Origin of the sequence: Streptomyces sp. NPDC049627, assembly GCF_044465645.1 — a bacterium.
GTDB lineage: Bacteria > Actinomycetota > Actinomycetes > Streptomycetales > Streptomycetaceae > Streptomyces.
Genome location: NZ_JBITLW010000015.1, coordinates 184,417 through 291,824, shown reverse-complemented (window position 1 = coordinate 291,824; position 107,408 = coordinate 184,417). Strand labels below are relative to the sequence as shown.

Here is a 107,408-nt window from a genome sequence, read left to right as displayed (position 1 = left end):
GTGCTGCGCACGGGTGTTGCGCTCCCGCTCCGCGGGAGCGCTGGTGGGTGGCTGCGCCACCCACACAACCCCGGTGCTGCGCACCGGGGTTGACAGTCCGTCCGCTTCGCTCCCGGACCAGCGGGACTGCGTCCCGCTACCAGGCCTTCGCTTCGCTCCAGCCTGGTTGGGCGGGTCTGCTGCGCTCCCCCGCCTGACGGCCCTTCCGGCTGCGCCTCCAGAACCGTTAGGCCCGCTGTCGCGGGCCGGGCTGGCTACGAGGGGGAGGGTCGCTCGTTTGTGTCGAGTTCCAATGTAGTGAGTGCATCAGATGCACCATGTACCGTTGGCGTAAACATGGGACACCCCCAACCACGTGGGGGCCAGAAACCGGGGAGACAACTTGAATTCGCTGAGTGTCGAAATGCGGCTCAAAGCGGGAGGAAATCCAACATGAGGTTACCGGATTGACGGCGCAGCAGATCCACGAGCGGTATGTGGCTGCGGGTGGCCTGGAAAACCGTGACGACCGGCCGTGGCCTCCCAGTGCAGGAGGAGCGGCTAGCCGCGGTCCGGCGGAACGAGCTGCGGCGCATCTGGACCCTGATGGGCGGCACAGCGTGGGACGCCTACTCCCCGAGAACGACGCCCAGGCGGACCGCTGGCGCCAGGCGCTGCGGGACCGTCAGGAAGGCGAGGGCGGTGGGGCGGTGGAGTCTGACTCCGGGCTGATCCGCTATCGGATCGTGGCGCAGCAGACCGACCCGGCTCACCCCGGGGCCTCGGTGGTGACGAACTACACCTACGGCAGTCGGTTGAGGAGGCCGTGGCAAAGGTGCGCCGGGCGAAGGAGAAGCCGGGTGGCCTGTACGGGGACCAGGGCTTATACCGCGTTGTGGAAGCCGTCGAGGAGAGCCCGCAGAGCGAGGCTCGTCAACTGCAGGCCGCTCGCGGGCGGTTCCTCACTGCGGTCATGGATGCCGCTGTTGCCGCCCTGGACGACCAGTCGGCGTCTGCACACCCGGAGCTGGTCGACGTCCTGTCGGAGTGTTTCTTCGACACCGTCTTCACAACGAGCCATCGTCTCCCCCGACAGCAGAGAGGAGCACGCTCAGCTGTACGCCAGGGACGGGCAGGTCCTGTCCCGCCTTCTCCTTGCCCACCTCGCCCCTCACGGCCTGGACATGGTGGAAGCCGACACCCGGCCCTCCGTGCGTCTATTGGAAGCCGAGGGCCGGCGCCCTCGCGATGACGAGGACAGCGAGGCCCCGGCGGAGCTCATCGAGCAGGTCCTCGCCGTCTGCGAGCAGCACTACTCGGCCGTGACCGGCACCAGCTCGGAGCAGTGGGACAGGGAGTCGGCCCGGGAGCTCGTGGACGTCGCCCTGCGGACCGTGCGCATGGCGGAGCGGGAGACCTACCCGCAGGCGTTGGAGGCGTACCTGCACGAGCACCGGGCGCGGCTGGAGCGGCTGTGGCGCCGCTACGGGCCCGGCGGCCTGTTCGCGGGCGAGCTCGTGCTGATCGACCTGCCAGGGTTCCTGGTGCTGTGCGAGAGGATCGAGACGTCCCCGCTCTGACTCGAAGGGATCTGGGCGAAGCACGGCCAGGAGGAAATCGCGCTCGAAAGGCTTCAGAACAGCTGGCTGTACGACATGGGGGAAAGAGACGGGCGATGAGCAGGGTTCCACTCAAGAAACACCAGGTAGATCAGAAGTCGGCCTTTCGTAGGTGGGTCGGATTTCCTGCAAGGTCATCTGTGCCCCCTCAGGGTGCCCGTGGCACGATCGTGTCAGCGACCGGCTCGGGTAAAACGATCATGGCTGCCGCGAGCGCGCTGGAGTGCTTCCCCGAGGGACGGATCCTCGTCACGGTGCCGACCCTGGACCTGCTCGTGCAGACCGCCCAGGCGTGGCGGGCGGTGGGTCACCGCTCCCCCATGGTCGCGGTGTGCTCGCTGGAGAACGACCCGGTCCTGAACGAGCTGGGGGTGCGCACCACCACCAATCCCATCCAGCTGGCCCTGTGGGCCGGCTCGGGGCCCGTGGTCGTGTTCGCCACGTACGCCTCTCTCGTGGACCGCGACGACTACGAGGCCCTCCAGGAGCAGGAACGCCTCTACGAGCCATGGCAGGGCAGCGGAGGCGGCACAGCGCGCAGGAAGACGCGCGGCCCGCTGGAGGCCGCTCTGGAGGGCGGACAGCGCCTCTACGGCCAGCAGATGAGCGGTTTCGACCTCGCCATCATCGACGAAGCCCACGGAACCGCAGGCGATCTTGGCAGGCCCTGGGCGGCGATCCACGACAACGCCCGCATCCCCGCCGACTTCCGGCTGTACCTGACCGCGACCCCGCGCATCCTCGCCGCGCCCCGCCCACAGAAGGGCGCGGACGGCCAGGAGGCGGGGATCGCGACCATGGCCGACGACCCCGGCGGCACCTACGGCGCATGGCTGGCCGAACTCGGGCTCTCCGAGGCGATCGAGCGGGAAATCCTCGCCCCCTTCGAGATCGACGTCCTGGAGATCCGCGACCCCTCCCGGGTGCTCGGCCTGCCGGAGGAAGCGCTGCGGGGCCGGCGACTGGCCCTGTTGCAGACCGCCCTCCTGGAGCACGCGGCGGCGTACAACCTGCGTACGGTCATGACGTTCCACCAGAAGGTGGAGGAGGCCGCCGCTTTCGCGGAGAAGCTGCCGCAGACCGCAGCCGAGCTGTATGTCAACGACGCCTCCGACGACCTGGCGCAGGCGGAGAAGCTGCCGAAGTCATCGATCGACGCGGAGTTCTACGAACTCGAGGCCGGCCGCCACGTACCCCCGGACCGGGTGTGGTCGGCGTGGCTGTGCGGCGACCACCTCGTGACCGAGCGGCGCGAGGTCCTGCGCCAGTTCGCCAACGGCATCGACGCGGCCGGGCGCCGGGTCCACCGCGCCTTCCTCGCCAGCTGTCGCGTGCTCGGGGAAGGCGTGGACATCACCGGCGAGCGCGGAGTCGAGGCCGTCTGCTTCGCCGACACCCGCGGCTCCCAGGTCGAGATCGTCCAGAACATCGGCCGCGCGCTCAGGTTGAACCGCGACGGCAGCACCAAGGTGGCCAGGATCATCGTGCCGGCCTTCCTGGAGCCCGGCGAGGACCCGCAGGACATGGTCGCCTCCGCCTCGTTCCGCCCCCTTGTGGCGGTGCTCCAGGGCCTGCGCTCGCATGATGAACGCCTTGTGGAGCAACTCGCCTCCCGCGCCCTCACCAGCGGGAAGCGCAAGGTCCACGTCCGGCGCGATGAGGACGGCCGGATCATCGGCGCCGGCGGCGAGGGTGACGGCGAGGACCAGGAGCACGACGACACCCAGGCCGCCGCCGAATCGGCCCTGCTCCACTTCAGCACTCCCCGGGACGCGGCGACCATCGCAGCGTTCCTGCGCACCCGCGTGTACCGGCCGGACTCGCTGGTGTGGCTGGAGGGCTACCAAGCCCTTCTGCGCTGGCGGAAGGAGAACGAGATCACCGGCCTCTACGCCGTGCCCTATGACACCGAGACCCAGGTCGGCGTCACCAAGGACTTCCCCCTCGGGCGGTGGGTGCACCAGCAGCGCAAGGCCCTGCGGGCGGGTGAGTTGGAGGAACGGCGCAAGGAACTGCTGGACGCGCCGGAGGCCGGGATGGTCTGGGAGCCCGGCGAAGAGGCCTGGGAGAACAAGCTCGCCGCACTCCGCTCCTACCACCGGGCCACCGGACACCTCGCCCCCCGCCAGGACGCCGTCTGGGACGATCCGGCCGGCGGCGGACCTGTGCCCATCGGGCAGCACATGGCCAACCTCCGCCGCAAGGGCCAGAAGAGCGGCCTGGGCAAGGACCCGGAGCGGGCGGCCGAACGCGCGGCGCAGCTGACAGCGATCGACCCGGACTGGAACTGCGCGTGGCCGCTCAACTGGCAACGGCACTACCGCGTCCTCGCCGACCTGGTCGACGCCGACGGCAGCCTGCCCGAGATCCAGCCCGGTGTGCTGATGGACGGCGATGATCTCGGCAGGTGGCTCGAACAGCAGAAGAATCCGGTCACTTGGGCACAGCTTTCCACCGAGCAGCAGGAGCGCCTGTCCCGGCTGGGCGTGACGCCCGCTGAGGCGCCTTCTCGTGCCCCGGCGGCCGTGCGGTCGACGAAGGGTTCGGGCAAGGCGCAGCAGGCGTTCCAGCGGGGCCTGACGGCCCTCGCGCAGTGGGTGGAGCGGGAAGGCGCGGACCGGCCGGTGCCGCGGGGCCACGCTGAGGAGATCGGGGTCGACGGCGAGACGGAGCCGGTGGTGGTGAAACTGGGGGTGTGGGTCTCCAACACCAAAGCCCGGCGCGACAAACTCACCGCCGACCAACTCGCCGCCCTCGCCGAACTCGGTGTCGACTGGGCAGGCACAGCACCGAAGCAGGCCGCCCCGGCACCCACGGACAGCGGCCTGGCTCAGCCCACGCCACCGGAGGTGCCTGCGCAGGGGCAGCGTGTCCCCCACGCCGACACGCTGACGGACGAAGAGCGTGAAGCCGAGGCGGCCCGCGGCCGGGAACGCATGCGGCGCCTCACGGAACTGATGCGGAAGCACACCAAGGCCGAACTGCTGCGCATGGCCTACGCGGGCGGCCTGGTGAACCACAACTCCCCCGAGAAATGGCGCAAGGACGAGATCGCCTCCGCCGTCGTGGACAACGAGCTCCGGGCAGCGGCCCGGTCCGGAGTTGACCGGCCTCCCGCCCCGCCGAAGCGGCCGCCGGTGCGGCACCACCACGACGAGTGCGACAAGACGGTGTACGAGGGCGGCGCCTGCATTTGCGGCATCATCGGGCAGTATGGGCCGCCCTTGGAACGGGAGGACTCCTCCTGAGACGGCCTCTCACCGCTTCCCCACCTGACCCCGCACCTGTCGAGGACCGGGGTCTCGTGCTGTGGCTCGGCAGGCGGCTATCGCCCTACGCGTCCCAACCGGTGAGCTGCTGGCGGTAGTCGGAGTTGAGCCGGTCGATCTGGATGTCCCCGTCAGAGGTCAGGACGTAAGGCTGGTGCGCTCCCATGTCGGCCAACAGATCGGCGACGAGGGCGTAGGCCGCGACCACGGCCTCCCGCTTGTCGGTGACGATGGCGCCAAGATCCACCGTGGTCTGTGCTGGGCTTTGCGGGAACGGTGCAACGTGGCCGTCCCTCGGGTAGGCCTCCTCGGACGCGGCCAGGCGCACGGGCCTGTCGCTGCCGTCGAAGCGGTGGAATGTGACGGACAGCACCAGGTCACCGACTGCTCCGGTCTCCGCCGCCCAGGCTGACGCAGCCTGAACCAGAGCCACGAGATCGAGTTCGAGCCCACGGTGATACCCGGTCAGAGGCCCAGGTGCGGGTGCGCGTGGAGGCGACCGCCGCCCCGGATCACCTGGTCATCCTGCGAACCTGCTGGAAGTGCCGCCCTCGGTGACTCTCCTGCTGAGAACGGCTTCGCTCAGGTCGTTCGGCTGTGCGGGAAAGGTGCTGGCGCCGCGGCGGACAAAGTACTCGGGCTTGTCGCGTGTGTCGGGCGTGGACAGCCCGTAGGGCGGGTGTGTGCCCGGCGATACCTCAAGGACCAGGATCAGCTTGCCGTCGATCCTGTAGTCCCGGGCCTCCACGTGGGGCATCGGAAACACGGTGCCCCGCACCAGGTCGACCAGGTGGTCGCGTAGCTTGGGAGGCGGATTGTCCTCGTTCACGCCGGTGACCGTGACCTCATCACGATTGATGCCGAAGACCATGGTTCCGCCGTCCCCGTTGGCGAATGCCGCGACGGTCTTCAGGGTCCGCCGGCTCTGCTTGGTCGGGAGGTACTCCTTGACGACCTGGGGTCCCTCGCCGGAGGCGATGAGGGCCTCGATGCGGACCTGCGGCTCGACTGGCACCTCGATCTCCACTCCTGCCCGGTCCAGATCGCCCGTCCAGCCGGACCCAGGATCGATCGAGCGGTAGTCGAGCCACATGGTGCCTCGCTTCAGCCACAGCCACGCGTGCGCAGGCAGGCCGTGCGCGAGCGGGAACGTGACCTCGCCCGCCGCTTCGAGCCGACGGCTGCTGCGCTCGGATTCCCCGAACAGCTCGAGTTCCGCACCGTTCACACGGCTGCCTTCCACGGCAACGGCCATCTGCGTCGGGGTCACGTGCACGCGGCCGAGCCAGGCGCCGTCCTCGGCGAAACGCAGCCGGGCCAGGTCGTCGGGCGGGCCCTGCGCGCCGATGAGTGAGAAGTCGCCCTCGGAAAAGGCGCGCCAAGCGCTGTTGGGTTCCGGGAACGACGGAACGCCCTCGCCCACCAGGATCGTCTGCGGCACGTTGCGCGATCCTCGGTCTGCTGGCGCGATCGTGACGTCCGCTGCCGGGACCGGCAGCGGAGCACGTTCATGCCGGGCGTGGCTGGGGTGCCGGTTTTTGTGTGCGGGGCCAATCGCTGCCGGAACCGATACGGCAAGAGGCCCGAGAGCGAGAGCCGAGCCTGCCTCCGGTGAGCACAGGCTCGCCAGCGCCGCTGCGGGCACACGGCACGCAACGAAGGCATGGTCCTGGTATTCCCACAGGGCTTCCGACCACTGGGGCGGCTCGGCCCCGATGAGCGCCCAGCAGTGATAGAGCCCCCATCCGGTGCCTGCTCGCACAGCCATCGCCCGGACGTAGGCATCCTGCTCGCTGGTCTCCAGGTCGCGGCGGAGGGTGTCGAGATCGATGCTGCGGGCGTTCATGCCGCGTGTCCCCTTGCTCAGGTGCGAAGGCGAAACCGGCTCGACCTCGCCACTCGTGTGAAGAAATCTAGTGCGCAAGCCGCAGCCGACAAACCGAATACCCTCCCGCCGACAGCCAGTTGGCGCCCGTTGCGCAAGCTGCTGGGGACGGCGGCCCACCGACGCGCAACACCGGTGAGCGCGCGTGGTCCCACGGGACGCCCGCGCCGCCTATTGCGCCCAGGAACGCACGTCAAATGCGACCGGAGGTCGGGGCGTTCGTCACTGCGGCCGGGTCAGAGGTCGAACTCGAGGTGCTCGATGTCGGTGAAGCGGACCTCCTCCAGGGACCCGGCGCGGCGGCCGTTGTCCTGGAAGTACACCTCCTTGAGCGCTTCGGCGGCGATCTGCTGGAGCTGCTGGTCGGTGGCGCCCTGCTCCTGGGCGTCGAAGAGGCGGGCCACGTATTGGGGCGGCAGCGCGACCGTCAGATGCCGCAGCCGGTCCTCGTCCGTCGTCCCGATCGGCGCCGTGTAGCCGATCCGTGCGCGGGTGTCGATGACGATGCCGCCGGTGGTCGCCGCCTTCTGCCGCGCCTTGGCGCGGATCTGCGGCTGCCACCGCTTCTTCACCTCGCCTTCCAGGCGGGCGGCGAGGTCCGGGCGGGGCTTTTTGATCTGGTCCTTGACGTACCGTTCGACGGTGCGCTGGGAGATGCGCAGCATCTGGGCGACTGCCTTGGTGCCCTTGAGCTGCTTGACGAGGTACCGCATCTGCGCAGGCGCGCTCTTGGGCGCCGGACGGGTGAACGCCTTTTGCACCGCGGCGTCCAGACTGTCCCCGAACAGGCTCATCGTGGTCTACCTACTCCCCGGTGTCCTGATCGGTGACGGTGCCGTCCTTGATGTACCGGGCGAGATTGAGTTCCGGGGCGTTGAACTGCTCGCGGATACCCTCGCCCCACAGCACGCTCTGGGTGCCCTCCCACTTCACCAAGCCCGGGTTCACTCCGAGTTTGAAGCCGCCGGGCAGCGGTTTGCCGTCCCGGTAGGGCAGGAAATCCAGCGGCGACGGCCCGTCGGACGCGTAGACGGCGCAGTCCGAGAGGACGGCTACCGGGTACTGCCCGGTGAATGCGGCGTGCTTGACGATCTTGCGGTGCATGTTGATCCGGGTCCGGGAGATGACGGCGGCGCGGATGTCCGGGCGCCAGGTGGGCCGGGCAAGAGCCTGCCACGGCTGCCCGGGCTTCCAGCCCTCCCCGCGCGGGCGTTCGCGCAGCTTGCCGATGCCGCCCTTCACGGTCGCCTTGATCGCGGACACCACGATCGCCAGCTGGGGGTCACGCTGCCGGTAGCCGTCCATCGCGGCGAGGAAGTCGGCCGGCGGCATGTCCGTGTGCACGCCGAGGTCGGCCATCGTGGCGAGGTAGGCGTCGCGCAGCCGGTTGTACCAGGCGTCCAGGTAGCGGCCGTTGTCGTAGCGCACCCATGCCTCGATCGGCGTGACGTCGTAGCCGAGTTCCACCGCGTACGCCACCGTCGGCGTCGCGTACCAGGCCGGCCCCTTTGGGCGCTCGCCTTTCGGTGTGAACGGGCTGGGCAGCAGCTCGGCGTCCAGGTCCGCCCACTTGTCCTTGGCGAGCTTCACGCGGGACAGGTCGACGTGGCTGAGGTCGACCAGCCAGGAGCCGGGCAGTTTCGGATCGAAGACGGGGTTGTTGACGTGTGTCGGCGCGCCCAGGCCGACGTTAAGGCCGTTCGTGCCGGCGGCGAAGGCCATGTTGATGTCGATGCCGACCAGATAAGGGCGAAGGCATTCGGCGTCGGTGAGCGGGCGTGCCCAGTCGTACGCCTCCTCCACCAGGACCTCGGCCGGGGTGCGGTGGTGGAAGCGCGGTAGGCCAGCGAGGAGCGGGTGCCCGTCGGGTGCCTCGCACGGCGCGCAGTCCACCGGATCCCTGCCCAGCGAGCCGGGGTTGTGCTCGGAGTGCCGCTTGCCCGTCGCGTCCGGTTCGGAGGCGCGGGTCGGCGGGTGCAGGGCGGTCATCAGCTCCAGGCCGGTCACGGCGGTCGATCCGCGCGGCGTCATCACGCGGGCCGCATACGTGCCCAGCAGCCGGGCCAGTTCCGCCGGCGGCAGCTGCCCCGCACCGGCCCAGTGCCGGGTGTCGAGCGCGTCCCACGACGGGATGCACAGCTGCACGCAGGACCGCTCCGCGCCCTGCGCGGGGCGGTAGATCCGCGCCCACGGCCCGAAGCCGCGCTTGGTCAGCTGCCAGTTGGCGCGCGTCAGCTGCTTGATGACCTTGTGGCCCTCCGGCAGCCGCCCGGCCAGGCGCTCCTGGTGGGTGAGCGTGACGGGCAGGCCGTAGTACTCGCACGCGGCCTCGGTCAGCACGATCAGCGGGTCGGCGTCCTTGCCCGGCCCGGACAACTTCGGCTGGCCGAACTGCCCTTCGCGCAGCGTCCACTCCACCAGGGCCGGGATCGCCTTCGCGGTTACGTCCAGGACCCGGCCGCCGACGCAGTACGCCAGCACCTGGCCGTCGGTAACGTCGACGACCGCGAGCGGACCGTTCTCGAAACGCGGATCGGCGCCGCCCACCGTGGTGCTGGCGGGGGTGGCCTTCTTCGTGGCCGGGCGCCGCGACATCGACCCGGTCGGGGTCGCCGGGCGCGGTACAGGGGCAGGGGCAGCGGGGGGCAGTGCGGGGTTCGCGGGCTCCGCAGCCGGGCCTGTGGGTGCGGTGCGGGCTTGGGCCGGTTCCACCGCCGATGGCGCAGCGGCCGGGACGGCAGGCGTCTTGGGGATCGCCGTGTCCTCAGGGGGCACCGGAGCGCCTACGGGGTAGAGCTGAGCGAGTTGCTTGAGCATACGGGCGTAGGCGTCGCGCTCCGGCGGCCGCGGCTCGGTCTTGCCGGCCTCCCAGCCGCTGACCGTCGCCCGCCGCACCTGCAAGGCAGAGGCCACCTCGTCCAGCGTCAGGCCGTGCGCCTGGCGCAGCCGCTTGCGTTCCGCCGGGGGCGGCAACGGGGAGCGGGACGCGATGAGCGCGTCGACCGCGTCGAACAGCTCGGACATGCAGCACCTCCAGTACCGCCACCCTAGCGTGAAGCGCACATTTCGCGTACCAAACGCGTACGAACTGCGTATGAAACGGTGCGTCGCCCGGGCAAGACGGACGCTGCTCGACCGGCTGCGTGGGCACGCGAACCCTACGGAGCGGCGATCAGGTTCAGTGAGACGAGTTCAGGCTCGAGAAGAGGACAGCAGGGCCATTAGCCGAGGACCCGCAGGGATGTCCCGCGTACGCCGGAACTGGCCAAAGACAACGGGCGAGTGTGAAAGACCAGAGGGAGCAGACGGCCGCTGCGCGGCGGCAGAACGCCTCGGGGGCGGACATGGGGAAGATCGCCAAAGGGCTTGAGCGAGCGCTGCTGACCCGTCCGGCGCCTACTGGTGACGCCGCTGTGCGTTTCCCGCTCAGGGCGGAGAAGGGCTCCACGAAGAACGTGGCTGTCCTCCTGGGGATCTCCCAGCGCACAGTACAGAGATGGGTCACGACCCGGCCGGGAATGCGCCGCCGTCCCACTGCTGTGCATGCGGGGTTGATCGATCAGGCCGTCAGGGCACGGTGGCAGCCCCTGGTGCGCGCCCGCCGACGGCCCGGGCCGAGGCCGACGGGTTTGTCTTCCACACCACCGGCGCGGTTCGGATTCGCCGCTCCGGCAGGCTCGTCGGACGATCCGCGGGTACGGCTGATCACCCAGTACCTGTCGGGAGAAGCGGCCCGCGAACTGTTCGCCGCCCGGGACGCCGGCCGGGGGGTGAGCAGCAGCAGATGGTGATCCCCGCCCGTGCTTTGGGGCATGCCTACTTCCGGGACGGAGGACTGCGTGCCCACGGGCTCGCAATCGCCTTCACCGACGTGAAGTCCGCCGATTCCTCCATCGCCTGACGTGCACGCCGGTTCGAACTCAGAGCGAGGGCGGGATCTGGTGCCGTGTCAGCATCGTGTCACAGCGCTGTGCTTCCTTTCGTTCGCACCAGTCCCACCGGATGCGGCCGACAGGGCCGGTGCGCTGACCGACAGGCGGCTGCGGCGGGCGGAGCCTGGCCGCCTCCGCCATTGCGTAGCAGGTGGGGGCCGTCGCGGGGGCCGGCCAGCAGATGCTGGTCCCGGCCCGGCCCGGCCCGGCGCGAGCCGGGCCGAGGACACGGCGGCCTACAGGAAGACACGCGCCCACGGCGGCACCCGGTGCGAGGCGCAGCCGTCGGTGCAGCGGGCGCGGTCGTGCACGACCAGGGTGACCGCGGCGGCGTCGTAGTCGCCGGGGCGGGCGGCGGCGAATTGCTGGAAGGAGGCGCCGGTAAAGAGCGCGGCGGTGAGGGCGGCGGCCAAGCGGGGGCGGGCGGTCACGGTGGACAGGCGTCGGGCGACTTCCTGGACTGCCTGCTCGGTGAGGGGTGTCGGTGGCGGACGGTGCCGGAACGTGATCGGCGGCGGCACGCACGGGGCGGTACAGGGGGCAGGGCTGTCGTAGGAGACCAGGCGGTCCACTGCGGGCAGGGTGAGCCACCGGTTGGCCGGCCGGGCGGGCTCCTCCGCAGGCTGGGGTACGGGAGCGGTTGTGCCGTCGTAGTGGCGGCGGACGGCCTGGAAGTCGGCGGTGATGGCGTAGTCGGCCGTCTGCAGGGCCTGGTGCAGGGCGGCGGGCAGGTGAGGGCGGTGGCAGACCAGGGTCAGGTGGATGCCGGTCAGGGCGCGCAGTTCCAGGAGGCACATCGTGCGGCGGGCGGTGAGGCGGTGGGCGCGCAGGACGGCCAGCCGGTGCACGGGCAGGGCGGTGATCCAGGCGGTGGCGGCCTCCCAGGCGGGCTGACGGCCTGTACGCCGACGGATCGTTTGCGGTTGCTGCCGCAGCCACATCCCACGGGGCCCCCTCTACTCCTTGGCGGCTTCGCGGACGGTACGGCCCTCGCCGCGCGCGGCCATGGCGTCGGCGGTCGTCTGGTACGGGGTGGGCCCGAAGACGCGCTCACCTCCGGCGTCGACGACCCCGTACTGCGTCTAGTTCCTCTGGCAGGCGCACGGCATGGGTCAGTTCCCTTCTTGCTGCTGGGCAGCGCCGGCGGCGAACTCGGCGCGGACAGGCGCGAGCCAGGCGGTGAGTCTGGCGAGTTCGGCCCGCGCTGCGGCGGCCCGCTCGTCTTCGCGGGCCTTGAGGGCGTCGGTGAACTGGTCGAGGAACGCGGGTGTCAGGAGCGCGGCCGTGACCTCGCCGACAAGGCCGGCCGGGGCCTGCTCGCTGCTGCGGCCGTGCTCCGGTTCCGGCGCGGTGATCGTCCCCGCCGGAGGCTGGTCGGCGGTGGTGGTCTCGTCGATGACGGCTGCGGCGGCGGTCAGCGCCAGGTTCGACCGGTCGATGACTGCTGCGGCCGTCAGCGGCGACGAGTGCCCGGGGACCGGCACGGAGAGGACGGCGCGGAGCTGCCAGCGCCCGTCCGGGCCCTGCGTCATGTGGTAGCTGGCCGGCAGGCCTGGAACACGGTGCGGTCCCACGGTGACAGCCAGGGCGCGGCGGCACCGGAGAACCACATGCCGCCCTCGTTGACGCCGACCGTGACAACCGCGGCGACGGTGCGGGTGTCGTCGAACTGGCAGACCGCCCTCTCGCACTCGTAGCCGTCTCGGTGGTGGCCGACGTTCATCGTCATCGCGCCCGCGCGGACTTCCGTCCCGTCGCCGGGGCGGAACCTGGCCCTCAGGAAGCGGCTCAGGTCGAGGCCCCGGGCGGCGAGCCTCTCGATGGTGACGTTCCGGCCGTGCACGGCGTGCGCGACGCCGGCCTGTGCGACCCAGCCGTAGGCGCGGCCATCGACGATGCGGACGCCGCCGCTGCCTGAGGGCAGTTCCGCGGGGGTGGGCTCGCGGAACCAGTCGGCGGGCATGGGCTTCTCGGCCTGCATGATCTGCCAGGCGGAGGCGACGAGTTCGGCGCCGCGCTGGTCGTACAGGGCGTCGAGTGCTGCGGCGGCGGTCGCCTGGTCTTCGGCTTGGGGGTCGTCGTGCGCTGGCGGGTCCAGGTCGCCGTCTGCGGCAGCCGCGATCTCACCCTCGGGCAGCGTCGACGCTCCGGCGTAGAGGCCTCGGGCGATGCGTACGACGTGGCCGGTCTCCAGGGCGCGGGACAGGTGGGCGTGGACGCGTTCGAGGCTCAGGCTGAGCTGGTGGGAGAGGTGGCGGGGCGCGACCGGGGTCGGGGAGCTGCGCACGTAGGTGACGACCCGCTCGTGGTCGTCACCGGAGGAGGCGACGATGGGCGCTGCGGCGGTCTGTTCGTCGGGCGGGTCGAGGACGATGCGGGCCTTGCCATAGGCGGGCATCGACACGAGGGTCGCGCCGCGCGCGGGTGATGCGTAGGAGGTAGTCGCCGGACTTCTCCTCGTGGAAGACGACGCCCTGGTTCGGGTCGGCGTCGCCGGCGGCCGCGGTGAGCCGGTCGGCGAACACGCGGCGGCCGGTCGCGCCAGTGATGGTGCCGCCGGGGCTGGTGAACAGCATGACCGTGCGGGCGCTGTGCGCCATCTCGGCACCGGAGGCGGTCCAATCGGCGCGGGAGCGGCCGGTGAGCATCCACGCCCCGTCTTCGAGGCGCATGACGCTGGCGGAGGCGAACGAGGCTTCCAGGAACGGCGGTCCCTTCACCATCGCTCCGAACATCCGCGACGAGTTCAGATGAAGTGTTCGCCGCCGCGCTAGTGCGCTGATCTGCGCAATCGGCGCCAACTGACCTGCCTTGAAGCCAAGTTCGCACAAGGGTGATTCGCCACGGTTGCCGGTTCCACACCGCACAATGTTCCCGGCGGCCTTTCGGTGCCGCCGCCACAGCGGCGGCGGCCCCCTGCTCGCAACAGGAGGCCACCGACTTCGACAGCAAGAACCGCCAACCAGCAGGAGGCAACGATTCCTACCGACAACGAGCCTACGGGCTCCCACCGTCAAAGCAATGCTGACCAGCACCTTGAGGGTCCCCCCTCTGGGTGAGAAGCCGCACACCAGGCGGCTGAGCCCGGCCCGGATGCGGGCGCGTCGACTGCTGGACACCGCAAGCGACGAGCCCGTGCGCCTGGTGGTGAAGGCGTCACTGACCGGGCTGTCCGCGGGGGCGATCTACTGGTTCGAGCGCCGCTGAACGGGACCGCCTGGACGTGCCCGAGGTACCCCCAGGCGGCCCTCCCCGCCAAAGAATCTGAAGACGGAGTCCATCGCCGAAGACGAGGTCGACATCATCTTCACGCCTATGACATGCGATTCCGTGATCAACGGCCACCACGTACCAGTGCAGTCGAGCCGAAGCACTTCAGTTTTCCGCGCACACGGGAGTCTTTGTCGCCGTCTCAGGGTCTCCGGGATACAAAAAGCTCCCACCGCCAAAACCTTGTTCGTCCGTCTCCTTGAGTCCGGATGAGGTCCTTGCCCAAGTCTTACCGTCCCGATCAGTGAATCGCGCCCACTTGACCATCGAAGAGCCCAGTGCAAGCCCATCGGCACCTCGTTGCAGGGCCCATGTGAGCTCAGTGCAAGGCGCCACGGCCGTAACTATGATGCCTCCGAAATCGCTGGGCTCTGTCGTCACACCGGGACCGGAGTACTTGATCAGTAGATCCGTTACGGGGTCGGGCGAACGGTTCGCGAAGTGCAGTATCACCGTTCCCTTCACCGGCTTTTGCTCCACCCAGTAGGTGACGCGCATCGCCTGCTCGCGAGCTTCACGCTGGGCGTCTTCCCGGGCTTGATCAAGCTGGTCCCTTGAGACCGCCGCTCCGTAGTACGTAGCAATGCCCGTGAAAGTGAGGCCACCGATTGCCGCCAGGGCGCCAACCACGGTGCCGACGTGGACCCACGGGATCCGCTTCCACCACGGTTTCCCGGGTTCGGGCTCCCCCTCAGGAGCGGGTTCGGGCTCGGGTTGCGGCGCGGGCACCGGTTCTTGTTGGTCATCCTGTACCCGGATCCGCGCACGGACCCGGGCGGGTGCTGTGCGCCGGCGCGCCAGACGAAGCCGGACATGCCTCTGAGTTTCGCTGGTCACTCGCCCCCCCTTGTGCCACCAAGAGCGTAGAGGCTGGCACAGCTCCACCTCTCGAATTGCTCGCCAACCGATCCTCCGTCCGTACGCCGACGCCGCGCTACTCGGTCGGCCGCCTGACTGCCCGCCCGGCTGCGGCGCGGTGGGGAGCGGGGCGTGGACGATGACGCCCTGGCTGGCCTCGGGGACCAGCCCGTCCACGAGGATGCAGGAGGCGTCGATCCGGCCGGGGCTGTCGGGGTCAGTGGGCTGCCACGTCGCCCACTCCCGTTCGAGGTCGGTGAACACGCCCCGGAAGCGCACCTTGTCCTGCACCACCTGCTGGGCGATCGGCTCCGCCCGGAGCAGCTTGCCCTGTTCGGCTCGTACGGGGGCGATGGCGGGCATCAGCACGTTCTTGGGTATGTCCCCCTCGTTCTGGAGCTTCTCCCATGACGTCTGGATCGCCAGGACACACATGTCGCGGCCGAAGTTCCACTCGACGTATAGATCGACGCGTTCGTGCGGTGCGCGAGCCGACAGGCCGCCATGGACCAGTCGGCCGACGACACGGGCGCAGACACGTCGTCGGTGACCCACACGCGGCCGTCGCCGAGGAACCCGCCGATGACGCCGGCAACGTCCCGGCCGCCGCCGGACGGGTCGATCGAGACGGCGATCCTCTGCGGCTCCACAGGGGTGGTGATGTCCCGCAGCAGGCGCAGCAGTTCCTCCGACACCAGCGCTCCTTCTGCAGGCTGGGGATCGCCCTGGTAGAGGGCATGCCAGTTTCGAGCGGGCCCTGGTGTGTGCAGCTGCAAGGCGGAGGAGGACGTCGACGCGGAGCGTCGGCAGCCGGCGACAACGCCGCAGATGTGCGTGCCAGGGCCCACGACCCAGGCGAACCGTCAGACACGCCCTACCTAGTGGTACTTCGTTAGGTTCTGGTGTTCTGGTGAGGGGGCGGCCGCAGGTGGTGCAGGTGCCGCTCCAGCACCGCAGCAGGTCCCGCAGCGCGTCGAGGACCTGGTAGACGCTCAGGCTGTCGTGCGGGCTTTTGAGTCGTAACGCCGCATCGCGAGGAAGGCCCGCACGGCGGCGACGAGGGTGACGTGATGGTGCCGGCCCCGCCACGTGCGGCCCTCCAAGCGGTCCAGACCCAGTCCGTGTTTCAGCTCCCGGTAGTCGTCCTCGATGCGCCAGCGCATCTTGGCGAGGCGCACCAGGCCCGCGATCGGGGTGGTGACGGGCAGATTGGCCATCCAGTAGCCGGTGGGCTCCGTCGCCGTCCCGGGCTGTTCGACCACCAGCGTCCGCAGCGGCAGCACCCCGGCCCACTGGCTGCGCCCGCCGGCCTGTTCCTGCGCGGCGCGGGTGACTTCCTCGCCCGAGAGCCGCACCTCGAACACCGCAAAGCGTGAGGTCATCGATCCCTCGCTGCCCTGGCGCCAGGTGACGGTTTCGAAGCCGGTGCCCGCACCGACCAGGACCGTAAGGGGCGGGCCGGCTCGCGATAGCGGGGCAGCGTGGGCGGGCCCAGTCCCTGGTAAGGCGGCAGATACGGCTCGGCACCGGCCGGGCGGGCGATCCCCTTGGGATCCACGGCCACCACGTAGGACCAGCCGCGTTCCTCCACGCCCAGACGGAAGGACACACTGCGGCCATACCCGCAGCCGGCCACGATCACCGGCACCGACCCAAGCCAGCCGTCCAGCCTCTCCAGCAGCCCCAGCGCCAGACGGGACTTGCTCACATACCCCACCGCATCGGGCACACCCGCAGCCAGACGCCGCCGGGCGTCGTGGGCCCATTCCTCGGGCAGGAACAGCTCCCATTCCAACGGGCAGCAGGCGGCGTCGGTGGCCGCATGCACACTGACGGCGACCTGGCAGTTGGCCCGTTTGCCCAACGCTCCGCAGTACTGCCGGCCCCCCCCACCACCACCGACACCCGCCCGCACTTGGGAAACGACACAACCTCGATGACCCACACCTCGGGCTTGATCACTTGGACCAGCCGCCCGGCGATCCGCCGTCGCACCGGCGTCCACTGCCAGGGCGACCGGCTGACGAACTGCTGCAAGACCTGCATGCTCCCGTCCGGCAGCCGCTGCGCCATCGGCTGGATCGACTTGCGCCGGCCGTCCAGCATCAGCCCCCGCAGACAGCACTCACCCTTGGCCCGCCGATCCTTGCACGGCACCGAGGCGAACACACCCTCCACGAACAACCTCAACGCGGCCCGCAATCGGTCCACGTCACGCATGTCCACGCACCCAACATGCTCTTGATCAGCGCACACGCATACACCTAACGAAGCACTACTAGGCAGTGGTCGCCGGGTGGGCGTCGGTGACGGCGGCGATGAGGCGTTGGGCGAGGCGCTGCAACGTGGTGGTGGACTCCCAACTCATACTGAAGGGCAGATAGACGCCGTAGGTCTTCTCGATGTCGTCCACCAGCTGGGTGAACACCACCGCGTCGAAGCCGTCGATCTCGTTCACGAGCACCTCGGGCAGGATGGCCACTGCCCCGATGCCGCTGTGGTGGGCGATACGGGCGGCGAGCCAAGACTGGATCTCGCGCTCCGTGGGCGGAAGTTGGGTCGCCGCGTGGTCGGATATCTCCGTGTCGTGCTCCGAGCCGATCGTCCTGTTCACCAGGCTCAGGAATCGACCGGGGGTGTCGGCATCGACGACCTCATCCTCGTCGAAGGTCACGCCGTACTCACGCTCCAGCATGCCGACGACCTGGAGCAGTGCCAGGGAGTCGTAGCCGATTTCGACGAAAGGCACATCGGCGATGTCGCCGCCCAGGTCGACGCCTTCCTCCACACCTGCGCATTCCGCGAGGGTGGACTTCAACCAACCCATCTCGAGGGGGTGTCGATCCTGCCGATCGGCCTTCGCCGCCAGGGTGGTGAGGCGCTGGCGCACCACCTCCACGTCCCGCCGATAGACCACGTTGCCGGGCTCGCCGTCGGCCAGCTCCTCGGAAAGTGTGAGACTTCGGCGGTACAGCTCGCGGGCGCGCTGTGCGTCGGCGCGGCCGGCCGCCAATTCGGCCAGGCGTGCGCACCCGAGAGCGACATCGCGCCGGTACATGGCGTTGGCCGGCTCCTCGCGCGCCAACTCCTCGCGAATCCACAGGGATTGACCGAAGCGCCGCTCCGCACGGCCGAGATCGCCCTGTTCGCGGTGGAGTTCACCGAGTCTGCCGTGACCCACGGCGAGATCGCGCCGGAGTACGGCGTCCTCGGGGGAGCCGGCGAGCAGGGTCTCGGTGATGGACAGGGCGTGGCCGTGATGGGCCAGCGCCTCGGCGATACGGCCCCGGCCACGCAGCAGATCACCCAGGCGGATGTACGCCACACCGGTGTCGCGTTGGAGTTGCCGGGCTTCCTCCTCAGGCTGCACTCCGGGCTCCGCCATGGCCCGCAAAATGCCGAGGGAACAACGGTAGCGGCGCTCACTTTCGTCCCAGTCCCGGGCCAGGCGGGCGAGTTCGCCGAGTCGGTCGTGCGAGACGGCCGCCGCGCGCAGGAAGATCCGGTCGGTCGGGACGGCGGCGAGGAGTTCCTCAATGTGCCGCAGAGCCTGTAAGTGCCGTTCGGCGGCCTGCCGGAAATCACCTCGGGCGCGTGCCGCCTCCCCCAACCTGCCGTACAAAGCGGCCAGTTCGGGGCACGGCCGACGCGTCGGGTACATATCGGCGCATTCCTCGTACAGGTCACGGGCGCGCTCGTACAGCGCCTCACCCACACGCCCACCGCCGGCCGACCGTGCCAGGTCGCCGAGGCGCAGGCAGGCGTGCGCGAGGTCGACGCCCTCAACACCGGCGGCCGTCTCGGCGAGCACCGGCCCGTCCAGGCAGCGCAGCAGACTCCCAGCGAGTTCCGGGCGCGCGGGGTGCCGGGCGGTGCCCCTCGCTGCGATCGTGGCCCGCTCGACCAAGTCGGACAGTCGTGCGGTCAGGGCGCCCGCGACAGCCGGGATGACCGTGGGCGTTGCTGCGGCAAGTCGCGCCAACACGTCCAGCGCGTGGGCAACTTGAGTGTCATGCGGAAGCCCAAGCACCGCTTCGAGCAGCGGCGGACGCGCCCCCGACACGGCCCCGGCATGCTGCTCCTGCGCCAACTCGCCCGCCAGGAAAGCCTCGCCCAGCCGGTCGGGGCGCAGCGGGTTGAGCAGGGCATCGCCACTGTAGGCGTCGGCGAGCCAGTCCACGACCATCTCCCGGTCGTCGATCCCAAGGTCCGGGAGGGCCGCGGCGAGCAGGGCATGGGCCTGTGTTCCATCGGCCGCCGCGGCGAGCGTGGCAGCCGCGACAGCCCGGCGCCGTGCCGCGCCTCCGAGTCCAGGGACAACCGGCGCGGTGGTATCCCAATACCGGCGCTCATGGCTCAACACCCGCTCCACACCAGGCACTCGATCGCCACCCCAGCCACCCCCGAGGACGGTGTCGTACGCCTCGAAGAGCACATCCAAGGGGCGCCCGTACGCACCGCCCGTCAGGTCGGGGCGGGCGGTGTCGAGTGTCGGCAAAGTGACGCCCCAGGCCTCGGCGAAGGCGTAGACGGCGCGGTCGTGGAGTGTCGCGCGTTCCTCAAGGTCGAGTGGGCGCACGGCAGCCGTGACGTCCTCGGCATGATCGACGACGGCGCGCAGCGCGGCCGGGGCGTCCTCGTCGAGGCGCGTCAAGGGTGCCCGCGCCGATGCGCCCCGCCCTCGAGTGAGCAGCAGGACACGTACCGGGGCCGCAGGCGACGCGTGGGCGCTCAGGATCTCCAACAGGCCGCACAGGGACGCCGTGTCGACGGCCTCCGCGTAGTCGACGATCGCCAGTCGGGGCAGGGCGAGGGCCGCGAGGGCGCCGGTGTCCCGTTCGCGGCCCCACAGTCCGCTGACCCAGCCGCGTGCGAGGGTGCGCCGTGCCAGCTCCAGGGCGAAGCGGGTCTTTCCGGCCCCGCCAGGCGCCGCCACCTGGGCCAGAGCGATGGCCTGCGGTTGTTCGCACCAGCGCTCGATGTCGGCGAGTGCGTCGTCGCGGAAGGCGTACGGCACGATGCCGTAGTCGGCACGCAGGAGATCGGCGGGGCTGGTCCTGGGGCCGCGATTGAAGGTGCCCCAAGGGCGACTCAGGGCGGTGTGACCGGGGTGATCACGCATGGGCAGGACGCGGTTCCAGGAGGCGCGGTCGGCGAGGAACGTCTCCTCGTTGCGAGCGAGTAACTCTCCGCCCCAGGCCGCCAGTTCGTCCTCGGGGTGCGTGCCGGGCAGGAGGGCGGAGATGGGGGTCGCCCAACCGCCGAGATCGCCGTCGATGTCACGCGATGCGGTGATCACGGCGACCACGGCGCGGCTGCGCGGGCACACCAGCGGCGCTCCGGACAAGCCCGGGCTCGCCTGCCCGCCCTTCAACCGGAGGCTGCCATCCCCCTCGACGCCTTCGCAGCGGAAGGTCGCGGGTGAGCCGTGGGGCGCGATCCCGTATTCGCGACGCGCGAACCCCCAGGTCCGGCAGTCCTGCTCGGGGTCCGGGTCGGTCGGGGCGAGGCGGACACACGGGTGCTCGGGCAGCGGGACCGTGGTGATGCGCAGCACCGCCAGATCGGGGAAGGGCCACAGCGCGCCCTCGGTGCGGGGCCGGGACCGGGCAACGACGCGCGCACTCAGCTTCAGCTCGTGCTCCTGATCGGACCTCCCCTCGTGCGTCGTCTCATACGCGGTGGCTGCCGCGACCAACTCCACGACCTGCTCGTCCCCTACGACATGGGCTGCGGTGAGCACCAGGCCGGGCGCGGCGAAGAAGCCGGTGCCGAGGATCCTCCCGGCCTCGCCGACCACTTTCACGACGTGGCGCCGCAGTTCGCGATCCCCGTCGGGGTGCGCGGACCCGCCCATGGTCACGACGCTGCGGCGCCGTCGGTGTCGTACTTCCAGGTCAGGGTGATCTCCAAGGATGCCGAGCCGCCGCCTTCGACCAAGAGCCCGGAGAGCTTTCCGGTCTTGGTCGACAGGTTGACGCCGAAGCTCACGGTGGCCTCGGCGGGCTTGGCGCTCTCCCATGCGGCGGACAGATGCCCACCCACGGCCTCGATCATGTCGCGTACGCCGTCGAAGGACAGCGCGTCCCCCAACCCGACCGGCTGTGGACCGCCGCCGTCTGACACCTCCGCGTAGAACTCGGTGCCCCCTGCCCGCACCAGAATCGGCTGTCCCATGCCGTCCTCCGTATCCACCGCTCGGCTGTCAATGCCCCCTGCATGGACGGTGATTGTGTCCTGCCCACCGGAGCACGGGCAACGCCTGGCCGGTCTCGTGTGCGTGCCTCTGTCGCATCTCACGGCAGGCCGGACCACCTGTCCGGCGTACGACACCCCCGCGCCTAAGCCGATCAGCAGGGCCAACTCGCCGGGCAGGGCAGGGTGTTCGACGAGGAGGCGGTCCATGGGGAGGGGGATGGACACCGCCGAGAACCTCGAAGAGCCTCAGCAAGGCACCGCAGGAGTGCACGGCCATGCGGTAGAGGTCCACCCGAAACGCAGACGGTCCCCGCCCTGGGTTCGCCAGACGGGCGGGGCCATCGTTCTCGCCCACCATGTCAGGGCCCTGACCCGCGCCGACCTGCTCTGAAGCCATGACCCAGCGGTCCGTGATCTTCGGCGACAAACCGTCTTCCGTGACCGAGAACCGCCCGTCAGACTGGGCCCCATGCGTAGCGATCAGGGGGACGCATGGAGTTAGAGCCCACCGAGCTGTCGGAGGCCATCAAGGCAGTTCGCGCCGAACTGGCCGCGGCGCAGCAGGATGGGGACGGCTCCCCGATCCGGTTCACGGTCAAGGACATCGTGCTGGATCTCGGCATCGAACTTCGGCAGACCGCCTCGGCCGGAGGCGGGGTGAAGGCCCTCGTCGTCTCCGCCGATGCCCGCGGTGAACGCGCGAGCACCGCGACGCACCGCATGACCGTCACCCTGCAGGTCGAGACCGGCCCTGGCGGCCGTGACGTGCTCATCGGCGATGAGGGACGGGGCCTGGACCCGTTGCCCGCTCCCCCGGCAGGAATGTAGGCCGGGGGCAGGGACGTACTGGTGGAGCTGCGGACCGTCGAAGTCGTCAACGCCCGGGTCCCGATGTTCGGGTCAGGCGCCTTGGTCGCGCCGGGGCTCGTCCTGACCGCGTACCACGTCGCCTGTCCGGGCGGGGACAGGCAGCCCGTCACCGTCCGCGACGAGGCCGGCCGGACGGCCGAGGCCACGATCGCATGGTCGGACGCGGAACTGGATGCGGTCCTGCTGGAGACGGACCGCACCGTGCTGGGTGCGGGCCTGCCGGTGGGGCGAGCTGACCTGCGACTACCCGGACGCGCGACCCGTGTGCTCGATGACTGGCCTCCCCCGGCCATGCACCGGCCGCATCCCACGAACCCGGACGCGTTCGTGGGCGATCCCATGACGGTCGACGGGAACATCAAGCCGGCCACCGGATCCCGGCGCGGCTACTACGGCTTCGAACTGGTCAACACATCGATGGAATCAGCCGAGTTGTCCTCGTCGCCGTCCAGGCCGTCACCGGCGCCGAACAGCTGAGCAACGCACAAGCCGCCGTCACCGCAGGCTTCGATGTCCACCACAGCGGCTTCCCCGACGCCGCAGCCAACGACCGGGCCTGCTGGCAGCGTACGAGGACATCCTCACCGCCGCCTACCCCTCCGGTGACGGAGCCCACTGGGGATCCATGGGCCCCGACCTCCTCGGCACCGCCCTCGTGGCGGAAGTCGAAGAGAAGAGCGGAGGGCAGTTCATCGAACGTCTGCTGCCCCACCCCTACCTCGCAGAAGACCAACAGCACCGGGCCCTGACCGTCCTCGCCCGCGCCGCGCCCACCCAGCCCGCACTTGCCGAAAGCACAGCCCGCGCGGTGGCCGCCGCACCCGACACCCTCCTGCCCCTGGCAGCCAGAACCGTCACCGCCGAACTCGACCCGGAGATCGCACGACCATGGCTGCGCAACCTGCAAGACGCCATCGCCGAACAGGCACAACATCCCGACGCCGAACCGGACACCTACGCCTGGGCCGCCGACCTGGTCAGCGCCTCCCTCACCCACCTCGAGACCGGCCTTGACGACTACTTCAACTCCCCCGACTGGGAGCCCCCGCACAGACCGCCGGAGACCGAGGACGGCCTGGAGGACGCCGTCGACGATCCCGGCCACGAGGAGCCAGACCGGGAGCCAGACGACGCCGGCGAGGAAGAAGACCGGGTGAGCGCGGACGGAGAGGACGATCCTGTCGGCCCACCCGTCGATCCGGCCGGGACAACCGAGGCCCCGCGCCCCGGCACAGCGTGATCGTCCGCACGATCACAAGCCGGGCCGCACGGACTGCCCTCACCGCCGCCGCCCTCGTGCACCTGGGCTTCGTGGCCTTCGTGACCGGCCACGTCGCCTACTGGAAGAAGTCGTGGATCCAGTGCGGCCCGTTCAGCACGAGCGCGAGCGGCGCCAGGATCACGACCCCGGCCTACCCGACCAGCGACTCAGCGAGTCGGGCCTTCCGCGTCTGCGCGCAGGTGACCAGTGCCTCCCCCCCAGAGCGGCATCACCTGCACGCCCTGGTGGTAGTCCCCCAGCGGGCGGCGTACCAGGCCCGCGTACCGGGCCTTTGAAGCCCTATGGAGCCTTCCGCCGAGAGGCGACCGCCCTCCGCCCGTCGCCTCACACAGCCCCAGCTGGTCTCCCCCGTCCAGCCGGGGCTTCGCATTGCCCCGGGCCTGCCCCGCAAGGACCGAGGCTGAAGCGTGGACGGCAGCGTCTGCTTCTACGGCTTCGAATGCGTCAACCGCGGCGACGGCAAGGACGCTTGGCCGACGGCGCAGCTCGAGGCGATCGAACGCGTCGGCGCCGCGATCTGCCGTGCCCACGGTTGGACCGCCCGCAGCGTGATCGGCCACCTCGAATGGTCTCAGGACAAGATCGACCCGAAGGGCTTCTCCATGCCCGGGATGCGTGACCGCGTCGCGGCCCGCCTCACGTAGACGCCGAAGTCCGCGCTCGTCACCGGGTGAGTGAGCCCTGGGGCCCGTGGGGGTGCTCCGTTCGGAGACACCCCCACACGGGCGTCGCCTGGGGGCAACGCCCGAGAAGGATCCGATGCGTGACCGTCACCGGTGGCCCCGAGCACTACGAGGGCACCGTCGACCCGGGTCTTTGCGCCGAGGAGTGAGAGATGTTGGCCGAAATGGCCATTGCCGCCCTGTGACCAGCGGCGATGGAGTGGTTGATGAGGCTGCGTCTTACACGGAACAAGGGGCGCAGCGAACGGACGGGACGGACGGGGGAGCGCGGTGGCCTATGTGATGGAGTTGCCGCTCGACGAGGGCGGTGACGGGGCGGCTCGGGTCGTCAAGGTCGAGGTCCAGGAAAAGCCGGGAGACGGACTGGTCAAGGTGGCGCGGCCTGGGCAGGTCGTGGCCAGGGCGACCCGGTCCATGGGAGAGATGCTGTCCGAGCTCCGGCCCATGGCCCGGCAATTGGTCGACACCTTCAGTGAGCCGGTGCGGGGTCCGCAGGAGATCACCGTGGAGTTCGGTCTGTCGCTGTCGGCCGGCGCCGACATCGTGATCAGCAGCAGCACGGCTCAGGCACACTTCACCGTGACCCTCAAATGGGACCGGAGTGAGAACCAGGCGGAGGAAGCGGGTCGCCGGGCTGCCGAACCGGAGGGGTGAGGGTGCCGGACAGCGCCACACCGACGGTCCGGGGCGGCCCGACCGCGCTCGACTCGGCAGTCCTGCGTATCACGGACCAGCAGGGAACCTGCTGGGGTGTCGGCTTCCTGGTGGGGGAACAGACCGCTTTGACCTGTGCCCACGTGGTGAGTGCCGCTCTCGGAACGCCCGAGGAGCAACCGCCCACGGCCGCGGCGCGGGTGTTCGTGGGTCTGCCGCTGCTGTCCGCAGCCGAGCCCGGCCGGGCTCCGGCATCGGCATCGGCATCGGCATCGGCATCGGCACAGATCGTGCACTTCGCGGCGGGCGACGACGTCGCGGTGCTCCGTCTGGAAGCCGCGATTCCGCGAGGGCGCCCGGTGAGAATGGTCGACGCCGCGGACGTGTGGGGACACCCGGCCCGGATCTTCGGGTTTCCTCAGGGGCGCCCGGCCGGTGTGTGGCACGCAGGAATACTCCGTTCCCGCCAGGCCAACGGCTGGATCCAGACCGACCTGGCGTCCGACGGTTACCGCGTCTCCGGGGGATTCAGCGGCAGTCCCGTATGGGACGAGGACCTGTCCGCCGTGGTCGGCATGGTGGTCGTGGCCGAGTCCGGGGAGCCCGCGGCGAGCTACCTCATCCCCTCCGACACACTGCTGCGCGCTTGGGAACCGCTGCGGGCCCTGACACTGCCACCCTCCCCGTTCCGTGGCCTGGCCCCCTTCCGGGAGGCGGACGCGGCATCCTTCCACGGGAGGGATGAAGAGACCGAGGAACTGACCGCCAAGGTCGCCGCCGAACGCCAGGTATGCCTGGTCGGCCCGTCCGGATCGGGCAAGTCCTCACTCGCCCTGGCCGGCGTGGTGCCGCGCCTGCGCGCCCAAGGACTCTCCGTGGGCGTGGTGCGTCCCGCCGCCGGCAGCCGGCCGCTGTCGGCGCTGGCGGCCGCGCTGCTGCCCCTCCTGGAGCCCGACCTGCCCGTCGTCGAACGGCTGGACCGGCTTCCCGCCTTGGTGCGCGTCCTCGCCGAGCAGGGCGTCGCGGACACCGTCACCGCCGTACTGGAACGTCAGGGAACGCACGGCCTGCTGCTCGTCGTCGACCAGTTCGAGGAACTGCTCGTCTCCACCCCTGACCTGGTGGACGAGCTGGCCGACGCCCTCTACACAGCGTCCCTCCCACCGGGCCTGCACGTGCTCACCACCCTCCGCGCCGACTTCCTGGAGAGGGCGCTGACCCACGCGCAGGTGGGTGCCGCCTTCCGCAACCGGCTCTACGCCCTGGGCGCTCCGGGCCCGCAGCAGCTTCGCCAGATCGTCACCGAACCGGTGGACGCCGTACCGGGAGTCGGCTATGAGGCCGGTCTCGTCGAACGCGTGCTCGCCGACGCGGGAGAGGAACCGGGCGCGCTGCCCCTGCTCGGCTTCACCCTGGACCGGCTCTGGCGCAGCCAGGACGGCGGGGTCCTCACCCACGAGTCGTACAAGGCGCTGGGTGGCGTCACGGGCGCGCTGGGACAGCAGGCCGAGCGTCTGTGGAGCGCGCACGTTCCGGAGTCCGCGCTGCCCGCCGCCCGCCGCCTGTTCGCGGCGCTGGTACGCGTGCCCCTCGGCACCAGCGCGATCACACGGCGGACGGCCCTGCGCAGTGAACTGGACACCAAGGCCTGGGAGATCGCGCAGACCCTGGCCGACGCGCGTCTGCTCGTCACCGGGCGCAGCGCCGAGGGCGTCGAGACGGTGGAGGTGGCGCACGAGGCCCTCATCAACGAATGGCGGCGCCTGGCCGACTGGGCCGAGGAGGACCGGTCCTTTCTCATCTGGCGCGAAACACTGCGCCACGACCGGGAACGCTGGGAGCACGGCGGCAGGGAGCCCGATCTGCTGCCCTCGCGTTCGGCCCTGGAAGCGGCCGAACGCTGGCTGTCCGACCGTGGCCGGTTCCTGACCGACGCCGAGCAGGACTACCTTCGCCGCGGGCGGGCTCACCGGCAGGCACGACGCCGCAAACGGCGAGTCCTGACGTCCGCCGTCGCATCCCTCACCGCTCTGGCGGTCCTCCTCGGCGCGCTGTTCGCCTACTACCGCTCCGTCAGCGGCCAGCGCGCGGCGGAGTCCACCTCCCGCGCACTGGCGCAGAGCTCCACCGACCTCGCCACCTCGGATCCGGTGCTCTCCGTCATGACGGCGCTGGCGGCCTACCGGACGTCCCCGACCCAACAGGCCCGCGACGCCCTCCTGCACGCCCGGCTCTCGTACTCCCCCGATCAGCGCCTGCTGTCCGGATCAGACGGCTCCGTCCACGGCGTCGCCGCGAGCAAGGACGGCGAAGTGGTCCTCGTTCATTCGGCCATCGGCAAACCCACTCTGTATGTACACGCGGCCACGGGAACGGTGAGGAGAGAACGGCTCGACCTGCCGGACCAGGTCGCACTGAGCTTCGTTTCCGCAGACGGACGCCGGGCCGGCTTCTTCACGGAAGCGCAGGAACTGGTCTGGTTCGACGTGCGGCGTGACGGCGGCCCCGGCAGCCTGGCCGGCCCGGCGCACCGGCTGCCGCCCCGGCTCGGCTCGCCGCCCGATCTCAGCGACATCAGTGACAACGCCGCGATCTCGAGCGACGGGCGGATCGTCGCGCAGACCGGGGCGGGCTTCACCACTGTCACCTGGTGGGACCTTCAAAAAGGGACGTCGGGCACGGTCCCGCTGCCTCCCGGCCTGCCGAAGACGACCACCTTCGACGGCGTCTACATCGGCTCAGACGACCGCAGGCTGCTGACTCACGTCTTCGACGAGAAGACCGAGAAGAGCTCACTGATCGCCATCGACCGGAGCACCCGGCACACGCAGGTCATCCTGCCGCCGACCACGGAAATCAAGGTTTCCGCCGGTGGGAACACGGTCGCGAGTTGCGAGTCGTCCAAGAAGCACGGAGGGCTCACACTCGTCGTACGGAGTACCGACCGGTCAGGTGCGGTACTCCACTCCACGGACCAGGGCCTGGGCGAGGGCGACACCTGCGGGCTGGAAGGCGTCGACGACAGCGGTAGATGGGTGGTGCTGCCGGAATACGACGGTAGCGGCCGTCGCTCTCTGCTGGACTTGAAGACCAATCAGGTCCGCTTCTTCAGTAAGAGTTGGGGGGCCGACGCGCATACGGTGCACAAGGTGGTCTCGGTCCGCGGCGAACCCGTGCTCCTCGCCTCCGACGACAAGAGCGTGATGCACATCCCGGCCCTGCCCGAGGGTACTCCGGCGGATCCGCTGACGAAGCCGGCACTCTCCCCTGACGGGAAATCCATCGTGGGCCTGGCGGACGACGGCAAGCGCATCGAGCGCCGTGCCTCGGACGAGGGCGCCTCGGACGAGGGCGGCAACCTGCTGGCCGGTGCGGAACGCCGACCGGGCGACGTCCTCAGCGAGGATGCGAGGGTCGCTTTCAGTGCGGACGGGAAGGTGGTGGCCGACCGGGTCGGGAAGAGCACCATCGTGCTGCGGCGGGCCTCGGACCTGCGCCCAGTCCGTACGATCACCGCCATGGATCCGCCTGCCCGTGACCGCTGGTCCAAGGACATGGGTTTCAGCTTCCGCTTCATCGGAGACAGCGTGGTGACGCTGTCCGGCCCGGTTCTGCAGAGGTGGGACCGGAACACCGGCCGTCGGACGGAGCAGACGGACTTGCGGCGCCTGATCCCCGGTGTCTCCGCCAAGAGCGCACTCACGTTCACCACGTATCCGAAGCGCGGTCATCTGGCCGTCGTGGTGTGGGGTGACCCGGAAGTCCACATCGTCGACACGGTGGCGGGGCGTGACGTGAAGACGATCGAGACGGGATCGGACACGACGACGATCCAGTTCGGCCCGGCCGGAAAGTACTTCGCTCTGCTTCGTAGAGGAGGCAACGTCGAACTCTGGCAGACCAGCCCGCCCCGCAAGAGGATCGGACCGATCCTCGCCAGTGACCCCCACTACGACACGGGATTTGTCACCCAGTTCCTCCGCTACGGGCGTTTCCTGCTGTTCTCCGGTACCTCGGCGCACTTCTACGACACCGGCGAGGGCAGGTCGAGCGATACCTACACCTTCGGCGTTCCCGTCGATTCCACCACGGGGTACTCCTACATCGATGCCTCCACCGACGGCAGGACGCTCCTGTTCCGTGGCGACGAGTTGGCGCAGACCGCCTACCGCACCATCCGGCTCGACGCCGACCTGTGGCAACGTCAGCTGTGCCGCATGATCGGTTACCGCGAATTCACCGCTGAGGAAAGGCAGAGTCTGGGCGCCGCCGTCCCTGAGGAACCCCTCTGCCACGACGGATGACGCCGTCCGCTCCAGGCCACGTCGTGCAAGCCGCGTCTACCCCGCAAGCCCCGGACTCGCCCACGCCCGCGCCTATGCCGCCCTCCACGGTCACCTCGCTGCAGCAAGGACACCCACCACGACGGTTTCGCGCTGGACTACTGGCTGACACAAAAGCGCCGCGCCGCCCGGCAAGGCCGCTCTCCCCCCACCACCCAGGTACTTGAAACCAGACCCGTGGGGGGGGGACCCACCCTGGCCCCACATCCGGCAACGCACCTACCAACAAGCCAAGCTGCACCACCACACCGGCCAGAACCACTCCCCCACCCTCCAGCGATGGACCGAGCAGCAACGCACCCACTGGACGCCTCCAGGTCGCCGTACGCGAACGCCTGCGCAAACTCATGACCGCGCCCTACTCCAGCGCCGGCCACGAAGTCCACCTCGTCGTCACCTGGATCAACAGCCAACCCACCCTCACAGGCTTCCTCGAGGAAGCAGCCCGGGCAGGAACCAGACCTCGACTACGACCGCTTCCGCGCCGGCCTGAACGGCGACATGCCGGGCATCTGGTGCAGCCGGACCGAAGAGGGACTCGCCACCCTCATCTGGCGACTCATACAGGACGTCGCCAACAACGAGGCAGCAAACCCCTCTTCCAGCTGGCGCATCACGAGCGGCTACAGCAACAAGAGGAACATCCAGGACGGCTGGCGGGAGTTCGCCGAGGACATCCTCCAGCCCTTCTTCGACTACCTCAGCAAGCGCGTCGGCGCCGAGAGCAGCATCCTGCACACACTCGAGCGCTACCGGGCCCGCATCGAGTGGTTCGACCGCGAAGAGCTGTACACCGGTTTCGAAGCAGACCGCGCCAACGGCGAAGAGGTCTAGACCTCGAGTGCAGCGCTTCCTCTTCCTCGAAGGCGACCACATCACCCACGCCCAACCACGCTCAGCCTGTACGCCCACGACTACGGCAGCACATCGCCTACCTCGTCATCTACAACATCACCGACAAGCTCCTCGAACTGCCCACCGACGGAACCCCCGACGCATGGCCCCGATACACCGAACCACTTCGGCGTCCGCGTCTACTTCATCCACGTCCGCGTCCTGCCACCCACCACCACCGCCAGCAAAGCCGGCAAAGCCACCCGCGTCCCCCTCACCCTCGACGACCTCACCAACCCGGACACCGCCTGACGTCCGATTCAGCAGGTACATTCGACAGGATCCATACCTCAAGTCGCCTGCCGCTCGATAGGGAGCATTGTGAACAATCGGGACCGCATCCCGTACTTCCGCTGGCAGCGCCACTTGCCGCGCCTCGTACAGGACCGGAGCGCGGGCCTGATGATGGCCGGGGCGGCGCTCATCGCCCTCTCGTTCAGCGTCATCGGCGGTCTCGCCGAGTTGTCCGAACCCTCATCAGATCCGTGCCAGCGGGCACGCGACATCGCCGACGAAGCCCGCCCCGCTGACGGAAAAGTGGACTCCGGCATTGAACGCGAGCAGGCCATCGAACCAGCAGGCGATTGGCTCGACGCTGCAACGGAATGCCAGCGGGCCGGCGGCGACCCAGGGCCCGGGTTCTAGCCACCACACCGCAGGGCACCGGGCGCCACCCACATGGCATCGCAAGTAGTGACCCAGGAAAACTGCACTACGCTCGATCGACCTACACACAGCACATAAGCGCAGGTCAGACAGCTACTGCCACGCTCAGCCACAAAGGTGAGAAACCCCAGCTCATAGCCACAGCAGCCACGCAGCACGATTGGGCGACGACAGGCACGAACTCACCAGCGTGCAGCAGTGGATGCTGGAGCAGGCGATGAGGGAACGTCTTGGCGGTAGTTGTCGGGGCGCTTACGGCGGGTTACGTGGTGGCAGGGCCCCAGTCCCCCGGTGCTCAAGGTCCCGGCGAAGCTTCAATCGCCTACCGGGCTCACCTCGACCCCGTGGAGGGCACCGGAGAACCCACCGGAACGAAACCCGGCGGGCACGGACCCGCTGGGCGCACCATCGTGCCCGAAACACCACCCACCTGTGGTTATTCACGCGTAAGCGTCGAGCTCAGCGAGGCACCGGATCTTCGGAGGCGGGCTGCGGTTCTGCGGTCTTCGGGACCAGCGCGCGGATGGAGGGGGTGGCGACCATGGCGAGCGTGGCGAGGAGGATGAGCGCGGCGGCCGCGTAGAGGGTGGCATGGAGGCCGAGGAGGAGTACGGCGGGTCCGGCGGCGAACTGGGCGAGCGGGAGCGCAAGGTAGGAGCCGAGGTCGTCGTAGGCGTAGACGCGGGCAAGGCGGTCTTCTGGGATCTGCTCGTTGAGGGTCGAGTACCAGGCGACGCCGGCCTGTTCACCGCCCACGCCTGCCACGAAGTTGGCCACGACCAGCAGCCATGTGTAGGGGGCGAGCGCGAGCAGCAGCGGGATCGTCGCCGTCAGGCCCATCAGCGCGCAGCCGACCAGAATCGCGCGCCGGGGCCGCCATCTCAGCGACAGTACGCCGCCGGCGACCGCGCCGAGCGAGCCCGCGGCAAGGGCCAGGCCCCAGCCGCTGCGGCCGATTTCGGTGCTGTCGGCGACGGCCGGGCCGAGGACGGTGAACGAGGCGGTGAGGCCGGCGTTGAGGAAGCAGAAGGCCACCACGATCACCCACACCCAGCTGCGGGAGGTGAACTCCCGCCAGCCGACGCGCAGTTCATGAACCACACCGGGGCTGGGCTCGGGCGGCGCGGCCTGGACGCGGACCAGGGCGAAGGACGTGGCGGCGAGCGCGAAGCTGAGCGCGTCGATGGCCAGGCCCCAGCCCGGGCCGATCGCGGCGACCAGCATGCCGCCCAGCGACGCACCCGCGACCACCGCGCTGCTGCCCGCGATGCGGGAGAGTGCGAGGGCGGCGCGGCGGGACTCGGCCGGCACGGTCTGGGGCAGCAAGGCCTGGGCGGCGGGCTGGTAGCAGGAACCTGACGCCCCGTTGACCGCGGCGAGCACCATGAGCAGGGGGATGGCGGCGTTGTGGGTGAGGACCAGGGCGGCGATCACCGCCTGGCTCACGGCGCAGACCACGCTGCTGCCGACCAGCAGCGGGCCGCGCGGTAACCGGTCCGCCAACACCCCGCCGTACAGCAGGAAGAGGATGCTGGTGAGGGAGTGGGCGCCGAACACCAAACCGAGCGAGCCGACCGAGCCGGTGGCATCGAGCACGGCGAAGGCCAGGGCGATCGGCGCCACCCCGTTGCCGAGCAGGTTGGCCGTCGTACCGATGAAAAGGTGACGGAACGGGCGGTGGCGCAGAGGCGCCAGGGCGGCAGACATGCGCCTGATCGTCGGGACTGGGTGGCGCGCTCGTCAACGGATTATGGGACTGGCACCGGGCCCAGGCGGTGCGGCATGCCGCGCAACCGCTGATGGCCTCGCTCTCCACACCCTCCAGCTCTCAGACCGCCTCCGGCCAGAAGTCGCCATCGCGGACCATCCCCGCCGACATACCGAACCCACTCGCCGAAAGTCCTCAATGGCCATCCGGCGCACAGGTTTCCTCACGCTCCCGTCCAGGAATCCGCGAACCCGCGCGCTTCGGCGTTCGACATCCTGGCCCATCCTGCGGCGGGCTTGCCTGGCCTTCGGCCACGTCCGTACGCGGAGCGCCGCCAGGTCCCACGACCAGGGGCATACCTACCTGACGGCCGACCGCCACCCTTTGTGCTATCGCCAAAGCTCGCCCGCCTCATCGACGATCAGCTGCAGCACGGTCCCCCCAGCGCAGCAGCACGGCCCGGTGCAGATACCTCTTGCCCGGTCACAGCCCTGGGCGTCCGCGCGATACCCTCGGTCTCGCCGACGCCCTCAGACACTACGTCTGCCCGTCCGCGCGGCACGGAACACCGCCCGGCAGGCTGGTCCGAATACATGGCGGCGCCACGGGCTGCTCCGCAGGGCTAGGAACTTGCTCGTCGAATTGCTTTGCCTACGCCAATATGAGTAGAGGCCCCTGACGCCTCGCGTTCCTGCCCTCCTTGGCTCAGGCCAGCGCGTCCATCAGTGCGGTGCCGTAGGCATCCGGCCGCTTCTCCACAGCTCGCGCCGTCAGCTCTGCCCTCCCTCCCCCTCGCCATGTCTTGGCCACCACCTGCACCTCTTCCGAGGATGCCGGCCCGTCCCGGACGAGCCAGTACAGTCGCGCACTCGCTTCCATGGCCAGCACCCCACCGGCCTCCTCCTACACCTCGGGAAACCGAAGACCCCACGCCGGGTCGTGCAGCAGCGCAAGATTGACGGGGCAGTGCGCCACATCAAGATCTGCCGAACCCAAAGAGGTCGCTGCCCAGTCGACGACCCCCGTGGTCCGGATGTCTGCTGACTTTGAAGGCGACATGTCGGACAGCACGTTTGCCCGACTGGAAGCCCCGGTGCAGAAACCGGCTTTCACGGGGCGGCGGGGGCTTGCGGATAACGTCGACAGCGGCCGCCGAAGCCGACGCGTCGGCGCCATTCGGAACCACGATGGGCCATTCGCGCGCCCGGGGGGGTGAGCTGGGGCTTTGACAGAACTCAAACCGCCGTTCTCCATCGCGTTGAGATCATTACCCGGCTGCATGCATAGGGCAATCATGTAGGCCTCCGGACCCTCCGAAGCAGTGCCGCTCCGCCGACCTGATCGGCTGCAGCGTCATGGGTTTTCTCGTTACTCCACAGCGCGGCGATGAGTTTGTGGCTCCGGGCCGGTCCAAGCTCGTGACACCTAGGAAAGGACACCGCCATGTCGGAGCTTCTCGTCGACTTCATCACCTCCCTCGACGGTTACGCGTCGGGAGAGGGATGGCCCGGGTTCTGGGGCCTGGAGGGCCCGGAGTACCTCACATGGCTGGGCGAGCAGCCCAAGGCCACGTACCTGATGGGAGCGAACACCTACCGCCTGATGTCAGGCTTCGCCGCAGGCGAGGTCCCGAAGGGCCAGGACGAGTTCAGGCCCGAAGAAGAGGCGTCCGTCGACGAGCTGACGCAAGCGTCCAAGGTGGTGTTCTCCTCCTCACTCGAGGAGCCACTGACGTGGGCCAACTCCACGCTCGTCCGTGACGACGCCGTGGAGGCGGTCCTTGCCATGAAGTCGAGTGGCTCGGGGCTCCTGAGCACGATCGGCAGCCTCAGCCTGTGCCGGTCCCTGCTACGAGCTGGACTCGTCGACCGCTTCCGGGTCGTGATGTTCCCGGTGATCACCGGGGCCACGGGCGCAGAACGCATCTACGACGGCTATCCGGACGTTGCCCTGGAGATGATCGGGCACCGTACCTTCGACGGCCGCATCCAGCTGGTCGAGTACAAGCCCCGCGTGCTCCAGCACCCGCCGCTCGGCGTCCCTGCGTGACGTCGCCCCGTCCGCCGGTCTGGACAGCCGCCAGGCCGGCGCCGGCGGGCGCGCAGCAAGACCTCATAGAGGGCGAACGGCCGACATCAGGACGCCCGGTCCAGCGACAGTGCCGGCGGTCGTCAACGTCACATACTCCCGCGGCCGCTTGGCGGGCTGTAAGGCATGAACCGCTACGAGCTGGCGGGCCAGCAAGGGGAGACGCCTGTCCAAGCACTCGTCGTCGAGGACCGCCCGGCCCGCTATATACGTCATGAGGAGTGACGGATACTCGCGGCCCGCGGCAGTCGGATCAACCGCGACCGCTTCGAGTGCCGATGGTCAGCTTCCGCAGCTCGGCAGAAAGGCCACCGTGCAGCGCCTTGGTTCTGCTGATTCGTGCACCGGCTTCCAGGTGCCGGCTCACTCAAGCCAGGTTCAACGGTCGGACAGTCGCTGCCTCATCGTGGTTGGTCACCGTGCCACCTCATCATCCGGCTGGCGACCCGCACGAACCCCTTACGAGAAGCGATGACCGTGCGACTGCGACCGGTCAGACGAGATCGCATCCAGACACGGGCCGCTCTGCGGCGCGAGGGCGCCCCTGTGGCAGGCGAGTCCCGTCTCCTGTCGCCAGCCTCTGCAGACGAATAATGCAACTTCCGAATACTGACATTCCATCAGTGCTCGCGTGCCACAGCCGAGGGGCTGATCGGCGGGGTCGCCGGAGCGTTGGCGTCTGCGTCCACGCTGCTGCTGGGCCGGTACGACGCCGCAGGTCGCTTGAGGGTGATCGCGGCAGCTGCATCCGGCCGGTCCCGGGTCATCCCTGGCACGCGGAAAGGGGCTTTGACGAGTCAGGCGGTCAAGGCGATGTCGTTCTGGGTGAGGGGCTGACGGACGGATTCCGTGAGACGGTCGGCAGCTGGTGGAGAGATCGTATTCCGGGGGGTGCGCTATTCGGAGGATGAGGAGCATCCGCTGAGGCTTCCGGCAGACGGTGTCCTGAGAGCGAGCGGTGCTCTCTACACCGGTACTGCATAGAGTTGATCCCAGGTGCTGACGTACACCAGCCCGCCGGACACCGCCGGCCTTGACGCGGCTTCGTGGGTGGGGAACTTCCACTTTTGCTTGCCGGTGGCGGCATCCACCGCGTACAGGTATTTGTCGTCGCTGGAGGTGGCGACGTACACCACCCCATCGGACACCACTGGCGATGAGAACGCGCGGCTGCCGGTTGGGAACGTCCACCGTTGTTTGCCGGTGGCGGCATCCACCGCGTACAGGGACCCGTTGCTGCCGACGTACACCACCCCGTTCGCCACCGCCGGCGAGCGACCGCCGCCGTTGGTGAACACCCACCGTGTCGTGGCCTTGATGGTGTCCACTGCGTACAACTGCCCGCCGAAGGAGGTGAAGTAGACCATGCCGCCATAGACGACCGGTGGCTCCCCGGACACGGTGGCGATGTCGGATTCCCACCACTGCTCACCGGTGATGGCATCCAGCGCATACAGCAGACCGTTGTTGGTGTCGCCGACGTACAGCACCCTGCCGGCCACCGCCGGCGATGCCCGGAACACACCACCCTTGCCTGTGCGGAACTTCCACCGTTGCTTACCGGTGGCGGGGTCCACCGCGTACAGGTACTCGTCGCTGCCGACGTACACGAGCGCGTCACCCGCCGTCGGCGAGTACGCGTTTCCGCCGGTGGGGAACTTCCACCGTTGCTTGCCGGTGGCGGTGTCCACGGCATACAGGTGCTTGCCGCCGCATGCGTACACGAGCCCGTCGGCCAGCGCCATCGACGAGGGCGCCTCGGCGTCCTGGCCGGTGGAGAACTTCCACTTTTGCTTGCCGGTGGCGGAGTCCACCGCGTACAGGGATGCTTCGCGGCCGCCCACGTACACCACCCCGCGCGACACGAGCGGCGACGAGTAGTTGGAGCCGCCGTTGGCGAACGTCCACTTCGGGCTCCCGGAGTCGTCGCTGTTCGCCAGGTACCAGCCGGCGACGCCGAGCCCGGTGGCGGTGGCAGTGCCCGCGAGGCCGAGCAGAACCCGTCGGCGGGACAGCCCGGCAGGGCCTGCAACTGGACGCGCAGAGGGAGACGGTGCCTGGCCGGGAGGGTGTACGACCAGGTGGGGACGTGGCTCGGTGGCGCCACCGACTGGGGCGCTCGTGTGAAGAATGCTACTGGGCCGGAGATTCGTGAGGTCCTGCTCGGGAATGGTGTGCCGGGTCGGCGCCAGGTCGCCGGTGGGGGGCGGAGTCTGCGGTTGCGGCGCGGGGGTCGGCGCCGGTGCGGGACTTGACGCGGGCTCGGGCCTGAGCGCTGGTGCGGGGGCGGTGGTGCGCAACTGTACGGTCCGGGCGACGGTCCTGGGCATCCAGTCCGCTTCGGTGAGCACCTGGGGGGTGGCTCGCTTGCCTCCGGCGGCCTCGGCCAGCTGGTCCAACAGCACGGCCGGGCTGGGCCGCTGGTCGGGTTCCTTGGCCAGACACCGCGTCACCACTCTGCGCAGGACTGGCGACAGTGCGCCCAGGTCGGGTTCTTCATAGACGGTGCGGAAGTGCAGGGCGTGCGCCGAGCCGGTGCCAAACGGCCCGACGCCGGTGGCGGTGAACGTCAGCACCGCGCCCAGGGCAAACACGTCGCAGGCCGGTCCGAGTGCCCGAGCGGTCAGTTGTTCAGGGGACATGAAGCCCGGTGTGCCGGCCGTCATGCCGGGCTGGGTCAGCACGCTCGCCTCGCTGGCCAACGAGATTCCGAAGTCGATCACCCGGGGCCCGTCCGCGGCAAGAAGCACATTTGAGGGCTTGAGATCCCGGTGGACCACACCGGCAGCGTGGATGACCTCCAGTCCTTCGGCCAGCCCCGCCCCCAACGCAAGCACCGGCTCTTGTGGCCAAGGCCCGTGTGCGGCCACCGCCTCAGCCAGGGACAGCCCCGGCACGTACACCGTGGCCAGCCACGGCGGCGATCCCTCTGGGTCGGCGTCCACCACCCCTGCGGTGAAGGCGCCATTCACCCGCCGGGCCGCGGCCACCTCCCGGGCGAACCGGCGCCGGAACTCTTCGTCCTCCGCCAGCTCCGGTCGCACCATCTTCACGGCCACCGCTCGCCCGCCGGGCGAGCGGCCCAGATACACCCGCCCCATCCCGCCCGCGCCCAGCCGGGCAACGATCCGATACCGTCCCGCCTGACGCGGGTCCCCCGCCTCCAGAGCCTCGAACGACCCCATCCCCCACAACCCCCTTGCCCTGCCGGGCAATCGCTCCGGCCCTAGTGGAGAGAACCCATATAGTGCCCGACTCCCCACCAACGGGGATACACAGCCAGGGGAATTACGTGGCGGGAGCGGGACTGAGGGCCGCCTGGCGAGGTGATTCCTTAGCACGCAAACAGCCCGGCCGCCCTCAATACCTTCAATCGTAGGATCTTGGTTCGAAGAGCCGGTTTGTTGCGAGCGATCCAGCTGGCTCGATGCGCGGGCCGACCATCGGGGGCCAGCGGAAAACCGGAGCCCGTATCCGTGATGCTCGTCAAGTGTTCCGACCCCTCGTTCTCCGGGTGTTGTTCGAGTGAGGCGAACTCCCGTACGCCCCGGCGCCGTAAGAAACAGAGGGCTGCAGCTGTCCCACTCCCCATTCCCACGCGCCCTCTTCGATTACCCGCCTTCGCAACCGACCCACGGGGATTCAGGCATTGAGCAGTGCTGTTTCGTCACCGGATCTGTCAACCTCGGAGCACACCATCCGAAGGTGATCACGCTACGAACTCCCTGCCTCGGAGGACTGTGGAGCAGCACGCTCAGCCAGGAGGGTGGAAGCCGTGGCGTCGCATCAGCAGGCTGTAGCCGGCGGTGCTGAGCGGCTGTCCGGGAGCGGTCCCCAGGGGAGAGCCAGGCCCTCATCGACGGGCTGACGGCCGCCCGGCCAGCTGGCGGGCACGTCAGCGAGTTCGGTCACCAGGGCGGCAGGAGGGCGTGCTGAAGCGTTCGTTGGTTTGAGCATGTGACGGGAAGCCAGGTTGCGGGGACGAGGGTGACGTAGTGTCCGAGAGCCTTGAGTTGGCGAGGATCGCCTCACACAGCCGGCGGGCGATCCGATGCCGCACCGGCGTCGACTCCCACGGTGAGAGGAAGCTGGTGTCGGCTGTGTCCTGGCGGTGCCGAAGAATCCCAGCAGATCAGGTCGCCGGCGGGGATCTGGCGGATCGACGAGCTGGTCGCGGATGCTCCGGATGATGCCTGGCAGGTCCTGTCCTGCGGCGACGGCGCCAAGAGTCCGCGCACCTATGACTGGGCCGTCGCACGTCTGCCCGTGAACATCGTCTTCGATCCGGATCACCCACGCACCGTCGGGTGGGTGATGGCCCGCCGCAGTCTGGCCCGTCCCGACGAACTCGCCCACTGCCTGGCCTATTCGCCCGAGGGGACCACGATCGAGCAGCTGGTGCGGATCGCCGGCACGCGCTGGGCCATCGAGGCGTGCTTCCCGGCCGCCAAGGGCGGGTGCGGCATGGACCATTACGAGGTCCGCCGGAATCCGGGCTGGTATCCGCATATCACTTCGGTCATGCTCGCGCACGCCTTCCTCGCCGCCATGACCGCGGACGGCGGTCGAAAGGGGGGCGGCAGAAACGACACAGCCGGCCTGGCCCCGCTCACCGTGGCGGAGATCGGCGCCTGCTGGAAGCTGTCTGCCCTGGCCCGCGCACCGTCGCGCCGGTGCACTGAGCTGGTGCCATTGGCGCAGACGTCACCAGGGCCGTTTGCCCGTGCCTGTCATTACCGTCGGCGTAACCGTGGCTGAAGGCTACTTGCCGAAACCGCAGTACTAGCCCGGCTGTGCGGGCACTCACCGCAGCAGACCGAGGACCTCCTGGATCGGCTGGTGAGCACGCGCACGCTAACGAGGTTGTGGGCGAAGCCGTCCGCTCAAGCATGCCGTCGCCATCGATTGGTCCGGGCCTGGCGTCTCTGGCGATGTTGCCACCCAAACGGCACCTTCGTGCAGCCGGAACGGACAGGGGTGGTTGATCGTCATACAGGGCATGCCGTCCGTTCTCATTCTTGGTTTCGACCCTCATACAGTGCCTGGTATGGACGGTGACGCCATGCGCGCGGTCCTGGACAAGGAACTGGCCCGTTTTGGCGAACGTGCCATCGACGCTTCCATGGGGCTGATCACGCCGGACGAATCAGCCGAGTCCACGGTCGTCACAAAACTGTCCGAACGAGACTGGGACGTCATCGTCATCGGGGGCGGGATACGCAAACCGGAGCCTGCTCTGACGTTCTTCGAGCAGGTCGTGAACCTGGTCCGGGAGCATGCACCAGGTGCCGCGATCGCGTTCAACACCAGCGTCGGCGACAGCGTCGAGGCCGCCAAGCGGTGGCTGTGAAACCCAACCCTTGGGCTGTCTTGGCAGTTTGATCGAAGAGTTGGCCACCCCGTGGACCGCTCGCCGTGAGTCCGCGCTGCACGAACGGCGGGGCAGCAAGCGCAAGCAGCGGTTGGGCGCCGGACCGAAGCACGAGTTGGTCTTCAGTGACCGGGGACTGGTCACTCTGGTCCGTCTTCGCCACTAGTTGCCGCACGCCGCTCTCGCGGGGCCCTACGGACTGGAGCGGTCCACCATCACCCGGGCGATCGGGGAGATCCGCCCGCTGCTGGCCGACCGTGGCTTCGCCGTCCCCGACCGGCCCGGTGTACGACTGCGGACCCTGGCCGATGTGTTCGCCTATGCGGAGGCAGAGGGCGTGAAGTTGCGGATTGACGGTACCGAGACTCAGGTCAGACGCCCCAGGGCCCACCGGCCCGGTCGCTGTGCGTTCGTGTCCGGCAAGAAGAAGCAGAACACGTGCAAGACCACCACGATCAGCGACGGCCAGGGCCCCACCTTGTGGTCCGGCGCCGACCGGCCCGGAAGAATGCACGACCGGACGGTCGTCCGCACAGAGGGGATCGCCGAGCAGTTCCGCCTCCATCCGGATGTGAGAGCCGACGTCGACGAGGACTACCGGGGTCTGGCCGACGAGTTTCCCGACCAGGTCAGTGCCCCGCCGAAGACGCCGAAGGGAGACGCGCCGCTCGGCGAGCAGAAACCGGGCCGCCGGGGCGGCCCGTGAGGTGTTCTGTCAATTACCCCTGCCGCAGGAACCAACCCGCCCCGCGGCACGGCCCCGGCGGTCCCAGACACAGCAGCCCTGAATCCGGCAGCCGGCACAGGCGGCTACTCGAGGGGAACAACAGGCTCCGCCTGTCCGTACTATCTCTACACCAAGGTTCATTTGCGGTCGCTGGATGTCCTGTTACGCCCATCACCACCAGGCCCGCGCGGGCAGCACCCGGGTAGCCCGGAGGCGCTCCGGAGGCCTGCACTGCGACCGCAAACCGAGGAAAGGTTCAGCATCATGCCCGAAAGCACGACGCCCACTACTGAGCTGGCATCGCATTACATCGCCCAGGTGACCGGGGACCTTGACCGCAACGTCAAGGAGCAGGAACGCATCAGCGCGGAAATCGCCTCTCTGCAGGAGCAGTTGACCGCCCTGCAGCATGACCACACGGTGCTCGTGAACATGCAGCAAGCGCTCGGCATCACGTCGGCATCGGCTGAGCCCGCGGTCACGCCCGAGAGCGCCGCAGTGCCCTCTCCTCGACAGAAAGCCGAGACCAAGCCCTCCGGGAAGCGGACGGCGAGGAAAAATACCGTCAGGAAGCCTGCAGCAAAGACCGCAGGCGCCGCGAAGACCGCGCAGCCCACCTTGGTGGAACTCATCCGCCATCACCTCGGTGAGCAGAGCGAGCCGCGCTCCGCCGCAGAAATCGCCACAGCGCTCGGCCAGGCCCACCCCGAACGCGACATCAAGCCGAAGGTCGTGCGCGTCACACTCGAAGGGCTCGTGGCCAAGAGCCATGCCCAGCGCGCCAAGCAGGGCAAATCCGTCTTCTACACGGCCCCGGACGCGCCCAAGCCCGCCGCTGCGCCCCAAGCCGAGGCACAGCCCGAAGGTGGTGACAGCTGAGGCGTGGGACAGCCACCGCGCTCCTACACCGACGTGCGCCTCCTCCTGCCTCAGCCGGTGGTAGGAGAGGCTAGCGCGTCCTCTTCGCGTGGGAGGAGGGTGCGGCACGCGCTGACGGGGCAACGGAAACTGATTCACCTGGCGATTCGTCTTGGGTAACGAGCCGAGCGGATGGGAAGCAAGGTGGAGCGGGCAAAGGGCGGTGTGACGTCGGCGGAAAAGGCAGCAGTGCCCTGGTGGGCGCGGCGCTGGGCCGGGCAGTGGGTTCCGGGCGCGGGCGGAAAGGGGGATGCAAGGCTCGGGGGGTTCTGGACGCGGGGGCGGGTGCCCGCCGCGTTCGCTGTGCCGACTGCGGCGCTGCTGGTGTTCCACCGGGCGGTGCCCAACTCCGTGGGCCGCCTGGGCAGCTTGCTGGAAGCGTTCCTGCCCTGGCTCGGCCTGGTGGTCCCGGTACTGCTCGGTCTGACCCTGCTGCGCCGTTCAGCCACCGCCCTGGTGGCCCTGCTCCTGCCGGTAGCGGCGTGGACGTACCTCTTCGGCGGGCTGCTCCTGCCCGCGACGACGTCCGGCCCACACGACCTGGTCGTGGTGCAGCACAACGTCAGCGACGACAACACCGACCCAGCGGGCACGGCCCACGCCCTGGCCGACGCCGGGCCCGACCTCATCGCGCTGCAGGAGCTGGTGGCCCCGGCACTGCCGGTCTACGAGAAGAGCCTCGCCCCGGACTACCCGTACCACGCGGTCCGAGGCACCGTCGGCCTGTGGTCGAAGCACCCGCTCACTGATACCCGGCCGCTGGACATCAAACCGCGGGGAATCGCGGGGCCCTGGAGTCGCGCGCTGCGGACCGTGGTTCACACGCCGCATGGCGAGATCGCGACGTACGTCGCACACCTGCCCTCGGTCCGCATCCGGACCAGCGGACTCGCATCCTCCTGGCGCGACGAAAGTGCCAGTCTGTTGGGCAAGGCTCTCGCTGCCGAGCAGTTGAAGAGGGTGATCTTGCTGGGCGACCTCAACGGGACGGTCGACGACCGCGGGCTGGCCCCGCTGACCTCACAGATGAACGTGGCGCAGCGGGGTTTCGCCTTCAGCTTCCCCGCCGCCTTCCCGCTGGCCAGAATCGACCAGGTCATGGCCCGCTCAGCAACCGTCGCCCACATCCGCCCCCTGCCCGCCACCGGCAGCGACCATCTGCCGGTCGCCGCCCAGGTCACACTGCAATGAAGGAGTTGTCTCACCTACAACAAGCCCCTGCCTATGTGACACCTGTCCTGCCTCGGCTCAAGAACTTCCGTTCGCAAGGGCGCCTTCGCCGAGGCAGCAGTGGACAACGCTGTCACCGCGCAGACCGGCGAACCGCACACCGCCGCCTTGCGTTTCGCCCCGCCCTCAGGGACGGCGACCCGGTGGTGGCCGCGTGGCTGGGGACCACGCGGGCCTTCGCGCAGTTCGAACAGGCCCTCGTGCACGGCCCTGTGGACCTCAAGCCGTACGACCACTCCGCCGCCCTGCCCGCGTATGCCCATCCGGCGCTGCCGCGTGCCGTGCGCGGGGCCACGGCGTACTGCGAGGAACACGCGGGTGAGCCGGTGTTGGTTGCGGCCATGGCCGCGGCGGCCGTGGTCGGCCCCCGTACCCTCCAAGACCGCTTCCGGATCGACCTCGGGACCACTCCGGTGACCCTGCGGCGCGTACGGCTGGACCGGGCGTGGAGGTCGCGCGGATGGGCTCCTGGGCCTGGCCCGACGTGCGCGGCACGGAACTGGGTCGAGGAGATCCGGGAGGCGTTCGGACGCCACTGCTGGATGCACTACATGCCGCACGCCGGCCGCGATCGAGGTCCCTGACATCGGCTGGACGGGCTGGTCCGGCAAGCCCGTGGCAGGGCACCCGCGTCCGGCTCGTCCCACCTACGATCGGCACATGAGCGCGTGGAATCAGAGCTTGGATGCTGCGGGGATACGGGAGCCGGGCCTCCGGCGGGACTACGGCACGCAGCGGGAGTACGTCGCGCGTTTTAGACGTACCTACTACCTCGCGGCCCGCCTGCTGTTGCCCAAGGCGGTGCTGCCCCATGTGGTGGCGGCGACAGCGGTGATGCACCACGGGGACAACCTGCTGGACACCGGCGCGAAGCCGCGGCGTGTCGCCGCGTGGGCAGCGTGGGAGCAGGAGATCCGTAAGGCGCTGGACAGCGGTGTGAGTGACGATGCGATGATCCGTACGCTGCTGCACACCACGACGGCGTACCCCCGGCTCCGGGAGGTGGTGGAGGAGTACTTGTCCACCGCCACCGCCGAGTTGGACTTCACCGGCTTCGCCACCGAGGCCGACTACCAGGCATATGTCGACGCCTACTCACTGCCCGCCTTCATGCTGGTCGCGTCCCTGCTGGGCCCGCAGCACGACGACGGGGAGTTCCGGTCGGCGTGCCGGATGCTCCTCGACGGCAGCCAGCGGCTGGACTTCGTCAACGACCTCGCCGAGGACCTCGCGGAAGGACGCCTGGGTATCCCGGCCGAGACGCTGGAACGCTTTTCGGTGACGGAGAAAGACCTCGCGGAGGGGCGCGAATCACCGGGCGTACGGGAGTTGGTGGAGAGCCAGATAGAGGCGGCCCGCGCTTCGTTGCTGGCGGCCAGGGAGTTGCCCGCTCTGACCGCGAACCCCAACGGAGTGCTGTTGGAGGCGGTCGTCGAGATCGAGCTGTTGACTGCAGATGCGGCGCTCGCGCACAGCGCCCGGTTGCTACGCGGGCCCGTATCACCGCCGGTGGTGGGCTCGCTGCGCGTGATGCTGGGCGCTCGTCGAAGGGCTCGCAGGCAGCGCTGAACCCTCCTGTCGTGTAGGGAACGGGCGCGAGAGGGCAGGCAGCCGGGTGCCCAGGGGCCGACCGGCACCCGCGTACGACGATCGGGCGAGTCACCCCACCCCTGCTCATCCCCGGACTCATCGGCGACGTCCACCCCCGCATCACCCGGCCCCACCACCCTGAACACGGCATCGTTCCCCTCCCCCAGCCACCCCTCGTCGAACAACTGCGCCACCTCACCTCCCTGCTGCGAACCAGTGGCGCCATGAGACGGCGACTGCAACAAGCGGCCGCGGATCGTGAGGTCGCGCTGGTCAAGTCGGCTTGCTGACCTACCGCCCGCGCATAACGCAGCTCACGCCTTCGGTGACTGGGCGTTTCGTTTCTCGGGTACGACCTTTCCATTCGCACAGGCGGCGCCCGGCGAAACCGCTGATGTGACCACCTGCGGCGCCGCTATCAACGGCACATGGTCACAGCTGTCCTGCGCGGCCTCGCTGCCGCAGCCCTCGCCGTCCTGCCCACCACCGTCTCGACCCCCGCTCAAGCCGCGGAGACTCTGCCCCTGACCGAGGCCGTCGCCAGCCTGCCCGTGGCCACCGAGTCCCGCGACGGCTACGGCCGCGACAAGTTCCGCCACTGGAACGGGGCGTTTCAACGAGCGCGGCGTGCTCGTCGGCCGGGGCCGCGCGCTCGTGGAGTGTGAGGGCCGGGTTCACACGCCTGAGGCCGTGACCGTCTGCGGCGTCCACCGCCGCGACAACGTTGGGGGGCGCGCCTACCATGAAGTCATGGCGACGGTGCAGGTCAGCGGGCTGGAGGTCGCTTACGACCGCGTGGGCGAGGGCCCGCCCGTGGTGTTCCTGCACGGCGCGGCAGAGGACGCCCGCGTCTGGCGGCCGCAACTCGACGCACTCGCAGATGCATTCACGGTCGTGGCCTGGGACGAGCCCGGAGCGGGCCGCTCTTCCGACGTACCCGAGTCCTTCGGCCTCGCGGACTATGCCCACTGTCTGGCCGCGGTCGTAGAGGCGCTGCGGCTCGGTCCGGCGCACATCGCCGGTATCTCCTGGGGCGGCACTCTCGCCCTGGAGTTCTACCGCCATCACGCGGACCTCGTGAGCACGCTGATCCTCGCCGACACCTACGCGGGCTGGAAGGGCTCCCTGCCGGCGGAGGAGGTGCGGGCCCGGGTCGAGGGCGCGCGCCGGATGCTGGCCGCGCCGCGCGGTGAGTTCGATCCGACCCTGCCCGGACTGTTCGCCGGCGAACCGCCCGCCGCGTACGTACCGCTGTTGGACGCGATCGCGGCCGTCGTACGCCCCGAAACCATGCGGACGCAGCTGTCCCTCATGGCCGAGACGGACCAGCGGGATCTCCTGCCCACCGTCGCGGTACCCACCCTGCTGCTCTGGGGAGAGCAGGACGTGCGCTCGCCACTGGGCGTCGCGCGACAGTTCCAGGAAGCGATCCCGGATGCCGAGTTGGTCGTGATCCCGGGCGCGGGGCACGTCAGCCACCTGGAACGGCCCGAGAAGTTCAACCGAGCCGTGCGCGGCTTCTGCCACGCCCACTCCTGAGCCGGCGCCGTGCCCTCACCGCGTGGCGGACGGTGGCACAGGTCGCTGTGGAACGCCATCCGAGACCGCCTGACGGACGGAGTGATCGCGTCGAGAGCCAGGACACACCCCCAAATAACGAGCCACGGTGATGGCTGAAGGATGCGGAGACGTGCTGCGACGATGATCTCCATGTTGCCTTCGGCTATGCGGCTCGCGCGGTACACCACGACGGAACGTGACGAGATCACGGGCGGGGCTGTCGACCCCTCAGGGGTGGCGGTGACCGGCCTGACGTGGCTCGACAAAGAAGTGCACTTTGGCGTCAGGCATCAGGGCCGTCTCGTGGCGCATGCCGGATGGGTGCAGGTGCCGCTCTCTGTGGATGCTGTCCGGTTGCCGGCAGCCGGTCTCGGCGGCGTCGTCGTCGCGCCTGACATGAGGGGCAGGGGCTGGCACGTCTGGCGTTGGAGGCGGCCATGGAGCACGCCCGCGGTCTCGGCATCGAACTCGGGCTGCTGTTCTGCTGGCCGGGGCTGATTCCGCTGTACGAACGATTCCGATGGCAGGCCCTGCATGACGAGGTGCAGGTAGAGCAACCCGATGGACCGGTCATCATGCCACTGCGGGCCATGTGGACGCCGCTGGTCGAGGGGCGGCTACGAAACACGGCCCGAGCACTCCGAATCGATGCTCACCCTCGCCTCGATCAGGCTCGTGACCCGCAGGCTCGCCCGCCCGGGGGTCCATCCCAGCGCCGCAGCGCCACGGCCGACCGCAGCAGTCCAGGCCGCGTGACCCTCGTACTTCAGCCGACCGCGCGCAGCGACTCCACGTCACACATCACCATGTGCTCGTAGTCTCTGCCACGAGTTGGCGAGTGGCGAGCGTCTCCGGATGCTCATGTCCCAGCCGACGCTGTTGGAGCTGGAGCACCTGCACATAGAGCTGCGTGGCCTCCGCTACATGCCCCTGGGCGGCCACAGTATCGGCGAGATAGCGACGAGCCGTGATCGATCGATAGTGCTCTTCGCCGAGCGCGCGTTCCATGTCTGCCAGCCCTTCGCGCAGCAGGTGTTCGGCTTCGTCGAGTCGCCCCTGGTTGGCGATGGCCCTGGCCAGGTTCGCCCGAGTGGTCAGCGTCAGCTGGTGCTCGGATCCCATCACCCGTAGCTCGATGCCCAGGAGTTCGCGGGACATCTGCTCGGCGGTGGCGTGATCACCCCGTTCATTGGTCCATCGGCTCAAGTCATCCCAGGCGTCCAGGGTCCTTGGATTCTCGTCACCCAGAATGCGGCGGTCGAGGTCGAGGGTCCGTCGACAGATCTCCGCCGCCTCCGCCGGTCGTCCCTGCATGCCGATGGACCACGCGAGATCCACGCTGGTCGTAAGGGTTTCCCGGTGGTCGGCGCCCAGCACACGGGTCATGTCGGCGATCAGCTCGCGATACATCTGTTCGGCCTCATCGAAGCGGCCCTGCTCCATGATTGAGCCGATCAGCGCGTCTCGCGTGCGCAGGGTATCGAGGTGGTCCTCACCCAGTACCCTGCGCCGACCGGCCAGAACGGCTCGGAGCATCTCCTCTGCTTCGCGAGGTGCGCCTGTGGCACAGAGGTAGATCCCCAGGTCGTTGCGGGCCGCAAGACTGTCGGGGTGTTCGTCGCCGAGCCGCTCGGCCGCGGCCAGGTTGACTCGGGCCAGGACCTCGCCGTCGCGGGAGCCTTGTCTTCCGATGCCCCACAGAGCGTTGAATCCCGCTCGGCTGGCCGTCAGCAGCCTGATCAGGCTCTCGTCATCCAGGTGCGGGGCCATCCATGAAACGCCGACGGACACGTGCGGGAGCAGCCGCTCCCAGGCGGCCCAGTCGCCGGGGTGCTCGCTGTCGAGTTCCCCGCCAGCTGCTGCAAGAAGCCGGACGGCGTCCGCCATGACCGTGCCTCCACCCGCCGTCTGGCCGGTGAGCATTCGGGCCCGACAGATGTCGGCCACGACGGGGTGGACGACGACATCCCCAGGTCTCACCGCCGGGGTGTCCGCGACATCGATCAGTCCAACCGCGGCCAGGCCACGAAGAGCTGAGGTGAACTCGCGCGCATGGGAGCCGGCTTCCGGCTGCAGGAGGCTCCCCGGAATCGGTGTGGCGGGAGCAAGACAGGACAGCAGGTACAACAGACGCCGTGCCCGTGCGACCCCCTGAGCCGCGAGGGCGTCTAGCGAGAGCTCCCACGTCTGGGACACGGCTGCCCGCGAATTCGCACGGACGGTGTCCAGGTCAGCGATCACCTCCGATGCCACGGTGCTGTCCAGTGCCTGTTGATAGTCACCGAAGCTCCGCCATCGTGCGAAGGGAGACGCCAGATAGGTCCCGGCCAAGTGCAACGCGAGCGGAAGCGCCCCAAGCCGCCTGGCCAGAGCCATGGCCTCCCTGCCGGTGGGATCATCCACCTGGGGCGCCAGACGGCGCAGAACATCCGCCGCGGAGACATCGTCGAGAGCCGTCAGCACCCGCAAACGGGCCCACGAGCCCCATGTGCCGGGATCACTGGTGCGCGTGGTAACCACGATGTGTACGCCCTTGCTGGGCCGAATCCACCCAGTGCCGTCACCCGGCAGCGAAACGCCGTCAGCTGCCAGGAGAGCCGGCTCGTCGGCATTGTCGAAAATCAGCACGCCCCGCTTGACCGCGCCATCGAGGAACGCCCAGAACTGCTCGGCCGCGGTCGGCGTGCCCTCCCGCACCGCCCGGACAACGGGATCGGGCGCACCCACCAGCCGCAGGATCTCCAAAGCTCCACCACGCAGGGACAGCGGATCCGCCGCATTCACCCACCACACCGGCCAGCCCCGGCCACGAGCCTCGGCAGCCAGCCGCAGCGCGACCGTCGACTTGCCAATACCTCCCAACCCAGCCAGCACCCAAACTCCCGGACGCCTCCTCCCCCAGGTGCTGCCCAATGAGGCATTCAGTTCGGCCAGCAGGGCATCCCGGCCCAAGACATCCACAGGGAGACGGCCGAACGGCACCGAGACCGGAAGCGCCCCGCTTCCCCCCGTCGCCGTCCCGTCATCAACAGCAGCCCGGCCATTGCGGGCATCGCGTCGGTCCAGGATCGCGACACGCAGCTGCCACCCGCCCAAGCCGAGTGCTGCAACCCCAACTACGGCGCCCACCACGTCAAGCAGAGCCATGGCCTCGACCCTAGAGCCCAAGACACGCCTCTGGGGAGAGGCATAGATCCCGCCCCCCCCTCCACCAACCCGCCCCCTGGAGATCGCTCATCTAGAACTGAGCTGCTGACGGTGCGGGTGACCCCGGAGAGGTGGACGAATACGTCTTTTGGCGTGTTGTCGCAGGCGCCCATCGCCCGGATGCTGGTCGGCGGCGCCGCGCGGCACAGCACCGCCGGGGTCAAGCTCGATCCACGGCCGAGGGGGGAGCCGCTGTGGCCGCTGAATCCGGTGTGTACGTGCTCGCGCTGACGGCGCAGGGAAAGGCGTACCTGACCGTGCGCAGGCCAGACGGAAGCTGGCGGGCCTTCGAGGAGATGGCCGCGGCTCCGGGCGATACGGGCGCGCTCACGGCCGTCGCTGCGGGAGGTTACACGGGGAACTCCTCGGACACGCTCTTCTCGTTCCATGCGTGTGCCGCCACGGCGGACGGCAGGCTGCTGCATTCGCGCACAGGCCCGGACGGACTGCGGCCTCCACTGGTGAACATCGAGCCAGCGGTGGGAGACCGCGGCGAGTACACAGCGCTCGCGGCGCTTAAGGCTTCGTTTCCTTTGGCGGCTCGCACGGCCCAGCAGGACTGCCCAGCCGTGCGAGCGGGGCATGGAAGCGAACCATGTCAGAAGGCCGGTCTACGCTGAGGCCGTGTCGCACGGTCAATTTAGTACCGGAGATCCCTACCAGCCTGGCTTGCCGCCCTATCGGGTGCTGCTGGACGAGACTGACTGGGGTGCGCTCCAGACGGCGGCGCGAACCTGCACAAGTGCGCGAGCGAGTACGCCCTCCAGGCCTCCCGCGGAGAACAGCTCGGGTTGGTGGAGAGCTGGAGGGACGGAGTCTCCTTCCCGCACAGCATCCTCCAGGCCTACCTCGGCTCCGAGTTCCTCCCCGAGGTCAAGGCTCATCTCGTGAAGTTGCTTCGCAGTACCGATTTCGATTTCGGCCGTGAGCTGCTGATCAGCCTGGTCCTCCGCTCGTGCCGGGAGGAGCGGGACTTCCTCGACGGAATCCCACAGCTGCTCAAGGACGCTGCTGAGAGCCGTCTGGACTCCAAAGGCCTCGACCTCTTCGCGGCAGCCTTGGAAGTCGACCTCCATGCGCAGGCAGCAGCGCCAAGCGAGGTGGTCTCCATCCATAAGGACATCGCCGATGGCTTGGGCAAGCGGTGGTGGGAGATCAGCACTGGCGACCCTCAGAGCCGGGACGAGGCCAAGGAGCGCCTCGTCCACCGCTACGGCGAAGTCCTGCGCGAGATCGCGAGACGACGGAATCTCCCTGAGGAGGGTCGCGACAAGTGGCCTACCAACGCCTGCGCGCCTCGGCCCGCTTACGACCAGTTCCTGAAACTGGCCTTCCAGGAGGAGTCCTACGCGTTGCGGTTGGCGATCACACAGGAGGTGGGCGCCGGCGGCGACGCGGCCTTTGAGGCGTTGCGTGATTTCTTCAATCCGGATCAGAAGGTCCCCGTCCCCGACCCGATGGACCAGTACACCGAACAGCTCAAGGAACCTCAGGAGGACCTGCGGCAGCTCAACGCCAAGTCGAGCGGCGAAGGACGCAGCAAGGAGGAGCAGGAGGAGTACCGGCGCGAGAGGGACAAGATCCGCAAGCGCAAGGGGAACGTCTGGCGCCAGTTCGCCACGCGTGCCTCGACCGTCCCCATGGTCGTCGGCTCGGTCGGCATCGAGCGCCGCGAGGATGCGGCGGAGCGGCTGGACGCCTGGCTCAGGCACCTTGATCCGACCGAGTGCAAAGGCGGCCGCGCCGACCTGCCGCTCTCCTTCGAAGTCGCTCTCGCCCAGGGCTTCAAGAGCGCCGCCAACCGCCGCCGGCGCCACCCCGATACCAACGACGACACCCGAGAACTACTGATCGAGAAGGCCGAGATCATGCTGTCCCGGTCGCGGTATTGGTTCTCCCAGCTCACCCTCATCCACGCGCTGTGCCTCTGGGAGTTGCCCGATCGCCTCGGTCGCGCCGCGACCACCAAGCCGAATGAGGATGACGATGAGCCAGGCCGCAGCCAGAACCGTCCGGCCGCCGATCCGTACGACGCCGTACAGCGCTGGCTCAAGCTGGCCGGCAGCGAGCGCGCACTCACCGACCGGCGTGAGGAGGACCATACCCGCCGTGGCGAGCGGCTGCACCCCTTCGTGTCCCGGGCAGCCGACCTGGCGGTCCTGGCCCTGGAGACCGGCCGACCCGAGCAATACATCTGGATCGACGAGAAGGGTGTGATGGAGAAAGTCGGCTCCACCACCGGCGACCCGCGCTTCTTCCGCAAGCACAACCTCTGGATCCCACCGTCGGTCGGCTGGTCCAGCCTGGACCCCAGGGCACAGCAACTGCTCGCCGACGTCCTGCTATTGCTCAACCTCACCGAGCGCGACAACGGCGGCCCGGACCTGATCGAGAGCCGGCTCCAGCGATCCGCCCGCAACTCGCTACCGCCCTGCCTCACCAAGGACCGGTCACCACTGCAGCCGAAACGGACCGTCGGTATGGCGCACATCGCCGAACCCGGCAACACCTGCCTACGGGACTGCCCCTTCGAGCTCTGCCCCTACCCGCCCAAGGGTGGCCTGCCCCGGGCCGAGCTGCACGAGGTGTTCTGCCTCCAGCAACAGGCGCTGCTCCGCTGGCGCCGCGGCCGATTCCCCCTCTATGCCGTGACCCGCAAGCGCGCGCCGTGGCAGGGCATGACCTGCAAGGAACTGCGGCAGTTCTGGGGGCAGATGGCGGAACGCACCCGTAACGCGGGCCCCTGCAACCATTGGCGGGGCAGCCGCGCCCGCCAGCGCGACGGCAGCCAGGGCGCGGAGGGCGAGGCGACCTGACTGAGGGCGAGCGTAGCGTCTTTGCCGAGGAGCCAGCCGCTGGCCGCGTTCTGGCCGAGCCGTTTGTGTGTGGCCGCGGGAGGTACCTGCCGACCGGCATCGTGCTGTCGTCTTGCCTTGACCGCAGTTGGGGTCCTGCGGTGGGAGCCTCGGGGTGCTTCTCCCACAGGGGGCCACGCCGGAAGGTGACGGTGTCCCTGCTGGAGGAGTTGGAGCTACGTGAGGCTGCGGCCCAGGAGCAGGCGGCCGAACTGCCGCTCAGGGTAGCGGAGTTGAGTGAGGAGTCACCTACCTCTCCAAAGAGGAATCGAGCACTAGGCTGCTGACCCACGCGACTGTCAGCCGAAGGAGACGTTGTGCCACGATCCGACACGGCGGTCAGGGGTCGTACACGCCTATTGCTGATGTACAACCTCACACAGCAGGTGCGGGTGCCCGATGACATGCTCCGCCCGCTGACCGAGGCGCTTGACCTCGGCCGGTTCGCCGCTCACGTCGAGGCCGCCGGGATGCTGCTGCCCCGACTGGTGCTGCACGAGCGTGTCCCCGAGATCACGCTGCCGCCGGGCGCGGCCCAGGTCGACGGGGCGGCAATCACCCTGGCCGTCACGCCTCGCTGGGACCCGTTGCTCTTCGTGGACGTCGAGATGGCGGACGGCGCGGACGGCTCGGACGCGATCGCCGAGACTCTCTACGCCACCTGGCAGAACCGGGCCGCAACACGCGTCGGTGGGGTGCCGCTGACCGAGTGGCTCGACGGGCGCCTGCGCGCGTACGGCGTCATGGACCGGCCCACCGACCGACCGCCGCTCGAGTTCGGCCGGAACGTCCACCAGAGTGTCTTCCCCGGAGCAGCGCTCGCGCGAAGGCTGCTCGCCGAGCACGTGGCCGGCGACACTATCGGCCCGGACGTGGTGACGATCGTGCTCCGCGGCACTCTGGACGGCAGCACCGGCGCCACGCTGGGCATACGTCGGCCTGAGACGCTGAACAACCCCGGCCAGACCATGGTCGCGCACGGCAGGGGCGTGTCATTGATCGTCGGCTACGCGCCGCCGGTGGAGAACGCCTTCGGGTTGGCCGCGGTCGGCCTCCTCAACGTGGTCGGGGCCGTGCACCGCATCCGACGGCAGGCGTTCGAGGCGCTGGAGCTCGACCGGGCCACCGTGGTCGAGACGGCGGACGACGCCCACACCCTGGTCGCACGGCTCTCACGCCGGCTCAGCGATCTCCAGCTCGACCTGAGCTTCAGCGTCGAGGCGTACGCCGACACGATCCTCATCCCGGAGCTGCTGGTCGAAAGCTTCCACTCGTCGCTGCGCGGGGTCTCGTCTCTGGAGGATGCGCTGGCCAACACGTCCCGCATCGTCGAGCGGGTGGACGCCGTGCTAGCGACGCGCCGCGTCGACCTGGAGACAGCTTCCCAGCAGTACGCCGAGCGCCGCGACCGGATGCTGACCGCGGCGATCGCCGTCGGGTCGCTCATCGCGCTCCCGCCCGCGCTGCTGCTCGCGTTCTTCGGCGTCAACAGCAGCGACGTGGACCCGAGCAGGTCGATCCTGGACGTCCAGCACTACGGTGTCGCATACGCGATCGCCTGGTTGCCGTTCCTGCTGCTGATCGCGGCCGGCCTGATCGCACGCCACCGCATATCTCTGCGTCTGTCCGCTCCAGATGCCCCCACGCCTGATCGACGCCGAACCCGGCGTTCCTGGCTCGGACGATCACGGCGACGCGATGGGTGACGCCGAGCCCGCCGCGGAAACGTACTCGAGCACGGTCGTTGGACGCGCGCCTGCCCCCCATGACTCCCTGCGGCGGGTGGGGAGGCTGATGCAGGACGTTCGCGAGGTGGCGCGGATCGACAACGGGGGCGAGCGTGCCGAGCCGAGAAAGGTGGAACTCGCCACGCTCGCCCGGCTTGTGGTCGCGGCGCGCGGGCCGACCGGCCGCAGGCAGCGGTGGTCGTGGAGGTCGTCCACGACACCGTGCGGGAGACAGACCCGCGCCGCCTCGATACGTATCCTCACCTCCGCACCAACCTGGTCACCAGCACGCAGCGGCACGGCGCGCAGCCGGTGGTGGTGGAGGCCGACGGCCTCTAACTGAGTGGCCCGCGACCACGGCCCCGGTTTCCCGCCCGAACACGGCCCCCAGCGGTGCCGTACCTGCGGCAACGGCGGCCTCGGCCTGGCCCCGGGCCTGGCCATCGCCACCATCACCCTTCCGAGGCACTCCTGACCATGGCGAGACAGAGCCATGGCGAGACGGAACCACTCGTACGCGGCGATGTCTGGTCGGCACCATGCTCGCCCATTGCAGATCGACGCGGGCGCCGTCCAGACGGCTGCATGTGAGCCAGACCACATGCTTGGAGTGCATAGCAGGCCAGGGGCCAGTGCCTTATTGAAGGTGTAGGGGCGTGCGGGGGTAAGGGGCGGCGCTGATGGGGCAGTTGCGGGCCGATGCGTTCGACCGGTTCGTGGCATCTCGGTGGTCGGCGTTGCTTCACCTGGCACGGCTGCTCACCGGCGGAGACCGGTATCGGGCCGAGGATCTGCTGCAGGAGGCGCTTGTCAAGCTGTGGTTTGCCTGGCCGAAGGTGGCCGAGCAGGCGCCCGAGGCGTATGTGCGCAAGGTCCTGGCCCGTGCGGCGGCTCGTTCGGCGCGGCGTCGCTGGTGGGGCGAGCACCCGGTGGACCAGTTGCCCGACCCGCCCAAGGTGGGCGATGAGACCGCCGCCGTGGACGAACGGACCCGGCTGGAAGCCATGCTGGCGTTGCTGCCGGCGCGGCAGCGGGCTGCGGTGGTGTTGCGCTACTACCAGGACCTGCCCGAGCTGCAGGTCGCCGAGGTGCTGGGGTGTCCGGTGGGTACCGCGCGTTCACTCACGGCGCGCGGGATCGCACGGTTGCGGCAGCTTCTGGCTGAGGCAGTCGAGCCGGTGGAGTGAAGAAGGAGTCATGGATCACTTCGAGCAGGAGCTGGCACGGATGATGCGTGACAGCCAGGAGGACACGCCCTATGAGGACCGGCACCGGGACCGACTGCAAGCCGGCGTTCGCGCCCGGCGGCGGGCCAGGACGGCCTGGATGGCCACCGGATCCGTGCTGACCGTTGCCGTACTTGGAGTCGGGCTGATGGTCCTGCCGGCCTCTTTCGCTCAGGGCGGGACTAATGGCCCGCAGCACCGCCCCGTCACCTCTGCCGAGTCGGTCCCGGAGCCGTCAACGGCCCGACCCGCCTCCACCGCGAAGGGGGCGCCGATGCCGACGTGCACGTCAACCACCAGGCCGGGGCCGATGCCCTCCACAGCCCCACCCGGCTCCACTGCCAAGGAGGTGCCGATGCCGACGTGCACGTCAACCGCCAAGCCGGTGCCGATGCCGTACCGCCACTCCACCCCGGAGCCGGTCCCGATGCCGACCCGGCCCTCGACCACCAGGTAGCGCCTTGGCCGGCTCCAGGCAGTCCCGATGAATACGGGCTGCCCGAGCCGGCGTGACCACCAACGACCGCGGCCTGACCACCACCGGCCGCGGCGTGACCACCACCAACCGCAGCGCGGCTGACCCCGCTTGTCCCGCTCTCCACGAGTCGAAAGCTGACCACGTGATCCGTGAGAACGCGTCCCGGTGCGTCGACGTGCCGCAAAACGCAGCACATCGCCGGCCGACCACGTGGGAGCAGCGGCTGCGCCTGTTCGGGTACGTGGAGCGGCCGCGCACGTCCGTACGCGACCGCCTGGTGGTGCCGTTTCCCGAACGCGGAACACGGCTGTGGCGCAAGCTCGGACTCTCCCCAGTAGCGGCGGGCCGACTGGCGCGCTGGTCGGAGTGGGGCGGGCCGCTGCTGGTGGCACTCCTCGCCGGGCTGCCGCGTTTCTGGCGCCTGGGCCGGCCGCACGACATCGTCTTCGACGAGACGTACTACGCCAAGGACGCCTGGGCCATGCTGCGGCTCGGCTACGAGGGCACCTGGCCGGACCGCAAGATCGCCGACCCGCAGATCCTGGCCGACCCCCAGGTGGTCCCGCTCTCCGACACCGGGGCGTTCGTCGCGCACCCGCCGACGGGCAAGTGGGTGATCGCCCTCGGCGAGTGGATGTTCGGTCTCAACCCGTTCGGCTGGCGCTTCATGACGGCGGTTCTGGGCACGCTGTCGGTGCTGATGCTGTGCCGGACAGGTCGCCGCCTGTTCCGTTCGACGGCACTGGGCTGCCTGGCCGGCGCGCTGATGGCGCTGGACGGCTTGCACTACGTGATGAGCCGCACCGCTCTGCTCGACCTCGTCGTCATGTTCTTCGTTCTGGCAGCCTTCGGATGTCTGCTGATCGACCGGGACAGCGCGCGGGCCCGGCTCGCGGCAGCCTTACCCGCGGGCGACGACGGACACGCACGCACCGACCAGGAGACCGGAGACCATGCCGGGACGGGAGCGCGTCCATGGCGGCTCGCGGCCGGCATCTTCCTGGGCCTGGCGGCCTCGACCAAATGGAACGGCCTGTATTTCCTGGCCTTCTTCATGATCCTGACCCTGCTGTGGGACGTCGGCGCCCGCCGCGTCGCGGGGGCACGCCACCCCTACCGTGCTGTGCTCCACAAGGATTTCGGCCGGTCGGTGGTGTCCCTCGTCCCGGTCGCGGTAGTGACCTATCTGGTGACGTGGACCGGCTGGTTCCTGTCCGACAACGGGTACGGGCGGCACTGGGCGGACGGCCGCGGCGGCACCTGGTCGTGGATTCCGGCCCCGCTGCGCAGTCTGTGGCATTACGAATACGGGGTCTACCAGTTCAACGTGGGACTGCACACCCCGCACAAGTACGAATCCAACCCTTGGAGTTGGCTGATCCTCGGCCGTCCCGTGCTGTTCTCCTACGAGTCACCGAAGGCTGGGAAGGACGGCTGTCACACAGCGTCCGACTGTTCACAGGCGATCCTCGCCCTGGGCACGCCGCTGCTGTGGTGGTCGGCGTGCTGCGCCCTTGTCTATCTGCTCTATCGCTGGGCGCTGCGCCGCGACTGGCGCGCGGGCGCCGTCCTGTGCGCAGTGGGTGCAGGCTATCTCCCCTGGTTCCTGTACCAGGACCGGACGATCTTCTCCTTCTACGCCGTCGTCTTCGTGCCGTACCTGTGCCTTGCCGTGGTGATGATACTGGGCGCCCTGCTGGGTCCGCCGGGCGTGAGTGACAAACGCCGCACACGGGGTGCCGTGGCGGCGGGCACGCTTGTCCTCCTCATCGCCTGGAACTTCATCTACTTCTTCCCGGTCTACTCCGGTCTGACGATTCCATATCCCAGCTGGCACAACCGCATGTGGCTCGACACCTGGATCTGAGTTCCGCCCTCACGGTCGTGGTGCTGTTGCCGCCGGTACGAAACCGCTGGAAGCCGTGGAACCGCCAACTACTGGTCACCGACAGCCAGAACGAGCGCCTCCTTCAGTCCGGCTCGCCTGCCCGGACATCACCCCGGCCTGCGACCTCGCCCGCGCCTTCGCCGACCTGGTCCGCTGCCAGCGCACGGATACCTCCTGGCGGATACCTCCTGCTGGAGTGGATCCGACAGGCCTAACAGGGCGCACCGAAATCCATGCAGGGCTTCGCCGGCATCCTCCGCCAGGACCTCGACGCCGTCACCGCCGGACTCACCCTGCCATGGAGTCCCGGGGTCGCTGAAGGACACGTAAATGGGGTGAAAACGCTCAAGAGACCTACGTCTGGCCGAGCCTCGTTCGAACTCCTACGGACCCGCATCCTCACCCAGCTTGAGGGGTAGAGACGAAGCGCACGTCACCCGCCTGATTGCAGGCGCGGTGCACAGGTGCAACGGGGGTGAAGGATGCGACAGGTAGTCAATCTGCAATCCGTTGAGCAGAAGTTACTGCTACTCGCTCTCTTGTTCGTGATTGGCGGGTCGATCGTCTCAAACCTGTTCGCATGGGACGTGAAGTGGCAGATACCGCTCATCTATGCAGTCCTCTACGTCCTGCTATCGATCGCTATTGAGATCCGTGATCGTCAGGCACCTACGGCTTCCACGCACTACCACACCAGTGACGAGTTCTTCTTGTCGTTCGCACGTCTCGTACGCACGGCCGAGCGTCATATATATACAAGCTACGTGCGCAACACGCCGCCGCCTAGCTTCCAATCCCCGGCCGCGCAGCAGTACTTCAGGACTGCGGCCGACTGGACCCGGCGTAACCCCGGCGCGTCGTTCCACCGCATCATCGGTGTCCCGGCTCAAGAGCCCGGCAAGAGTGCCATGCGCCTGTGGCTACGAGAGCACTATGAAGAAGTGCACGGCCTTGCCAACTATCACGCCCGCGTGGTGACCACCGACAGTGGCGTCGACGCGGTCAATATGGCGATCATCGATGACACTGCGGTTCTGCTGCTGTTAACCGCGGACGGATCATTCATGAGCGGGCACAGCCTGGAGACGGCTGAAGCCGTCAATTCCTTCAGGGACTACTACAGGTCCTGGTGGGCCTCAGGGGAGCCCTTGGAGAGTTACGCTCAGCGCACCGGCCTCATGACCACCGCAGACTGAGCCTACGGAACTGCGGACAGAGCCGAATCCAGGAAGTCCCAACAATGCGCTTGTGGCTGACCGCCGCTCATCGAGGAGGGCCGGGGCCTCTCCTCGATGAGCGGCGTCCTGGCCGACACCGCTACCGTCCGCTGCCCGCCAGAGGGCCCAGTCTCACTTCAGGTGCCGGTCCAAGAACCGGCATCCGTCCTCCAGTTCGAACCACGGGGTGCCGGTGTGCCCTCCCAGGTTGGCATGCAGTGTTTTCTCCTTGCTACCGAAGGCGTCAAACAGGTCCAGGGCCCGTTGCCGGGGGTTCCCTGCGTCGTCCCACTGCAGCAGGAACAGCAGCGGAATGGTGACCTGTCGGGCCTCGTCGCGCTGGGCACGGGGCACGTACCCCCCGGCGAAGAAACCTGCGGCCACGATGCGCGGCTCGACCACCGCCAGCCGAATTCCGAGGGCGGTCCACCCCCCGGAGTACCCGACCGGGCCGACGATCTCGGGCAGTTCAAGGAGGGCGTCCAGAGTGGTCTGCCACTCCGGGGCGGCGTTCTCGACCAGAGGGCCGATGAAGGACTCCAAGATTTCGTCGACCGGCTCGCCGGCCTGCATCGCCCGCCGCAGGTCGGCGCGGGCCCGCTCGTCGGCGGCGGAACGGGGACGGTCACCGCACCCGGCGGCATCAATGGTGGCCACCGCGTATCCGCGCGCCGCGGTGTACATGGCCCGGGCCACCAGCCGGGGTTCCGCCTTGGGCAGGCCGTTGTTGTGGGCCATCAAGACGAGCGGAGCCGGTGCGGATCCAGGCGTCCACAGGGTGCCGGGGATCTCGCCGAGGGTGAATTCGCGCTCGAGGACGCCGTCGTCGAGGTGCTGCTCGGAAGTGAATTGCACAGTCGTGCCTTTCGGGAGGGCTCTTGAACGGCGCTCCCGGACGACCTGCCTATCGTCCGACCGTGGCCTCGGAGGAGAGCACCCATGTCGATACTGCGTTCACGGGTACCACCTCCTCGTTCTCTCGCACGGCCTCCGGGAGGCTAACAGGGGTCGCCGGTCTGCCCAACGGGTTTTTCGGAGGCTCCGTCATCCGATGCCGCGGAGCCACGGAGGCCACGGAGCGGCTTCGATCTTCCAGTGGCTGTGCATCAGCCGGGCCAGTTCGGCGGGTATGGGCTGTTCCGCTGTGAGGCTGGTGACCGCGTAGACGATCTTGACGCTGACCTTGCCGGTCTTGCGGTCCACTCGGTGGCGCTTGAGCTGGTCGGCCTGGCGGGCGCTGGGAAAGAACAGGCTGTGTCCCGGCGCGGCCGCGGTCGGTGTCGCGGGTGCGGCCCTGCAGCGGGATCTGTTCCCAGGGAAGAGACTTGAGCTGCTTGTCGAGCTTCTTCTGCTTCCCTTTCGCGATCACGATGTAGTGCGCGCCTCGGCCGAGAGGTGTTCGCGGGCGCCGTTACCAGCTGTCCGCCCTGGTCACCGCAGCCGCGGGAGTGTGCTGGCCAGCGCCCGGTCGCTCACAGCGATCACCGCGATCACCGAGTGGATCAGCGACCCCCCTGCCTGGGTCTGCCGGGCCCTCGGCTGTCCGGACAGACCTCGATCAGCAAGGGGCCCTGGGGCTCCTGCAGAGGCTGAAAGCAGGTGATCTCGTCGCTCCTCTCGTCCTACGTCGAGTTGGGCCAGGATCAGGCCGCTGAGGTGGTCGCAGGCGGCGAGGAGATGGATCTTGCGATCCATGGCCCTGGCCGCTCCGCGCAAGGTCTTGCCGTCGACCGCCACTGCGTGCAGCTGACCGTCGGCCCCAACTCGCCGGCCGGCCCGCCGGCGGCCCACCGCCCGGTCCAACGTGTCGCCGTCGATGCGGCCCAGCAGCCGCCGCGCTGTCGCCTCCGCCGGCAGACACGGCATCGGAAAAAGCGGTCGGGCCGTACGCCGAGGCGCTGCAGGAGGGGCGGCCGGAGGCGTCGATGATCCATTCATCCACCGCCGGCAAGGAGGTCGCTCCGGCCAGAGCCGCGCCCGCGGTCAGCGCGAACCTGACGACCAGCGCGTGCCGTACGCCGCGTGGATCGCGAGGGTTGGGTACCTCGCCAGTCGCTCCAGCAGGGCCCGGGATCTCCTCGGGCGCGGCCCAGGGCTGCTCGCGGAGTTGGTCAAAGGCAGGCGGGACCGGCGATGACGTGTCGGCAGCCAGGGCTCATTCGCCCGCGGTGTCGTCGGCCTCCCAGCGCAGCAGGTCGCCCGGTTGGCACTTGAGAACCTCGCAGAGCGCGGCGAGCGTCGTGAAGCGCACCGCCTTGGCGCGGCCGTTCTTGAGCACCGCCAGGTTGGCGGGCGTGATCCCTACGCGGTCCGCGAGCTCGCCCACGGACATCTTCCGCCTGGCCAGCATCACGTCGATGTCGACGGCGATCGGCATCAGATCACCTCGTCCAGCTCAGCCTGCATCCGCGCCGCTTCGACGTCGCGGGCGACGGCCTGGGCGAGCAGCGTCCGCAGCACGAGCACGATGAGCGCAACCCCCAGGATGGCCAGGCCGATCCCGCCCATGATGACGGTGACGCCCGGGTCGTCCCGCTGGCCGGGCGCGTTCAGGGCCGTGACCGAGAACCACACGAGGGCAGCTGCCACGATCGCGCCGATCATGACGTCCACGTACCGGAAGGCGGCATGGGAGAAGACGGTTCCGCGTCGCACCATCGTTACCAGTCGCCATACGCAGACCAGGGCGACCTGGGCGGTCCCGATGCCCAGGATCGTGATCACGCGCAGCGGTGTCAGCGGGAGCGACCCGTCCTCCGGATCGCTCCCGCTGACCAACGCCCACACCATCAATGCCTGTACGAACACGGTGCCGGCGAGCACCACCACGAGCACGGCGCGCAGCGCACGCACTGCCAGCTTTCCCATACCCCATCCCTCCATCGAGCCACGATGGAAATCTATCGAATCTCGATAGGAAGAGCAAGGACTGGGATGAAACCTTGATCTTGTTGAAGTCGACCCGCTTGAACGCAAATCGGCCGCCAGGCCGACGCGGGGCTCGTCGAGGACTCGGGCGACGCGCAGCTGGGTGCGTGTACGCACGCCACCGGGTCACTGGAGAAGCCGGTGCAGGTGCGCCTCCGTGATCGGTGGCCTCCGGTCGCCCGTCGCCGGGCGGCGGCTGACCAGGAGATACGACTTCTGCGTCCGCGACCACCGTTCGTGGCGCTCACCGAGCGAGTCGCCGAGCACGCGCTGGGGCAGCTCGTTCATGTCGGCGTACCGTGGGCGAAGCCGCCCGGGTCTATGCGGCCCCTCCACGTGTCGACTTGAACCAGCTTCACCTCCCGTGCTGTGCGGGATCCTGCACATGCTGCACACCTGAAGCCAGTGAGAGCTTTTGGGTCGAGCCGTCACAGAGTGAGGAAGGCCCGGGCGGCGATGAGGGTGACGTGGTCGTACTGGACGAGTAGGTGGCCGCTTACGTCCCCGTGAGCCCTATCCACATCCGCTGGCAGACCGCAGAGGCCGAACGGCGGGCGAACGTTCGCGACGACACCCCCGGAGCCGGGCCAGCGGGACGACGGGAGGTGGAAACGGTCCCCCGCTGAGGTACGACGGTCACGGTCCCGCTGGAGCCTTCCACGCGGCGCGCAACGACCCGCTGACCTCGCTGGGATCCCAGGAAGTGGAGGTTCAGGGCCACCTGGCGCGCGCAAAGCGGGGCGTCAGCACCCGAGATTAAGCCGCAGCCCTCGCCCACGCCTGGGGCGTCGAATCCGCATGACGCTTCCAGCCCGCCCCATCCACCAGCACACTGGCCCAGGAGTTGAGTGGCGTGCGAGAAACGCCGTGTCCGCTCCGAACCGCGCACGCGTTGTGGGGCGACAGAGGCAGCGACAACCCGAACCGAGACCCGCACCACAGTCGGGAAGCGGCAGCGCGCGCCCGGAGAGCCGGCGTTCGAGCGTCCGTCCATTCGGCCGCGCTGCCCACCCGGCGGGCAGCGCGGGCTACCCACGGCGACCGTGAGCACCGGCTCGGGCCAGGACCACGTCAGGCGGTCGCGCCTTCCGTGCCGGGCACCGGCAGCCCGGCAAACGAGTCACTCGACAATCTCTTCTCCGAGATGTTCTCGGCGGCTCATCGGACGGGCCGTTCGGGGATCCTCGGAAGAACCTTGTCTGCGATGTCGAGGAGAACGCTGTCGTCCGGGAGGGCTCCGGACGTGCTCCACACGGTAATTTCGCAGTAGCCGCCCCGGTCCTTACGATCCAGGGCCACCGACAGCGTCCTGGCCAGCGGACCTTCTTCGACCGGTCCGCCGGATCCGCCGCTTCCGAGATCGATCTCGAACTTCATCGTGTGATCCGAGGAGAAGACGGCGGGCCGACCGAGAACCGTAAGCGTCTTGACGTTCTTCTCATCCCCGAACTTCATCAAATTCACGTACTGGTGAGTCGACAGCTCGTTGTAAGTGGCCGAGACATTCACGGTGTACGTGTCGAACGCGACCTCGGCCTCCGGTTGGGCAACCTTCCCATCAGTCAGAGGGGCGGTGTTGCTGGTGCCGGAAGCAGTGGTCGCGGTCTCTCCAGGTGTTCCAAGGAGCGTGGCCAGGTCTGACCGGTTGAGCGCCTTGCACAGCTCTTCACCAGTCACAGGCTGGGGCGTCTGCTTGTAGACCTTCGGCAGTTCCTCGTGCTCCCCGTCCGAACACGAGGGAGGCTGGGGAGTGCTTTCGTCGGACGGCAACACTCGTGGGGCCACCCACAGCGCGGCCGCGAGTGCCCCGACCACCGCCACGGCCGCGACGGCCTGGCCCCATGCGTTGGGCTCCTTCTCCGGAATGCCTGGGCGAGGACGCGGTCCAGATCCGGGCTGAGGGTGAGCCTGGGCCTGGGCTTGGCCCTGACCCTGGGCCTGCGCCTGCGCCTGGCCCTGCGCCTGGGCGGCAGCATCGATCGCCGTCCCGTCTGCAGAGGTTGTCGGACTCGGATTCCGGCGTGCGCGCAGGGCCCGGACCACCGCGTAGACGCGTATTGCGGTGAACACTAGGAACACCACGCCGAGACCGGCCGCGACCCGATCGTGATCACGGACGGCGAGATACATGATGCGTACGCCGAGAACGGACCCGACCGCAATGAGCAGGGGCTCACGGACCCAGAACGGCAAGAGACGCAGGAGGAAACCGAGCATCCGGTGATCTCACCAGGAGAAGATCACATTCGCCATGGTGGAAGCCACAGTTCCGCCGACGATCCCGAGATCGCTGACGGGACGGCAGCGCGTGCAGGCGCTTTGCGGCCATGTCCTCGCCTTCGGCGTCCTCCCCGTCCCGCCCGCGCTGATGTCTTCGCGTTCTTCCAGCAATGATTCGTCCAGGCGTCGTCGGCTCCGCCGTGCAGGGCTGAGCGGAAGCCGCCTTTGTGTTCTGGTCCACTCCACTGGCCTGGGCTCGGACACCGCGTGCATGCCCGTGACCCGCCGCTTGTTGCCGGCCGTCAGACCAATCCAACTAGCCGCAGTTTGAGGGGCGTTCGGGGTCACTGAGGGGTGGTGGCGAGGCGAATTGGCCCCCCTTGGGCCTTGCGATGGGACGGTGGATATGGTCCGCGAAGGGTGGGCGCTGCGGATGTCCTTGTCCAAACAGGAGCTGTTCGGCCGGATCCGCGGGACAGCTGACAGCAGCAGCTGTCGATCCGGGCGTTATCGAAAAAGTGCGGCGTCCACCGGCATCTGGCGCCGAGTCCTCGCCCTCGGGCTCATCGGGATCGCCTTTCTCGGCATCGGCCAGGTCTTCGGCACCGCCACGGCGCTCGCCATCTTGCGGGTCCCGCAGGCTGCCGGAACCGGATCGGCCCTACTCGGAACCCTGCAGAGCATCCTGGGCGGCGTCGCCTCTCCCCTCGTCGGCCTGGGCGGCGAGGACACCGCCGTGCCGCTCTTCGCCGGAATGACCGGCTGCTCCCTGATCGCCGTGCTCGCACTGCTGCTCACCCGGGGCGGCACGCACCTGCCGCACCCGCCCCGCCCGGCAGCCCCGGTGACAAGGTGGAAACCTCGGTGAGCCCCGCGATCTGACATCCTCGACCAGCCGGCGAACCTTCCCGTTCGCAGACCCACCCAGCGGTCCCGAGCCGCACCGCCCTGCGGAGCCATCTCACAACGCCTGCTCTTCACGAACCATCCCCGAACTGGGGCCCCGTTGGAGTCGCCTCAGTGGGGCAGCTGAACGCCGCCCTAGTAGTGCTTCGTTAGGTTCTGGTTCTCCTTCTGGGCAGGGGCGGCGGGAGGTGGCGCAGGTGCCGGTCCAGCACATCAGCGGGCTCTGGAGGACGTCGAGGACCTGGTAGCAGGTCAGACCGGCGTGCTGATCTCGGTGATGTGGTCGCCGCTGTCGGTGTTGCGGGACGTGCCGTCGCCGCCGCGCTCCTGGTCGAGCCTGAACAGCCGTCGCCGCGTTGGGTCGGTCGGGGTGGTTCAGGCGGCGCCGCGCACGTCCTACCCGCGGCTCAGGCAGCCTGCCGCACACCCGCAAAACCCCTCGGTGTGCCGTCCGCATCCGGTCCGAGCCGAGGGCCCACCTCCATCGTCACCCTCGTACGGGGAAGGCGCCGACTCGGGACAGGGGCGACGACACACCTTAAGTGCAAGCGTCAAATGTTGCTCTTTCATTCAACACGGCGTGGACGCAGGAGCCCGGGCCGGCCCCGAGTCGCCGGCGCGAGCGGGCCCACGGCAAGGCATCGCCCGTCTCCGCCCAGGCACCAAGTCGAATGTGCGGCAGGGGCGTTGGCCTGCGGAGGCGAACCGGTACGCGACGCCGCCGACAGGCCGAGGTGCGGGCCGGGAAGGGTAGGTGGAACATGGGAAGCGGGGGAAGGCCGAGGCCCTGGTCGCATCAGGCACGCACGGTTCCCCTCGGGGCCGTTGTACCGGCCCGTGGGCCCCGTCGGCCGCCCTCACCCTGGTTGCGGAAGTGGTGGCGATGACCAGCGAGGACGAGAACTCCGGCCGGAACGCCCAGGCAGAGGGAGCCGCCGAGCGACGGCCGCGTCGTATGCGGATCCCCGGGTTCGTGACCGGTGACGAAGAGATGGGGTTGGGAGACGTCGTCAAGCGCGTGACGTACGCGGCGGGGATACGGCCCTGCGGCGGCTGTGAACGACGGGCCGCCGCCCTGAACCAGTGGGTGGCGTTCTCGAACCGTCGCGGCCGCCGGTAGCCGACGACGGCTCACCGTATATCTCAGGAAGGCTTGAGGGAGGAGTCACCCATGGAGCCCGAACAGACCGGCGTGCTGACGAGCCAGTCCGTGGACGAACCCGATGACGCACAGACGGGGTTGGCACCGGCCGAGGACACCTCGCTCACGCAGGCAGCCTGTCACTGTTCCGACATGCCGCTGTCCGCCACGGACAAGGAGCAGGCGTGGGAGGCCGCTCACGCGGAGACCGGAGGAGGCCCCGGCTATGTCTACGCGTTGGGTCAGATCCAGGTGCAGTTTCCCAGTCTGGGCGTGGAGAAGGAGTTCGCCCAGGTCGTCGGCCGGGCCGAGCCACCGGATCTGACGGATGAGGAGGCGCTGTACCGTGTGCTGTCGGATCCGGACAATCGTTACCTGGTCAGGCAATTGTGCTTCATTCTGTCCGTTCAAGGGGTCGAGACCTACATCCTGCGCCCTCGCGACTCGGCGGGATACGACCTGTTGGTCGAGGCGATTCGTCCCGTGAGCAGCCCCTGGGACCTCGACGTGGTGATCGGAAGACGCGGTCCTGTCGCTCCGCCCGAACTGTGCAACGGCCTGACCGTGCCGGTCGTCGTCTTCGAGCAGATCTATTCCTTCGACAGCGGGGAACTGATCAGGGCGGTCGAGCGCCCTGCCGAGATACCCGCCAAAGACTTCGAAACCGCGTCGAGGAAGCTTCTGGAAAGGCTCCTGCAGATCGGCGACAACTCCGGCACCACGGATGAGCATCGCGCCATCAACTACACGGCCGTCCGGAACGAGAAGATCTATCAGGAAACGATCAGGGAGTACGCGAGGGGATTCCGTCTGAGCGCTGTGGATGTCTATCCCTCGCGACTCAGCGGCAGTCGGAAAATTCTGGACATCGTGTTCTCCTACACCAGCCGCAAGACGGATGTGACGGAGAAGTCGTTCCTGCGGATCGACGTCACCGAGATGTTCCCCTTCACGAGGACCAACTGGTCGCCCTACTACGACCGATGAGAGGCAGGTGGAGGAGGACGGAAAAGGCGGGGAATGCGCACAGAAGAACACTGTCGCGTGTCTGTCGACTACACCGAAGGAGAGTCGATCACCATGAGGATTCCTGGCTTCACCGCCGCATCAGCGGTGTACGAGACAAGGACAGCGGGAGGCGGCCGGGTGCCGCGCCCCGGGGCCGGACCGGACGGAGACCGGATCGTCCCGCAAGGACTCTGTGAAATAGAGCTCGGGCCGGTGTGCAGGTCGAGTTGCAAGCGTTCCTCCAATCCGCGACGCTGCGTCGCGGAATGCCTCGACTACATGTGCTCGGATGAGTACGGCGGCGGCAGCCCCTGGTAGCACGAATGAACCCGCTGGCTCTGGTCGGGCTCACGCCCTTGATGGAGCGCACTCCCGGCCGGCCCGCAGTCGCCGTCGGACTGATCGACGGAAGGGTGGCCCGGGATCACCCCGATCTGCGGGGTCATCCCGTGCGGGAGCTCACCCCGGCACCACAGGGCGGATGCGGCGCGGACGACGGCTGCTGCGCTCACGGAACCTTCGTCGCCGGAATCCTCAGCGCGCGACGAGGGTCCGCGGCGCCGGGCATCTGCCCGCACTGCACCCTGCTGTCGCGACCCGTCTTCTCGTCCCGACCGGCCACGTCCGGTGGCGCCCCGGAGGGCGGATGCCTCTCGGGAGCGCGGGCCGAGGAGCTCGCGGCGGCCGTCGTCGAGACCGTGGATGCGGGCGCCCGGGTGCTCAACCTCAGCCTCGCGCAGGCGGAGCCGTCCAGCGCCCGGCACCGAGTGCTGGAGGACGCCCTGGACCACGCCGCGAACAACGGCGTGATCGTCGTCGTCGCGGCGGGCAACCAAGGAACGCTCGGCACCTCGGTCATCACCCGGCATCCCTGGACCATTCCGGTGATCGCCTGCGACGGCGACGGGTGGCCGCTGAGTCTGTCCAACCTGGGCCCGGAGATCGGCAGACGCGGACTCAGTGCGCCGGGCAAGGACGTCATGAGCCTCGGCGTTGCCGGGAAGTCGCTGAGAATCACCGGCACCAGCGCGGCCGCGCCCTTCGTCACCGGTGCCATCGCCCTGCTGCTCTCACAGTTCCCGACGGCACGACCCGCCGCGGTGCGCTTCGCGGTCACACAGTCCGCCGCCGGCCGGGGCCGGCGCGGTTCGGTGGCCCCACCGCTGCTGAACGCCTGGGCGGCGTACAACGCCCTGCGCCGGGAGGGCGGGTGACGCCAGGCGGTGGGACCCGAGACGTCGCTTCGAAGGGAAGCCTCCCGCACTGCCCAGGAACGTGCCGGAAGGCGCGGCACCGCAGCAGGTCCTGCAGAGTGTCGAGGACTTCGTAGAGACTCCGGCTGCTGTGCAGGCTTTTGGGTCGTAACGCCGCAGGATGAGGAAGGCCTGGGCGGCGGTGATGAGGGTGACGTGGTGGTGCCGGCCGCGCCAAGTGCGGCCCTCGAAGTGGTCCAGACCCAGTCCGTGTTTCAGCTCGCGGCGGTCGTGCTCGATGCGCCAGCGCATCTTGGCCCAGCGCACCAGGCCCGCGATCGGGGTGGTGGCGGGCAGGTTGGTCATCCAGTAGCCGGTGGGCTCCGTCGCCTCCTCGGGCTCCGGCCTCAGGCTGAGGTGGCGATACGGTAGAAGAGGTTCAGGACGGGGGTCCCGTGCAGTTCAGAGCGCCTCTGCTTCCTCGAACCGGGCGAGCGCATCGGACGGGTTGTGGGTGCAGGTCTCAGGATCGCGGTGGACGGCGAAGATCGCGTCGACATCGGCCGCGGCCGGGCGTCTGGGGCGCCCGCGCTCGCGCGCGACACCCTGGGCGATCCCGGTGGCAGCGTGCAGCGCGAACCCATCCACCAGCCCGAAGACGCGGCGCAGTGGCTGGATGAGACGCTCGCCGGGCTCGGGCTCGACCGCGTCCACCTCGTCGGCTCCTCCTACGGTGGCTGGCTTGCCCTGAACCAGGCGCACCGCAGGCCCGGTCGGCTCGCCTCGGTCACCTTGCTCGACCCCGGCGGCCTGGAGAAAGTGGGGCTGCGCTTCTTCGTCTGGATCTTCGCCGGCCTCTTCGCGACCTCCGCGCCCAAGGCGCTCCGCCCACGACTGGCGGCCTGGCTCGAACAGCCGGTCCTCGTCGTGCCGGAACTGCTCACGATGATCAGAACGGCGGTTCGCGCCTACCGCATACGCCGCCCGGCGCCCCTTCCCCTGCACGAGGAGGAGCTGTCCACCATCCGGACTCCGCTCTACCTGGTGCTCGGCAAGCGAAGCCTCCTCGTGCACCCGCAGCGGCAGGCGGAGCGTGTGCCGCGCCTGATCCCCGGTGCCCGAGCCGAGATCACCTCCAGCACGGGCCACGGGCCGCAGATCGACCACGCGGAGGAGATCAACCGCAGGATGCTGAACTTCATGGCCTCCGTCGACTGACAACCACCCACGCTGACGGGCCAGTTCAGCGCCGAAGGGTGGTCCGGCCAGGGCCTGGGGCCGGCAGCCCCGAACTGCGGGCGCCTTCCAGCAGGGATCCCTCCGTCATGCGAGTGTGGACGCTTGAGGACCCCCTTCTGCCGGGCCCGGACCTCATAGTGCGTCAGCTCACGGCCGGCTATGGCAACTTGGTCGTCGAAGCGACGGGATGCGGGCCGCCGGGCAGTTGTCCGCGGTGCAGGTGGTCTCTGGGTCGTATCCGGGTGCCTCGGCTCGGGCCGGGCCGTCCGCGCACTCGGCCGGACAAAGTATCCGCGCCGACAAGGCGTACGGCTCCGGCGATGGCCGGCTACCGCGGTTACACGCGGCCGACTACAACGAGCGCCACGCGGTGGAGCGCGGAATCAATCGCCTCAAGCGCCACCACGTGCCGGCGACGAGATAAGACAAGCTCGCCGTCTGCTGGGAAGCGACCGTGCTGGTCGCCGCCATCAACGAGTGGCTGCGACCCGCCCAGCCCAGCGGCGACTGTGGCCGCATGCTGGCGCTCCGGCCCACTACCCCAGACGATCTCCAGGACCTGACCGGCTGGGAAGCTATACCGGACACCTCCACCTGGCTGGGCGATGTCGAACCCGCCTGGCACGCCCGCGCTCCCGCTTTCGCCGTGCTCGCAGGCCTGCGCATCCGGAGCCATAGCACTGCGCAGGATGGCGGTGTCCCCCACCCATCGCCGCGCGGGGCGAGGCCGCACCCTTGCCGCACCCTGCGAAGCCGGCGGCACGGCCCCTGGGCTGAACCGCGGCGCAACACCGCAGTTCAGCCGGTTTCTCGGAACGTGAAGATGCCGATCGAGACACTGATGGGTGACCCGGCAAGAGGCTACGGCAGATCCCTGGTCGTGCTCACGACGAGGCGGCCGACCTCGAATCCCTCCAGGTGGGCGGTGTGTGCCGAGGCGGCGCCAGGGACCAGCAGGTCGGCCTGGCCGCCGATGAGGTCGACGGAGGCGCGGGGGCGCTGGTCGAGGTAGACGTCGACGCGATCGACGTTCTCCGCCGTGAGCTTCAGATGGAGCGCGCCGTCGGCAGCGGCGGCCTCCGTGATCGTCACGGCGTGCGGGGTCAGACCCTGCAGGAGCCGGCCGGCGTGGTCCAGGAGATCGGTGTTGCCCTCCAGCAGGTCGCGGCGTGTCATGCGATGCAACTCGTCGGGGACGACTCCCAGGTCCTCCACCGGCGTGCCCGAGTTCGGGCCGACCCGCAGCGTGCGGCGTATCGACACCCGCATCCCGGCCCCCTTCGGCAGGGCCGTGTAGGGCGTGCCCGGGTCGTCCGCCAGGGACTCGGTCAAATCCTCGTGCTTCCAGACGTTGGCGCCGCCGGCGCCCGTGTTCTCGTCGGTGCCGAGCACGGGGCCGATGTCGTGGTCCTGGAAGCCCGCCGCGAAGATGTCCGTGGCCGAGTAGCACCGGGCGTTGGTGATGAGTACGACGGGTCCGAAGTACTGCTGCCCGATGGCATTGGCGCCGTTCTCGGGGCTGATCGGGAAGGCGCCGGAGTAGACGGAGCCGGTCTCGACGGCCTGTTCCATGGACGGCACCCAGGGGCCCAGATCCAGCCCCGGAACGCCCTGGAACCGCCGGCAGATCCGCAGATTGAGCGGGGTGTTGATGAACTGCACCGGTTCGGGGTTGATCCGGCGCGGCGTCAGCGTCTGCAGGGTGAACTCGGCGGCGTGGATGTGCCCTCCGCCATTGTCCCGGACGTCCACGATGAGACCGTTCTGCGGCAGTTGCCGGATGAGCCGCACGAACTCGGCGACGAACTTGCCGGGGCTGTCGACGTTGAACGTGAAGACGCGGATGTGGCCGAACGTTCCGGACGGCGTGGTGACGGCCTGGGCCCGGAACACCTTGGGCATGGTGGTGGCGATCTCGCCCGCCCCCAGGTCGGGTAGGGGTTCGTCAGCCTCGGCGGCTCGCTCCTGGGCGACAACCCGGGGCGCGAACAGCAGCACCTTGGCCCGCTGCGTCTCATCGCCGTCGAGGTCCAGGCCTTGGAACACGGCCGTGTCCCGGTCGGCGGAGACGAACGCGGGCAGGTTCTCGACGATCTGCCAGCTCTGCCGGAGTTCCCGGGCCGTTCCGGCGAGGTCGACGTAGCTGACCGTCACCCACTCCTCCAGCGGCGGGAGATGGATGACGAGCGGCCGCACGGTCAGCGACTGCACACCCCGGCTGCGCCGGGCCGCCGTATTGCTACCGGCGAACCGGGCCGCGTTGAGGTCGACGGCGTCCAGGATGGGGATGCCGCTCCAGTGTGTGATCTCGACACCCGGCTCGAACCCCGGCGCCTCGAAGCCGCTCACCACATGGGTGACCAGGAACCTGGTGCGGTCCTGTTCCCTGCAGGACTCGATCAGGAAGGGCAGGAAGGCGATCTTGCCCTTGAAAGGGTCGGGCAGCAGGTAGTTGGTGTGCAGGTCCCGCACCGAGTGGAAGATCTCCGACATCTCCGCGTGGAACAGCCACTCCCTCGGCATGGTCTGCGGTGTCTGCCGCTCCATGCGCCGGCGCAGCAGCCTCAGCCGCTGGACCGGGTTGACGGCGTGCATCGCGGTCTTCAGCGGCAGGTGGACGTAGTTCTGCTCCAGCAGGACCAGGGCCTGGTCGGCGATGAGTCGGCGGTCCTCCAGGGACAACTGGCCGGCGCCGTCCAGGAAGGTGGGCAGGGAAGCCGCACCGAGCAGGTGGTCTCGTACCGGTTCCGCCGCGTTCTGGAGGAACTCGGGTGCGTTCTCATGAGCCGGTCGCGTCATGGTGATGCACCAGTCCTTCGTGATGTGCGTTGTCTGGTCTGGGTTTTGGGTGGGGGGTCGGTTCAGCCCCACTGGATGTCGGCCGTGGTCTCCAGCGGCGGGCGGTCCGCCGCGGACTCGGGCACATGCAGGGTGTCGCCCTTGTGGAGGGCGGCGGGGAAGCGCACCCGAGTGCGGTCCTCGACCTCGCCGAGGGTGACCTGGAAGACCCGGAACTCGTCCAGTTCCAGCGCTTCGAGCTGCTCCAGGTTCTGCGTGAGCAGAAACGCTCTGGCCTTCAGTTCGCCGTTCTCGGTGAATGCGATGACCTTGTAGAACTCCCGGGGTATGCGCACGCCCCGGTAGACCCGGTCGTCGTCCTGGAAGACCGGCCCGCCGAAGACGCTGATTCTCAGGTCGTCGACGTCGACGTCGGCGAAGACGGCGTCCTCCAGCGCGCCCCACACCCCGTTCTTGGCACTCTGGTTGAAGTCGTCCATCTGCGGGGTGATGTTGGTGTAGAAGAACGAGTCGGTGTTGGCCTTGCGCGCCTCCGGCAGGCTGCCCCAGAGCAGGTCGGCGCGGCGGGCGATGTGCCCCCGGTCGAGCCGGTTGGCCTGGTACAGCTCGTTGCCGACCTGCGCCGTGCCGGGCAGCCGCTGGTCCTTGACGAAGGGGATGCCGCTGCGGCTGAGGTTCTTCAGCGAGCCACCGTCGACGTTCCAGGCCACCCAGAACGGGAAGCGCCGCTTCTTGTTCAGGGTGAGGGAGAAATGCGTGTACGGGATGACCGGCGAGCCGTCCAGGAGGGCGGCGTCCCGCGCGAGGTCGGTGTCCAGCTCCGGGGCCTCGACCCGCTCGCCGAGGAAGTCGGCGTCGTAGCCGGTGATGATCTCCAGCTGCTCCGGCGCCGGCTGGCTGAGGGTGATGTCGAGCTTCTCGAACACCGACGTCGACAGGCAGGCGAGGGCGTGCTCGTCCGGATCACCGGTGCCCTCGCCGGCGAAGTGCAACCCGGCCAGCACCGAGCTCACCCGGTCGTCGCCCTCCTTGAACAGCCACGCCGCGCCGGAGTCACCGCCGCTGCTGACCTCACCGTCCGCCGACGGATGGTCGGGGTCCGGGCCGATCTCGAAACACCCGATGGTCCGCCGGCCCGTTCCCCCGCCGTAGTTGATCTTCGCTATGGTGTCGACGCGGCGGACGATGCCATGGGTGACCCCGGTGGAACGGCCGCTCTTGACCACCTTGTCGCCCAGCTCGGGCTCCCCCAGGGTCCGGGGGGCGACGTCCAGTTCGAGGATCTCCGGGAGGGCGTCGCGATCCTCGATGGTCGCAACCGCGCAGTCCCCGGCCACACCCAGGTGGGAGCGCTTGAGCACGCCCATCCGGTTGCGGTCGATGCGATTGTCGTCCCGTGTGCCGGGCTGCACGACCTCGATCCCCAGCTCGCCGAACGGCCCGTGCAGCACATGCCAGTTGCTGAGCACGTACGGTGTGCCGTCGGCACGGTCGAACACGATGCAGCCGATGGTGCCGGCCGACACCGTCACCGCGCCGACGCTGGCCCCGGGCCGGATGGGATCCAGCCGGGTCTTGCGCAACGGGCTCTCGACCTCGGCCACCATGTGGAAGCTCGGCTTGTAGGTGCGCTCGATGACATCGGTGGGCACCTCGAAGCCATCGACGGTGACGGTGGCCGGGATCAGCGCGGTGCCCAGGGACTCCAGCACGTCCGGCTCGGCCTTGGTCGCCACGGTGAACTGCAACGCCACTTCGCCGCCCGGCTGATCTCCGGTGACCTTGCGGCCGATGCCCACTGAGGTGATGTTCGGATCCTCCAGCAGGTGCGGGCCGCGGACACGGATGTACTGCCGCAGCGACGAGATGAGCTCGTCGTCGGAGGGCGAGCCCTTCTTCGCCGAGGCCGTCTTCGCGGCGGGCTTCGAGGCGGGCTTCGAAGCGGGCTTCCGTTGCGGGGCCTTGGAGGCGGTCTTCTTCGTGTTCGTGGTTCTGCTGGTCATGAGGGCACACATTCCGTCGTGGGCGAGATGAGGCAGGAGGGCCGGGGCTCGGCCGGCATCGGCGTGTCGTCGCCGCGCGTGGGTGGCGGCGCGAGGCGGCGAGGCTCGCCAACGCTGCCTTTGCTTGGTGGGTGTTCGGTCGCAGCGTCGGTGGTCAAACGAAGATCGCCACGACCACGGCGAGGGCCTGGACGACCGCGACTGCCTGGATGATTCCGTCGAGCCAGGGGGTGAAGTCCGCGTTCGCCCGGGCGGTCCATCGGCACCTGCGGCCGGTGCGCTCCCGAGTGGGACACCCGCGGACTGGCAGAGTCAAATTGGGTTCGAACTGCTGCAGCAGCTGCATTCCGACCACCGCCCTCCCAGAGTTGAAGAACTCGAGAAGGGTGGTTTCGCCGCTCACGTCCATGATGGTCGAGCGACCCAATGAGGCAAGTTGACGTTGGAAACCCAACGCTTCTGCCTCTTGGGGGATTCTCTCTCAGTCAACTACTTCCAGTGAAACGTCAAATATTGAACTCAGACGCAATGCTGGATGCGCAACATAGACGATCATCCCAGGCACCCCAGCCGTTCTGGCTCCGTCACCGCCCAGCACGGCCGGGGCCTGAACGTAACGCTCGGCGAGGCGGCTGGGCATGAGGAACCGCGCTCCCTCATCGGCCTGGCGCTGTGTCTTTCTGGCGAATGGTGCCGGAGCGAGTCCGGGTGCGTGATACGGCGACGGGGTCTAACGTGAAAAACGGCCGCTGCCGCTCCTTCATTTACTTCTCCACGGGAAACTCCGCCGGCTCGCACACGATCCGCCGTGACCGGAGGAGGCAGACAATGGGACGCGCCTCAGAGAATCGGGAAAATCCGGGTGACGAGGGATGCCGCCGAGCGCTCTGCGAATCCCATGGGTACGCGTCCGACGCGCCGGTCGCTCGTCCCAATACTTGGCAGCATCGCGCCAAGGTCCGTGTGTCCGTTCTGCGGATCGAACTTGCCTCTGTCTGTCCGGAGGAGAGGGAAGACGACTGCTCGGACGGGGTGAAGCGGAGCGAGCAGCGTGACGGGGCTCGGCGGTTGCTCGTTCGGGCGGAGAAGCTGATCGACAGCGCCGGGAGTCGTCAGCGAGGGTTGTGGGAGCGGATCCACAGCTGGTGGAACGGGGAGCTTTACGAAGGGGCTCTCAAGTGCCTGCATGAGGCCGAAGTGCTCATCGTGGGACTGTACGAGCCCCACCGGGCGCTTCGTCATGCTCAGAGTGTGCTCGCGACGGCCAAGCCGATCTGCCGTGGGGACAGCCGGGTGGCACAGGTCGAGCAATTGCTGGGGCCTTCCAGCGAGACGCCGCCGAGCCCTGTCGGCGAGACACCGAATCTGAAGGACCTACCAGCGGCACTCGCCGCATTGCTGGGAGCGGCTTACGCGGTCGAGGAGGAGCGAGGTGTCCGTAGCCGGAACTTCCGTAACCGGCTGATCCGGGCGGGGTTGGTGCTGTCGATCCTTCTTGGTGTCGTAGTGGGGGTCGCTTTCGCAGTTGACGGTTCGATCCCCGTATGCGATGTAATCGGAGAGCGAAAAACGACCAACTGCATCGGCTCAGACGCTCCGAGCGGGCAGGACACCGGCGTGGTCATGTTGCTCGGCATGCTCGGCGCCGGTCTCCCGATGATCGCCCGGCTGCAACGGATGGGAGGCAGCTGGAACCCCTACAGCCTGCCGTTCTGGCAGGAGATGATCAAGCTGCCGACCGGCGCCCTGACCGCTGTGGCGGGCCTGGTCCTCGTCGATACCGACTGGCTCCCGTTCGCGAAGCCCGCTGACACTTGGCGAGAAGTAATCGCCTACGCGATCGCCTTCGGCGTCGGTCAACTGGCCTTCACCCACGCCCTCGACAAACGCACGGAAAAGCTGCTGGCCGCCGACCCCGACATGCACGAGGCGGAGCAACTGGAAAACGTACCGTCAAAAAAAGCGGACCGCTGAGCCCGCACATCCCGGACCCAGGCCTGGACCGAGGAGAAGCAATGGCCGATCACGCAAACCTTCCCACTCCCGCCAAGGTGGTCGCAGCCAGAGAACTGCCCGCTCGCGAACCGGTCAAGGACCCCACACTGGGCATCCAAGTCGCCCGGGACTGGGAAGGAGAGGCCGAACCCCGGCATCGACTCGTCACCATCGGCGATTCGCTCACGCACGGATTCCAGAGTGGGGCGATCTTCAACACCGACATCTCGTTCCCGGCAATCATCGCTCATGAGCTGGGCTGGGGCGGAGGGTTCCGCCGTCCCTCGTATCCCGGATACGGGGGTCTGCCACTCAACATCGAATTGCTGCTGCGGGAGTTGGAGGAACGCTTCGGGAAGAACCTCGACTGGTGGGAGGCGCCTCTGGCACTGTTCCACGCCCGGAGGTTCCTGGACCAGATTGAAGACTACTGGGAGCGCGGGCCGGGGAAGGACGTGCCCCGGACCACCGGAATCAACCACAACCTCGGAGTGTACGGCTGGGACGTCCGCGATGTGCTGTCCAAAACCGCGAAGATCTGCCGGGACGCCATCGACGAACCAAAGGACGACTTCCTGAAGCAGGTCGTGCAGAACAACGGTGACCGCGCGGCCCTGCGGGTGCTGCCCTCCGCGGGCATCGACGGCGACGAAAACATGACCGTGCTCGCGGCAGCACAACGCCTCGGTGAGGACCGGAGTCAGAGCCAGAAACACGGCATCGAGACGCTGATCGTGTTCATCGGCGCCAACAACGCCCTGCAGACGGTGACCAAGCTCAAGGTGAAGTGGAGTGGCCAGGACTACAAGGACCTGAAGGGCAAGGAGTCGTACACGGTCTGGGATCCCGACCATTTCGAGGAAGAGCTGCAAGAACTCGCCGACCAGGTACGCGGCATCGCGGCCCGGCATGTCATCTGGTGCACCGTGCCCCACGTCACCATCGCGCCGATCGCGCGCGGGATCGCGGACAAGATAGCCACGGGCTCGCGGTACTTCCCGTACTACACCCGGCCATGGATCAGCGATCGGGACTTCAACCCCACCGTGCACCCCCATGTGACGGGCGAGCAGGCCAGGGACATCGACCTGGCGATCGACCTGTACAACGAGGCCATCACCAACCAGGTGAGCAGCGCGCGGCACGCCGGCCGGGACTGGTACCTCATGGATACGGCCGGGCTGCTCGACCGGCTCGCCGCCAGGCGCTACATCGACGATGTCAATGCCCAGCCGCCGTGGTGGCAGCCCTATCCCCTGCCGCCGCAGCTTGCGGCCCTCCCTGTTCCGCCGAACTCCCGCTTCCTCACCAGCGACGGCAACGGGCGCAAGGAGGGAGGCCTGTTCTCACTCGACGGTGTCCACCCCACCACCGTCGGATACGGCATCGTCGCCCAGGAACTGGTCAACGTCATGCGCCTGGCACGCGTCGAGTTCCGTCACCCGGACGGCACGGTACGGCCGGACCCGGTCCTCGTCGACTTCGATCGGCTCATCCGCCGCGACACCCTCATCAACCAGCCTCCGGGCAACCTGACCTCAGGGTTCGAGGTCCTCGCCTGGGCGGAGGCGTCGATCAGCCTGCTGAAGCGAACACTGTATTTCCGGGGCTGACCGGTGGTCGGCCGGGCGCCGCGCCCGAAGAACGCTGCTGCTCATGGGCGTGGACAGAGTCTGCCCGCCCGGTCCCGCTGCCCTTCGGAGGAGCGAGTCAGGCGGCGACATGCAGACACCTCTGCACGCCGCAGAGGCCACTGCCCACTCCGGACGACTCCGCTGCTGGATGCCAGGACGATGAACGGCACGGTGTAGGCGGCGAGTTGTAACCACCGGGATGCTGCGTCGGCGGGCTCGTGAGCTGCCTGCCATACGGCAATCCGGCGGCTGCCGGCTGCGTTCGAAACGGGATCGGGCTGATCCCCCGCTGGGGTGAGGTGTTCCCGCGCGAGGTTGAGCTGGTCGACTTCGGACCGCTCGCATGGATGACGACAAGTAGTGGTTGAACGTCTGAACGTCAAGCTGAACGGGTGGCACAGCCTCAGGCCGTCCGCGGAGCGGGTGCTCCCGGTACTGGCGGGTCGAGTCGCGCGATAAGGGTACGGCCGACCCGCTGGAGGTCCTCGTCATGGTCGACGCTCTGGAACCTGCCACCGCGCCGCGGCAGGGCCAATTGCTCGCGGAGCAGGGGCAGGGCCGGTGCCGCGAGGAGATCCATGCGGTCGAGACAGGCCACGACGTGGTTGGCCGTCGCGGGGTTCTGGGTCATGGCCTGCAACAGGGCGTCCAGGACGGCCGGGGCCTCGGCCTCGCCGCCTATGTCCCAGAGCGCGGCCGCGCAATGCACCCGTACCCATTCGTAGTCGTGCGTCAGGAGGTTGCGCAGGCGCGGCAGAGCTGCGGAGGCGGGCGGGCCGATTTCGCCGAGCAGATCGGCCGCGTCACTGATCCGGAAGGTGATGCGGTCGTCGAGGAGGTCGAGCAGGAGCGGCATGACCTCGGCCAGGTCACCGCCGACGTGCCACAGCGCGGTGACGGCGGCAGGCCGTACGTGCGCGTCGGTGGAGGTGGTCAGCGACCGGATCGTGTCCCGTGCGCCGGTCGCCGCCGGGCCGAACGCCCCCAGCGCCTTCAAGGCCGATCGCGTGACGCGGTCCTGCTCGTGGCGCACCGCGGCGCCGAGCGTGTCCACAAGCACAGGAACCGCGGCCGGGTCGCCCAGCGCGGCCAGGGCGGACAGGATCGCATTGGCGCTCATCTCGGACCACTGCTGGGAGAGGTCGGTCCGGCGCAGGTGGTCGCAGAGGCGTGGCACCAACTGGTCCGCGGCCTGCGGCAGATGCCCTGCGACCTGGATCGCACGCCAGGCGTCGACGCCGCTGTCCAGCCCGGCCAGCAGACTCGGCAGCGCGCGAGCGTCACCGAGGCGCGCCAAGGCACGGACGGCCTCCTGGTGGCTTCTTCGCAGCAGCGCCTGCGGTGCGGCCCATACGCCCGGGCCGTGCGCCGCGCGTTGGGCGTCGACGTGCGCGGCGAGTGCCTCCCGGGCCGGGGCTGCGATCGGGTGGCAGGACTCCAGGACGGCCGCAGCCTCGGCGGCGACCTCCTGGTCGGCCGTGGGGAGTTGGTCGGCGACCAGCATGAGGAGGCGGGTGTGGTCCCCGCGCCAGATCCGCATCAGCTCCCCGCTCATACGGACCGCGTCCAGGCGCGAGCCGGGGTCGGGGCTGCTCAGCTGCTCGGCCAGCACCGTGGTGCGCTCGGGCACCCGAGCCCCCAGGGCTTCGTGGAACGAACGCAGCAGGGCAGTGGTCGGTGCGTACACGCGCGTGTGCCGGTCGAGATCCTCGAAGGCGGCGACGATTTGGGGCGCAACTCCATCCGTGGACGCTGCCGGGCGGCTCGGGGCCGGCGCGATGGGCCGCACGGGTATGGCGCGGGCGGTTTCGCGCAGCAGCCCGACGGCGGCCGGCACGACGTCGTCGCCGATCTCGTCCGGGGCGCAGCGGGCCCGCTGGACCAGAGCCGCGAGCCGGCTCGCCGGATCCTGGGCCGGGTCGGCGGCGAGCCCGGCGAGCCAGTCCCTCACCTGTTGCGAGGCCGCCGGCAGGCGCAATGCCAGGGTGGCCGCCGCCTCCACGATCCGCAGCCGCACCGCGATGCCGCGCTCGGCGGCCAGCCGCTCACGCAGCAGCGCGGCGGCCCGTCCGGCGTCATCGAGGAAAAGCCCGAGCCCGGGAACCGCGGCCAGGCGCACGTCCGGGTCGGGGTCGCGGGCGAGTCCGGCGAACTCCGCCTCCCGCTCGCGCAGAAAGGCGACGGCCTGCGCGCAGCCCATCGGTGGGTAGTACTCGATCTCGGTGCCGTCGTCCTCGAAGCCCCGGTCCAGAGACTCCCGGCCGATGCTGACCAGCAGCGCGACGACGGCCGGCCGGTCAGGCGTGGCGCCATCGACAGCCAGCTCGAACAGGAAGGGAAGGCTGGCTGCCGTGGGCGGGTACACGCTGCCCTGATGGTGGACCGCGCCGTAGAAGCGGTCGAGGGCCTTGTGGCGTTCCTCGGCGTGCGGGGAGCGCAGCGCCGTCAGCAGCGCCGGGACCTCCTCGGCCGAGCCGTACGCGTGCTGCATCGACGCCCAGTCGATGTCATGAAGTCCGTCGAACATGATCAGAAGCATGCCAGGCGGCACTGACAGCGGGGCTTCCCCAGGGCGGAACCGTACGACAACGTCGGCCCGGCCACGACGAACGGTGGCGGGGGCCTCGTCCGCTGAGGGCTCGCAATGGCGTGTGCAGCCGTCGGCCGCGGCGTCGTCGGCGTTCCAGTGGCGGGGACAGGAGGCAAGAGGCATGCCGTTCAAGAACGGCGCGCACCCGAAATCGCCCGGCTGGACTCCTCCGGGCATCTATCTGCCGGTCGGCTTGAAGAGGACCCGCGCCCGGACGGTTCTGTTCGCGGCGGCAGTGAACGGAAGAATGGCTGGCGCCACCGGTCCTCCGGAGATCAGCCCCGGCCCGATCTTCCCTGGCGCGCTGCAATGCGGGGGGAGCAGTTGCGCGGGGTGAACTTGGTTCGCCGCCTCGCCCGCATCAAGGCACAGGAGAACGACGGCACGAAATCCACCATCACCTCGCAACGGAGTAACTGAGATCCCGCGCGGTGAGCGAGGCAGGCACCAAACGCAACCACATCGTGCCTCGTTCGCCCGGATCGTCATGCAGGTAGTGCACGAAACGCTCGTCCCACAAAGCCTCGTCCGCACCCAAATAGCGGGCAAGCTTGCGGCGCCCCCTGGGCACATCAAAGGGCACAAGCTCGGCCCGGCCCCTAGCGATCACCTGCCGGACACACCCCGTCGCGAGATCACACTCGTCCACCACGAGAGCGACGTTCGGGTCATTCCTCACGCGGTCGAACAACCGGGCCCACGGGCCGGTCAAGGTCCAGAAGGCTCCTTCTTCCCAGAGGAACCAGACAGGACGCACCGTCGGCCCGCTCGTCGCGATACGAGCGGTGAGCGGCTGCTGCAGGAAAGCGTCCACATCAAAACCGGAAGATTCCACATCACCAATCCTCCGGTCCCGCCGACCACTTCACCACCGGCCTAAGACCTAGGACCAAAGCATCACACCACCCGAGCCCCCGGATGAAAAAGGGGCAAGGCCCCTTAAGTGGCCCGAGTGCACGCCGCCCCCGGGCCAGTTGAAGGGTCCAGGCGACACAGGATCCTCACCAACTGGGAGCTCGGAAAGACGCCACAGCCACGGAGAGCGGCGGAGCACCCAGCCTCTGCCCCCGGTCCAGCCCGGACCACAGCCGCCTTCGCTTACCTGAGCACGGTGCTCAGCCTGGCCTGGGCGATCGTCGTCCCTGCGGCTCGCGTTGTCTACTTGCATACCCGCGTCTATGCGTCGTTCTTGAGGCAGGTGAGAGCTTCCGGCAGCGTGTCTGCGCGGGCTGCTCGGCCGCCCGCCACCCCAACCCTCGGCGTCAGCTCGCCCGCCGTCCAGGCACTCATGCTCGCCTGCATCGTCTTGCCCGCCGCCTCCGTGCCAGCCGCTCGGTAGGCCCCTGAACTCCTGCAAGCGCCCTGCCCTCTCCTGGCTGAGCCCGCGTGTCGGTGCACTCAGCACGGATCGGGTGATGCCCGACCACTCCCCTGCTCCGCATCCGGTTCAGATCCCTGCGCGGATGCACGCGGTAGACCCAGTCTGGTGGCTACTGCTGGAGCGTCTGCATGGCCAGATCCAGGAGATCGGCCGCGCAGGTCGCAACGAGCGTCACTTGCCGATGAGTTCGGATGTCGCCCGAGAGCGCGTGGGCCGGTGGGCCGGTGGGCCGGTGGGCCGGTGGGCCGGTGGGCCTCTGAAGATGTCGGCGAGTTTTCCGGTCCTTGCACAGATCGCGAGGAGTGGTCGCTGAGGGTGATCAAGCTTTGGCTAGTGATCCCGCGCGCCTTCCGCCGGGGCCGGGGCACTCGCACTCCGTTGCTTCTTCAGCTGTCCGAAGCTGAACGGAATTCGCTTACATCCCGGGATGCGAGAGCGCAACCGTAGGCAGACGATGGAGTGGTCGGGAGCGCATGCCCGCAGAGGAGTTGACGTTCGCTCCGTCACGTGCCGATTTCGGACCGGTTCACTTCATGGAGGCACCGAGATGCCCGTGCTCTTTTTCGACATAGGAGCGACCCTGGCGGATGCACGGGAGGAGGCGGACGGTTCGCTGACGTTGCTGCCCCGACCCCGCGTCCTCGCCGTGCTCGACGCCTTCCTCGACGTACGCAAGGGCGTCATCTCCAACCCGGGTTCGAGGGAAGGCGACGCCGAGCGGGCCGCGGCAGCCCTGCGGGAGGCGTTCCCCGGCCGGTTCACGGACGAGGCGCTCATCCATTGGGGCCCCAAGAACAGCCGGGAGATTTTCGACGAGGCGGTCGCCGGCACGGCGGCCGAGGGGGTCCCGGCCTCAGCAGCCGGCGAGTGCGTCTTCGTGGGCGAGGACCCCATGGAGCGCGCGTTCGCCGGACAGGCCGGGATGCGTACGGCGGCCCACCCCGTGTTCACCGGCGCCGCCCTGGAAGACCGTCCCGTCCTCTGGGCACGGATCGAACTGCCCGAGGACCGAGGGCTGCCCGCTCTGGAAGCGGTCGTTAACGAGACCGAGGTCGTTCCCGTGCACATCGCCTCCGCGCGGCTCGTGCTGGCCATGGCGAGCATGCGCGGCGCCGCGGCACTCGAGCAGGCCGGGTTCATGGTCGACCTGCGGGGGCCGGTGGAGGACACGGCGGCCTTCCTGGTCCGCGACGACCGCCACCTCACTCCCGGTCAGGGCTTCGCGGACATCCCGGACAGGGCGACGACACGCGCCACGTCCGCTTTCGGCGTCGTCGCGGACGAACTCGCCGGCTTCACGGCCGCGCCGCTCCTCCCCCTGGGCCCGGCGCCGGGCGGTGTCTACGTCGCCGCACCCGCCGGCGCTCCGATCGAGGACGTCCACCTGCCGGGCGCGAAGCCCGGCCACACCGAGCGACTGCTTCCGGACCCGGCGCTCCTCTCCCGCCCCGGCGAGGCATGGGCACAGGGACTGGCCGCAAGCATTACGGGAGGCACTGCGGAGCCGGGCCCACCCGCGTCGGTAGCGGGTGTCACCCGCCCCTCCCCGGAGACGATCGCCGCAGTACGGGCGGCCGTGACCCCCGAGGTACTACGCGGCCACGTCGCGCGCATCTCCGGTGTCGAACCGCTCAGCGCCAGCGAGGCGCTGCTGGTGCGCAGCCGTGACGCGTCCGCCGCGGACAACCCCCGAGTCGTGGAGGCGCTCGCGGACCGCTTCCAGGACCTCGGCCTGAGGGTGCGACTGCACCGGTTCCGGTGGCGCGGACGCCGGTTGTTCAACGTGGAGGCCGAGCAGGGCGCAGCCGGGGCGGACTCCACGGTTCTCATCACCGCGCATCTGGACTCCACAGCTTCCAGCGGTGACTTCGTCGACGAGAACGGCGACCCGCGCCCCTACGACCCCACCGTGGACCCCGCACCGGGCGCCGACGACGACGGCAGTGGTACCGCCGCCGTCATGGCCGCGGCCGAGTGCCTGCACCAGTTGGTCGCTGAGGGCAGGACACCGACCCGGAACGTGCGCTTCGTGCTCTTCAACGCCGAGGAGCAGGGCTTGGTCGGCAGCAAGTTCTACGCGCGGGCCGCCGCAGCAGCGGACGACCGCATCGCCGGTGTCTTCCAGATGGACATGATCGCGGGTCTCCAGCAGGGCAGCACGCCCACCGTCGAAATCCATGCCGGTTCCGCGGTGCCGGGTCCGGTCGTCGGCGCATCCGACGCACTGGGCGCGCTCGTCGCAGACACCGTCCCCGCCATCGACTCCATGGTGACGGTCCAACAGCTCACGGGTCCCTCCGATCCGGCGATCGGGCGGAGCGACCACGCCAGCTTCCACGAGCGGGGGTGGGCGGCCATCGCCGTCTCCGAGGACATTTTCGCCGCGGACGGCGGGCCCGGTACGGGCACCAGGCAGTACCACACCCCGGGAGACACCCTCGTCGACCAGGACCACAACCCGGAGTTCGCGGCCACGGTCGCCCGCTCCGTCACGGCGACCGCTCTCACCCTCGCAGGCCTGTAACCCCACGAGGCAGCCAGAGCCGGGCCTCGCGCCCGTGACAGGAGCACACGTCATGACACAGCTGATCGACAAGCGGGGGTAGAGGGCGCACCGGCCGGCCTCGCCGACCGGTCGGGCGCAGACGCCGCCGGAGAGCCCGCCGAGTTCGAGGCCGATCCGAAGGTGACGTCCACGAGCGGCGGCATGCGCGTGGTCAGCCTCCAGCAGACACTCAGCGGCATCGACGTGCGGGGCATGGTTCCCAAGGTATGGCGACAGGGTCGTCGGCGACACGGCGAGCGTGGCGAGAAACTCTCCCACGATGGCGGCAGCACCGGTCGCGACAGCCCTGGCCGCCGGCGCCGCGAAGGCCGCCGAAGCGATCAGGGTCGAAGGCCCGTCCGGCCTTGACGAACTGCCTGCCCTGGACATCTCGGACGGCTTCCGCCGCCTCAGCTCCCAGGCTCGCAACGACCAGCCGATGACGTTCGACAAAGGCGCCTTCGACGAGGCCATCCCCGCTCGGCTCGTCTACTTCTACATGGGCGACGACGTCCGTCTCGCCTGGTCGTTCAGGTTCTCCCGCGCGAACGGAGCCGTGCAGTACGACGCGCTCGTGGAGGCCGACGAGAAGACGGCGGACGCAGCGGCACCCCAGGTCCTCTATCTCCCCCAACGCGTCGTTCACCGGCTGCCGAGCGGGCACCCAGATGCCGCCCGTCGGACACGAGGACTGAGGCGGTTCAGCTGTCCCGCTCCACCATGTAGAACGGCAGCTCGAGCAGGAATTGCTTGTCCTCGGAGTCGGGATTGTCGTCGAACGCTTTGCGCGCCTCCAAATGAGCCTCGTCGGCGAGGGCTCTCGCCCTGGCCCGTACGGTCTCGACGCAGCCCGACGCGAGCAGTTCGTCGCGCACCCACTGCACCTCGTCCTCAGTGCGGGCGGCGCGAGTCCTGCCCAGGAAGCGCTCCATCTGTGCCCGCTGGGCGGCGGTGCAGCGGCGCATGTATTCGATGAGGACGAGCGTGCGCTTGCCCTCCCAGAGATCCCCGGAGATCTCCTTGCCGTACCGCGAGCAGTGGCCGGTCAGATTGAGCAGGTCGTCCTGGATCTGGAACGCGGCACCGAGGTAGCAGCCGTAGCGGTCGAAACGGTCCGTCGCCCTGTGTTTGCCCTCGGCCACGAGGGCACCGACGCGACAAGGATGAATACAGGTGTACCAAGACGACTTCTTCATGCACATCCGGTAGTAGTCGTCGTCGACCAAGTCGCAGACGTTGTTCCGGATCCAGCCGACCTCGATCGCCTGTCCTTCAAGGGAATGACGCATCATCAGCGCGGATTCCTGGAGAATCGCCCACGCGAGACTCGGGCCGAGTGCCCAACGGTTGGCCATCAAGTGCTGCAGCGCCAGGAGATTGGTCGCGCTGCCGACGTTGACCGCGACCCCGAGGCCGTACTGAGCGGGCAGCGTCGGCGCACCGCGTCGCATCTCGCTGCCGTCCTGCACGTCGTCGAGGATGAGGAACGCGTTGTGGGTGAGCTCGATGGCGACCGCCGAGTCGATCGCCTTCTCGATGTCGCCGCCGAGGGCCCGACACACCGCCAGGCACAGAGCCGGGCGCAGTCCCTTGCCGGATCGGCTGGGATAGTCGCGCACGAGGCTGTACAGCTCGTCCTCCGTGGAGTCCGGAATCTCGGACAGCAGTCGCGCCATCGTCAGGTCGCGGTAGCGCGCGAGAACGGACTCCACGGCTGAAGGGCCAAGGCCCACGCCCGGTTCAGCGGTCATGGATCGCCCCTCTCAGGCGCTGGGCCGCGGTGGTTCGTCACCGGAATCCGGTGCGGCATCCGACGTCGGCGTGTCACCGGTGGCCGGCGTGGGCCCCGGGGACGGCGGCGTGGTGAAGCCCAGATTCGCCAAGGTCTTGGCGGTCGCGGGCGCGTTCTCGACGAGGTTCATAGTGGTGTCGACCACGTCGTGCGCGTCGGTGGCCATCCGCGACACCAGCGACTGGACCTCGTTGGTCTTGAGTTCGGTGAACATCTCGGCGGCCATCGCGATGAGGTCGTGCACGTCCTTGCGAACCCGGCTGCTCAACAGCTGGAACTCGTTGGGGTCGACCTTCTTCGTCGCCGCGTACTTCTTCTGCATGGTCGTGGCGCGACCCGAACCGTCGGTCACCTCCTGCTGGAGAATCGTGGCTGCCTGCTTGACCACCTGGGAAACCGCGCGAGACAGCTGAAGGCGCTCCGGATCGACTCGATTGAGGTGCTCGTCGGGCATACGGTCTCCTCACATACAGAGAGATGTACTAATTACGGTGATATGCATGACCGTAATGGAAACCGTCGGTGAGCCCCTGCAGCAAACCGCCGTAAGATCCGGGCCGGCCTTGGCACGTACGGGAACGGGGCCGACGCGGCACAGTGCGGGCAGACACCGCTCACAGCACGCGCCCGGGGCGTCCGTGGCCCCGACTGGCGGCGCAACCACCGGCGTGGCGGGACTTCGTGCCGACCTTGTGGGGAGTGGCACTCCCAGGAACGCCTCAGATCGGCGGCCGACGGGCGTGCGAGCCGGAGCTCAGCGAGGCGGCGATCACCAGCGGCAGCCTATTCACTCCGCCGCCGGGCAGCTTCTCCATCCGCAATGGTCCCAGCCGTCCCCGCTCACTCCCCGGCGGCTCGCGGCCCACTCACTCGACGATCGGCTCACCACCCAAACAGTCGTCCTCACTGGCGGCGCCTACCGCCTGCATTCCGAATGTGACGGCACGCCGCTCAGGGCCACACTCTTGAGAAATCGACCTTCTGGGCCCACTCGGGGTGGTCTATGAACGGATTGCGGTTGCCCTGTATCTCGGCTATCGCCGCGTTGCGGTGCAGCTCGTACTCGGTCACAGGCTCCCTGCTGTGCCAGTCGAGGAGGACGGGTAGGCGTTCCTCAGGGAACTCTGTCGGCGTGTCACCGATGACCTTGGGGTAGCGGAGCAAGAAGTACAGGGTGGCTCTGGCAACGGCCCCCCTGTTGTGCTGGGGCTCGAACCCCGTCTTCTCGCGCATGCCGCAGTTCTCCAGCAGGACCTCGTTGAAGTTGGGGAAGTCGGTGTACGGGAAGTTGCCACGGAAGCTGTTGCATTTCGGTTCGCATGTGAAGAGGTGATGCAGGTCACCGCGCATGGGCTCCCGCTTGGCGAACCAGGACTGCGGCACCACATGCTCGCAGTTGAAGGGCGCCGACGCCTCGAGGGCGTCCAGCTCCGCGGCGAGGTCGGCTGTGCCCGCCGTGCTCTCGCGCAGCAGGACCTCCTGCAGTCCCCTCAGCCGGGCCGCCTGGGCAGCGGCGTCGGCGCGGATGAGTTCCTCCGCCGTGAAGGTCAAGTCGGAGTAGACGCTGCGCAGGAGACGGTCGGGGTGAAGGTCGACCCACGGATAGAGCATCCGCCCGGGCTTGTACGAGGGGCGGCGCACGTGGGTGTCCTCCAGCAGCTCGGTGAGCGCACGGCTCAGAGCATCGCCGTCCGTCCCGGCGTCGATGCCCGCGTAGTAGGCGTCTCGCGCGGCGCGGTCGGCGTTCCCGTCGTAGTAGACACGCTCCTGCCCCAGCCGGAGGTTGACCAGGGCAGCGTTCAGGTCCCGTTCGGCGGCATCGGCGGCGAAGCTGCTGTCGACGCTCCCCGCCACGGGGCTCGGTGACCCAAGGTCAGCCGGGCCGGCGGCCGTCGCGATCGAAGCCATGCCGGACGCTGACACGCCAGGAGCCGGTCGTGCCCCCAAGACCTCAACGCCAAGGGTGATCCGCAGCGGCACGGTGACCTCCACTGCGGCACCGGTGGCGGTGTGTGCCGAACCGTTGGGCACTGATCCGTCGACGGCCGGCCGTGCCGCCGTCGGCGCGGGACGCAGGCCTTCCCCCGACGGCTGCGGGCCCGACATCTGCAGCAGCTCGTCCCGCAGTCGGGCCGCTGTACCCGTCAGCGTGAGTCGGCTCAGCGCTTGGAGCACGCAGCTGATACGCACTCCTTCGTTGGCCTTCCACGCCAGCCGGTGCTCGCCCATGCCGGGCCGCCAGGGCGTCCCGTCGATGGCCAGGGGATGGCCGTCGCCATCGGTCTTGGGTACGACCGAGTGATGCATCGCCACGAGTTCCCACTGGTCGTTGAAGACCGGCGATCCCGCGGTGCCCGGCGTGGCGCCCGTTGCGTAGTGGATGAACCGGTCCAGCACGTCGACGATCACGTTCTCCCGCAGCGCGAACTGTTTCGGTTCGCCGTTGGGGTGCTGAATGATATTGACGAACTCACCGAGAATGACCTTGCCCTGCGTCCCGTCCAGCGGCAGCCAGTGGAAATCGGCAAGCTGTGCGCCCTGCTGACCGTGCCGGGCCACGGCGACGACGCTGAAATCCAGATCGCGGTCGGTCGCGAAGAACCTCTGCGGTTCCAGCGAAAAGGCCACGGGGGCCAATGGGCGCCCGTCGATGCCTGCCTGGAAGTCGAATTCGATGACGCCGCGTTCCGCTTCCTCAGGGCTGCGCAGCACATGGTTGTTGGTCATCAGGAGCGAAGGGGACACCATGAAACCGGTTCCGTGGTGCCCGCCGCCGGGAGCCGTGACGGTCACGCGCCCGACGGACCGGGCGGCCAGGTGCCCGCCTTCCAGGAAAGCCACGCCGATCAGGTCGTTGCGTCCCATAAGGCGTTCCAGTCCGAGCACGTCGGCACCGAATATCTCGTCGGGGGTCAGCGGCAGCGTACTGCCGGTCGTCGCCGCAGGCTCCGTCTGTGTCTGCTCGATGGCCGTGGCGAGTGACCAGTCGGCGTTCAGGCGAGCGAGCCGCTTCCTGACCCGGCCGGGCTCGTCGGCGTACAGCACCCCCCGACGCTCGATGACCCGGCGTGTTTCCTCTCGCGCCGCGGTCCTGCCCGCGAAGCGCGCCGCGGCTTCCTCAAGCTGTCCCAGATAGTCTGTTTCCGATGGGAAGACATATTCCGCGGTGGCCATGAGCGCCTCCTTCGACCCTGCGATCGACCCTCCATTATGTGCACCGGACGGGTCGAATTTCCTCCGGTAGCCACGTCACCCAACCCATGTCCCCGATTCAAATATCAACTGGTCAACGAGTCACGCTTTTACCGGCAGGAAAGACGGTGGAGAACCCCGCACTGACGGCACGTCAGGCCTCACTGTCCCGGGGAAGCCGGGTGAGGCGATGCCAGAAGTGTGCATGCGCCTGCCCCATGAGAGCCGTGCCGAGCGGCGGGTGCAAAAGGGCTGGACCGGCCCATCGCTCTGCCACACGACCGCGCCTCACGGAAACCGGAGAACGACGGTGTTAATTTGCCCAGGCAGTTGAGGTCCTCCATGGAGCGAACCGGGCGTCGGGAATGAAATGAGGTGAACGGAAATGGTGGCACGCGCATATGTTCTGTTCGAGGTCGAGCCGACTAACGGTGACGTCGCGCTCGAGCGCCTGACGCATCACAGCCTTGGTGGCTGCAAGGTGTTGGCGCGTAAGATCGTCCCCGGCGAGATCATCGCCCATCTGGAGGCTGACGGGCTCGAGAATTTCAACGCGGCGTTGGTGGAGCTACTGGGCGAGACCGGTGTGCAGGCAGCGACGACGCTTAGGATTACCGCGACCGCATGACCGGAGTCGGCGGCCCATCACCAACAGACGCCTCCTCAGCCCAATGCGTGAATATGTCCTCTGTGTGTATGCCTTGCATCCGTGGGCTCGCTGCACTCGTTACGTTCTGTCCTGGCAACGCGGGATGTCTACGGAGGTGGCTGTGGCCGGCAACGGGGCGAAGTTCAAGATTCATCCGGCGATCGGAATCGCGCGGGTCGGCAACAGCACGGAGGACTTCATCGGCCCGGAGGTGCCGGACCAGCCGGCCAGCCCCGAGGGGGGCTTCCGAGATGCCGAGGGCAGGATCAAACGGCAGGCGGCACGCTTCCGCATCTACGAGTACAACGGCGCCGGCCAGGCGGTGCGCGAAGCCGTCCCGGGCCGCGACGGCATCAAGGACATCGTGTGGACGGTCCAGGTGGCCAACAAGAAGGCGGCCTGGTATCAGTTCCACCTGCCGCTGGACGTACCGGACGGCAGACGGCTCAAGCGTCGGCAGTACGGTCGTCGCAACGCCGACGTGCAGGACCACGGCAAGCTGATCAACATGCCGGCGCCACAAAGCGTGTCAGCGGCGCAGCAACAGACCGCCCAGGTCCTGGGACAGATCATGGGCCACAAGACGCACTTGGGCGATCTGCGCGGTCAACAGGGTGGATCACTGCTGTTCCTCGGCGGGATGGGGAAGTGCGGCTCATGGGCGGGCAAGCCCATCACCGGAATCGCCAACAACGACACCTGGTACGACGACATCTCCGACGGACCGGTTACCGCGAGGGTCATCCTGGACAATGGCCAGGTGATCGAAGCGGCGGGTGCCTGGGTGATCGTCGGGCCTCCGCACTACGCGCCCGCGGTGAAGGCCGTGCGCACCGTGTATGACCTGCTCCACGACGTGTTCGTCAACAACGGCGCGCTTCCCTTCCCTGCCGACATCACCTACGCGGAGCACATCGAGCCGATCCTGGCCCGTTTCTGCAATCTGCAGTGGGTCAATCGAGGTTTCGCTGCCCAGTTCGGGTGGGGCGGGCCGCACTATTTCCTGGACGAGAGGATGCGCGCCCGTCTGTCCGATCCGTCCGAGCGCAATGAAGAACTCCGCACGCAGATCTACAACATGCTTCGCGACTACGAGCGCGACGGGCGATCCCCCACGCCCTGGCCATGGATCTACGGCGACGGCATGGCCGTACCCCCACGATCGGACCTGCAGCACCTGGCGCTCTCCGAGACCCAGAACCGGATGATGCGGCAGTGGGCTCTGGGCGACTTCACGGCTGGGACCAAGAAGACCATCACCGAGCTCGGGGACGCGCCTGTCGCCGCGCAGCCGGGCCTGCTGGACCGCTCCGCGCTGGAAGACTGTGCTGCCGATGCCTTCCACCCTGGGTGCGAGGTGACCTGGCCGATGCGGCACGACACCATGTACAGCGAGCCGTTCCGCGTCCGCCACCGCACCGCGCAGGACCCGCCGGAACCGGACTACGGGGACTACCTCACCCCCGACATCGCGCTGTCGTCGCGCGGTCCGCTCTACGCGCAGGGGCCCGGGGACCTGACGCGGTGGATGGCCGCCCCTTGGCAGACCGACACCGCAGGGTGCCGTTCCGGCTACGAGCTCCAGAACAACATCGACGCCCGCTACAGCCCCTACTTGCCGACCTTCTGGCCTGCCCACGTTCCCAACCACGTGCTGAAGGCAGTCGACTTCGAAAAGGTCAACGCGGCGGGCAGCGACGAGGAGCGGGCGGACGCCTTCGAGCGCCGTGCGGTCTGGTTGCGCGGACTGACCGCCACGGACAAGACGCAACAGCTGCAACAGATGACCGACCTGTGGTGGAAATTCGGGATCGTCGAGGAACGCAGATATACCGTCGGCGACGGCAAGTTCCCGGACTCGATCCTCGTCGAGTCTCCCCCGCAGCCGCCGCTGCAGGAGGCTCATGACGACAACAACCTGGTCAACGTACATGTACCGCAGCTGGGAGCACCGGGAATCTCCGGCGCCGCGGCGGATGCGGCGATGAGCCGGGCCGTGACGGCAGCAATCGAGGGCACCAGCTATACGCCGGAGCAGGTATCGGTGGGCTACCTGGAGAAACTGGACCCCTTCCACGAATGGCAATGACCGGCGACCGCTACGACGTAGTCGTCGCCGGGGGCGGGCCGGCCGGGTCCGCCGCGGCCCTCACGCTTGCCCGCGGCGGGCACCGCGTCCTGCTCGCTGACGCAGGAACCCGGCCGGCCAAGATCGGTGAATGCCTGGTCTCCGTGGCCGCGTTGCTGCTCAAGGACCTCGGCATCCATGACACGATCCTCGGCAGCGGCCATCTGCCCAGCTACGGCACCCTCTCCTCCCGGGGCGAATCCGACCTGCGCACCGTCGATTCCTTGCGAGACCCCTACGGGCACGGCTGGCACCTGGACCGGGCACTGTTCGATCACCGCCTGCGCGCTGCAGCCCGGGCGGCGGGAGCCGACCTCGTCGAGGGCACCGTCGTGCGCGCTCCGCTGCGCGCCCGCGGCGGCTGGCGCATGCTGCTTCGCGGACCCACCGGTGCCCGGGCCGTGCAGGCCACGTGGGTGGTTGACGCAACGGGCCGCACCGCGGCAGTGGCGATCCGCCTGGGCGCCCGCCGCGTCACCGGTGACCGCCTCTTGGCCACCCACCTCACCCTGAGCCCTGCTCTCGGCGTGGCTGACACCCGGTCCCTGGTGGAAGCCGACCGGGACGGCTGGTGGTACACCACTCTGCTGCCCTCACGCCATCGCATGGTCGTCTTCTTCACCGACGCCGACCTGCCCGGGGCACGGCCAATGACGGCGGAGAGGTTCCACCAACGAGCACTGCGCACGGTCCACGTGAGTGCCCAGGTACGTCGGCACGAGCTGCTTCCCGACAGCGCGCCGCAGCGCGCGCCCGCATCCAGTGCCCGCCTGGACCGGCTGCACGGTGAGGGCTGGATCGCCGTGGGAGACGCAGCGGCCGCCTTCGATCCCCTGTCCTCGCAGGGCATCCTGACCGCCCTCGTGACGGGGCTGAACGCCGCACGCGCGCTGGACGCACACATGCGTGGTGACATGACAGCGTTGGCCGGCTACGAACGTCGTGTGGACGCCGCCTACACGGCATACCGCCAGCACCACCACATGATCCACCGACAGGAGACCCGCTGGAGGAACCACCCGTTCTGGTCTCGCCGCTTCGCCGATCCCATGACCCGTCGTGCGTCCAGCACGGCCGCGTCGGGCTGACGAGCTGGAGAGCAGCCGGCGGAGCAGACGTGGTGTCCAAGACCGTTGGAGCACACGTCCGCCCAGGCCACCAAGGGGACTCGAACCAGCCATCCGGCCAAGGCTCTGCACCCGGATGCGCCGACAGAGGTTCTGCGTCACAGTGGAACGCGGAACGGAAGACGAACTTCGCCGTACTCCGAGTCATGACGCACCTGCCCGTGGCGGCGCTCGTCCACGGCCTGTCGAGTTGAGCACACCTGCGGACGCGCGTCGTCCCACGAGCGGCGTTGAACGGCCCTGACCGACTCGCCTTCCCTGACTGATCTGCCATCTGCCCGTCTCAGGACTCCGCACGGACGCCATAACTCCGCGCCCCGTACCTCTTGTTGACTCCAGAGAAGATTGAGCCAAAGGATGAACACCTTTCCCAAGCCCGTCATCGACGCCATGGCCGATCGGGCCATGCGCCTGCACCACATGCTGTGGCACACGGCACGTGACTCCTGGGCGAGTCTGACACCGGAGGCGCAGGAGGTGTTCCATCACCACGGCTGGGAGCCGCCGCGCCCTTCCCTGACTGCGCCGAACCCTGTCACCGGGATACCCTCTGTCGAATTCGACAATGGCTCGGGCGAGGACTTCCTGTTCATGCACCGGCAGATGATCGCCACGGTCAACGAGGTTCTTGCCCAGCTGGGCGACCCGCAGCATCCTCGTGTCGAGGGATGGCCGACGATTCCGCCCCCGGAGGACACTGAATACCCGGTCCCGCCCCCCTTTGACGTCCCGGGTGACAGCGATACCACCGACGTCATCCGGAACGCCAAGACCCAGGAGTCGTTCGATCGGATTCGCCAGTGGGAGGCGGAGTTCACCGCCCCGGCGAAGCTCCGTCAGATGACACTCCGCCGCCTCGGCGCGAGGATCGAGTTCGGCATCCACAACCGGATGCATCTGCGCTGGTCAGCCGCAATGCCTTCCTACCGGCCGGGCGGGGACGCATTCAGCGTCGATCCCCAGTGGGACGACTCCGGTTACAACTGGCTCGCGGACACCTACTCCGCCCACGTGAACCCGATCTTCTGGAAGCTCCACGGCTGGGTGGACGCCCGGATCGACGACTGGATGGCTGCCAACGAGCTCACAGGACAGCCGGTTCCGTGGAGTTTCGACCCCCCGTGGAGCGGACCCGCAGGCGAGCACGACCATCATCCTGTGGCCCTGCTCGCCCTGCGCGCTCAGCCGGGCAACCCCGAGGCCGAAGCTCTGCAATCGCGTCTCAGCAGCATGGAAACGACGGTCGAGCACCTGAAGCAGGCAGGCGTTGTCGAACCCGCCCGCTTCGCCGTCTACGACGACATCTGACCGCCCGGCGCCCAGCCTGGCCCGACACGGGAGTATGGGAGGACCACCATGGTAGATGCAGCTTTCGCCAAGCTTCTGTTTCTGGAGGCGAAAAGGGTTCAGGACCCGGACGGTGCGGACGAGGTCCTCGTCAGTAGAGGTGACGGCGGCACCTTTGAAAAGGTAAGAATGCGAGAAGGGGATGTATTCGAGTTCGACGAGCGGTTCGTACCGTTCGTCAACCAAGCCCCGATCGACGTTGTTCTGCACGAAGTGAATGAGGCAACTGACAAGGTCAGCTTCATTGGAGGGGCGAAGATCATCCCCTCCGAGGTCGGCCTTGGAGAACGGACGCAGGCAATCGGCGCGCTGTCCTTGTCTCTGTACGAGCTGACGTACAAAGTCCTTTGAGGAAATCACTGCCGCACACTCTTCCTCGACGGCTTCACCGATCGGATGATCGACGCCTGCATGCGTAGGCGCGGGCGATGCCGTTCAGGGAGTGAGCATCCGGTCCTGTTCCACCAACGGAGTGCCATCGTGCCAGGGCACGGTCTTGCCGAAGCGGACCAGCTCGCCGTAGAGGGCCGGATCGACGCGTTCCGCGAAGATCAGGTCGAGCACGGCTCGGGCAGCGCGGGCCGGGGACTGGGCCTGGCTGTAGTCGCTGAACCAGGGACGCGAGGTGGCGGTGTCGACCATGCCCGGGCAGACGGCCGCGATCATCGTGCCCGCGGCCAGGTCGCGGTCGCGGCGCTCGGCGGCGACCGCGCGTACCGCGGCGACCTGAGCCACCTTCGACGGCACGTTCAGCCAGACCGGCCAGCCCGCCTGCCGCGCCGTCCTGCCGTGGATGGCGCTGCGCCACGACTCGACCGCGCGCTCGACCTGGTCGAGGCTCGCGCCGTCGAACAAGTGGTGCAGCCGGGGGTCGAGATGACCGAGGGTGCCCAGGCTGCTGGCCACGACGAGCAGCCGGCCGCCGGGGCGCAGGGCCGGGCCGAAGGAGCGCAGTATCGCATGGGTGGCGGTGTTGGAGACGTCGATGAACTCGTCGGCCCGCTCGGCCTGCGACTCCTCGGGCAGCACACGGGCGACCGCGTTGGAGAGGACGACGTCGACTCCGCCGAACCGGGCTTGCAGGTCCTCGGCCAGGCGGGCGATGGCGTCGGTATCGGTGACGTCCAGCACCCGGCCCTCAACGCGGGCACGCACGCCGGGCAGCCGGGCGACCTCACCGGCGGCGTCCGACACCCGCTGAGGGCTGCGACCGGTGAGCAGGACCACGTCGTCCGGGTTCATCCGGGCCGCCAGCCCTTCGACGAGGGCGCGGCCGAGTCCTTGGTTGGCGCCCGTGACGAGGGCGATCCGCGAAGCGTTCATACGAGCCACGCTAGAAACGCCGGGTCCATGAGTCCAACGAAAGTCCGGCACAGCTGATATGCGTGAACGTCATGGACTTCACGGATGTGTCGCTGACCGCGTTGCGCGTCTTCCGCGCCGTGGCCGAACAGGGGACCTTCACCGCAGCCGCCGCGTCACTGGGCTACACACAGTCGGCGGTGTCCCGGCAGATCGCGGCGATCGAACGGGCCGTGGGCGCGCAGCTGCTGGAACGGCGACGCGACGGCGTACGGCTCACCGCGGCCGGCCGCGTCGTCCTGCGCCGCGCGACGATCGTGCTCGCCGAGATCGAAGCCATCGGGCGCGAGCTGTCGGGAATGCCCGGGCAGGCCGCAACGGTCCGCCTGGGATGGTTCCCGAGCGCCGGCGCCGTCCTGGTGCCGCGAGCCCTGTCGGCGCTCCACCACACCGACCCCGGCCTGCGCGTCATCGGCCGCGAGGCCGGCACCCCGGCGCTGGTGCGCGCCCTGCGTGCCGGCAGTCTGGATCTGGCCCTTCTCGCGTCGGCGCCGCCGTTTCGTCCACCGGACGCCGAGTCGCCCCGGCTCGCAGTGCAGACCCTCACCGAACGCGCGCTGTGCCTCGCGGTGCCCCTGACCCACCCTCTCGCCCGCGGCGACTTCGTCGACGTGGCCGACCTGCGCGGGCAGCGCTGGATCGCGGGCTCCACCTCGGGGGAGGACGGACTGATGGGCGTGTGGCCGGGCCTGGACGAGCGGCCCGAGATCGCGCACACCGCCCGCGACTGGCTCGCCAAGCTCCATCTCGTGGCCGCCGGCTGCGGGTTGACCACCGTCCCCGCCACCCTCGCCCACGCCGCACCACCTGGGGTACGCATCCTCCCCGTCCACGGCGGCCCCCAGGAACAGCGGCGCCTTCTCCTGGCCCGTCTCCCCCACCGCTCGCCCGACGAGGCCGTCCTCCGGGTGGCGGCCGCCCTGCGCGCTGCCGCCCTCGACACCGGCACACCCGCTCCGCCCCACCACGGCTCATGACAGCCTCCCCCTCCATGCCCGTGCATGCCCGTGGCCCGGCCCCGCGGTGATCGCGGGGCCGGGCCACGGGATGATCCGCACGGGTCCGTCAACCCTGGCGGGCCTTGAAGCGCGGGTCCTTGCGGTTGAGCACGAACGTCACGCCGCGTCGGCGCACGACCTGGGCGCCGGGCCTTGCCTTCAACGAGCGCAGCGACTTGCGCACCTTCATCGTGGTGTCCTCCTTCCGATGGGCCGGCGGGCCCGGTGTCAGGGGTGGGTGGCGGCGCCAGGGCCGTAGCGCCGCTCGAAGCGCTCCACACGCCCCGCGGTGTCCACTGCGCGCGAGGTGCCGGTGAAGAACGGGTGGCTCGCCGCCGAGATCTCGACGTCGACCACCGGGTAGGTGCTCCCGTCGTCCCACTCGACCGTTCGCTGTGAGTCGAGGGTGGAGCGGGTCAGCAGGGCGAATCCAGACGTACGGTCGCGGAACACGACCGCACGGGAGACGGGATGGATGCCACGCCTCATGAGATGTCCTTTCATCACGGCCTCCACCGCCGGGCGGCGGTAGGCGGGAGGCGGGCGTCAGCGTTCCTCGCGGAAGAGGACGTGAGCGCCGGCGACCGGGTCGTACTTGCGCAGGACCAGCCGGTCGGGGTCGTTCAGCCGGCTCTTGCGGGTCACGTAGGTGACGCCGGTCCCCGCCGTCGACTTCAGCTTCACAACAGGCCGCGTGCCGCTGCGTGCCATAACAGGCTCCTTTCCACCGCCATCCCAGTCGATTGACTCGAACATGTCAGACGCTCTCTGCAACACGGATACCTGCTGCCGCATTCCCGAAGGCCGGCCGGATCGCGTGATCCGGCCGAATGCCCCCGCCGGCCTACAGGAGCCACCGGCCCGATGACCACAGGCGGGGACGGGACAGGTGTCGGCCTCCGTCAGCCGAACCGCCGTGACGAAGGCGCGGCGGGCGGTGCGCCGATGCCGGCCCGGTGGGTGTCGTCGAGGGCGATAGGCCGCCTGACGGGTGCCGACCGAGCGATCACACCGGGCGGGAGGGGCGCATGGGAGACAGGGCCCAGCGGATGGTCCGCGTCAGCACCTGACCGGCGGGACGTACGGTGAGGTCCTCGATGAGCGGCACCCGGGGCAGCCACAGCATGCCGCGCGCCCAGCTCGGCAGCAGCGCAACGGCACTCGCGGCCAGGCCGCCGTAGAACGGCCGTACGGCAACGGGCAGGGGAGGCTGGAACAGCAGGAAGCGGGCGGCGGCGCGGGCCTCGGGCGTGGCGCGCAGTTCGGGCCGGTAGGCGGTCAGGCGTTCGGCCAGCTCCCGGCGGTCACGGGGCGGGTCGATCACGCCCAGCGCCTCGGCCACACGCGCGGTGTCGGCGACATAGGCGTCGTAGCCGACCGCGTCCAGCGGGCGCGCCCCGTAGCGTTCGTGGGCCCGCAGGAAACTGTCCGTCTCGGCGGCATGCACCCAGCCGAGCAGGTGGGGATCGGCCGCGTGATACGCCGCGCCGTCGGCCGTCGTGCCGCGGATGCGTTCGTGGATGTGGCGCACCTGGTCGACGGCCCGCTGGGCGTCCGCGGCGGTGCCGTAGGTCGTCACGGCCAGGAAGGCGCTGGTGCGCTGCAGCCGGCCCCACGGGTCACCTCGGTAACCGGAGTGTCCGGCCACCGCCGCCATGGCGAGTGGATGAAGAGACTGCAGCAGCAGGGCGCTCAGCCCGCCGATGAACATCGAGGCGTCACCGTGGACCGTGCGGATGGGCCGCTCCGGCCCGAACCAGCGCGGGCCCGGCGTGTGGTGAATGCGGGCCCGCACCTCCGCTCCGTCGGGGCCGGCGACGCGGTTGAGCAGGGCCCGTCCCAGCTGCTCACGCACCCCGGTCAGCACGGTCGTCCTCCCCTCTCCCACTGACAGTGTGAGTCCCACTGACAGTGTGAGCCACGCCCGCCCGGTCCTGCGAAAACGCCCTCCCGAGTACCGTCGACGGCCCAGGCGACCCGCCGAGCCATCGTCCGCTGAGTGGGCCCGCCGCCACGGGGAAGCGACGGGCCGACCAGGCCCATGGCCTCGGCGCACGGACCGTTCACCGCAGGAGCTGTCTCATGCCCTGCTGCGCTCTTCCAGGTGCCCGGCTGTCAGCAGGTGCGGCCCACGTAGTGAGCGCCCTGGATCTTGTCGGCGGAGCCCAGCCAGGTCTTGCCGGGCGCGACACACCGCTCGTAGTCGGCGCCGTAGGCGACCCTGACATGGATGATCACGCGTGAGCCGTCGGAGGTGCAGTGGTTGTAGAAGGCGTCGGAGCTGGTCTCGTAGAAGCCGCACGGGTCGGCTGCAGCGGGGCTCGCCTGGGCGGTCACCGCGCCGAGGGACATCAGCACGAGGGCGGCGGAACCGAGAGCGCCGGTCACCTTACGACGAAGATTCAAGGGAACTCCTTGGCCAGTGGCGGCAACAGGCAGGAAGGCCTGAAGCTGCCGATCGGTCGGATACCCGCACAACAATCGCCGTCCTGGCCGGGCCAGTTGATCGAAGAGCGCGCTGTTCACCTGGCGAATCGTTCGGCCTGTACGTCGATGGGACGATCTTGGCGCGTGTCTCAAGTCCGGTCCGGGGAAGCTGTGTACAAGGCGGGCCCGCGTTAATCGCTGGTGTGCGGCCCGATGGCCCTTGTAGGTTGGCATCGCGACCGCGCCTCCGATGCGCTCGGCTGCGGCTACTTCCTTCTGACAAACAAGTGACGCCGCCGCCTCTTTGATCTCGGAGGGCGCGGCGTCTTCGCCCCGTCGGACCATTTGGCCGGGGCTGTCCAATTCTTTGAATCCGGGGGGATTCGCTGCCTCGCTACTTCCCACGCGTCTCGAAGATGTGGCCCGAGATGCTCGTGGCCCCGCATGTCTCGGCGGGCGCCCGCTCCCTGCCCGCACAACGGCTCCTTCACGGGCCCGCCAGGCCGGATTTCCGCACCTATGAGGGCGGCCCGGCCTTCGTCCGGGAGCCCCGCGAGGAGCTCTTCCTGCTCGCGGTCGGCAACTTCGTCTCCCAGCGGACCTTCTACGAGAGCGGTGAGGAACGGGACGACCGGTACGCCCGTCTCGTCGGTGAACTCGCCGTCCAGGACCCCGTGTGGACGGCCGGCCTGCTGGGCTGGCTTCGCGGCGAGGGGAACCTGCGCACGGCGTCCCTGGTGGGCGCCGCCGCGTACGTGCGAGCCCGCCTCGAGGCCGGGGTGTCCGCAGGTCCGTCCAACCGCTCCGTGATCGCCTCGGTGCTCCAGCGCGCCGACGAGCCCGGCGAACTGCTCGCCCACTGGATCTCGGCGTACGGGCGGAACGTACCGCAGCCGGTGAAGCGGGGCATCGCCGACGGTGTACGCCGGCTGTACACGTCCCGGTCCCTGCTCAAGTACGACACCGCCTCCAAGGGCCTGCGCTTCGGTGACGTACTCAACCTCGTCCACGCCTCCCCCGACCCGGGCAAGCCCTGGCAGGGCGCGCTCTTCCGGTATGCCCTGGACCGCCGCCACCACCCGGAGCAGGCGGTTGCGCCGGCCCACGACCACCTGCTGACCGCTCACCGCGCGCTGATGGGGACGCCTGCGGACGAGCGGCGGGCGGTGGTGACCGGGCCGGGCGGCTCCGAGCGGCTGGCCGCGGCGGGTATGACGTGGGAGGCCCTGGCGGGCTGGCTCCACGGGCCGATGGACGCCGCCGTCTGGGAGGCCGTGATCCCCACGATGGCGCCGATGGCGCTCCTTCGGAACCTGCGGAACTTCGACGAGGCGGGGGTCTCGGACGACGTCGCGGCCCGGGTCGCCGCGCGGCTCTCGGACGCCACCGAGGTCGCCCGGTCCCGGCAGTTCCCCTTCCGCTACCTGGCTGCCCACCGGCACGCGCCGTCACAGCGCTGGGCGGCCGCGCTGGAAAGGGCGTTGGGCCACTCCCTGGCCAACGTACCGTCCCTGCCGGGCCGGACACTGATCCTGGTCGACCGGTCCGACTCCATGTTCTGGGACACCGTCTCCGAACGGTCCAAGCTGACTCGGGCGGACGCGGCGGCCGTGTTCGGCACCGCGCTGGCCATGCGTGCCGCGCAGGCGGATCTGGTGGAGTTCGGCTGGAACAGCGCAGTGGTGCCGTTCTCGCCGGGCGAGCCGGTGCTCGATGTGCTGAAGCGGTTCCACCGTCTGGGAGGCACCCAGACCACGAAGGCCGTGCGGACCCATTACCGGGGCCACGACCGGGTCCTGATCGTCACCGACGAACAGGCCGCCCCCTACGGACCCGGCGGGCCGGCCGAACCGGTCCCGGCCGACATCCCGGTCTACACGTGGAACCTCGCGGGGTACCGGCCCGCCCACGGCCCCACCGGCCCCCACCGGCACACCTTCGGCGGCCTCACAGACGCCGCGTTCCGGATGGTCGGCCTCATCGAGGCCGGCCGCGAGGCCGCCTGGCCGTGGAGCGCCGAGCCGGCCTGATCGGAAGGGAGACGGCCCGGGAGTGCGGCGGCCACGCCGGCAGGCGGCCTTGCGACTGCCGCCGCCCCTGGCTCCTGCCGCCCGAACAAACCTCCTGGCCCCGTGTCGTGGGCCGTCGCCCCACCGGGCGCGGAAATCACGCTCACCAATTTCAGGCCATTTCACACCACAGGCACATCGGCCACAGTCTCCACCGGCGCCCAGGACGAAATGCCGCTCACCTCCTCAACCATGCGGACCACTCACCCGATCAAGCCACTGCTTGAACAGGCAATCTGGTCTTGATTCCAGCGACGGCAAGCACTTCCGCTCTTCCGTTCTGAGACAGGAGCAATATGGCGGGTACCTCGAGGCATTGAACACCTCAAGAAGAAGGGAAATGCACGATGCGACCAATGACACGCTGGGCAATGGCAGGAATCCTGCTCACCACGGCCCTCGCCGGTCCCCTGAGCGCACCCGCCCACAGCGCCCCCGCCTCGCCGTACGCACCCTCCGCCCTGGTCATGACCACCGGCCACGGCGAGAAGGCCGCCACAACAGCACCGGAGCGCGCCGTAACGGTGAACTGTGCCTACACCACGTCGGGGACTCACCCCGATCCGCGACGAGCCTGTGCGGACCTGGACCGTGTGAGCGGGGACCTCGACCGCTTGGCCAAGCTCCGCGGAAATGGGACGGGGAAGCCGTGCACCAAGGAATACCGCCCCATTGTCGTCACGATCCAAGGAGTATGGCGCGGTACACGCATAAACTACGAGCACACCTTCGCCAACCCTTGCATCAAGGAAACTCAAGGGGCTTCGGCATTCGCCTTCTGAGCCACCACAGTCAGTAAGGCATCTCACCGGCGGGACCTGGTGGTCGAACCGCGACACCGCGTCGACCACGTAGGTCCCCCCTTGCGCCCCGGCACGCATTACTGCGGCAAGGAATGAGGACATCGACGCCGAACCGGCCGTCAGTGCTCGAGCGCCGGAAGGCCGGCCAGGCCGGTGTCGAGCATGATGCGGTCGACCGTCTCGTTCAGGGGGCTGTCGGCACCGATGACGGTCTCGACGCCGCCCGGCAGCAGGTCGAGCTCCCGATACCAGTCACGCAGCTGCGACTCGTCGACCTCGTTCGCAATCGGCTTGGTGGTGTGCCGGGCGAGTGTCTGCTCGAACGGCACATGCAGGTAGTAAGCGTGCGTCGGGCCGCGATGGTCCGCACGCAGCCGGGCGAGCATGTCGCCGTAGCGGTCGGCGTACAGGATCCCTTCAACGACCACGTGGTACCCGGCATCGAGCGCATAGCGGGCAACGGTGTCGATCAGGCCGATGTTCGCCGCGCCGGGCCGGTCCCGCTCCCTCAGCACGATACGGCGCAGATTGTCCTGGCCGACCAGGGCCAGTCCTCGGCCGAACCTCTCACAGAGGCCGGCCGCGACGGACGACTTCCCCGACGCGCTGTTGCCGCGCAGCATGACCAGCCGGGTTTCTTCGGTGCCCACCATCACAGGGATCACGCTACCGACGGCCACTGACACCGCTTCCGGCCCGCCGGTCGTCATACCGCCGGTCGTCATGCCGCCCGTCTGTTGCCGGGCGGGGACCCCCGCCGCCGAGTCCGTACCCGGTTCATCGCGGGGCGGTCTCAGCTGTTGCCGTCCACGCGAACCCGTCCGGGTCGGTGACCGGCCCGGCGCCGCCCACGATCGTGAGCCGGTGCGATCCGCCGGCGTCGGCAGAGACTCCGGCGACCTTGGCCAGGGCTCGGCGCTTGTACAGCGCCAGCTTGACCGGAGCCGACCCGGTGGCGAACTCGACGTACTTGCTGCCGAAGCTCTTCGCCACTGTGAGGCCGCGATCGACGTAGAACTGCTTGCTGGCCTTCACGTCCTCGACGCCGAGCAGGAGCACCATCTCGACGATCTGCCCGGTGGCCGGGCCGGTGTCCTTCTTCGACGACGACGCGACCTGCCAGACCGTCCCGTCCGGGGCCTGTACGACTCCCCCGTACCCCCAGAGCGACTTGGCGGCGGGCTTCAGCGTCACGGCGCCGGCGTTCACGGCTGCGTCGACGAGGGCATCGACGTCGGCCGGCTGGGACACCACGAGCGACAGCGTGAACCCGCGAAAGCCGGTCGTCGGTGCCTGCGAGGCCTGCAGGCGTATCTGACTGCCCAGGCCGAAGGCAGTGGTGTAGAAGCGGTGGGCAGCGGTGGGATCGTCCACCTCAAGGGTGACGGATTCGATGGAAGTCATGCCTGTGACGCTAGCTACAGCTCCGAGACCTGCGCTTCTCGATTCCTGACCAGAACGAAAACTCCCAGCAGAGGCCTGAGGTCGGCGTACGGCAGTGCCCCGCTGGGATACAGGGAGGTTGGGCGCCCCCGGACCAGGGCGCGATGTGCGGGGGCCGCCCGAGCCCTGCCGTAGTGCCACCAAGCAAGGCACTTCGACCCTAGAGCCCAGCGACAGACCGCGCGCGTTGCGATAGGTCGACCGGGCGAACGATCGACGGCGCGAAGCCGGCCTGCCGTTCCATCACCACGGCCGTCCAACCTTGCCGATTCGTTCGCGAAACCGTGCGCTGCACCCACCCTGCATCCGTGACCGGTTGCGGGTGCGGCTGCGCCGACTCCTTGCTGCGGGTGCCGCGTTGGGAGCCAAGATCGATTGTCAGTGGTGGGTGAGAGCATCGAAGCATCGAGTCGGAATGAGGGGGAGCTGCCATGTCCGGAAGCCAGAACTACATCAATCACGTTGCTCTCGTCCTGGATGCCAGTTCGTCCATGTCGCACCTGAGCCGCAAGGTCGTCGAGGTCGCCGACCAGCAGATCGCCTATCTGGCCCGCCGATCGCAGGAACTGGACCAGGAGACCCGCGTCACGGTGTACGTGTTCGCGGACAAGGTGGAGTGCGTCATCTACGACAAGGACGTGCTGCGGATGCCGTCCCTGAAGCAGCTGTACCGGGTCGGTGGAATGACGGCCCTGCTGGCGGCCACGCTCAAGTCCCAGCGGGAGCTGGCCCAGACGGCCCAACTGTACGGAGACCACAGCTTCCTGACGTTCGTGCTCACCGACGGACAGGAGAACGCAAGTCACCGTTGCCCGGATGCACCCAGCCGGCATCCGCGTGAACTGGTCCAGGCCGTGGCCCAGTTGATCGAGAGGCAGGAGGACAACTGGACGCTGGCCGTCCTTGTGCCGGACCAGATGGGCAAGCGGGAGGCCATGCAGTGCGGGTTCCCGAAGGACAACATCGCCATCTGGGACGCCACGAGCACACAGGGGCTGGAGGAGGCGGGGCAGGTCATCCGGCAGGCCACCGAGAACTTCATGGTGGGCCGCGCCAAGGGCATCCGCGGATCACGGGCGGTGTTCTCCACAGGTGCGGAGGCGGTCAACAAGGACACCATCAAGGCAGCCGGCCTCTCCCCGGTGGATCCGTCCAAGTACCAGCTGATCCCCGTGGCTCGTGACGCGGCGATCCGGGACTGGGTCATCGAATGCGGGCACACCTACCGCACTGGTGGCGCGTTCTACCAGCTGAGCAAGTCGGAGAAGATACAGGCGCGGAAGCAGATCGCGGTGCTGGAGAAGAAGACGGACCGGGTGTACACAGGGCCGGAGGCCCGAGCCCTGCTCGGCCTGCCGGGCGTGGAAGTCCGCGTCAAGCCGGACCACAACGACGACTTCACGATCTTCGTGCAGAGCACCAGCGTGAACCGGAAGCTCGTAGCGAATACGCGGCTGCTGCTCATGCTCTGAGTGCCTGGAGGCCGCCCCGTGGGATCCCGGGTACTTCCCGTCCCGGGATCCCGTCGACCAGGTTGGTGATTGCCGGATCAGGGGCGTACGTCGACGTAGTCGCCAGTGGCCTTGGCCGGGCCGGTGGTGTTGGTACCGGTGAAGTTCCAGCGCCAGTAACCGTCCTTGACGGCCTTGACCGTGGTGCGGAGGGTGCCGGTGCTGCTGGTGTGCAGGGTGGCCACGGTGGTGTACGTGCTGCTGTCCTTCGGGCGGAACTGCAGCGTCACGGCCTGGTCCGCATATCCCGCGTACCGGTAGGTGTCCCAGTTGGCTCGCACGAGCTTGCCGGTGACGGTGATACGAGCACCCTTGGCCACCGGTTCCGGTGAGGCATTGACCGTGAGCCGGGCAGCGCGCTTGAGGCGGAAGGACCCCACGCCGGGGGCAAAAACGGAGTCACCGTCGTGGGCGTCGACCAGGGCATCGACCGACCAGGTTCCCGCGTTGGCGTTGGCCAAGTCCACCGGATCGTCGCTGCCCGGGGCCGGGTGGGCGTTGACGGTGAACACCGTCGTGCACGCCGTCGCCGTCTCGCAGAAGGCGTCAGTGGTGTAGAAACCGCCGTGCGGCCCCTTCAGATCGACATCGGCGAAGGCCAGACCGGAGTCGTCCGATCCGGTGACCGTCACCGGAAACACCACGTCGCGCGTGATGCCCACGATGACGTCATGTCCGGCGTTGATGGTGGCACCGCTGACCACGGGGTCGCTGGGCTCAGTACCGGGTGCGGCATCGGCCGAGGCGCCCACACCGGCCAGCAGCATGGTGACAGCCCCCACCACGGCACCGCGGCTCGTCGCTGCCCCGAAGTGCTTGCGCCGTAGGGCACGTACGGCGGCGATCGGCGGGGCGATGTCGCGCCCGCCGCTCTGTCTGTCGCCAGGTAGTGCGGCGAAGCGGGTCATGGATCCTCCCAGGGATGACAGGGGCGTACTGTCAACCGCCCCACGAGCGGAAGTCGTTATGGCGAGCGCGGGAGGCGGATGTGTCTCACTCCCTACGACTGCCGAACCGGCCCGATCGTTGCCCCGGCCAGGGCGGGAAAACGACCCGCCAGCCCGCCACGGGGGTCGGACAGCGGACGGACGACGGGACAGGCGCCATATGGCCAACGCCCCCTTGGGCTGGCCCGCTCCGGGCCTCCTTCTGCTGCCCGATGCGTGCCTCAGCAGGAGGAGGCGCAGCCCGCGCCGGGCGCGGGCGCTCGCTCCAGTGCGTCCACACCGGCTCGTGCGGCTCCTGGCCATCGACACTCGCCTGGCCGCGAACACAGGAGCGGGTTCGGAGCACGGGCTCCGGGGACGAGCACGCCTTCGATCTGCTGCGGCGGCTCCACAAGCCTGGCCGGTCTGCGGCCGGGGTCACGCTCGGTGCCTGCACGCGGCCGCACAGCAGCTGCTGCTCATGTCGCCGTTCATGCCTGTTCCCCCTGGCCGGCGGCAGGGCCGCGTGTGTGACGGCCGAGCCGGGGCATTCGGAATGCCGGGAGGTCTCCATGGACACGAGTGCGTTGGCATGGAACGGGCGGCTCCGAGCGCGGCGGGCAGCGCGGGGTTCGGTCACCGAGGGGGCGGCGCGGGCAGGCCTCGCGGCCCGGGGCGTGATCTATCTGCTGGTCGGCGCGCTGGCGCTGCAGATCGCCTTCGGCGACACGAGCGCGCAGGCCGACCGAGGTGGGGCCTTGGCGGAAGTGTCTCAGAAGCCGTTCGGCGCGGTGCTGCTGTGGGCGCTGGGCATCGGAATCGTGGGGATGGCCCTGTGGCGGCTGTCCGAGGCGCTCTTCGGCTCTGTGGGACAGGACGGCCGCAGCGCACGCAAGAGGCTGTTGGCGACTGTCCGCTTCTTCTTCTACGTCTTCGCCGCGTACTCCGTGCTGTCGTTCGCGGCGAGTCGGAATCGGAGTGGTGGCGGATCCAGCGACCAGCAGTCCCGGGATGCCACCGCCAGGGCGATGGAGATGCCCGCCGGCCAGTGGCTCGTCGGCGCGGTCGGGATCGCCGTCGTCGTAGCCGGAGGTTGGGTGGGCGTGCGGGCGGTCCTGCGCAAGTACCACGACGAGCTCAGGCTCGGTCGGATGAGCCGGTGGACGCTCCGGCTGGTGGACATCACCGGAGTGGTCGGCGGCGCCGCCCGCGGGCTGGTGTTCGCCATGGTCGGCGTATTCGCTGTCCGCGCGGCCATCGCCTACGAACCGGACCGGGCCAAGGGACTGGACGACACCATGCGTACCTTCGCCGACACCCCGCTCGGCCCCTGGCTGCTGGTTTGCGTCGCGGCCGGTCTGGTGATGTTCGGGGTGTTCTCCTTCGCCATGGCCCGGTGGCGACGGGTCTGAGCGGCGTTCTGCGGGACCACGAACCGGCTGAGCGATTGCGCGATTCCTCATGACGACAACCCGCCCCTGCTGCGAGCGATCCGGTCGGCCAGCGGGTGGTGCCCTGCCCCAAGGGGGGCGCCGCCGAATTCGGGTGCTCGCTGGCAGAAGGCCGCGTACGGTAGGGGTCGTTCAGGTGCGCAGGCTGCGGCTACTTCGCCTCTCAAGCGGGTAACGCGGGTTCGAATCCCGCCACCGGCATACCGGCCGGTGTCGTCCAGCGGCCCAGGACGCCTACAGTGCGCCGCTGCCGATCTCGATCTCTGAACACCTATGCACGAGCCGTGCGCCCCGGGGCCCCCGCGGTCGGCTTCGTCAATGCCAGAAAAAAGGGGCCGCCCCGCGCCCCCGGCGGGGTGGGGGGGGGGCCGAGCGCGTGTCAGTGGTGGTGAAGGCCGCGCCGCCGGGG

The 107,408-nt window shown here is 68.9% G+C and carries 85 protein-coding genes and 8 pseudogenes; 48 read left to right on the top strand and 45 right to left on the bottom strand.

Annotated elements, in window-relative coordinates:
- Positions 1-862 precede the first annotated feature (862 nt).
- On the bottom strand, positions 863-1,000 hold the full coding sequence (locus ACIBU0_RS35960) for a hypothetical protein (protein ID WP_398827099.1): 138 nt from the start codon (positions 998-1,000) through the stop codon (positions 863-865).
- Positions 1,001-1,163: 163 nt separating this feature from the next.
- Between ACIBU0_RS35960 and ACIBU0_RS35955 the strand changes: the two genes are divergently transcribed.
- Complete coding sequence (locus ACIBU0_RS35955; RefSeq protein ID WP_398827097.1) at positions 1,164-1,559, top strand: hypothetical protein; 396 nt, start codon at positions 1,164-1,166, stop codon at positions 1,557-1,559.
- Positions 1,560-1,654: 95 nt separating this feature from the next.
- Positions 1,655-4,846 (top strand): Helicase associated domain protein, encoded by a 3,192-nt coding sequence (locus ACIBU0_RS35950; RefSeq protein WP_398827096.1) that lies wholly within the window; start codon positions 1,655-1,657, stop codon positions 4,844-4,846.
- 85 nt (positions 4,847-4,931) lie between these two features.
- Here ACIBU0_RS35950 and ACIBU0_RS35945 read toward each other — a convergent pair whose 3' ends face one another.
- From ACIBU0_RS35945 to tap, 4 genes are all read right to left on the bottom strand, one after another.
- Positions 4,932-5,300 carry a hypothetical protein gene (locus tag ACIBU0_RS35945; protein WP_398827094.1) on the bottom strand — a complete coding sequence of 123 codons (369 nt, stop codon included), beginning with the start codon at positions 5,298-5,300 and terminating at the stop codon, positions 4,932-4,934.
- A gap of 87 nt (positions 5,301-5,387) precedes the next feature.
- Positions 5,388-6,713 (bottom strand): RNA-binding domain-containing protein, encoded by a 1,326-nt coding sequence (locus ACIBU0_RS35940; protein WP_398827092.1) that lies wholly within the window; start codon positions 6,711-6,713, stop codon positions 5,388-5,390.
- A gap of 275 nt (positions 6,714-6,988) precedes the next feature.
- Positions 6,989-7,546, bottom strand: coding sequence for a telomere-protecting terminal protein Tpg (tpg, locus tag ACIBU0_RS35935; protein WP_398827090.1), 558 nt, complete (start codon positions 7,544-7,546; stop codon positions 6,989-6,991).
- Positions 7,547-7,556: 10 nt separating this feature from the next.
- Positions 7,557-9,776, bottom strand: coding sequence for a telomere-associated protein Tap (gene tap / locus ACIBU0_RS35930; protein ID WP_398827088.1), 2,220 nt, complete (start codon positions 9,774-9,776; stop codon positions 7,557-7,559).
- 320 nt (positions 9,777-10,096) lie between these two features.
- On the opposite strand from tap, the gene tpg (ACIBU0_RS35925) reads away from it, so the two are divergent.
- Positions 10,097-10,543 (top strand): telomere-protecting terminal protein Tpg, encoded by a 447-nt coding sequence (tpg, locus tag ACIBU0_RS35925; protein ID WP_398827126.1) that lies wholly within the window; start codon positions 10,097-10,099, stop codon positions 10,541-10,543.
- A gap of 377 nt (positions 10,544-10,920) precedes the next feature.
- Here the strand turns inward: tpg (ACIBU0_RS35925) and ACIBU0_RS35920 are convergent, their stop codons facing one another.
- The 4 genes from ACIBU0_RS35920 to ACIBU0_RS35905 form a co-directional block, all read right to left on the bottom strand.
- Positions 10,921-11,625 carry a hypothetical protein gene (locus ACIBU0_RS35920; RefSeq protein ID WP_398827086.1) on the bottom strand — a complete coding sequence of 235 codons (705 nt, stop codon included), beginning with the start codon at positions 11,623-11,625 and terminating at the stop codon, positions 10,921-10,923.
- A gap of 171 nt (positions 11,626-11,796) precedes the next feature.
- Positions 11,797-12,216 carry a hypothetical protein gene (locus ACIBU0_RS35915; RefSeq protein ID WP_398827084.1) on the bottom strand — a complete coding sequence of 140 codons (420 nt, stop codon included), beginning with the start codon at positions 12,214-12,216 and terminating at the stop codon, positions 11,797-11,799.
- Positions 12,213-13,082 carry a hypothetical protein gene (locus tag ACIBU0_RS35910; protein ID WP_398827082.1) on the bottom strand — a complete coding sequence of 290 codons (870 nt, stop codon included), beginning with the start codon at positions 13,080-13,082 and terminating at the stop codon, positions 12,213-12,215. Before ACIBU0_RS35910 ends, ACIBU0_RS35915 begins: the two co-directional genes overlap by 4 nt.
- Positions 12,997-13,515 (bottom strand): hypothetical protein, encoded by a 519-nt coding sequence (locus ACIBU0_RS35905; protein WP_398827080.1) that lies wholly within the window; start codon positions 13,513-13,515, stop codon positions 12,997-12,999. Before ACIBU0_RS35905 ends, ACIBU0_RS35910 begins: the two co-directional genes overlap by 86 nt.
- A 190-nt stretch (positions 13,516-13,705) precedes the next feature.
- Between ACIBU0_RS35905 and ACIBU0_RS35900 the strand changes: the two genes are divergently transcribed.
- A complete protein-coding gene (locus ACIBU0_RS35900; RefSeq protein WP_398827078.1) occupies positions 13,706-13,891 on the top strand; it encodes a hypothetical protein in 186 nt (61 codons plus the stop codon).
- Between the two features lie 168 nt (positions 13,892-14,059).
- On the opposite strand, the gene ACIBU0_RS35895 is transcribed toward ACIBU0_RS35900, so the two are convergent.
- The 6 genes and pseudogenes from ACIBU0_RS35895 to ACIBU0_RS35870 form a co-directional block, all read right to left on the bottom strand.
- On the bottom strand, positions 14,060-15,175 hold the full coding sequence (locus ACIBU0_RS35895; protein ID WP_398827076.1) for a hypothetical protein: 1,116 nt from the start codon (positions 15,173-15,175) through the stop codon (positions 14,060-14,062).
- Positions 15,175-15,507: a hypothetical protein gene (locus ACIBU0_RS35890; RefSeq protein WP_398827074.1), complete on the bottom strand. Its 333-nt coding sequence runs from the start codon at positions 15,505-15,507 to the stop codon at positions 15,175-15,177. The genes ACIBU0_RS35895 and ACIBU0_RS35890 overlap by 1 nt, the downstream gene beginning before the upstream one ends.
- A 297-nt stretch (positions 15,508-15,804) precedes the next feature.
- Positions 15,805-17,038, bottom strand: a pseudogene (locus ACIBU0_RS35885) (IS701 family transposase).
- A gap of 52 nt (positions 17,039-17,090) precedes the next feature.
- Positions 17,091-20,669, bottom strand: a complete 3,579-nt coding sequence (locus tag ACIBU0_RS35880) for a phosphopantetheine-binding protein (protein WP_398827072.1) — start codon at positions 20,667-20,669, stop codon at positions 17,091-17,093.
- A gap of 2 nt (positions 20,670-20,671) precedes the next feature.
- Positions 20,672-20,989 carry a CU044_2847 family protein gene (locus ACIBU0_RS35875; RefSeq protein WP_180291909.1) on the bottom strand — a complete coding sequence of 106 codons (318 nt, stop codon included), beginning with the start codon at positions 20,987-20,989 and terminating at the stop codon, positions 20,672-20,674.
- A gap of 141 nt (positions 20,990-21,130) precedes the next feature.
- A pseudogene (locus ACIBU0_RS35870) lies at positions 21,131-21,235 on the bottom strand (ketoacyl-ACP synthase III); the annotation flags it as partial.
- 267 nt (positions 21,236-21,502) lie between these two features.
- Between ACIBU0_RS35870 and ACIBU0_RS35865 the strand changes: the two are divergent.
- The 9 genes and pseudogenes from ACIBU0_RS35865 to ACIBU0_RS35825 all read left to right on the top strand — a co-directional run bounded on the left by ACIBU0_RS35865 (position 21,503) and on the right by ACIBU0_RS35825 (position 30,381).
- On the top strand, positions 21,503-21,838 hold the full coding sequence (locus ACIBU0_RS35865; RefSeq protein ID WP_398827070.1) for a trypco2 family protein: 336 nt from the start codon (positions 21,503-21,505) through the stop codon (positions 21,836-21,838).
- 21 nt (positions 21,839-21,859) lie between these two features.
- Positions 21,860-22,357 carry a trypsin-like peptidase domain-containing protein gene (locus ACIBU0_RS35860; protein WP_398827068.1) on the top strand — a complete coding sequence of 166 codons (498 nt, stop codon included), beginning with the start codon at positions 21,860-21,862 and terminating at the stop codon, positions 22,355-22,357.
- Between the two features lie 148 nt (positions 22,358-22,505).
- Complete coding sequence (locus ACIBU0_RS35855) at positions 22,506-23,120, top strand: hypothetical protein (protein ID WP_398827066.1); 615 nt, start codon at positions 22,506-22,508, stop codon at positions 23,118-23,120.
- Entirely contained in the window at positions 23,117-23,437 is a 321-nt protein-coding gene (locus tag ACIBU0_RS35850) for a hypothetical protein (protein ID WP_398827064.1), read from the top strand. The genes ACIBU0_RS35855 and ACIBU0_RS35850 overlap by 4 nt, the downstream gene beginning before the upstream one ends.
- 129 nt (positions 23,438-23,566) lie before the next feature.
- Positions 23,567-23,800, top strand: a pseudogene (locus ACIBU0_RS35845) (N-acetylmuramoyl-L-alanine amidase); the annotation flags it as partial.
- Positions 23,801-24,115: 315 nt separating this feature from the next.
- Positions 24,116-24,499 (top strand): CU044_2847 family protein, encoded by a 384-nt coding sequence (locus ACIBU0_RS35840; RefSeq protein WP_398827062.1) that lies wholly within the window; start codon positions 24,116-24,118, stop codon positions 24,497-24,499.
- 2 nt (positions 24,500-24,501) lie between these two features.
- The gene (locus ACIBU0_RS35835) at positions 24,502-28,803 is read left to right on the top strand and encodes a trypsin-like peptidase domain-containing protein (protein WP_398827060.1); all 4,302 of its coding nucleotides are present in this window, start codon (positions 24,502-24,504) and stop codon (positions 28,801-28,803) included.
- Between the two features lie 540 nt (positions 28,804-29,343).
- On the top strand, positions 29,344-29,676 hold the full coding sequence (locus ACIBU0_RS35830) for a hypothetical protein (RefSeq protein WP_398827058.1): 333 nt from the start codon (positions 29,344-29,346) through the stop codon (positions 29,674-29,676).
- Positions 29,677-30,057: 381 nt separating this feature from the next.
- The gene (locus tag ACIBU0_RS35825) at positions 30,058-30,381 is read left to right on the top strand and encodes a hypothetical protein (protein ID WP_398827056.1); all 324 of its coding nucleotides are present in this window, start codon (positions 30,058-30,060) and stop codon (positions 30,379-30,381) included.
- Between the two features lie 480 nt (positions 30,382-30,861).
- Here ACIBU0_RS35825 and ACIBU0_RS35820 read toward each other — a convergent pair whose 3' ends face one another.
- Together ACIBU0_RS35820 and ACIBU0_RS35815 are read right to left on the bottom strand one after the other, a co-directional pair.
- The gene (locus tag ACIBU0_RS35820; protein WP_398827054.1) at positions 30,862-32,109 is read right to left on the bottom strand and encodes an MFS transporter; all 1,248 of its coding nucleotides are present in this window, start codon (positions 32,107-32,109) and stop codon (positions 30,862-30,864) included.
- A gap of 706 nt (positions 32,110-32,815) precedes the next feature.
- A pseudogene (locus ACIBU0_RS35815) lies at positions 32,816-33,299 on the bottom strand (phosphotransferase); the annotation flags it as partial.
- A gap of 254 nt (positions 33,300-33,553) precedes the next feature.
- Here ACIBU0_RS35815 and ACIBU0_RS35810 point away from each other — a divergent pair.
- Positions 33,554-34,159 (top strand): dihydrofolate reductase family protein, encoded by a 606-nt coding sequence (locus tag ACIBU0_RS35810; RefSeq protein ID WP_398827052.1) that lies wholly within the window; start codon positions 33,554-33,556, stop codon positions 34,157-34,159.
- 96 nt (positions 34,160-34,255) lie between these two features.
- Here the strand turns inward: ACIBU0_RS35810 and ACIBU0_RS35805 are convergent.
- Positions 34,256-34,565 (bottom strand): annotated as a pseudogene (locus ACIBU0_RS35805) (aminoglycoside phosphotransferase family protein); the annotation flags it as partial.
- A 598-nt stretch (positions 34,566-35,163) separates the two neighbouring features.
- Complete coding sequence (locus ACIBU0_RS35800) at positions 35,164-37,383, bottom strand: PQQ-binding-like beta-propeller repeat protein (RefSeq protein WP_398827051.1); 2,220 nt, start codon at positions 37,381-37,383, stop codon at positions 35,164-35,166.
- 892 nt (positions 37,384-38,275) lie between these two features.
- Between ACIBU0_RS35800 and ACIBU0_RS35795 the strand changes: the two genes are divergently transcribed.
- From ACIBU0_RS35795 to ACIBU0_RS35750, 10 genes and pseudogenes are all read left to right on the top strand, one after another.
- Positions 38,276-38,956: a hypothetical protein gene (locus tag ACIBU0_RS35795; protein WP_398827049.1), complete on the top strand. Its 681-nt coding sequence runs from the start codon at positions 38,276-38,278 to the stop codon at positions 38,954-38,956.
- Between the two features lie 241 nt (positions 38,957-39,197).
- Positions 39,198-39,548: a hypothetical protein gene (locus tag ACIBU0_RS35790; RefSeq protein ID WP_398827124.1), complete on the top strand. Its 351-nt coding sequence runs from the start codon at positions 39,198-39,200 to the stop codon at positions 39,546-39,548.
- Between the two features lie 187 nt (positions 39,549-39,735).
- The gene (locus ACIBU0_RS35785; protein ID WP_398827047.1) at positions 39,736-40,275 is read left to right on the top strand and encodes a transposase family protein; all 540 of its coding nucleotides are present in this window, start codon (positions 39,736-39,738) and stop codon (positions 40,273-40,275) included.
- A gap of 285 nt (positions 40,276-40,560) precedes the next feature.
- A complete protein-coding gene (locus ACIBU0_RS35780) occupies positions 40,561-41,175 on the top strand; it encodes a hypothetical protein (protein WP_398827045.1) in 615 nt (204 codons plus the stop codon).
- Between the two features lie 324 nt (positions 41,176-41,499).
- Entirely contained in the window at positions 41,500-42,405 is a 906-nt protein-coding gene (locus ACIBU0_RS35775) for an endonuclease/exonuclease/phosphatase family protein (RefSeq protein WP_398827122.1), read from the top strand.
- A gap of 182 nt (positions 42,406-42,587) precedes the next feature.
- Complete coding sequence (locus tag ACIBU0_RS35770) at positions 42,588-43,028, top strand: hypothetical protein (RefSeq protein ID WP_398827043.1); 441 nt, start codon at positions 42,588-42,590, stop codon at positions 43,026-43,028.
- Between the two features lie 76 nt (positions 43,029-43,104).
- The gene (locus tag ACIBU0_RS35765) at positions 43,105-44,013 is read left to right on the top strand and encodes a squalene/phytoene synthase family protein (RefSeq protein ID WP_398827041.1); all 909 of its coding nucleotides are present in this window, start codon (positions 43,105-43,107) and stop codon (positions 44,011-44,013) included.
- 449 nt (positions 44,014-44,462) lie between these two features.
- Positions 44,463-44,639, top strand: a pseudogene (locus tag ACIBU0_RS35760) (HNH endonuclease); the annotation flags it as partial.
- A 145-nt stretch (positions 44,640-44,784) separates the two neighbouring features.
- Positions 44,785-45,573, top strand: coding sequence for an alpha/beta fold hydrolase (locus ACIBU0_RS35755; RefSeq protein WP_398827040.1), 789 nt, complete (start codon positions 44,785-44,787; stop codon positions 45,571-45,573).
- Between the two features lie 141 nt (positions 45,574-45,714).
- On the top strand, positions 45,715-46,092 hold the full coding sequence (locus ACIBU0_RS35750) for a GNAT family N-acetyltransferase (protein ID WP_398827038.1): 378 nt from the start codon (positions 45,715-45,717) through the stop codon (positions 46,090-46,092).
- A gap of 303 nt (positions 46,093-46,395) precedes the next feature.
- Here ACIBU0_RS35750 and ACIBU0_RS35745 read toward each other — a convergent pair whose 3' ends face one another.
- A complete protein-coding gene (locus tag ACIBU0_RS35745; RefSeq protein ID WP_398827036.1) occupies positions 46,396-48,741 on the bottom strand; it encodes a tetratricopeptide repeat protein in 2,346 nt (781 codons plus the stop codon).
- A gap of 947 nt (positions 48,742-49,688) precedes the next feature.
- On the opposite strand from ACIBU0_RS35745, the gene ACIBU0_RS35740 reads away from it, so the two are divergent.
- The 6 genes from ACIBU0_RS35740 to ACIBU0_RS35715 all read left to right on the top strand — a co-directional run bounded on the left by ACIBU0_RS35740 (position 49,689) and on the right by ACIBU0_RS35715 (position 58,171).
- Complete coding sequence (locus ACIBU0_RS35740; protein ID WP_398827034.1) at positions 49,689-51,617, top strand: hypothetical protein; 1,929 nt, start codon at positions 49,689-49,691, stop codon at positions 51,615-51,617.
- 404 nt (positions 51,618-52,021) lie between these two features.
- Positions 52,022-53,362, top strand: coding sequence for a hypothetical protein (locus ACIBU0_RS35735; protein ID WP_398827033.1), 1,341 nt, complete (start codon positions 52,022-52,024; stop codon positions 53,360-53,362).
- Between the two features lie 222 nt (positions 53,363-53,584).
- Positions 53,585-53,722 carry a hypothetical protein gene (locus ACIBU0_RS35730; RefSeq protein ID WP_398827031.1) on the top strand — a complete coding sequence of 46 codons (138 nt, stop codon included), beginning with the start codon at positions 53,585-53,587 and terminating at the stop codon, positions 53,720-53,722.
- 341 nt (positions 53,723-54,063) lie between these two features.
- Entirely contained in the window at positions 54,064-54,570 is a 507-nt protein-coding gene (locus tag ACIBU0_RS35725) for a SigE family RNA polymerase sigma factor (protein WP_398827029.1), read from the top strand.
- A gap of 692 nt (positions 54,571-55,262) precedes the next feature.
- Positions 55,263-56,954 (top strand): dolichyl-phosphate-mannose--protein mannosyltransferase, encoded by a 1,692-nt coding sequence (locus ACIBU0_RS35720; RefSeq protein ID WP_398827120.1) that lies wholly within the window; start codon positions 55,263-55,265, stop codon positions 56,952-56,954.
- Between the two features lie 503 nt (positions 56,955-57,457).
- Positions 57,458-58,171, top strand: coding sequence for a hypothetical protein (locus ACIBU0_RS35715; RefSeq protein ID WP_398827027.1), 714 nt, complete (start codon positions 57,458-57,460; stop codon positions 58,169-58,171).
- 153 nt (positions 58,172-58,324) lie between these two features.
- On the opposite strand, the gene ACIBU0_RS35710 is transcribed toward ACIBU0_RS35715, so the two are convergent.
- The 7 genes from ACIBU0_RS35710 to ACIBU0_RS35680 form a co-directional block, all read right to left on the bottom strand.
- Positions 58,325-59,047 carry a dienelactone hydrolase family protein gene (locus ACIBU0_RS35710; RefSeq protein ID WP_398827025.1) on the bottom strand — a complete coding sequence of 241 codons (723 nt, stop codon included), beginning with the start codon at positions 59,045-59,047 and terminating at the stop codon, positions 58,325-58,327.
- Between the two features lie 189 nt (positions 59,048-59,236).
- A complete protein-coding gene (locus ACIBU0_RS35705; protein ID WP_398827023.1) occupies positions 59,237-59,395 on the bottom strand; it encodes a hypothetical protein in 159 nt (52 codons plus the stop codon).
- A 228-nt stretch (positions 59,396-59,623) separates the two neighbouring features.
- Positions 59,624-60,058, bottom strand: a complete 435-nt coding sequence (locus ACIBU0_RS35700) for a hypothetical protein (RefSeq protein WP_398827021.1) — start codon at positions 60,056-60,058, stop codon at positions 59,624-59,626.
- Between the two features lie 289 nt (positions 60,059-60,347).
- Complete coding sequence (locus ACIBU0_RS35695; RefSeq protein WP_398827019.1) at positions 60,348-60,569, bottom strand: helix-turn-helix domain-containing protein; 222 nt, start codon at positions 60,567-60,569, stop codon at positions 60,348-60,350.
- Positions 60,569-61,060, bottom strand: a complete 492-nt coding sequence (locus ACIBU0_RS35690; protein WP_398827017.1) for a DUF2975 domain-containing protein — start codon at positions 61,058-61,060, stop codon at positions 60,569-60,571. The genes ACIBU0_RS35695 and ACIBU0_RS35690 overlap by 1 nt, the downstream gene beginning before the upstream one ends.
- A 186-nt stretch (positions 61,061-61,246) precedes the next feature.
- A complete protein-coding gene (locus ACIBU0_RS35685) occupies positions 61,247-61,408 on the bottom strand; it encodes a hypothetical protein (protein WP_398827016.1) in 162 nt (53 codons plus the stop codon).
- Positions 61,409-62,278: 870 nt separating this feature from the next.
- Positions 62,279-63,337 carry a DUF6215 domain-containing protein gene (locus ACIBU0_RS35680; protein WP_398827014.1) on the bottom strand — a complete coding sequence of 353 codons (1,059 nt, stop codon included), beginning with the start codon at positions 63,335-63,337 and terminating at the stop codon, positions 62,279-62,281.
- 436 nt (positions 63,338-63,773) lie between these two features.
- Here ACIBU0_RS35680 and ACIBU0_RS35675 point away from each other — a divergent pair, with 436 nt between their 5' ends.
- The 4 genes from ACIBU0_RS35675 to ACIBU0_RS35660 all read left to right on the top strand — a co-directional run bounded on the left by ACIBU0_RS35675 (position 63,774) and on the right by ACIBU0_RS35660 (position 67,609).
- Positions 63,774-64,208: a hypothetical protein gene (locus tag ACIBU0_RS35675; protein ID WP_398827012.1), complete on the top strand. Its 435-nt coding sequence runs from the start codon at positions 63,774-63,776 to the stop codon at positions 64,206-64,208.
- Between the two features lie 921 nt (positions 64,209-65,129).
- A complete protein-coding gene (locus ACIBU0_RS35670; protein ID WP_398827010.1) occupies positions 65,130-65,366 on the top strand; it encodes a hypothetical protein in 237 nt (78 codons plus the stop codon).
- A 51-nt stretch (positions 65,367-65,417) separates the two neighbouring features.
- Positions 65,418-66,374, top strand: coding sequence for a hypothetical protein (locus ACIBU0_RS35665; RefSeq protein WP_398827008.1), 957 nt, complete (start codon positions 65,418-65,420; stop codon positions 66,372-66,374).
- Positions 66,375-66,718: 344 nt separating this feature from the next.
- A complete protein-coding gene (locus tag ACIBU0_RS35660) occupies positions 66,719-67,609 on the top strand; it encodes a S8 family peptidase (protein ID WP_398827007.1) in 891 nt (296 codons plus the stop codon).
- Positions 67,610-67,693: 84 nt separating this feature from the next.
- Here ACIBU0_RS35660 and ACIBU0_RS35655 read toward each other — a convergent pair.
- Positions 67,694-67,987: pseudogene (locus ACIBU0_RS35655) on the bottom strand (IS701 family transposase); the annotation flags it as partial.
- Between the two features lie 186 nt (positions 67,988-68,173).
- Here ACIBU0_RS35655 and ACIBU0_RS35650 point away from each other — a divergent pair.
- A pseudogene (locus ACIBU0_RS35650) lies at positions 68,174-68,806 on the top strand (alpha/beta fold hydrolase); the annotation flags it as partial.
- Between the two features lie 882 nt (positions 68,807-69,688).
- Here ACIBU0_RS35650 and ACIBU0_RS35645 read toward each other — a convergent pair.
- The 3 genes from ACIBU0_RS35645 to ACIBU0_RS35635 all read right to left on the bottom strand — a co-directional run bounded on the left by ACIBU0_RS35645 (position 69,689) and on the right by ACIBU0_RS35635 (position 74,032).
- Positions 69,689-71,626, bottom strand: a complete 1,938-nt coding sequence (locus tag ACIBU0_RS35645) for a S41 family peptidase (RefSeq protein ID WP_398827005.1) — start codon at positions 71,624-71,626, stop codon at positions 69,689-69,691.
- Positions 71,627-71,688: 62 nt separating this feature from the next.
- Positions 71,689-73,629, bottom strand: a complete 1,941-nt coding sequence (locus tag ACIBU0_RS35640) for a DNA/RNA non-specific endonuclease (RefSeq protein ID WP_398827003.1) — start codon at positions 73,627-73,629, stop codon at positions 71,689-71,691.
- 154 nt (positions 73,630-73,783) lie between these two features.
- Positions 73,784-74,032 carry a hypothetical protein gene (locus ACIBU0_RS35635; protein WP_398827001.1) on the bottom strand — a complete coding sequence of 83 codons (249 nt, stop codon included), beginning with the start codon at positions 74,030-74,032 and terminating at the stop codon, positions 73,784-73,786.
- A gap of 560 nt (positions 74,033-74,592) precedes the next feature.
- Between ACIBU0_RS35635 and ACIBU0_RS35630 the strand changes: the two genes are divergently transcribed.
- Complete coding sequence (locus ACIBU0_RS35630; RefSeq protein WP_398826999.1) at positions 74,593-75,603, top strand: hypothetical protein; 1,011 nt, start codon at positions 74,593-74,595, stop codon at positions 75,601-75,603.
- A gap of 41 nt (positions 75,604-75,644) precedes the next feature.
- Positions 75,645-77,237 carry a hypothetical protein gene (locus tag ACIBU0_RS35625; RefSeq protein ID WP_398826997.1) on the top strand — a complete coding sequence of 531 codons (1,593 nt, stop codon included), beginning with the start codon at positions 75,645-75,647 and terminating at the stop codon, positions 77,235-77,237.
- 424 nt (positions 77,238-77,661) lie between these two features.
- On the opposite strand, the gene ACIBU0_RS35620 is transcribed toward ACIBU0_RS35625, so the two are convergent.
- Both ACIBU0_RS35620 and ACIBU0_RS35615 read right to left on the bottom strand, forming a co-directional pair.
- On the bottom strand, positions 77,662-79,785 hold the full coding sequence (locus ACIBU0_RS35620; RefSeq protein ID WP_398826995.1) for a HEAT repeat domain-containing protein: 2,124 nt from the start codon (positions 79,783-79,785) through the stop codon (positions 77,662-77,664).
- 460 nt (positions 79,786-80,245) lie between these two features.
- Entirely contained in the window at positions 80,246-80,683 is a 438-nt protein-coding gene (locus tag ACIBU0_RS35615) for a pyridoxamine 5'-phosphate oxidase family protein (RefSeq protein ID WP_398826993.1), read from the bottom strand.
- A 1,093-nt stretch (positions 80,684-81,776) separates the two neighbouring features.
- On the opposite strand from ACIBU0_RS35615, the gene ACIBU0_RS35610 reads away from it, so the two are divergent.
- Positions 81,777-83,753 carry a M28 family metallopeptidase gene (locus tag ACIBU0_RS35610; protein WP_398826991.1) on the top strand — a complete coding sequence of 659 codons (1,977 nt, stop codon included), beginning with the start codon at positions 81,777-81,779 and terminating at the stop codon, positions 83,751-83,753.
- A gap of 722 nt (positions 83,754-84,475) precedes the next feature.
- Here the strand turns inward: ACIBU0_RS35610 and ACIBU0_RS35605 are convergent.
- The 3 genes from ACIBU0_RS35605 to ACIBU0_RS35595 form a co-directional block, all read right to left on the bottom strand.
- On the bottom strand, positions 84,476-85,525 hold the full coding sequence (locus ACIBU0_RS35605; protein ID WP_398826989.1) for a polyprenyl synthetase family protein: 1,050 nt from the start codon (positions 85,523-85,525) through the stop codon (positions 84,476-84,478).
- A gap of 12 nt (positions 85,526-85,537) precedes the next feature.
- Positions 85,538-86,020 carry a hypothetical protein gene (locus ACIBU0_RS35600; RefSeq protein WP_398826987.1) on the bottom strand — a complete coding sequence of 161 codons (483 nt, stop codon included), beginning with the start codon at positions 86,018-86,020 and terminating at the stop codon, positions 85,538-85,540.
- Between the two features lie 497 nt (positions 86,021-86,517).
- On the bottom strand, positions 86,518-88,740 hold the full coding sequence (locus ACIBU0_RS35595) for an endonuclease (RefSeq protein WP_398826985.1): 2,223 nt from the start codon (positions 88,738-88,740) through the stop codon (positions 86,518-86,520).
- A gap of 403 nt (positions 88,741-89,143) precedes the next feature.
- On the opposite strand from ACIBU0_RS35595, the gene ACIBU0_RS35590 reads away from it, so the two are divergent.
- The 5 genes from ACIBU0_RS35590 (at position 89,144) to ACIBU0_RS35570 (ending at position 94,360) form a co-directional block, all read left to right on the top strand.
- Positions 89,144-89,386, top strand: a complete 243-nt coding sequence (locus tag ACIBU0_RS35590) for a hypothetical protein (protein WP_398826983.1) — start codon at positions 89,144-89,146, stop codon at positions 89,384-89,386.
- Positions 89,387-89,528: 142 nt separating this feature from the next.
- Positions 89,529-91,496, top strand: a complete 1,968-nt coding sequence (locus tag ACIBU0_RS35585; protein ID WP_398826981.1) for a LodA/GoxA family CTQ-dependent oxidase — start codon at positions 89,529-89,531, stop codon at positions 91,494-91,496.
- Complete coding sequence (locus ACIBU0_RS35580; RefSeq protein ID WP_398826979.1) at positions 91,487-92,623, top strand: NAD(P)/FAD-dependent oxidoreductase; 1,137 nt, start codon at positions 91,487-91,489, stop codon at positions 92,621-92,623. Before ACIBU0_RS35585 ends, ACIBU0_RS35580 begins: the two co-directional genes overlap by 10 nt.
- Before the next feature lie 396 nt (positions 92,624-93,019).
- Positions 93,020-93,970: a hypothetical protein gene (locus ACIBU0_RS35575; RefSeq protein WP_398826977.1), complete on the top strand. Its 951-nt coding sequence runs from the start codon at positions 93,020-93,022 to the stop codon at positions 93,968-93,970.
- A 48-nt stretch (positions 93,971-94,018) separates the two neighbouring features.
- Positions 94,019-94,360 (top strand): hypothetical protein, encoded by a 342-nt coding sequence (locus tag ACIBU0_RS35570; protein WP_398826975.1) that lies wholly within the window; start codon positions 94,019-94,021, stop codon positions 94,358-94,360.
- Positions 94,361-94,444: 84 nt separating this feature from the next.
- Here the strand turns inward: ACIBU0_RS35570 and ACIBU0_RS35565 are convergent, their stop codons facing one another.
- Positions 94,445-95,332, bottom strand: coding sequence for an SDR family NAD(P)-dependent oxidoreductase (locus ACIBU0_RS35565; protein WP_398826974.1), 888 nt, complete (start codon positions 95,330-95,332; stop codon positions 94,445-94,447).
- Between the two features lie 71 nt (positions 95,333-95,403).
- On the opposite strand from ACIBU0_RS35565, the gene ACIBU0_RS35560 reads away from it, so the two are divergent.
- Entirely contained in the window at positions 95,404-96,348 is a 945-nt protein-coding gene (locus ACIBU0_RS35560; protein WP_398826972.1) for a LysR family transcriptional regulator, read from the top strand.
- 88 nt (positions 96,349-96,436) lie between these two features.
- Here the strand turns inward: ACIBU0_RS35560 and ykgO are convergent, their stop codons facing one another.
- From ykgO to ACIBU0_RS35535, 5 genes are all read right to left on the bottom strand, one after another.
- Positions 96,437-96,559, bottom strand: coding sequence for a type B 50S ribosomal protein L36 (gene ykgO, locus ACIBU0_RS35555; RefSeq protein WP_398826970.1), 123 nt, complete (start codon positions 96,557-96,559; stop codon positions 96,437-96,439).
- A 38-nt stretch (positions 96,560-96,597) separates the two neighbouring features.
- Complete coding sequence (locus ACIBU0_RS35550; RefSeq protein ID WP_398826969.1) at positions 96,598-96,858, bottom strand: type B 50S ribosomal protein L31; 261 nt, start codon at positions 96,856-96,858, stop codon at positions 96,598-96,600.
- Positions 96,859-96,915: 57 nt separating this feature from the next.
- Complete coding sequence (gene rpmG, locus ACIBU0_RS35545; protein ID WP_398826967.1) at positions 96,916-97,080, bottom strand: 50S ribosomal protein L33; 165 nt, start codon at positions 97,078-97,080, stop codon at positions 96,916-96,918.
- A 295-nt stretch (positions 97,081-97,375) separates the two neighbouring features.
- The gene (locus ACIBU0_RS35540) at positions 97,376-98,236 is read right to left on the bottom strand and encodes an oxygenase MpaB family protein (RefSeq protein WP_398826965.1); all 861 of its coding nucleotides are present in this window, start codon (positions 98,234-98,236) and stop codon (positions 97,376-97,378) included.
- A gap of 248 nt (positions 98,237-98,484) precedes the next feature.
- On the bottom strand, positions 98,485-98,757 hold the full coding sequence (locus tag ACIBU0_RS35535) for a DUF6355 family natural product biosynthesis protein (protein ID WP_398827118.1): 273 nt from the start codon (positions 98,755-98,757) through the stop codon (positions 98,485-98,487).
- Between the two features lie 467 nt (positions 98,758-99,224).
- Between ACIBU0_RS35535 and ACIBU0_RS35530 the strand changes: the two genes are divergently transcribed.
- A complete protein-coding gene (locus ACIBU0_RS35530) occupies positions 99,225-100,826 on the top strand; it encodes a TROVE domain-containing protein (protein WP_398826963.1) in 1,602 nt (533 codons plus the stop codon).
- Between the two features lie 386 nt (positions 100,827-101,212).
- Positions 101,213-101,647 (top strand): subtilase-type protease inhibitor, encoded by a 435-nt coding sequence (locus ACIBU0_RS35525; protein WP_398826961.1) that lies wholly within the window; start codon positions 101,213-101,215, stop codon positions 101,645-101,647.
- Between the two features lie 140 nt (positions 101,648-101,787).
- Here ACIBU0_RS35525 and ACIBU0_RS35520 read toward each other — a convergent pair whose 3' ends face one another.
- The gene (locus ACIBU0_RS35520) at positions 101,788-102,321 is read right to left on the bottom strand and encodes an AAA family ATPase (RefSeq protein WP_398827117.1); all 534 of its coding nucleotides are present in this window, start codon (positions 102,319-102,321) and stop codon (positions 101,788-101,790) included.
- A 124-nt stretch (positions 102,322-102,445) separates the two neighbouring features.
- Complete coding sequence (locus ACIBU0_RS35515) at positions 102,446-103,072, bottom strand: glyoxalase (protein WP_398826959.1); 627 nt, start codon at positions 103,070-103,072, stop codon at positions 102,446-102,448.
- A gap of 470 nt (positions 103,073-103,542) precedes the next feature.
- Here ACIBU0_RS35515 and ACIBU0_RS35510 point away from each other — a divergent pair, with 470 nt between their 5' ends.
- Entirely contained in the window at positions 103,543-104,583 is a 1,041-nt protein-coding gene (locus tag ACIBU0_RS35510; RefSeq protein WP_398826957.1) for a vWA domain-containing protein, read from the top strand.
- Positions 104,584-104,660: 77 nt separating this feature from the next.
- On the opposite strand, the gene ACIBU0_RS35505 is transcribed toward ACIBU0_RS35510, so the two are convergent.
- Entirely contained in the window at positions 104,661-105,530 is an 870-nt protein-coding gene (locus ACIBU0_RS35505) for a calcium-binding protein (protein WP_398826955.1), read from the bottom strand.
- A gap of 590 nt (positions 105,531-106,120) precedes the next feature.
- On the opposite strand from ACIBU0_RS35505, the gene ACIBU0_RS35500 reads away from it, so the two are divergent.
- Positions 106,121-106,960, top strand: coding sequence for a DUF1206 domain-containing protein (locus ACIBU0_RS35500; protein WP_398826953.1), 840 nt, complete (start codon positions 106,121-106,123; stop codon positions 106,958-106,960).
- Positions 106,961-107,408 lie beyond the last annotated feature (448 nt).

Bases quoted from the DNA above. Each gene is read 5' to 3' on its own strand.
- ACIBU0_RS35955 (WP_398827097.1), top strand. From the start codon at position 1,164: ATGGTGGAAGCCGACACCCGGCCCTCCGTGCGTCTATTGGAAGCCGAG.
- ACIBU0_RS35950 (WP_398827096.1), top strand. From the start codon at position 1,655: ATGAGCAGGGTTCCACTCAAGAAACACCAGGTAGATCAGAAGTCGGCC.
- ACIBU0_RS35940 (WP_398827092.1), bottom strand. From the start codon at position 6,713: ATGAACGCCCGCAGCATCGATCTCGACACCCTCCGCCGCGACCTGGAG.
- tpg (WP_398827090.1), bottom strand. From the start codon at position 7,546: ATGAGCCTGTTCGGGGACAGTCTGGACGCCGCGGTGCAAAAGGCGTTC.
- tap (WP_398827088.1), bottom strand. From the start codon at position 9,776: ATGTCCGAGCTGTTCGACGCGGTCGACGCGCTCATCGCGTCCCGCTCC.
- tpg (WP_398827126.1), top strand. From the start codon at position 10,097: ATGGGGAAGATCGCCAAAGGGCTTGAGCGAGCGCTGCTGACCCGTCCG.
- ACIBU0_RS35920 (WP_398827086.1), bottom strand. From the start codon at position 11,625: ATGTGGCTGCGGCAGCAACCGCAAACGATCCGTCGGCGTACAGGCCGT.
- ACIBU0_RS35915 (WP_398827084.1), bottom strand. From the start codon at position 12,216: ATGACGCAGGGCCCGGACGGGCGCTGGCAGCTCCGCGCCGTCCTCTCC.
- ACIBU0_RS35910 (WP_398827082.1), bottom strand. From the start codon at position 13,082: ATGCCCGCCTATGGCAAGGCCCGCATCGTCCTCGACCCGCCCGACGAA.
- ACIBU0_RS35900 (WP_398827078.1), top strand. From the start codon at position 13,706: ATGCTGACCAGCACCTTGAGGGTCCCCCCTCTGGGTGAGAAGCCGCAC.
- ACIBU0_RS35895 (WP_398827076.1), bottom strand. From the start codon at position 15,175: ATGCCCGCCATCGCCCCCGTACGAGCCGAACAGGGCAAGCTGCTCCGG.
- ACIBU0_RS35880 (WP_398827072.1), bottom strand. From the start codon at position 20,669: ATGGGCGGGTCCGCGCACCCCGACGGGGATCGCGAACTGCGGCGCCAC.
- ACIBU0_RS35875 (WP_180291909.1), bottom strand. From the start codon at position 20,989: ATGGGACAGCCGATTCTGGTGCGGGCAGGGGGCACCGAGTTCTACGCG.
- ACIBU0_RS35865 (WP_398827070.1), top strand. From the start codon at position 21,503: ATGGAGTTAGAGCCCACCGAGCTGTCGGAGGCCATCAAGGCAGTTCGC.
- ACIBU0_RS35855 (WP_398827066.1), top strand. From the start codon at position 22,506: ATGGGCCCCGACCTCCTCGGCACCGCCCTCGTGGCGGAAGTCGAAGAG.
- ACIBU0_RS35830 (WP_398827058.1), top strand. From the start codon at position 29,344: ATGCCGGGCATCTGGTGCAGCCGGACCGAAGAGGGACTCGCCACCCTC.
- ACIBU0_RS35820 (WP_398827054.1), bottom strand. From the start codon at position 32,109: ATGTCTGCCGCCCTGGCGCCTCTGCGCCACCGCCCGTTCCGTCACCTT.
- ACIBU0_RS35810 (WP_398827052.1), top strand. From the start codon at position 33,554: ATGTCGGAGCTTCTCGTCGACTTCATCACCTCCCTCGACGGTTACGCG.
- ACIBU0_RS35800 (WP_398827051.1), bottom strand. From the start codon at position 37,383: ATGGGGTCGTTCGAGGCTCTGGAGGCGGGGGACCCGCGTCAGGCGGGA.
- ACIBU0_RS35790 (WP_398827124.1), top strand. From the start codon at position 39,198: ATGCCGTCCGTTCTCATTCTTGGTTTCGACCCTCATACAGTGCCTGGT.
- ACIBU0_RS35780 (WP_398827045.1), top strand. From the start codon at position 40,561: ATGCCCGAAAGCACGACGCCCACTACTGAGCTGGCATCGCATTACATC.
- ACIBU0_RS35765 (WP_398827041.1), top strand. From the start codon at position 43,105: ATGAGCGCGTGGAATCAGAGCTTGGATGCTGCGGGGATACGGGAGCCG.
- ACIBU0_RS35755 (WP_398827040.1), top strand. From the start codon at position 44,785: ATGGCGACGGTGCAGGTCAGCGGGCTGGAGGTCGCTTACGACCGCGTG.
- ACIBU0_RS35750 (WP_398827038.1), top strand. From the start codon at position 45,715: ATGCGGAGACGTGCTGCGACGATGATCTCCATGTTGCCTTCGGCTATG.
- ACIBU0_RS35745 (WP_398827036.1), bottom strand. From the start codon at position 48,741: ATGGCTCTGCTTGACGTGGTGGGCGCCGTAGTTGGGGTTGCAGCACTC.
- ACIBU0_RS35735 (WP_398827033.1), top strand. From the start codon at position 52,022: ATGTACAACCTCACACAGCAGGTGCGGGTGCCCGATGACATGCTCCGC.
- ACIBU0_RS35725 (WP_398827029.1), top strand. From the start codon at position 54,064: ATGGGGCAGTTGCGGGCCGATGCGTTCGACCGGTTCGTGGCATCTCGG.
- ACIBU0_RS35715 (WP_398827027.1), top strand. From the start codon at position 57,458: ATGCGACAGGTAGTCAATCTGCAATCCGTTGAGCAGAAGTTACTGCTA.
- ACIBU0_RS35700 (WP_398827021.1), bottom strand. From the start codon at position 60,058: ATGCCGTGTCTGCCGGCGGAGGCGACAGCGCGGCGGCTGCTGGGCCGC.
- ACIBU0_RS35695 (WP_398827019.1), bottom strand. From the start codon at position 60,569: ATGCCGATCGCCGTCGACATCGACGTGATGCTGGCCAGGCGGAAGATG.
- ACIBU0_RS35690 (WP_398827017.1), bottom strand. From the start codon at position 61,060: ATGGGAAAGCTGGCAGTGCGTGCGCTGCGCGCCGTGCTCGTGGTGGTG.
- ACIBU0_RS35685 (WP_398827016.1), bottom strand. From the start codon at position 61,408: ATGAACGAGCTGCCCCAGCGCGTGCTCGGCGACTCGCTCGGTGAGCGC.
- ACIBU0_RS35680 (WP_398827014.1), bottom strand. From the start codon at position 63,337: ATGCTCGGTTTCCTCCTGCGTCTCTTGCCGTTCTGGGTCCGTGAGCCC.
- ACIBU0_RS35675 (WP_398827012.1), top strand. From the start codon at position 63,774: ATGTCCTTGTCCAAACAGGAGCTGTTCGGCCGGATCCGCGGGACAGCT.
- ACIBU0_RS35670 (WP_398827010.1), top strand. From the start codon at position 65,130: ATGACCAGCGAGGACGAGAACTCCGGCCGGAACGCCCAGGCAGAGGGA.
- ACIBU0_RS35665 (WP_398827008.1), top strand. From the start codon at position 65,418: ATGGAGCCCGAACAGACCGGCGTGCTGACGAGCCAGTCCGTGGACGAA.
- ACIBU0_RS35660 (WP_398827007.1), top strand. From the start codon at position 66,719: ATGAACCCGCTGGCTCTGGTCGGGCTCACGCCCTTGATGGAGCGCACT.
- ACIBU0_RS35645 (WP_398827005.1), bottom strand. From the start codon at position 71,626: ATGACGCGACCGGCTCATGAGAACGCACCCGAGTTCCTCCAGAACGCG.
- ACIBU0_RS35640 (WP_398827003.1), bottom strand. From the start codon at position 73,629: ATGACCAGCAGAACCACGAACACGAAGAAGACCGCCTCCAAGGCCCCG.
- ACIBU0_RS35625 (WP_398826997.1), top strand. From the start codon at position 75,645: ATGGCCGATCACGCAAACCTTCCCACTCCCGCCAAGGTGGTCGCAGCC.
- ACIBU0_RS35620 (WP_398826995.1), bottom strand. From the start codon at position 79,785: ATGTTCGACGGACTTCATGACATCGACTGGGCGTCGATGCAGCACGCG.
- ACIBU0_RS35610 (WP_398826991.1), top strand. From the start codon at position 81,777: ATGCCCGTGCTCTTTTTCGACATAGGAGCGACCCTGGCGGATGCACGG.
- ACIBU0_RS35605 (WP_398826989.1), bottom strand. From the start codon at position 85,525: ATGACCGCTGAACCGGGCGTGGGCCTTGGCCCTTCAGCCGTGGAGTCC.
- ACIBU0_RS35600 (WP_398826987.1), bottom strand. From the start codon at position 86,020: ATGCCCGACGAGCACCTCAATCGAGTCGATCCGGAGCGCCTTCAGCTG.
- ACIBU0_RS35595 (WP_398826985.1), bottom strand. From the start codon at position 88,740: ATGGCCACCGCGGAATATGTCTTCCCATCGGAAACAGACTATCTGGGA.
- ACIBU0_RS35590 (WP_398826983.1), top strand. From the start codon at position 89,144: ATGGTGGCACGCGCATATGTTCTGTTCGAGGTCGAGCCGACTAACGGT.
- ACIBU0_RS35580 (WP_398826979.1), top strand. From the start codon at position 91,487: ATGGCAATGACCGGCGACCGCTACGACGTAGTCGTCGCCGGGGGCGGG.
- ACIBU0_RS35575 (WP_398826977.1), top strand. From the start codon at position 93,020: ATGAACACCTTTCCCAAGCCCGTCATCGACGCCATGGCCGATCGGGCC.
- ACIBU0_RS35570 (WP_398826975.1), top strand. From the start codon at position 94,019: ATGGTAGATGCAGCTTTCGCCAAGCTTCTGTTTCTGGAGGCGAAAAGG.
- ACIBU0_RS35565 (WP_398826974.1), bottom strand. From the start codon at position 95,332: ATGAACGCTTCGCGGATCGCCCTCGTCACGGGCGCCAACCAAGGACTC.
- ACIBU0_RS35560 (WP_398826972.1), top strand. From the start codon at position 95,404: ATGGACTTCACGGATGTGTCGCTGACCGCGTTGCGCGTCTTCCGCGCC.
- ykgO (WP_398826970.1), bottom strand. From the start codon at position 96,559: ATGAAGGTGCGCAAGTCGCTGCGCTCGTTGAAGGCAAGGCCCGGCGCC.
- ACIBU0_RS35550 (WP_398826969.1), bottom strand. From the start codon at position 96,858: ATGAGGCGTGGCATCCATCCCGTCTCCCGTGCGGTCGTGTTCCGCGAC.
- rpmG (WP_398826967.1), bottom strand. From the start codon at position 97,080: ATGGCACGCAGCGGCACGCGGCCTGTTGTGAAGCTGAAGTCGACGGCG.
- ACIBU0_RS35530 (WP_398826963.1), top strand. From the start codon at position 99,225: ATGCTCGTGGCCCCGCATGTCTCGGCGGGCGCCCGCTCCCTGCCCGCA.
- ACIBU0_RS35525 (WP_398826961.1), top strand. From the start codon at position 101,213: ATGCGACCAATGACACGCTGGGCAATGGCAGGAATCCTGCTCACCACG.
- ACIBU0_RS35520 (WP_398827117.1), bottom strand. From the start codon at position 102,321: ATGGTGGGCACCGAAGAAACCCGGCTGGTCATGCTGCGCGGCAACAGC.
- ACIBU0_RS35515 (WP_398826959.1), bottom strand. From the start codon at position 103,072: ATGACTTCCATCGAATCCGTCACCCTTGAGGTGGACGATCCCACCGCT.
- ACIBU0_RS35510 (WP_398826957.1), top strand. From the start codon at position 103,543: ATGTCCGGAAGCCAGAACTACATCAATCACGTTGCTCTCGTCCTGGAT.
- ACIBU0_RS35505 (WP_398826955.1), bottom strand. From the start codon at position 105,530: ATGACCCGCTTCGCCGCACTACCTGGCGACAGACAGAGCGGCGGGCGC.
- ACIBU0_RS35500 (WP_398826953.1), top strand. From the start codon at position 106,121: ATGGACACGAGTGCGTTGGCATGGAACGGGCGGCTCCGAGCGCGGCGG.